Below are 80865 nucleotides of genomic sequence, written 5' to 3' on the forward strand. Positions count from 1 at the left end.
AATTCTGCCACACTTTTTGACGTCCGGTCACCCGGCCTGGTGGGCGCTCCCCCGGTTGCCCGAGGGAGCGCCCACCAGGAAGGCAGAGCGCGAGCGGGACCGGGCTCAGTGGGCCGAGTCCATGGCGGGAGCCTTGATCTTGTGCACCCGCAGCGAATTGGTCTTGCCGGGAACGCCCATCGGCGAGCCCGAGACGATCACGATGTACTCGCCCACGGTGACCGAACCCTCGTCCAGCAGGATCTTCTCCACCGCGCGCACCATCTCCTCGGGATCGGTGAACTCGGGGGTGATCCGGGCGGTCATGCCCCAGGTCAGGGTCATGGTCTGCCGGGTCGACTCGTCGGGCGTGAAGCACAGCATCGGGATCGGGGAACGCAGCCGGGACAGGCGCTTGCCGGTGTCGCCGGACTTGGTGAAGGCCACCAGGTACTTGGCGTCGATCCGGCCGGCCACCTCGGCGGCGGCCTTGGCGATCACGCCACCGGTGGTGTGCGGATCCCAGTCGATCTCGTTGATCTTGCTCATGCCGTGCTCTTCGGTGTTGGTCACGATGTTGGCCATCGTGCGCACCGTGTCGATCGGGTAGGCACCCACCGAGGTCTCACCGGACAGCATCACCGCGTCGGCCCCATCCAGGATGGCGTTGGCGACGTCGGACGCCTCCGCGCGGGTGGGCCGCGGGGCCGAGATCATCGACTCCAGCATCTGGGTGGCGACGATCACCGGCTTGGCCCACTTGCGGGCGGCCCGCACGATCTTCTTCTGGACCAGCGGCACCTCCTCCAGCGGGAGCTCCACGCCCAGGTCACCACGGGCCACCATGAAGGCGTCGAAGGCGTCGATGATGGCGTCCAGGTTCTCGATCGCCTGCGGCTTCTCCAGCTTGGCGATCACCGGCAGCCGGCGACCCTCCTCGTCCATGATCTCGTGCACGCGCTTGATGTCGTCGGCGCTGCGCACGAAGGACAGGGCGATCATGTCGACGTCATGCTTCAGCGCCCAGCGCAGGTCGGCCTCGTCCTTCTCGCTCAGGGCGGGGACGCTGACCGCGACGCCGGGCAGGTTGATGCCCTTGTTGTTGCTCACCGGCCCGGCGACGGTGACCTTGCAGACCACGTCGGTACCCGTCACCTCGACGGCCTCCAGACCGATCCGACCGTCGTCGATCAGGATGGTGTCGCCGGGGTTAACATCGCCCGGCAGGCCCTTGAAGGTGGTGGAGCAACGGGTCGCGTCGCCCTGGATGTCATCGGTGGTGATGGTGAAGGTCTGGCCGTAGGTCAGCATCACCTTGTCCTCGGCGAACCGGCCGAGACGGATCTTGGGACCCTGCAGGTCGGCGAGCACACCGATGGTGCGGCCGGTCTTCTGGGCGGCCTCCCGGGTCATCTGGAGCCGCTTTTCATGCTCCGGGTGATCCCCGTGGCTCATGTTGAGGCGGGCAACGTCCATGCCCGCGTTGACGAGTTCTTCCATACGCTCCGGGCTGGACACTGCCGGCCCGAGCGTGCAAACAATTTTAGCTCTACGCACGTTGTCAACCCTACCTGAGCGGTGCTGAGCATTCCGTGAGAGGTAGTGGCCCGACGGGCTTGTTAAGCCGCCCGTCATGCTGTGTGCCCCGGCCGGACACCTGTCACCAGGAGCGCACCAGGTCCAGCGCGTGCTGCAGGTCCTCGGGATAGTCCGAGGTGTAGGTGACCCACTCCCCCGTTCCGGGATGGGTGAAGGACAGCTCGACGGCATGCAGCCACTGCCGCGCCAGACCGAGCTTGGCTGCCAGCACCGGGTCCGCCCCGTAGGTGGGGTCGCCCACGCAGGGATGCTTGATGGCGGCCATGTGCACCCGGATCTGGTGGGTGCGGCCGGTCTCCAGGTGGACCTGCAGCAGCGTGGCGGCGCGGTGCGCCTCTAGGGTCTCGTAGTGGGTGATGGAGCGGCGCCCGCCGTCCACCACCGCCATCTTCCACTCGGAGCCGGGATGCCGGGCGATGGGGGCGTCGATGGTGCCCTCGAAGGGGTCGGGGTGACCCTGCACCAGGGCGTGGTAGGTCTTGCTCACCGTGCGATCCCGGAAGGCCTGCTTCAGTACCGTGTAGGCGCGCTCGCTCTTGGCCACCACCATCAGGCCGGACGTGCCGACGTCCAGCCGCTGAACGATCCCCTGCCGCTCCGGTGCGCCGCTGGTGGAGATCCGGAAACCGGCGCCGGCCAGGTGCTCCACCACACTGGGACCCTCCCAGCCGAGCGACGGGTGGGCCGCCACCCCGACGGGCTTGTCCACCACCACGATGTCCCGGTCGTCGTGCACGATCCGGACCCCGGCAACCTCCCGCGGCGTGACCTGCACCCCACTGGGCATCGCCTCCAGGTCAACCTCCAGCATGGCGCCGGCACGGACCTTCAGCGACGGCTTGTCCACCGTCGCCCCGTCCAGCCGGACCGCGCCGGCCTCCACTAGGTCCGCGATCCGGGACCGGGACAGCCCGGTCATCCGGGCCGCGGCGGCGTCGATCCGGTCACCGTCCAGACCGTCGGGCACCAGCAACACGCTCATCGCTGCGTTTCCTCCTTGCGGGTGCGTGGCTCGTCACCGCGGAAGGCGCCCACCACCAGGATCGCCGCGGTGCAGGTGATGAAGATGTCCGCGACATTGAAGATCGCGAAGTGGGGCAACTGGAAGAAGTCAATCACGTGCCCGCGCAGCGGCGACGGGGGGCGCACCAGCCGGTCCACCAGGTTCCCGGCGATGCCGGCAGTGGCCAGCCCGGCCAGCAGCCCCGCCCCTGGGGTCCGCACCCGGGGCGCGACGACAAACAGCATCGCCGCGGTGGCCAGGATGGCCAGCAGGCTGATTGCCACCGTCGAGCCCTCACCCAGGGAGAAGGCCGCACCTGGATTGCGGATCAGCTGCAGGCGCAGCAGACCACCCAGCAGACGGATCGGGGCCTGGGGGCCCAGATGGGCCACGGCCAGGTACTTGGTCAGCTGGTCCAGCGCCAACCCGGTCACGGCGGTGACGGCCATCAGCCACCGGCCCCGGGCCGTGCTGGTTATCGCCGTTCCTCGCGCTGCTTGCAGGCGACGCACATGGTGGCCCGCGGGAAGGCCTGCAGACGGGCCTTGCCGATCGGCTGGTTGCAGCTCTCGCACAGCCCGTACTGGCCCTTGTCGAACAGGCTCAGCGCCAGCTCGGACTGTTCCAGCATCTCCCGGGCATTCTGGGCCAGGCTCATCTCCTGGTCCCGCTCGAAGTTGGAGGAGCCGACATCGGCCGGGTCCCGCCCGGCCCCGTCGCTGCCCTCGCGCATCAGCCCGGCCAGCTCCGCCTCGGCCACCTCGATCGCCTTGCGCATCCGCTCGATCTCGTTGACGAGCTCCTCGCGGACCTCCGCAACCTCCTCGGCGGTCCAGGGATCTTCGCCGTCACGGACGGGCAGGACCATCTGGTCCGCCGCGTTCTTGCTGGTCGCCATCTGCACTGCTCCTAGGGTGTGGGGACGCGATTGCGCCACCCCGAATTGGTGGCAACCGTCGTTGCCGTCTGACCTGCGAAGATACACCAGCTGTCAACCCCCTGTCCGCCGGCTTCCCCCGCAAGCAGCCCGGAAGCCCGGCACCTGCTGCGGTGCCGGGCTTCCGGGGCGTGCTCCGTGGCGGTCAGTGGGTGTCGTTCAGCAGGGCATCCAGCCGCGGGGTGGACGAGGGCGCGGCCGCCGCGTCCGCCGGGCTCTCGTCGGCCTGCTGGGACAGCTGGTCCGCAGGACCGGCCTCGGGCCGGGGCTCGGTGAGCAGCTCCGGCAGGCTGGAGGGCTCCAGCTTCTCCGACTGCACCAGCTCGGTCTGGCGGGCGAAGTGGGCCACCAGGTTCTTGCGGTAGTCCCCCTCGAACCCGCGCAGGTGGTCCACCTTGGCCAGCAGCTGGTCACGCTCCGCCTCCAGCCGGCTGAACAGCTCCTTGCGGCGGTTCTCCGCATCGGTGTTCACCCGGTCCGAGTTGGCCTGCGCCTCGGTGGTGAGGCGCTGGGCCTCGGCCTGGGCCTTGGCGGTCAGCTCGTCGGCATTGACCCGGGCCTCGGACTGGATGTGGTCGGCGCGGGTCTGGGCGTCGGTGGTCAGCTCGTGCGCGGCACGCTCGGCCTCGTCGCGCAGCCGCTGGGCCTCGGCCTGGGCATCGCCCACGACGGACTCGGCCTGCTCGGTGGCCAGCTGCACCAACCGAGTCACGGCGGGGCTGGCCTGGGCGGCGGTGGAGACCACGATCTTGTCCACCTTGCGGTCACCAGAGTCCATCACGGTCAGCGCGGAGGACTGCCGGGCCTGCTCCAGCTCGGCGCGGGTGCCGTCCAGCTGCTCGCGCAGGCTGGCATTCTCCTCCCGCAGGCGCTGCAGCTCGGCGTCGTCGACGGCGGGAGCGGCCACCGGGGCGGCGTCCCGGGGAGCGGTCTCGACGGCCGCGCGGGCCTGCTCCAGCTCCTCCTTGAGTCGCGCATTCTCGGCGGCCAGGTCGGACTGGTCGGCCACCTGCTCGGGCCGGTCCTCACCGTCGAAGGCCTCGATCTGGGCCTTCATCCGCTCGTTCTGCTCAAGCAGCGTGGCGAAGGTGACATCCACCTTGTCGACGAAGTCGTCAACCTCGGTGGCGCGATAGCCCTCGCCCACGCGCTTGGCGATCGGGAAGCGGACGTTCTTGACGTCCTCAAGGGTCAGCGTCATGTGGTTCTCCCAGCTCAGTGGCTTCTCAGGCCCCGCTCGGGGCATCGGACAGCCCCACGAAAGGGGCCTGCCGACAGGCTACTCCAGCGCCCAACAGGCGCACCAGACAACCGCCCAAAGGTGCCGGGAGGCGCCACTCAGCTCTGGTTGAAGAAGCCACCCGCGGCAATCCGCTCCTTGTCCTCCGCGGTGACGGTGACATTCTGCGGCGACAGCAGGAAGACCTTGCTGGTGACCCGCTCGATGGTGCCGCGCAGGCCGAAGATCAGGCCGGCAGCGAAGTCCACCAGGCGCTTGGCGTCGGCATCCTCCATGTCCGAGAGGTTCATGATCACCGGCACATTGTCCCGGTAGTGCTCGCCAATGGTGCGGGCCTCGTTGTAGGTGCGCGGGTGCACGGTGATGATCCGGGTCAGGTCCGCGGTGTGCTGCGTCGGGGCGGACTGCTTGGCCGCGGTGGCGCCCGTGGGTGTCTGGGTCACGCTGACCGCCTGGGGACTGGGCTGGGCGGGCTGCAGGGTCTGGGTCTGGGTCTGCACCACCGGGGCGACGGGGCGACGGTCCGGCAGCGAGGTGATCTGGGAGGGTTCGTGCTTGTCGTCGCGGAAGACCTCCTCGGTCAGCTCGCCGTCCTCCTCGTAGTCATAGCGCGAATCCTCAATGAGGCCGAGCCACTTGCCCACCTTCTTCATGCTGCTTTCCGACATGTGCCCTCCTGGAATGACGTCATCGACGAGGTTACCTGCTGTGCTTGGCGGCGGCGGAACAGCGGCTCACGACACGCGCCAAATGATCCCGGCCTGCCGCCCGGCACCGGCCCCGTCCCGGCGGTGCGAGTGCAGGCCCGGGGTGGTGAGCGTACAGGGATCGACGCGTTCGGTGCGCACCCCCAACGCCGTCAACTGGTTGACGCAGCCCACCCCGAGGTCCAGCGACGCCGTGCCCCAGGAAGTGCGGGCCGCCACCCCCGGATGGCGGGCGTCGGTCTGGTCGGCCATCTCCTGCGGCACCTCGTAGCACTCGCCGCAGACATGCGGGCCGATCCAGGCGCGGATCTCCCGGGCACCGAGCCGGTACATCGCCTCGACGGTCGCGGGCAGCACCCCCAGGTCGAAGCCGGCCCGGCCGGCGTGCGCCCCGCCGACCACCCCGGCACTCGCGTCGGCCAGCAGCACCGGCACGCAGTCCGCCACCCGGACCATCAGGCCGATGCCCGACTGGTCGGTGACCGCCGCGTCGGCCCGGGGCAGGGCGGGCAGCCCGGCCGCCTCACCCAGCCAGTGCCGCGGGCCCCAGCCGGCCAGGAAGTCCCGGTCGACGGTGAGCACGTCGGCGCCGTGCACCTGGTCCAGCGCCACCAGCACGTCCAGCCCCAGCCGGGCGGCGACGGTGGCACCATTGCGCTCCACCGCCGCCGGATCGTCGGCATCCAGCCGGCCCAGGTTGAGTGGACCCAGCGAACCGCTGCTGTGCCCTCCGGCGCGGTCGGTGAAGGCAACCCCCACCGGTTGGGTGGCGTCGGGACGGACCAGATGGCTGAACATGGGCTCATCCTAGGCTGGCAGGAAAGAGCAACCGGCCCCTCCCGCGGGGGAAGGGGCCGGTTGCCGAGGCTGTGCCGGTGCGAGCGATACCCGCTTCAGGCACCGCTCACTTCAGGAAGTCGGGAATGTCCAGATCGTTGTCCTCTTCGGCCGGCCGCGGGGTGCGGGCCGACTCGAAACCACCCTGCGACTGCTGGTTCTGCGAGGGCTGGGCCTGATGGGCGTAGGGATTGCTCGGCTGCTGCTGGAAGGCCGGGCTCGACGGGCTGGCCGACGCCGGGGAGCTGGCCGAACCCATCACCTGCGGCCCGCGGGCCACCTGGGTGGCGGTGGGCACGTTCTGCACGGTGGGCGGGGTCAGCGGCGTGTTGCGGGTGCCGTTGACATTCAGGCCGGGCGAGCGCTGGATGCCGGGCTGGCGGCGGGGCGGGGCGCCACCGTCGAAGCCGGCCGCAATCACCGTCACCCGGACCTCGTCGCCCAGGCCGTCGTCGATGATGGTGCCGAAGATGATGTTGGCCTCGTCGTGCGCCGCCGCCTCGATCAGGTTGGCCGCGGCCGAGACCTCGAACAGGCCCAGGTCCGAACCACCGGCGATGGACAGCAGCACGCCGTGCGCGCCGTCGATGGAGGTCTCCAGCAGCGGCGAGTTGATCGCCAGCTCCGCGGCGGCCCGCGCCCGATCCTCGCCACGGGCCGATCCGATGCCCATCAGGGCGGAACCGGCATTGCTCATCACGGACTTCACGTCCGCGAAGTCGAGGTTGATCACACCGGGGGTGGTGATCAGGTCGGTGATACCGGAGACACCCTGCATCAGCACCTGGTCGGCCTGCTTGAAGGCGTCCAGGATGGCCACCTGGTGGTCGGTCATCTGGAGCAGCTTGTCATTGGGGATCACGATCAGCGTGTCCACCTCTTCCCGCAGGCGGGCAATGCCCTCCTCGGCCTGGGTGGAGCGACGCTTGCCCTCGAAGGAGAAGGGGCGGGTGACCACGCCGATGGTCAGCGCGCCGATGGAGCGGGCGATCTTGGCGACGACGGGGGCACCACCGGTGCCGGTGCCACCACCCTCACCGGCGGTGACGAAGACCATGTCCGCGCCGCGCAGGGTCTCCTCGATCTCCTCGGAGTGGTCCTCGGCGGCCTGACGGCCCTTGTCCGGGTCGGCGCCGGCGCCCAGACCGCGGGTCAGCTCCCGGCCGACGTCCAGCTTCACGTCCGCGTCGCTCATCAGCAGCGCCTGGGCGTCGGTGTTGATCGCGATGAACTCGACACCCTTGAGGCCAGCCTCGATCATGCGGTTCACGGCATTCACGCCGCCGCCACCCACGCCGACGACCTTGATCACTGCCAGATAGTTCTGCGAAGCACTCGCCACGGGGATCCCGCCTCAATTCTGTTCACGTACACGGAGCGCCGACCCACGAGACAACAGGTCGGTTGACTCACACAGGCTATGAGGTGGGCAAAAGTCCTGTCCAACAGCCCAGCCCCCGTCGGGCAAGAGTCTCAACCAACCCTTGAGAGAGTCTCCACCAACCCTCAACCATGGCTCGAGCCGGCCTCACCGGGTGGTCGGGCTGCCCGGGGAACTCACGTCGAAGACGGTGGCCTTCTGCCCCAGCAGGGCCACCAGGACGGGTGCCTTCTGGTCCGACGCCACGGCGCTGCCCCACACCACGCTGCGGCCCTTGGTCAGGCTCAGCACGATCCGGTCGGGGCTGGTGGCATCCACGGCCGTGACCTGGCCACGCACCTCGGTGGGCAGGGCCTGCACCACGGTCGCGACGTCGGCCAGCAGCCGATTGTCGACGGTGGCGGTGCTGGCCACGATGGCGCCCTTGGCCGGCTTCGCGGCGGTGGCAAAGATCACACCCGAGGCGTCCACGGACTGGTACACCGAGCCGCTGTGCCGCAGGTAGACGGCGGTGCGCTCGGTCACCTCGATCCGCACGGTGCCGGGCAGGGAGGTGGAGACCCGGACCTGCCCCACCTCGGTCAGCTGGCTGGCCACCCGCTGGGCGATCGGGTCGGTTTCCAGCCTGGCCAGCGGGGTGCCCAGCGGCACCTGCGCGGCCTGCACCACCCGGTCCTGGCTCACCAGCCGGGTGCCGGTCACCTCCACCTGGCGGGCGGACAGCACGGGGCTGAAGCGGACCAGCCAGACCATGGCCAGGGCCAGCAGCACCAGCGCGGCGACGCCGCTCAGCAGCAGGGTGTTGCGGCGCTGCTCGGCCCGACGGCGACGGGCGATGGCCTCGGAGACGTCGGTGGGGGTGGCGGGACGGGGACGGGAGCTGGCCGGCGCCATCAGGCCCCTTCGTCGGCCGCGGGGCGGGCGTGCAGCAGGTCCACCAGCAGCGGCCCCACCAGCGTGACGTCGCCGGCGCCCAGGGTCATCACCAGGTCACCGGGGCGGACCAGCTCGGCCAGCGCACTGGGCAGGTGCGCCTTGTTCGGCACGTAGAGCGCGTCGGCACCCGCGGCCAGCGCGGCGTTCAGCACCAGACTGCCGTCCACCCCCGCCATCGGGTCCTCCCGGGCGGCGTAGATGTCGGTCAGCACCACCAAGTCCGCCAGCGCCAGGGCCTGGCCGAACTCGTCGGCGAAGTCCCGGGTGCGGCTGAACAGGTGCGGCTGGAAGCAGGCCACCAACCGCCCGTCGCCCACGGCCTTGCGGGCGGCCGTCAGGGCCGCGCGGATCTCGGTGGGATGGTGCGCGTAGTCGTCGAAGACCCGCACCCCGTCCACCTCCCCCACCAGCTGGAAGCGACGCAGCGTGCCGGTGAAGGTGCCCGCGGCCCGGGCCAGGGCGTCCGGATCATGTCCCAGCAGCCGACCGACGGCGAAGGCCGCCGCCGCATTGCCCAGGTTGTAGCGGCCCGGGACCTGCAGCTCCAGCCGCCCGGACCAGCCGTCATGGGTGATGGTGGCCGAGGCACTGGTGCCCTCGAAGTCCAGCTCGGACAACTGCACCTCACAGCCGGGACGCTCGCCATAGGCCAGCACGGTCAGGCCGTCGGCCCGCAGCTGCTCGCCCAGCGTGGCGGCCACCGGGTCATCCCCGTCCAGCACGACGGCCCGCACATGCTCGCCGGTGGCGAAGCGGGTGAAGCCCGCGTGGTAATTCTCCGCGGTGCCCCAGTTGTCCAGGTGGTCGGCCTCCACATTGGTGATCACGGCGATGGTGGTGGGGTACTGCAGGAAGGTGCCGTCGGACTCGTCGGCCTCCACCACGAAGGCCGCTCCCCCACCCAGGTGCGCGGACTTGCCGGTGCTGGCCAGCGGGGAACCAATCACATAGGACGGGTCGGCCCCCACCTCGGTCAGCATCACCGACGTCATCCCGGTGGTGGTGGTCTTGCCGTGGGTGCCGGCGATGGCGACGGCCTCCCGGCCCAGCATCAGGGCGGCCAGGGCGGCGCTGCGATGCCAGATCCGAAGCCCCCGCTCGCGGGCGGCCATCAGCTCCGGGTTGTCCTCCCGGATGGCCGAGGAGACCACCACCGTCCGGGCGTCGCCCAGCTGCGCGGCATCATGTCCGACGTGGGTGCGGATCCCTTGGTGCGCCAGCTGGCGCAGACTGGGGGAATCGGCCTGGTCGGAGCCGGAGACCTCGACGCCCAGGTCATGGTAGAGCTGCGCGATGCCGCTCATCCCGGCGCCGCCGATGGCGATGAAGTGCACCGGCCCCACCTCGCTGGCCGGCTGGACCGCGATGGGTTCACGCAACATGGTCTTCTCCTTCACGCTTGCGCGCATCCCGCGCGCAGTCCAGCACGATCCGGGCGACCGCGTCGGCGGCGTCCGCGTCGAACATGGTGGGCCCCACGGCCCCCATGGTGGTCAGGGCCTCGGGGTTGGTGATCCGGGCCAGCACCTCGCGGGCCAACCGGGGGCCGTCCAGCTCCCCGTCGGGCACCAGCGCCCCGCCGCCGGCGGCCACCAGATCGGCCGCATTGCGGGCCTGCTCCCCATTGCCGTGCGGCAGCGGGACGAAGATGGCGGGCAGGGCCATGATGGCGGCCTCGAAGACGGTGCCGGCACCGGAACGGCTGACCATCAGGTTGCAGGCGGCGTAGGCATTCTCCATCCCGTCCACATAGCCGACGGGATGGTAGGCGGCCCCGGTCCCTTGGTCCCGGACCACCGTGAGCTCGTCGGTGAAGTTCTTGGGCCCCCAGATGTGCAGGATCTGCACCCCGGCGGCCAGCAGCTCATCCCGAGCGGCCAGGGTGGCGTTGTTGATGCTGCGGGCGCCCTGGGATCCGCCGGTGACCAGCAGCGTCGCTCGCTCGGGGTCCAGCCCGAACTGCGCGCGGGCGGCCGCCCGACGCGATTCCCGGCCGGCCGTGGCCAGCTCGGTCAGTTCCCGCCGCACCGGCAGGCCCACCTGCTCGGCCCGCGGCAGCGGGCTGTTGGGGAAGCTGGTCAGCACCCGACGGGCGAACCGCGCGGCCACCTTGTTGGCCAGGCCGGGCACCGCATTGCCCTCATGGATCACCACCGGGATGCCACGGCGCTTCGCGGCCAGGTAGGCGGGCATGGAGACATAGCCGCCGAAGCCCACCACGGCCTGCGCCCGGTGGGCGTCCAGGATCTCACCGGCGCGCCGCACCGAGCCGAGGAGCCGGCCGGGCACCCGGGCCAGGTCCACCGTGGGCTTGCGCGGCAGCGGCACCGGCGGCACCAGCTCCAGCCGCAGCCCGGCGGCGGGCACCAGCCGGGTCTCCAACCCCTTGGCCGTGCCGATGCACAACAGATCGGCACCATCGTCCATCCGGGACAGCGCCTCGGCGGTCGCGATCATCGGCGCGATGTGACCGGTGGTGCCACCGCCCGCCAGGACGATCCGTGCGCTCGTGCTCTGCGTCATGCTGCTCCCTGTGGTCGGTCCTGCGCCTGCCGTCGGCCCGCTCACCGGCCGCCGTCCACCACGGTAGTGACCTTGGGCCGGGGCTCGCCAGCCGTGCGCGCCCGGGCCTTGCGGGCGGCGGGTTCCTGCCGGGCACAGGCCAGCAGGATGGCGACGGCGAACAGGTTGGCCATCAGCGCGGAGCCGCCATAGGAGATGAAGGGCAGCGGCACGCCCACCACCGGCAGCAGCTTCATGGCCACGCCCATGTTGACCAGGGCCTGGAACATGATCCAGCAGGTGGTGCCGGCGGCCAGCACCCGGATGAAGATCGAGTCGGCGCGCATCGCGATCCGCAGCCCGGCAAAGCCGAGCACCGCGAACAGGGCCAGCACCGTCAGCGTGCCCAGCAGGCCCAATTCCTCGCCGATCACGGCGAAGACGAAGTCATTCTGGGCGCCGTCGTTCAGCCCGCCCCACTTCTGCCGGGAGCCGCCCAGCCCGCGCCCCCACCAACCGCCGGAGGCCAGGGCGTAGATGGCCGACATCGGCTGCTGGGAGGCCGACAGGTCCGGCTGGCCGGTGATGAAGTTGTAGATCCGTCGCATCCGGTTGGGGCTGGTGACCACCATCGCGGCCACCGCCACCAGGCCCACTCCGAGCAGGGCCCCCAACATGCGCAGCGGGACGCCGATCACGTACAGGATGGAGAAGATGATGGCGCCGATCACCAGGCCGGTGCCCAGGTCTCCCTGCATCAGCACCAAGGCCTCCACCAGGCCGAAACCCAGGATCAGCGGCGCCAGCTCCCGCGGCCGGTCCAGCACCTTCTGCTTGGTGCTGACCAGAGCGGCCGACCACATCACCAGGCCGAGCTTGGCGAATTCCGAGGGCTGGATGGTGACCGGACCGATCCGCAGCCAGGCCAGGTTGCCCTTGCCGGAGTCGTCACCCAGACCGGGCACGAAGATGGCCAGCAGGAGCACCAGGGAGCCGAGGAAGGCCACCCAGCCCAATACCTTCAACCGGGCCGCCTGCTGCCGGGAGAGCCACCAGGCGATCGGCAGGCCCATCACCAGGAAGAGCAGTTGCCGCTTGGCGAAGTAGTAGGGATTGCCCCGGTACATGGCCGACGAGTAGACCGAGGAGCTGGACAGCACCATCAGCACACCCAGCCCCAGCAGCAGCACCGAGGAGACCAGCACCAGATACCAGGATGCCTTGGGACGCGCCAGCATGTCCTCCAGCAGGCTCCATCCGGTGGGCGCGGGGCGCACCGCGGTGGCGCCGCGTCCGGAACGCTTGGAGGAAGTCTGCCGGCCCGTCATGGCGTGCTCCCGGCTCACCGGCCCAGACCGCGCGCGGCCTCGGCGAAGTCATTGCCCCGGGCGTCGTAGCCACTCCACATGTCCTGACTGGCGCAGCCGGGGGCCATCAGCACCACGTCGCCGGGCTTCGCCATGGTGCTGGCCACCCGGACGGCCTCGGCCATCACGGAGGTGTCGGTGGCGTCCAGCACCACGACGGGAACCTGCGGGGCGTGCCGGGCCAGCGCGTCGGCCACCACCTGGCGGTCGACGCCCAGCAGCACGGCGCCGCGCAGCTTGCCGGCATGGGTGGCCACCAGATCGTCGAAGGTGGTGCCCTTGGCCTGACCACCGGCGATCCAGACGATGGAGTCGAAGGCGCGCATCGAGGAATTGGCGGCGTGCGGGTTGGTGGCCTTGGAATCGTCCACATAGCGCACGCCGTCGTGTTCGTGCACGGTCTGGATCCGGTGGCCGCCCAGCTGCAGGTTGCGCAGCCCGTCGCCCACCGCCCGGGCTCCGACGCCGAAGGAACGGGCCAGGGCCGCGGCGGCCAGGGCATTCTCCACATTGTGCGGGGCACTGGGGTGGACGTCGCTGACCTTCGCCAGCTCCAGGGCGGAATCCTTGCGCTGCTCGACGAAGGCGCGGTCCACCAGCAGGTCGTCCACCACGCCCAGCATGCTCATCCCGGGAACTCCCAGGGTGAAGCCGATCGCCCGGGCGCCCTCCACCACGTCGGCGGCCTCCACCATCTGTTCGGTGGCTGGGTCGGCGACGTTGTAGACGCAGGAGTGCCGCACCTGGTGGTAGATCCGTGCCTTGTCCGCGGCATAGCGGTCCATCGGGGACAGCTCGTCGCCGAAGGCCTCGCCCTCATACCACTGCAGGTGGTCGGCGTGCAGGTTCAGCACGGCGGCGGAGTGCATCTGCACCGGGCAGTGCGGATTGCGCAGCATCCAGTGCAGCTGGAAGCTGGACAGCTCCAGCGCCAGCACGTCGTAGTCCACCTCGTCCAGGACCGCCTCCATCACGGGGCGGCCGATGTTGCCTACGGCGGAGCTCTTCAGCCCGCCCGCCAGCAGGATGGATTCCAGCATCTGGGTGGTGGTGGTCTTGCCATTGGTACCGGTGATGGCCAGCCAGGGCACCATCCGCTCCGGGTGCTGCAGCCGCCAGGCCAGCTCCACCTCGCCCCAGATCGGGACGCCCCGGGCCTCGGCCTGGGCCAGCAGCGGGGCCGACGGGCGCCAACCGGGCGAGGTGACCACCAGGTCCACGTCGTCGGGCAGCGTGGTGGTGGTCCCCTTGCCGAGTTCGACGTGGGCGTCCAAGGTCTCCAGCAGGGTGGCCTTCTCCGCATTGGCGGCGGACTCGTTCTCATCCAGCACGCTCACCTGTGCGCCCACCTCCAGCAGACCGTCGGCGGCGGCGAAGCCGGAGGTGCCCAGCCCGGCCACCACCACCTTGGCCTGCGGCCAGTCGGAGAGCCGATCGGCGTCGTTGATCCAGTCCAGGCCGCTCACTGGCCCACCACCCATTCCGCGTAGAAGACGCCCAGACCGGTGGCCACCGCCAGGCCACAGATGATCCAGAACCGGATCACCACGGTCACCTCGGCCCAACCAAGCAGCTCGAAGTGGTGGTGGATCGGGGTCATCTTGAAGATTCGTTTGCCGCCCGTGGCCTTGAAGTAACTGACCTGCAACATCACGGAGACGGTCTCCATCACGAACAGGGCGCCCAGGATCACCAGCAGGAACTCGGTCCGGGTCATGATCGCCAGGCCGGCCAGCGCGGCGCCCAGGGAGAGGCTGCCGGTGTCGCCCAGGAAGATCTTGGCAGGGCTGGCATTCCACCACAGGAAGCCGAAGCAGGCGCCGGCCAGGGCCATCGCCACCACTGCCAGGTCATGCGGGTCACGCACGTCATAGCAGCGCGGGCCGATGGTGGACTGGTTTCCGCACCACTGGTTGAACTGCCAGATGTTGAGCAACGCATAGGCGCTGAAGACCATCGTCGCGGCACCCGAGGCCAGGCCGTCCAGGCCATCGGTCAGGTTCACGGCATTGGAGGCGCCGGCGATCAGCAGGATCATCCAGATGATCGCGAGGGCGGACGGCAGCGCCAGCCAGCCGATGTCCCGCAGGAAGCTGATGGCAGTGGAGGCGGGGCGAACCCCGCGGTCATTGGGGAACTGCAGCGCCAGGAAACCGAAGGAGCCGGCCAACAGGCCCTGCCCGATCAGCTTGGCCCGGCCCTGCAGACCGAGCGAACGCTGCTTGGAGATCTTGGCCCAGTCATCCAGGAAGCCCAGCACGCCGTGCCCGACGAACAGGTACAGCACCAACAGCGCCGACGCGCTGATCGGGGTCCAGGTCAACAGGTGGGCCAGGCAATAGGCCAGCACCACGGAGATGATGATCACCAGGCCACCCATGGTGGGGGTGCCGCGTTTCGTATGGTGGGCGGTGGGTCCGTCGTCGCGGATGAACTGGCCGTAGCCCTTGCGGACCAGGAAGCCGATCAGGATCCGGGTGCCCAGCAGGGTCCCGACCATGGCCAGTGCCCCGGCCAGCAAGATGTTCTTCACCGCTGATCTCCGCTCATCCCGCGCTCGTCGGCCCCGGCGGCCAGCAGTGCGTCGGCCACCTTGTCCAGGGCAAGGCCGCGCGACGCCTTCACCAGCACCACGTCGGCCGGCTCCAAGGGTAGCGAGCCGGCCACCTGATCGCGCTGCGACGCTCGGGCACTGCCGCCCGCGGACCGGGCCCCGGCCACGATCTGCTCCGCGAAGTCACCGACCGCAATCACCTCGTCCACCCCCTGCCGGACAGCCTGGGCGCCGATCTGGTGGTGCAGCCGGTCTGCGTCCTCACCCAGCTCCAACATGTCGCCCAGCACGGCGTAGACCCTGGCCGACGGGTCCTGCTCCCGTCGGACGGCGCCGATCCGGCCGATGGTGTTGATCGCCTCGAACATCGAGGCCGGGTTGGCATTGTAGGAGTCATTCAGGATGGCGGCGCCGTCGCGGCGCACGTCCATCTGCATCCGCCAGGGGCTGCGCACGGTGGCGGCCTGGAGCGCGGCGGCCACCTGGTCCGGCTCGCAGCCGGCGGCGATCGCGGCGGTGGCAGCGGCCAGCGCATTGGAGACCTGGTGACTGCCCAGCAGTTGGAGCTGTACGGGCTGCTCTTCGATGGCGCCGTCGCGCTCCACCACCAGGGTGAAGCCGTACTGCTCCAGGCTGTTCGGGGTGATGTCCCGGGCGCTGACGTGCAACTGGCCAGCGGGCCGGCCACCCTGCTGGGTGCCCCAGTCGGTGCGGGTCCACCAGGCCAGCCGGGCCCGGGTGCGCGTGGCCATGGCGGCCACCAGGTCGTCGTCGGCATTGAGCACGGCCCAGCCGGTCTGGGGCAGGCACTCGACGATCTCGCCCTTGGCCTGGGCAATCGCCTCCCGGCTGCCGAACTCGCCCAGGTGCGCGGTGCCGATGTTCAACACCAGGGAGATGGTGGGCGCGGTGATGGTGCACAGCCAGGCCACGTGGCCCAGACCGCGGGCCCCCATCTCGCTGACCAGGAAGCGGGTCTGGGCGTCCACACCGCAGGCGGTCAGCGGCACGCCGATCTCATTGTTGAAGGAGCCGACCGGGCTGACGGTGGGGCCGGCGGACTCCAGCAGCTGGGCCAGCAGGTCCTTGGTGGAGGTCTTGCCGGAGCTGCCGGTGATGGCCAGGGTGACCAGGCCACGGTCTCGCTCCTGCTCCACCACGCCCCGGGCCAGCCGGGACAGGCCCTGCACCGAGTCCTCGACGACGATGTGGGCCAGCTCGGCCTCGGTCTGCCGGGTGCAGATCACGGCGGCGGCGCCCTGGGCGGCGGCCTGCGCCGTGAAGTCATGGCCGTCGACCCGCTCACCAGGGATGGCGACGAAGATGCTGCCGGGGGTGGCCTTGCGGGCATCGATCACCACGTCGGGGCCCACCTCCCGGTTCTCCCCATGCAGTTCGCCCTCGGCCCAGGCGGCCAGCCGGGCGGCGTCAGTTGTCCTCATGCAGCTTCTCCCACTGTTCCCGGACCACCTCGACGTCGTCGAAGTCGTGCACCGTCTGACCGACGATCTGGCCCTTCTCATGTCCCTTGCCCAGTACCAGCACGACGTCGGCCGGCCCCGCCAGCCGCAGCGCCTCCCCGATCGCCGCGCGTCGTCCGGGCACCTCGAGCACCTCGGCCTGGCCGACGTCGCGGGCGCCGGCGGTCACCGCGGCCCGGATCACGGCCGGGTCCTCGGTGCGCGGATTGTCGTCGGTGACCACCACCAGCCCCGTGCCGGTGGCCGCGGCGCCCCCCATCGGGCCCCGCTTGGCGGCATCCCGGTCACCGCCCGCGCCCAGCACCACGATGATCCGGCCCTCGGGGCCGGGACGGGCGGAGCGGACGGCGGACTCGATCGCCTGCGGGGTGTGCGCGAAGTCGACGTAGACGGTGGGTCCCTCGGCGACGCGGACCAGCTGCATCCGGCCGGGCACCTGGGCGTGCTTGATCCCCGCCAGCGCCGCCTCGGCGTCCAGCCCGGCCTCGACGGCCATCGCCAGCGCCATCACGGCATTGCGGGCGTTGTACTCGCCCGGCAGGTCGATGGTGAACTCCCTCTCCCCCGCCGGCCCCCGGTAGCGCACCCGGCTGCCGGGGCCCTCGGGGGTGACCCGGAGCAGCTGGTGGTCCGAATCCGCGAAACCGGTGGTGACCAGGCGTGGGAGTCCGGCGGCGGTGATCCGCTCGGCCAGGATCCGGCCGTGCTCGTCGTCGATGTTGACCACGGCCACCCGGCAGTGCTCGGCGTCGAAGAGCCGGGCCTTGGCCTCGAAGTAGTCCGCCATGGTCGGGTGGAAGTCCAGGTGATCGCGGCCCAGGTTGGTGAAGCCGGCCACGTCGAAGCCGATGTGGTCCACCCGTTGCAGTGCCAGGGCGTGCGAGCTGACCTCCATGGCCACGCAGTCCGCGCCGCGCTCCAGCATCACCGCCAGCAGCGCCTGCAGGTCCGGCGACTCCGGGGTGGTCACGGTGGTGCGGTTGCTGGGCAGCTCGACGCCGTCCAGCCGGAAACCATTGGTGCCAATGGTGCCCACCCGTCGCCCGGCCGCCACCAGCGCCGCCTCCAGCAGGAAGGTGGTGGTGGTCTTGCCATTGGTGCCGGTCAGGCCGAACATCATCAGCTGATGGGTGGGCAGGCCGAACAGGGTGGCGGCGGCATCGGCCATCGCGTCCCGGGCGTCGGCGGCCACCACGACGGGCACGCCGGCCTCCTCGGCCAACTCGCGGCCCGCCTGGTCGGTCAGGATCGCCACCGCCCCGCGCTGCACGGCGCCGGGGGCGAACTGGGCACCGTGGGCCCGGGTGCCACTGAGCGCCACGTAGAGGTCCCCGGGAGCCACGGTGCGCGAGTCCAGGGTGATCCCGGTGACGGACACCGAGCGGTCCGGCAGCTGCACGCTGCCGGGCTGGGAGTCCGCGAACAAGTCACGCAGTTCGCGCTGGGGGCGCCGGGCGGGGCGCAGCAGGTCTTGGCTCACGGTTCGTACTCAATCGGCTTGTCGGGTGCGGGAGTGGTGGTCGGCAGGACACCGTAGCGCGGCAGGGCCAGGGTCATGATCTGCTTGGCAATCGGCATCGCGACGCCGGAACCCTGGTGGCCGTTCAGCGGCTCGTCGAGCAGCACGTAGACCAGGATCTGCGGGTCGTCGGCCGGAGCCGCCATCACATAGGAGGCGGTGTAGCCGCTGTAGCCATTCTTGCCATTGGAACGCTCCGCGGTGCCGGACTTGGCGATCACCCGGTAGCCGTCGATGGCGCGCTTCTTGGGATCCAGCTGGGTGACGGCCTCCATCATGTCCCGGACCTGGGCGGAGGCCTCCTTGGAGATCACCCGACGCGGGGTACGGGCCGGCAGCGCCACCGGCTTGCCGTCGCTGGTGGCGGCGGACTTGACCAGCGTCGGCGGGTTGTAGACGCCGCCGTTGACCACCCCGGCCACCGCGGCGGCCTCCTGCACCGGGGTCACCGAGAGCCCCTGGCCGAAGGAGATCTGGTCCCGGGTGTAGTCGGCCATGTCCGGCTTGGGCACGACGCCGGCCGATTCCCCGGGCAGCTCGATCCCGGTCTTGGCCCCCAGCCCGAAGCTCTTCAGGTAGTTCACCAAGCTGGCCTTGTCCAGCTGCCGGGTCAGCATCACGGTGCCGATGTTGGAGGACTTGGCAACCACGCCGCGGGCCGTCATCGGCACGGTGCCGTGGGAATAGGAGTCGTTGATGTAGCCACCGCCGGAGGGCAGCCGCGGCGGCACCTGCACCCGGGTGTCCGCGGTGACCAGGCCCTTGTCCGCCAGGGCGGCCATGGTGAGCACCTTCTGCACCGAGCCCGGGTCATAGATGCTCTCCACCGAACGGTTCATCAGCCCGCCCTTGGCGGCGATGGCGCTCACCTTGCCCGGGTCATAGGAGGGCAGGTTGGCATTGGCCAGCACCTCGCCGGTCTTGACATTCATCACGATCGCGGTGGCGGTGCTGGCGGCAGCCTCGGTGGCGCCCTTGGCCAGGGCGGATTCGGCGGCCTGCTGCATGGTGGCGTCGACGGTCAGGGTGTAGTTGGTACCGTCGACGGCCGGGGTGAGCACGTCGGTGCCCAGCGGAATCCGGCCATAGGCCGAGCTCTCGTAGACCTCCCGGCCGGGGGTGCCGGTGAGCTGCTGGTCCAGCGCCTTCTCCACCCCGGTCAACGCGGTGCTGCGGCCCTGGGCATTCTCGTCGCCCCGGACCAAGCCAATCAGGTTGCCGCCCACGGAGCCCGAGGGGTAGATCCGCTTGGGATTGTCCTCCTTGTACAAGCCGTACCAGTAGTCGGCGCCGCCCTTGACGCCGGGCACCGGGCCGCCGGCCCGCAGGTCCTTGCTGATCTTGTTCCAGACCGACGCCTCCACCTGCGGCACCACCACCACCCAGCTGGCCAGGTTGCCCTTGGCGTCCTTGGCGGTCAGCTTCGCCAGGTAGTCGGCCTCCTTGCCGCCCAGGTGCTTGGCCAGGATCGTGGCCATCGCCGGGGCATTGGCCTCGCCGATCCGGCGCTGCCGGTCGGTCATCTCCACCCGCTTGTCGACGCCATTGCGCGCGATCATGGTCGGGTCGGCGATGATCCGCACCGCGGGCACGGTGGCGGCCATCACGGTGCCGTAGCGGTCGCTGATGGTCCCCCGCTGGGGCGCCAGGTCCACCGCATGGGTCATCTGCTTGGCCGCGGCATTGGCATAGGCCTTGGAGTCGAAGGCCTGCAACTGCAGCGCCCGCCCCATGAACAGGGTGAGCACCATCAGGATGATGATCAGCAGCCAACGCAGCCGTCGGGCGGGTTCACCAAGCTGGAGCCGGTACGTGCTGTCGCGCCGGGCGGTGGCCGCCTGCGGGCGACGACGTCGCTGCTCCATCAGTTCCCTCCGGTGCTGCTCTTCTTCTTGGTCGCTGCCTGCTTGGCGGCGGCCTGCTGCTTGGCCAGTTCGGCCGCCCGCTTGACCTTCGCCTGCTCGGCAGCCTGCTTGGCGGCGGCCTTGCGGGCCGCCTCCTCCTGCTTCTTCTTCTCCTGGTATGCGACGCGTGCCTGCTGCATCCTCTTGGTCACGTCGTCGGCACTGGCCGCCTTCTGCTCCGGCATCTCGCTGCCGGACACGCGGGTCGGCTCACCCACAATCCTGCTCGTCCTGCCGTCGGCATCCAACTGGATGAAGACAGGGTACGGGTTGGGCCGCATCCCCATCTCCCAGGCGCGGTTGGCCAGGTCGGAGCTGGAGCGCAGCTGCTCCGCCTTAGCGGTCAGCGACGCCTGTTCGTAGCCCAGGTCCTCGGCGGTGCGCTGCGCCGCGGCCACGGTCTGCGCCCGCTGCTGGATGGTGGTGTTCAGCAACAGGATGCCCACCATCCCCAGGCCCAGCACCGTGGTGAGGAAGATGATGAATCCCACCCGGGAGAGCTTCAGCGGACTGGCAGCGACGGCGCGCAGGGCCGGCCGTTCACCGGTGGCGGCGGACGGGCGGGTGCGGGGCTGTTCCAGCGGTGCCAGCAAGGCGCTCATCGTGCTCTCCTGATGCGTTCGGCCACCCGGAGTCGGGCGGAGGCGGCGCGGGGATTGGTGGTGGTCTCGTCGTCGTCGGGCTTCTCGGCGCCCCGGGTGAGCAGGCGCAGCTCGGGCTGCATGCTCTCCGGAACCACCGGGAGATTCTTGGGGGCGGTGTCACTGGCACCGGCGCGGAAGAGGTTCTTCACCATCCGGTCCTCCAGCGAGTGGTAGGCCAGCACGGCCAGCCGGCCACCCACCGCCAGGGCGTCCAGGGCGGCGGGCAGCACGCCCTCCAGGGCCTCCAGCTCCGCATTGACCTCGATCCGCAGGGCCTGGAAGGTGCGCTTGGCGGGGTGTCCCCCGGTCTTGCGGGCGGCCATCGGGATGGCGTCGCTGATCACCTGCACCAGCCGGGCGGAACGCTCGAAGGGTTCGCGCTCCCGCTCGTCGACGATCCGCCGCACGATCCGGTCGGCAAAGCGCTCCTCGCCGTAGACCCGCAGGATGCGCACCAGCTCACGGGGTTCGTAGGTGTTCAGGATCTCGGCGGCGGTCAGCGGCTGCTTGCCGTCCATCCGCATGTCCAGCGGGGCGTCGACGGAATAGGCGAAGCCCCGCTCGCGGCGGTCAATCTGCAGGCTGGACAGCCCCAGGTCCAACAGCATCGAGTTGATCCGGGCGATCCCCAGCTCGGCCAGCACGTCGGGCAGCTCGTCGTAGACGGCCTCGACGGGGGTGAACCGCTCCCCGAAGGGCGCCAACCGCTGGCTCGCGATGGCCAGGGCGGACGGATCCCGGTCGATCCCGATCACCCGGGCGGTGGGGCAGGCCTGCAGCACGGACTCGGCGTGGCCACCCATGCCCAGGGTGCCGTCGACGTGGATGCTGCCCGGTTCGGCCAGGGCGGGGGCCAGCAGTTCCAGGATCCGGTCACGCATCACCGGGATGTGGATGCGGGCAGGGTCGCCAGCCGCGGCGGCGGACTCGTCCACCAGCTCGGTCTCGCCCATCAGCCCCACCAATCCGTTCGTTTGTGCCTCGGGGTTTCAACCCGGAGCCCGGTCACCTGGCACCGGGGAAGGTGCGCCAGGGAACTTGGCCCCGGATCGAAGCCTCGCGGCACAATCCGTTGTTCCTGCCATCCACCCCGGCTCACAGGCCGGGGAAGACCTCTTCATTCATCTCGGCGAAGACCGATTCCTGCTGCGCGGAGTACTCCTCCCACGCGGCGACGTCCCAGACCTCGACCCGGTTGATGGCACCCACCACGACGATCTGGCTCTCCAGCCCCGCGTACTGACGCAACTGCGGCGGGATGGTCACTCGTCCCTGCTTGTCCGGCGTCTCGTCCGAGGCCCCGGCCGCCAGCATGCGCTGGAAGTCGCGAACCTGCTTCAGGGTCGTCGGAGCGGTGCTCACCTGCTTGGTCATCTCGACGAAGGTGGCGGTCGGGTAGATCGCCAGGCACCTGTCCTGGCTCCTGGTGATCACCAGGCCCTCGGCCAATTCGTCGCGAAACTTCGCCGGCAGGAAGAACCGACCCTTCTCGTCGAGCTTGGGAGTGTGCGTACCCAGGAACACCGGGCCACCTCCGCTCGCTCCACAATCGTGCCGATCTCCTCCACTGCGCTCCACAATACTCCACACCGCTCCACCAGCACCATCCTTTCCTCCCCCAGCGCCCCACTTGGGCAGTTCTTCAGGCGGGATCGGCACTCAGCGGGGTGTCAGGTGGAAGATTGGGATGGCCGGGCCCGCACGGTAGTGTTCAACGGGCAGTTGGTCAGCAGACCGGAGGGTCTTTCCCGCCAGCGGCCACGGCACAAGACCAGGCGCCGGAAGCGGTGCTCGACGAGGAATGGAGAACCCGGTGGAGCAGAATGGGGCCCAGAGCCACACCCTGTCCGACGTGGTCACCGTGATGGGCGAGGTGCGCACCGCCATCGAGAGCGTGATCGAGGGCAAGACCGAACAGATCGACATCGCCCTGGCGGTCCTGCTGGCCGAGGGCCACCTGCTGGTGGAGGATGTTCCCGGCGTCGGCAAGACCATGCTGGCCAAGGCCCTGGGCCGCTCGATCGACTGCAGCGTCCGGCGCCTGCAGTTCACCCCGGACCTGCTGCCCAGCGACATCACCGGCGTGAGCATCTACAACCAGGACTCTCGCCAGTTCGAGTTCAAGCCGGGCGGCATCTTCGCCAACATCGTCGTCGGCGACGAGATCAACCGCGCCTCCCCCAAAACCCAGTCCGCCCTGCTGGAGGCCATGGCCGAGCGTCAGGTCTCCAGTGACGGCATCACCCACGAGCTAAAGCCGCCCTTCATGGTGGTGGCCACCCAGAACCCGATCGAGATGGAGGGCACCTACCCCCTGCCCGAGGCCCAGCGTGACCGCTTCATGGCCCGGATCGAGATGGGCTACCCCACCCGCGCCTCCGAGCTGGACATGCTGGACTCGCACGGCGCCTCCGACCCGCTGGGGGCCCTGCAGCCCGTCACCACGGGCGAGGTGGTGGTCTCCCTGATCCGCGCGGTCAAGGAGGTCTACGTCGCCCCGGCCGTGAAGGACTACATCGTCGGCGTGGTCTCGGCCACCCGGGAGAGCAAGGAGCTGCGGCTGGGCGCCTCCCCGCGCGCCAGCCTGCACCTGCTGCGCGCCGTCCGCGCCCAGGCCGCCATGGCCGGGCGTGACTACGCCATCCCGGATGACGTGCAGGCCTTGGCCGGCGTCGTGCTGGGCCACCGCTGCCTGCCGTCGGTGCAGGCGCAGCTGGCCGGCCGCACCGTCGGCGAGATCATCGATGCCGCGGTGGACACCGTGGCCATCCCCGACCGAAGGTGAATTCTTGATCGCCAAGTCCTGGCGAGTGCTCACGGCCCGGGGCAAGACCTTCCTTGCCCTGGGGCTGCTGGGCCTGATCGCCTGCATGGTCCTGGGCCAGCGAGACCTGGCGCGGGTCTTCGTGCTGCTGGTGCTGCTACCGCTGGCCGCGATCGGCGTGGTGGGCCGCTCCCGGTTGCACCTGGTCAGCGAGCGCACCATCGATCCGCCCCGGGTCACCCTGGGCGAGCGGATGGACGCCACGCTGAGCCTGCGCAAGGCCGGTTCGCTGCCGGTGGGCCTGCTGCGCTTCGAGGACACCGTACCGCGGGAGCTGGGGCGTCGCCCCCGGTTCACCATCCACACCTTCGCCGGTGACTGGAAGCGGCGGATCAGCTACCCCCTGATGGGCCTGGCCCGCGGCCGTTACCGCGTCGGCCCCCTGCTGGTGCGCGCCGTCGACCCCTTCGGCCTGGCCCAGATCGACCGGCAGTTCCGCGCTTCCAATGAGGTGCTGGTCACCCCCGAGGTGGTGCCGCTGAGCCAGCTGGGTTCGGCCGCCGGCAACAACGCGTCGGGTGAGTCGACCCCGCAGAAGATCGGTCTGGTGGGCCAGGACGACGTGCTGGTGCGCGAGTACCGCGACGGTGACGACGTGCGCCGGATCCACTGGCGCTCCACCGCCAAGAAGGGCGAGATCATGGTCCGCCGCGAGGAGCAGGCCTGGGACCCCAGTGTCACGGTGCTGCTGGACTCGCGGGCCAGCTCGCACGCCGGCACCGGCCGGACCGCCAGCTTCGAGTGGGCCGTCTCGGCCGCCACCAGCGTGGCGCACCACCTGATCAGCAACGGTTTCCGCCTGATCATGGTGGACTCCGAGGGGCTGGTTCCCACCGCCTCGGCCGAGGACCCCTATGCCGCCCGGGAGGCGGTGCTGCTGGCCATGACCGACGAGCAGCTCAGTGACCTGGAGACCCTGGAAGGAGCGCTGGAGGGCAACCTGCAGCGCCAGGGCGAAATGCTGGTGGCCATTCTGGGCCGCCTCACCCCGGCCGACGTCACCGCGCTGGCCACCGCCCGCCGTGGCCGCACCGTCGGCCTGGCGATCGTGCTGGACGTCGATTCCTTCACCATCCGTGGCCTGCGGGCCGAACCCGAGCTGATCGCACAGCACGAGGAGTGCTGCCGTCAGCTGGCCGACGCGCAGTGGCGCGTGGTGCAGGTCAAGCGCGGCAGCTCTGTCGCGGAGGCCTGGGCCGAACTCGAACGACGAGGAGGAGGCGCCTGATGCGCTCATCCGACCGCCTGACCATCGCCGTCGCGCTTGCCATGGTGCTGGGCTCGGTCAGCCTGATGCCGCTGACTCTGGACCGGCACGTCGTGGCCTACGCCGCGGTGCTCGTCGTGACGCTGCAGGCCATCTCCCTGGTGCTGCGCCGGGTGAACCTGCCCGGCGCCGTGGTGCACCTGGTGCAATTCCTGGTGCTGCTGGCCGCCGGCGTCGCCTGGGGCTACTACGCCCAACCCGAGGCCACCCGCAGCATCACCCGCCTGCCCAGCCTGCTCAACCATGGGGTGATGCAGATCCGCACCGAGGTGGCCCCGATGTCGGAGAGCCCCCATTCCCGCTGGATCTTCCTGCTGATGGTCGGCATCGTGACCATCATTGCGGACATCCTGGTGGTCACCCTGCAGGCCACCGCCTGGATGCTCGCTCCCCTGCTCAGCCTCTACCTGATCCCCGCCCTGGCGCTGAAGCACGACGTTGACTGGTGGGTCTTCGCCCTGCTGGGCTTCGGCTACCTGGCGGTGCTGATCGCCGACGGGCTGAACGACAACTCGGCCTGGACGCGCAACCTGGCCAGCGACTCCGCGCGCAATCCGCACTCCTCGACAGGTGCCCTGCGGCTGGCGGCCCTGGTGGGCGTGCCCGCCTTGGCGCTGGCGGTGCTGCTGGGTGCGGTCACCCCGAAGCTGGGCGAGGTGGACATCCAGTCGGCCCGCCCCCGGGGCAGCGGCCCGCTGGAGATGACCGATCCCACCATCGACCTGTCCAAGAACCTGAACCTGCCGGCCGACCGCACGGTGCTCACCTACAAGGCCGATCAGCCGCTCTACCTGCGCACCGCCTCCCTGACGGTGATGGACGCCGAGGGCTGGCACATGGCGCCGGTGCAGCTGAGGGACGGGGCCCTGCCCACGGCCCCCGGGCTGACCGAGGCCGGCAAGTCGGTCTCCGTCGACGTCTCGGTCAAGGACCTGGGCGGCGAGTACCTGCCCGCCCCCTACGCCCCGCAGGGTTTCAATGCCGACGGCCGCTGGCGCTATGACCCGCAGACGCTGACCATCCTGTCCACCCAGGACAAGGACCGCACCGAGGCCATCCGCAATCTGGACTACCAGGTGTCCGCGGTGCTCAATGACCCGGGGGCGGAGAACTTCACCCTGGCCAAGGTGGGCACCCCGTCGGACGCCAAGGTCACCTCCGCGGTGCCGGACAATGTGCCCAAGGCGATCATGGACATCACCACCCAGGTCACCCGGGATGCCTCCACCCCGGTGCTGAAGGCCGCCGCGATCCAGGCCTACCTGGCGGATCCGGAGAACTTCAACTACTCCACCACCGCGCCCACCGGCGACGGTTTCGACGTGCTGACCAACTTCCTCACCAAGGACAAGGCCGGCTACTGCGTGCACTTCGCCTCCGCGATGGCGCTGATGGCCCGGCTGGAGGGCATCCCGTCGCGGGTCTCCGTGGGCTTCCTGCCCGGCGAGAAGGTGGGCGACCACTACGAGGTCAAGGCCAGCAACATGCACGCCTGGCCCGAGCTGTACTTCGCCAACTACGGCTGGGTGCGCTTCGAGCCGACCAGCCGGGTGGCCTCGGCGCCCGAATGGTCCCTGGTGAACAAGGACGTCAAGCCGCTGCCGTCGGCCACCGCCTCCAGCGGCGCCAGCTCCAAGAACCCGAGCAAGTCCCCCAGCGCCACGCCGAGCCCGAGCGCCAGCCCGAGCGCCGGCCCCACCACTCCCGGGCCCACCACCCGGATCCCGTGGTCCCGGCTGCTGGGCTGGAGCCTGGCCCTGCTTGGTGTGCTGGGACTGCTCAGCCTGCCCGGCATCATCCGGCTGGTCAGCCGGCGTCGACGGCTGGACGCCCGGGCCGAGCCGCACCAGCGGGTGGCCAATGCCTGGGCCGAGATCCGCGACACCCGCTATGACCTGGGCCTGGCCTGGCCCAATGGCACCCCGCGTGAGGTGGCGGCCGTGCTGGCCGACCAACTGGACGACGACGGGCTGCAGGCGATGGACCGGGTCTCCATGGACGTCGAACGCTCCCGCTACGCCCGTACCCTGGGCGATCTTGACCAGGCGCTGACCGACGACACCCGGCTGGTCCGCAGCCAGCTGCTGGCGGGCTCCACCAAGACCGACCGGTTCTTTGCCACCTGGGCCCCACGCTCGCTGTGGCTGCGGCTCACCGGCCGCGCGGACCGGGGCGACGTGGTGGCGCGCCGCCTGCGCCAGCAGGCTGACCAGGAGGATCAGTACATCTCCTGAGCCCCGGCGACGGTGGCCGAACGGCTCCCGCTGGGCGGTGGGAAGCCTCGGAGCTCAGTCCTGGCTGCGGCGCTCGTGGGTGCGGTCCGGGCCGTCGGTGTGCGACGGGAATCCGGGAAGCCGAGGGTCCAGATCCGAGCGCGGTTGACTGGCGCCATCGGCGCGGGCCTGCTCGGCCAGCAGCACCGCGGAGATCAACATGATCACGAAGCCCAGGACGCTGACCACGGGATGCACCTGCATCCCACCAACCAGGCCACCCAGCCCGACGAAGAAACCGGCCACCAGCACGCCGGTGCGGCGCGGCGGCATGATCCGGGGCCCGGGGGCCTCTCCGCGCAGGGTGCGGGCCAGCGACGGGTCGTCGGCCGCCAACGAGGCCTCCAGTTGGTCAAGCAAGCGCTGTTCCTGCTCCGAAAGAGCCATCGCCGCCTCCTGGGGTCCACAAACCTTGGTGTGACCCGGCCGGTCCTCCAGCTGGGTGAGTCAAGTCTAGGTCCGCTTCCGTCCCGGCGAAAGGGCGTGTGCTGGCCTCATCAGCGACGGGTCAGCGTCGCCCGCTGCACCGCCGCCGGACCGAACCGGCTCACCACCTCGTCGGCCACCCGCTCCACCTCCCGCATCCCCTTGTCCGGGGCGTCCAGCGGGAGCTGTTGGAAGGCCTGGTCCGCCTCCACCAGACCCTCCACCCGCACCCCGACCCGTCGGATCCGGGCCCGCTGCAGGTTCCACCGGGTGAAGGTGCGCCAGGCACCGTCGAAGACCTCGTCGGTGACATCGGTCAGGCCACTCAGCGTGGTGGAACGGCTCATGGTGCTGAAGTCCGCAAAGCGCAGCTCGACGGTGACCACCCGCCCCAGCATCCGGGCCCGGCGCATCCGGGAGGCCACCCGGGCGCTCAACCGCAGCAGCTCGGTGCGCACCACCCGGGGATCATCGGTGTCCCGGGGGAAGGTCTCCTGTGCCCCGATCGAGCGTTCGGTCTGCTCCGGCACCACCCGGCGCGTATCCCGTCCCCAGGCCAGGTCATGCAGCATCCCGCCCTGGTTGGCGCCGAAGGCCCGCTGCAGCGTCGCCCGCGGGGTGTGCGCCAGGTCCGCGACACGCATCAGCCCCAGCTTGTGCAGCCGGCCGGCCGTCGCCGGCCCCACCCCCCACATCGCCTCCACCGGCAGCGGATGCAGGAAGTCCAGCACCTCCTGCGGGCGCACCAGCACCAGCCCGTCGGGCTTGGCCTGCTTGCTGGCCAGCTTGGCGACGAACTTGCTGGGGCCGATCCCCACCGAACACGGAATCTGCTGCTCGTCGGCCACCTGGGCGCGCAGCCGCTCCCCGATCATCACCGGATCCCCCAGCCGCCGCAACGAGCCGGTGATGTCCAGGAAGGCCTCGTCGATGCTGGCCGCCTCCACCTGCGCCGTGATGGTCTCGAAGATCGCGAAGACCCCGTGCGAGACCAACTGGTAGGTGTCGAAGTCCGGCGGCACGGCCACCGCCTGCGGACACAACCGCCGGGCCCGGACCGAACTCATCCCACCCTCGATCCCGTAGCGGCGGGCCTCGTAGTTGGCGCTCAACACCACCCCGCGCTGCGCCCCGCCGACGAACATCGGCCGGTGCCGCAGCTCGGGACTGCGGGCCATCTCCACCGAGGCATAGAAGGCGTCCATGTCCACGTGCAGTATCACCCGAGGGGGGAAGACCCCCCTCGAACCCCCCGCGCCGCTCATCGTCCGGAGCTTCCGGGCGAGGAGTGCCACAGCTTGCGCGGCGGCTGGGATGCCGGGGCGCCGGCCGGTTTCACGTCGGCATAGGGCGACTGCTTGAAGCCACTGGCGTGCACCAGCACCCGACGCTGACCCATCCCACCGGCGCGGGTCTCGTGCTCCGGGGACCCCCCGACAGGCTCGGGGGCCGTGGAAGTGGCGACGGGTGGGGCGGTGCGCCAGTCGGTGTAGGCCTCGACATCCGAGACCCGCTCCCCCACCAGGCCGGCCCCCTCGGGAACGCGCTCGATGATCTCCAGCACCGCGGCCAGCGCCTGTCGGCGGGAGGCACCGGCATCCAGCTTCTCCCGCCAGACCTGGTGCAGCTCGGTCAGGTCCCAGGCGCCGGTGGCGCGCAGCGAGACCCCGCGCGGGCCGGTGCGGCGCAGTTCACCCCGCACCACCAGCAGCCAGGAGTTGAAGACCGTGCTGGCATAGGGGCCCTGCGCATCCTCGAAGAAGGTGCAGTCCACCGGGCCGGTGGCATCGTCCAGGGTGAGGAAGACCACCCGTCGGCCCGAGCGCACCGGCGGGGTCTGGGTGGCCACCTTCACCCCGGCCACCAGCAGGTCCGCCTGCTGCCGCCGCGTCAACAGCTCCGTCGACGCGGTGATGGCCAGCTCGGCCAGCAGGCCCCGGTAGCCCGCCACCACATGCCGGCTGGCGTCCAGGCCCAGGATCTCCAGCTCGGCGGCCAACCGCTCGTCGTGGTCCATCTCCGGCAGTCCGGTGGCCACGACGTCGCGGGGCGGGAACCAGATCCGGGGCGGGACACCGCACGGGGCCTCGACAGGCTCGGCCACCGTGGCCGGGTCTGGCTCTGGGGCCGGTTCGGTGAAGTCCAGGGCCAGCTGCACCCCGGCCATCCGCTCGGCGGCCCGGCCGGGCACCATCTCCGCCCTGGCCTGGCGGCGGGCCAGGTCCCGCGGGTCATCCCCGACGGCGGCCGTGGGCAGGCTGGCACGACGCAGCCCCCGGGCCCGGCTGGCGGCCCGGACATCGGCCCGCTGCTGCCGGACCAGGTCGGCCAGTGCCAGCAGCAGGTCCCGTCGGGTGAGCCGGCCGTGCCGCAGCACCGCCGAGGGCCGGCCCACCCCGTAGAGCTCGTCGAAGGCCCCGGCCAGCACCAGGTTCTCCGCCAGCGGAGCCGACGGCTGCACCCGGGCCCAGAAATCGCTCAGGCTGGAATAGGGCTGGCCGGCCACGATCCGGGCGACGTCGACCTCGCTGATCCCCTTCACGTCGGCCAGGCTGAGCCGGATTGCCCAGGCCGAACCGTCGGGCAGGCCGGCGGCGGGCCCCTCGACAGGCTCGGGGATCGGGGTGGTGGGCTCGGGGATCGTGGGGACGGGCTCCACCCGGTAACTCCCAGTGCTGTGGTTCACGTCGACGCCCAGGATGGTGATCTTGCACCGTCGGGCTTCCTCCAGGATCAACCGCTTGGGGTACATCCCCGGGTCATGGGTGAGCACCCCGGCCAGGAAGTGCGCCGGGTGGTACCACTTCAGCCAGGCCGACTGGTAGGTGGGCAGCGCGAAGGCCGCGGCGTGCGCCTTGCAGAAACCGAAGCTGGCAAAGGCTTCCAGCACCTGCCAGACCCGCTCCACCAGCTCGACGGAGTAGCCGCGTTGCCGGGCCAGCGGGACAAACCAGTCCTTCACGTCCAACTGGCCGGCCGGGCTGCCCAGGGCCCGTCGGGCCTCGTCCCCCTGGGCCAGACTGCACCCGGTCATGACCGAGATGATCTTGATGATCTGCTCATGGAAGACCACCACCCCGCCGGTCTCGGCCAGCACCGGTGCAAGATCAGGATGCAGGTACTTCGGCGGCGTCCAGCCCTGCCGGGCATTGAGGAAGGGGACCACCATGTCCGACTTCACCGGCCCGGGCCGGAACAGCGAGATGTCGATGATCACGTCGTTGAAGGTGCTGGGGCCGAACTTGCCCACCAGCTCCCGCTGCCCGGGGGACTCGATCTGGAAGCAGCCCAGGGTCTGGGCGTGCCCGATCATCCGGTAGACCGACGGGTCGTCGAAGGGCGCCAGGGAATCGACGTCGGGCACGCTGCCGGTGGTGCGCTCCAACTCGCCCAGGGCGTGCGCCATGGCGGACTGCATCCGGATCCCCAGCACGTCCAGCTTGAGCAGGCCCAGGTCCTCCACGTCGTCCTTGTCGAACTGGCTCATCGGGAAACCGCCGTGGCTGGCCTCCAGCGGGGTGCGCTGGGCCAGGGTGGTGTCGCTCAGGATCACCCCGCAGGGGTGCAGCGCGACGTGCCGGGGCAGCCCGTCCAGGGATTCCACCAGCCGGAAGAGCACCTCCAGCCGGGGTTCGGCCAGCCCGGCGGCGCGCAGTTCGGGCAGGTCCCGCAGCGCCTTGCGGGCATCCCGGGCGCGGATGTGCGGGAAGGCCTTGGCAATCGCGTCGGCCTCGGCGGGCGGCAGGCTGAGCGCCGCGGCCACATCCCGCACCGCGTGCCGCACCCGGTAGGTCTCCACCATGGCGACGCAGGCCACCCGCTGCCCGCCGAAGTGGGCCAGCACCCGCTCGTAGATCTCGGTGCGCCGGGCCGATTCCACGTCCAGGTCGATGTCGGGCAGGGCCTGGCGCAGCGGGGAGAGGAAGCGTTCCATCACCAGCCCGTAGGCCAGCGGGTCGACGCCGGAGATCCCCAACAGGTAGTTGACCAGGCTGCCCGCGCCGGAACCGCGGGCGGCGCACCGGATCCCCAGCTCCCGGACCATGCCCACCACCTGGGCGACGGTGAGGAAGTAGGCGGCATAGCCCAGCTGGCCGATCACGGCGAGCTCCTCGTGCAGCCGGGCGCGCACCGCGTCGGTCAGCCGGCCATAGCGCTCGGCGACGCCGGCCTCACACCGGGCCCGCAGCTCCGCCATCGCCTCGTCGCCGCTGGTGCCCAGGGTCTCGAACTCGGGCAGGTGCAGCTCCCCCAGCCCGATGTCGGCCCGCGGGTCCAGCCGGCAGCGCAGCGCCGTCAGTCGGGTGTCGGCCAGCAGCTGCTCCGCACCGCGCTCGCCCCGGCCGGCCAACCGGGCCACTTCCTCGGCCAGCCGCAACATCTGCTTGCCGGGTTTGAGGTGGGCCTCGGCATTGCGCCGGTCCACATTGCGCGCATCCAGCGGCACCCGCCGGCGGGCTGCGTCCAGCACGTCGATGGTGGCGGCCTGGCCACGTTCGGCCATCCGCACCTGGTTGGTCAGCACCGCGGTCAACCGGTGCTCATCGGCCAGGGCCAGCATCCGGCCGGCCTGCCGGGCGCTGGTCACCCCGTCGCCGCCCACCTGGTGGTGGGTGACCGCCACCTGCAGCTGCTCCGGCCCCACCAGGTCCAGCCAGCGGCGCAGCTCGTCGCGGGCCAGGTCCGCCCGGCCGGCGGCCACGTGCAGCCCGAACTGGCTGTCCGCGCCCAGGCTGACCAGCAGGTCCCCGCCGTCGGCATGCCGGGCGAAGAGCTCCGGGCTGGCTACCGGCCGGCCGCGCTCCCCGGCCAGGTGGGTGTCGGTGACCAGCCGGCACAGGCTGGCCCAGCCCGTCCGGGAGGTGGCGGTGGCCACCACCCGGGGCAGCCGGGGGTCGCGCAGCTGGCCGCCCCGGGCCGCGGTGCGTCGGTGACTGGACGCAGGCCGTCGGCCGTCGGTGAAGGGCACCGCCAGGTCCACCCCCACGATGGGGGCAAGCCCGGTGCGCAGGCAGGCCTTGGCAAAGCGGACCGCGCCGTAGAGCCCGTCGCGGTCGGTCAGGGCCAAGCTGTCCATGTCCTGCGCGGCAGCGGCCGCCACCAGCTCCCCGGGGTGGCTGGCGCCGTACCGCAGGGAGTAGCCGGAGGCCACCCGGAGGTGGACGAAGGGATCCATGCCGGCTCCTCAGTCCACGACGGTGCGCAGCCGCCAACTGCCGTCGGCCAGGGCATGCGCCAGCTCGTAGACGCCGCGGCTGCCGGCCCGGCCATTGGCCGCCTCCACCCGCCAGACCTCGCGCTCCCGCAGCAGGTCATCGCTGCCGGCTTCGGCGTGTTCCCACCAACTGCCGGACTCGATCCAGCGCTGCTGGACTTCCAGCACCCGCCACAGCCGGTTGCGCCACAGGAACTGGCCCGGACCCTCGTCGCCCCCGACGGGTCCCAGCCGCACCTCGATGGGGTCATCACATCTGCGCATGGCGCCTCCCACGACGGTTGATTCGAACATGATTTCGAGCAGAAACCACTATAGGCGCCGCCACTGACAAGAAATCAACCCCGCACGGAAGTAGCTGACATGTAAAGCACCCCGGGGTATGACAGCATTGGCATCACCATGACCGAGCCCCCGCCGATTGGCCGACGAGACCCCTCCTCCTCGTCGAACCCCTTCGCCGACCGTTTGAGTGCAGCGATCGCGCAGCGGGGCCTTTCCCTGCACCGGATCCAGAGCAAGCTGGCCGCCCAGGACCTCAAGGTCTCCACCGCGACGCTCAGCTACTGGGCCACCGGCCGTTCCCGCCCGGCCCGCGCCCGCTCACAGAATGTGATCAGCGCGCTGGAGGTGATCCTTGGTCTGCCCCCCGGGGACCTGCTGGGCGCCATGAGCGGGGACTCCGGCTGGAAGAGCATCAGCGAACTGCTGCCCCAGGCCGAATACCTGCCCGCGGACCTGGAGGAGATCACCCGAACCCAGGCCAAGAACTGGCGACGGGTGATGGTGCACGACGTCTCCTACATCGGCGCCGACCACATCGAGACCCACACCATCACCACCCAGGTCTCCCGGGCCGAGGCGGACCAGGTGGACGGCTGGACCTCGGTGGTCCAGGCCGAGCCCGGCCAGAAGGCCACCATCCAGCCGCTGTCGGGGATGACGATGCAGAACTTCCGCACCCCGGAGGACCGGCTGACCCTGGCCGAGGTCAAGCTCCCCCGCCCGCTGCGGCGTGGCGAGTCCGTCCTCACCAGTCAGCGCAGCGACTACGGCCCCGGCGGCCAGCCCACCACCCGAGTGGGCCGGGCCGTGCCGGCGGTCACCGACCTGCTGGTGCTGGAGGTGCACTTCGCCGGGGCCCCGCCGCGGCGGATCGAACGCAGCTTCACCGACCCGGCCACCGGCGAGGTGACCCTGATCGCCCGCTCCCTGTTCATCGCGGAGGACCAGGCCCACTGCGTGATCACCAATGCCGCCGTCGGCACCCACCTGCTGGTGCTGGAGTGGTGAGCCTGCCTCCGCGCACGAACTAGGCTGGCCCGCATGCACCTGGACCCCGCCACCATCCTGATCCGGGGCGCCACCCTGACCGGGATGGCCGCCGCCGCCCGGCTGGCGAAGGCCGGGCACCACGTCGTGCTGGACGCCGACGGCCTGCCCGACGGTGGGCACTGGGCCAGCCTTCCCCACCTGGGGGTGGAGGCCGACGAGCTGCCACAACATGTGCGCCTGCCCGCCACCTGGCGGGACCTGTTCAAGAAGTCCGGCCGCGCCTTCGACGCGGAACTGACCCGGCACGGCCTGCGGCTGGTGCCCGCCCCGGAGCAGGTGCACCGCTTCGCCGACGGCCGGCAGTTCGTGCTGCCCAGCGAGCGCGGCGCCCAGCACCAGGCGGTCCGGGAGGCCTTCGGTGAGGGGACCGCCCAGCGCTGGACCGCCCTGCTGGACGAGTTGGACGAGCTGTGGCAGCAGCTGCGCCGGGTGGGGCTGGAAGAGCCCGCTGACGAGGAGAGCTTCACCCGGGCCACCCGGGATGCCCTGGCCGCGAAGACCACCCTGGACGAACTGGCCGAGCGCCCCGGAAACCCCCACCTGGCCCGGATCATCCGCAGTCAGGGCCTGTTGGCCGGCGCCCTGCCGGGCCGCAATCCCGCCCTGTTGGCGGTGCGGCTGGCCATCCACCGTCGGTTCAGCCACTGGCAGTTGGTGGATGAAGCCGGCCACAGCCAGCGCGCCTCCCGGCTGGTGGACCTGCTGGCCGAACGGCTGGAGCTGCGCGGGGTGGAACGGATCGGCGCCCCCGCACCCCTGCTGGGTTCCGGCCTCCCGGACCTCTCGGACATCACCCCCGCCCCGGCCACCGACGCCGACGTGCTGTTGGACACCATCCCCCACCAGCCGGTGGGGCTCTTCGGCCGCACCATCGGCCGCCCGGCGATGGCCCCCACTGTGCGGCACGAACTCACCGAGGCCCTCGACGATGAACTGGCTCCGCTGGCCACCTGCCCCGAGGACCCCCGGATCACCCGCGGGATCGTGGAGGTGGTGGACCACGGCGCCGGCAATCCCGTCGTCAGTTGGCACCGCCCGCTGCCCGACGGCCGGGTGCTGGTCACCATCCACGACCACAACCACCCCCGGCCGGACCTGTCCTGGGGGCTGGCACCCACCAGCTTCAAGCACTGGCAGCAGCGCCCCAAGCTGAAGATCGACCAGCGGCGCTGGCAGGCCTCGTCGGCCAGCCATGCGGGGCCGGACCCGTGGGGCGAACTGTTGAGCGCAGCGCTGGCTGCCTACGAGATCCACGAGGAGCTCACCGGGGAGGACATTCGTCCCACCAACCGGACCCCTCCGCCGCCCCGACGGCAGGCTCGACCCGCGCGTCGGTAGCGTAAAGTGGTCAGGCAAGTCTTCAGTGAGGAATAGCCCCTTGACCGATCCGCAGCGCCCCGAGACCACCACCGACCAGCAGGCCCTGCTGGAGGGTGAACTGGCCGTCGAGCAGCGCCATGTCGACCGCGTGCACGCCCAGCTCGAGGTCGCCACGGCCTCCGCCAAGCAGGTGGAGGCCGAAGGCCGCAACAAGTTCGTCACCGACCGCGGCAACTGGATGCGGGAGGAGGACGGCACCGCCCTGTTCGAGCGTGACGCCTTCGCCTTCCAGGCCGCGAAACGGCTGGCGGTGCTCGACGCGGAGCACGAGGGCCTGGTCTTCGGCCGCCTGGACCTGCGCGACGAGGAGCATCGCTACATCGGCCGGATCGGCGTGCGGGATGACGACTACGAACCGCTGGTGATCGACTGGCGGGCGCCCGCCGCGGAGCCCTTCTACCGGGCCACCGCCAACAATCCGATGGGCGTGATCCGCCGCCGCGTGCTGCGCTGCCGCGATGACCGGGTGATCGGGATCGAGGACGACCTGCTGGACGACTCGGTGCCCACCGAGCTGCCGGTGATCGGCGAGGGCGCCCTGATGGCGGCCCTCAGCCGGGCCCGCGGTCACCAGATGAAGGACATCGTCGCCACCATCCAGGCGCAGCAGGACGAGGCGATCCGCGCCCCCTACCAGGGCGTGACCGTGATCGCCGGCGGTCCGGGCACCGGCAAGACCGTCGTCGCGCTGCACCGGGCCGCCTACCTGCTCTACTCCAACCGCAAGCGGCTGGAGAAGGGCGGGGTGCTGGTGGTGGGCCCGTCCAGCGTCTTCATGAACTACATCGAGCGGGTACTGCCGAGCCTGGGCGAGGATTCGGTGACGCTGAAGTCGATCGGTTCGGTGGCCAGCGACGTGCTGCGCACCGCGGTGGACCGGGTGGACCAGGCGCAGGCCGCCACCCTGAAGGGCTCGCTGCGGATGCTGCCGCTGCTCAAGCGGCTGGTGGTCTCTCCCGCCGTCGAGACCGACGAGCACCTGCAGTTGCGAGTGACCGTCAAGGGCGAGGTGCTCACCCTGAAGCCGGACAAGCTGCGCCGGATGCGCGCCGACCTGCTGGCCAGCCACAAGAACAACCGTTCCCGGCAGGTGGCCGAGCAGGCCGCGGTCAACGCGCTGTGGAGCCGCTTCCCGGCCGACGACCATGACTTGGACCGCGACCAGTTCGAGGATGCGGTCACCAGCCAGGCTGCTTTCCAGATGGCGATGAATGCCTGGTGGCCGATGCTGTCCGCGCCCCGGGTGCTGGCCCGGTGCGCCGACGCCGACCTGCTGCGCCGCGTGGCCGGGGACCTGCTGGACGAGCTGGAGTGCCGGGCGCTGGCCGCCAGCTATGCCCAGACCGATGAGCGGGCCGGCTGGTCCGTCGCCGATGTCGCCCTGCTGGACGAGCTGGTCAGCATCATCGGCCCCGCGCCGCGCACCGACGAAGCCGACGAGCCGCTCTTCCTGGAGGGTCTGGACCAGGTGGCCGAGATCGTCACCACCGCCGACCTGCTGCGCGACGAGCGCGAGGACAGCCTGGACGACGAGCCGCACAACACCTACGCCCACGTGCTGGTGGACGAGGCGCAGGACATCACGCCGATGCAGTGGCGGATGCTGCGCCGCCGCGGACCGCAGGCCTCCTGGACCCTGGTCGGTGACCCGGCGCAGTCGTCGTGGCCGGTGCCGGCCGAGACCGAGCAGGTGATGCGGGAGCTGATCGGCTCCGCGCCGCAGCGCACCTTCCGGCTCACCAAGAACTACCGCTCCCCCGCCGAGGTCTTCCAGCTGGCGGCCCAGGTGATCACCCCGGTCTTCCCCGACGCCGACCTGCCGGAGGCGGTGCGTTCCACCGGCAACCAGCCGCTGCTGGCCGTCACCGAACGGCCGGGCCTGATGGCCGCGATCGGCGAACAGGTGGCGACGCTGGCCGAACAGGTGGACGGCACCATCGGGATCATCGTCCCGCCCTCACTGATGGGCCAGGTGCGCCGCCAGGCCTCCGCCCAGCCGGAGCTGGTGGCCAACCTGGAACGGTGCGTCGTGGTGACCCCGCTGGAGAGCAAGGGTCTGGAGTACGACGGGGTGCTGGTGGTCAGCCCGGATGACATCGTGGCCGAGACCCCCGGCCGGGAGCGGGTGCTCTACGTCGCCCTGACCCGCCCGACGCAGCGGCTGACCATCCTGGACGTCGACGGACGTCCGGGCGCCTGGCGGGCCGTGCTGGGCTGAGCGGGCTGGGCGGTGACCGCCGCCCGGCTCACCAGCGGCGTTCCAGCAGCATCGCGAAGATCTCCCGGGTGGCCACCGAGCGATTCTGGGTGAAGAACTGCAGCCCGGGGGCGCCGCCGCGCAACAGGGTGACGGCGATCTCGCTGGCAATCCGGGAGCCGATCTCCCGGACCCGGGCCGGGTCCCCGTCGGCCTCGGCCAGGCGCAGCTTCACCTGTTCCGGCACCGGCGCACCGGACAGCTCCTCGAAGAACTTCACCTGCTTCAGGCTGGTGATGGGCTGCAGCCCGGGGATGATCGGGATTGGGCAGCCCATCCGTCGCACCCGCTGCACCAGGTCGAAATAGGCGTCGGGATTGAAGAACAGCTGGGTGATGGCGAACTCGGCGCCGGCCTCGTACTTGTCCACCAGGATCCGGGCATCCAGGTCCGCGTCGCGGTTCTCCGGGTGTACATCGGGGAAGGCGGCGACACCGACGCAGAAGTCCCCGCGCTGCTTGACCAGCCGGACCAGTTCGGTGGCATTGGCCAGCCCCTCGGGGTGCTGTTCCCACGGCACGGTGGGGCCGCCGGGCATGTCCCCGCGGATCGCCAGCACGTGCCGCACCCCCACCTCGGCATAGGCGTCGATCACTCCCTCCAGCTGGCTGCGGCTCTGCGAGGAGCAGGTCAGGTGGCCGATCACCGGGATGCTGGAGGTGGCCGCGATCTGCCGGGTGGTCTCCACGGTGCGCTCCCGGTTGGTGCCCGCCGCGCCATAGGTCACCGAGACGAAGTCCGGGTGCAGCGGTTCCAGCCGCTGCACGGCCGCCAACGTCCGGTCATATTCGGACTCCTCGCGGGGCGGCAGGTACTCGAAACCGAACAGCGGACGCTGGGCTGTGGCGAGGAGTTCGGCGATGGTGGGGCGGTGCACAGACATGCTTTTCACCCTAGACGTGCCGGGAATGCGCACCGTCCAGCCGTCGGTTCGTGGACACGCTTCGGCCCCCAGTAGGCTCGATGCGTGGCCACTGCTGAGCACCCCTTCTCCCCCGCCGATCCCGCGGGCGCGGACTTCCGCACCGCCGTCGGCACCGCCATCACCACCTTCCTGGACCAGCGCCGCACCGAGGTGTCCGGGATCGGTGCCGAGCTGGACCTGCCGCTGGAGCTGGCCAAGGTCTTCACCGGCGGCGGCAAGCGGGTGCGGCCGGCCTTCTGCTACTGGGGCCGGGTGGCCGCCGGCGGCACCCCGGATGATCCCGACGCCCTGGTGCGGGCCGCCGCCAGCCTGGACCTGCTGCATGTCAGCGCCCTGATGCACGACGACGTGATGGACGCCTCGGATGTGCGACGCGGGGTGCCGGCCGCCCACCGCCAGTTCGAACAACTGCACCGCCAGCGTGGCGGGCGGGGTTCCGCGGAGGCCTTTGGCCGGGCGGGGGCGATCCTGCTGGGAGACCTGCTGCTGGTCTGGAGCGAGGAGCTGCTGGCCAATTCCGGGCTGGACGCGGGGCGGCTGGCGGCCAGCCGCCCGCTGATCGAGGCGATGCGCACCGAGGTGACCTGCGGCCAGTTCCTGGACGTGATCGCCCAGTCCGCGCCGGCCACCGCCGACCTGGAGCAGGCCCTGGCCACCGCCAACCGGGTGGTGGAGTACAAGACCAACCGCTATACCGTGCAGCGTCCGCTGCAGTTCGGCGCCGCGCTGGGCGGGGCGGATGCCACCCTGCTGGAACAGCTGGTCCGGTTCGCCTCGCCGATCGGCCGGGCCTTCCAGTTCCGCGACGACCTGCTGGGGATCTTCGGCGACGAGCAACTGACCGGCAAGCCAGCCGGGGACGACCTGCGGGAAGGCAAGCGCACCGTGCTGGTGGCGCACGCCCTGGCCAAGGCGCCCGCGGACCAGGCCGCCGAGCTGGACGCGATGCTGGGCGACGCCGACCTCACCCGGGATCAGGTGGAGCGCGGGCGGCAGATCATCACCGCCAGCGGCGCCAAGGAGGCCGTCGAATCCACCATCGACGCCGCCTTCGAGCAGGCCATGGCCGCGCTGGAGCAGGCGTCGGTCACCGACGAGGGTCGGGTGGCGCTGGCGGCGCTGGCCGAGGCCTGCGTCCGTCGGGACCACTGACCAGGCGGCTACTGCAGCGCCGCCGGATTCCCCTCCCGGGTGATCGGGCCGTGCACCACCTGCAGCTGGTCATTGGCGGCCACGGCCCGGTCCAGCACCGCACGCAGCGCCGCCCAGGCGCCGGGGTCCTCGACGGCCAGGTACTGCCAGCCCACCAGCACCAGGCTGAGCGGCTCGGTCAGCCCGCGCAGGGCGTCGGTCAGGCTGTCCAGGCTGACCTCCTGACCGGCCGGCAGCCCGAGCGCATCCCCCAGCCGGGCCAGGTTCTGCCGCAGGTCTTCATGGTCAAGGTCCACCACCACGCGTCGGCCCGGGGTCTCCTCGGGGGTGAAGGGGTGGGTCATCGGGCGTCGCCCCGGTTCTCGGGCTCGATGAATCGTGCGGTGCCGGGGTTGAAGGCGCCGATGGCGTAGCCCGCCATCTCCGGGCGGGCGTCCCAGGCCTGCTGCAGGGTCTGCTTGAGAGCGGCTGCGGCGGCCTGCGGATCCGACGCGGCGGTGATGGCCGAGGAGACCGCCACCCGCAGCGCGCCGGCCTCGATCACCTGCTGGATGGTGCTGGGGTTGATCCCGCCGACGGCGAACCACGGGGTGGCCTCGCGGTCCGTCACCGGCTCCGCCGTGGCGGCCTCGCGGACCAGCTCCAGCCCGGGGAAGTCGACGCCGTCGCGGGAGCCGCCGAAGACCGGGCCCACCAGCAGGTAGTCGGCCTGGGCCCGGGCCAGCTGGGCCGCCGAGTGCACCGAGCGCCCCACCAGGGCATGCTCGGGCAGGGCCTTGCGGGCCTCGAGGATGGACTCGTCGGCGGCCCCCAGGTGTGCCACGTCGGCGCCGAAGCGCTGGGCGACGGCCAGGTCATTGCCCACCACCACGGTGGCATTGAGCTGCAGCGCGGCGCTCTGGGCAATCTCCAAGGCGGCCAGCAATTCCTCGGGGCTGGCGTCGGGGTCGCGCACCTGCAGCAGGTCCACCCCGCCGCGCAGCGCTTCCACCACGAAATCGCGAAAATCCCCCTGCCGGGAGCGCACGTCGGTGATCAGGTGCAGCTTGGCCACCTTCAGGCGGCTGGTCAGTCCCATGAGAGCAGTCACCCCGCCAGAATAGGGCGCGCGGGAGGGGCCTGGCTCCGTTTTGGCCGCCGCGACGCCTACACTTCACCCAGAGGGTCTTTGGCCCCGGGGGCTGACACGGCCTTCCTTCCCCGACCGTGTTTGGAGCTGTTGTGACCGCGACGAGCGTTGGCGACCCGCTGGTGGGCCGCGTGCTGGACGGTCGCTACGAGATCCTGGCGAAGCTGGCTCGTGGCGGCATGGCCACCGTCTACCGCGCGCAGGACCGACGGTTGGCGCGCACCGTCGCCATCAAGGTGATGCACGACGGTTTGGGCGACGACGCCGAATTTGCCCGCAAGTTCGACCGGGAGGCCCGCTCCGCCGCCACCCTGAGCAATCCCCACGTGGTCAGCGTCTTCGACCAGGGAATCGACCGCGGCCGGCCCTACATCGTGATGGAGTTCGTCACCGGCTGCACCCTGCGGCACGTGATCACCCGGGAGGCGCCGCTGCCCCCGTTGCGCGCCCTGGATGCGCTGGAGGACATCGCCAGCGCCCTGTCCAGCGCGCACGAGGCCGGCCTGGTGCACCGGGATGTGAAGCCGGAAAATGTGCTGATCAGTGACCGCGGCCAGATCAAGGTGGCCGATTTCGGCCTGGCCCGCGCCGTCACCAACCAGACCGCAACCGCCACCCAGGGCCTGCTGATCGGCACCGTCAGCTACCTGCCGCCGGAACTGGTCACCACCGGCCGGGCGGATTCCCGCAGCGACGTCTACTCCGCCGGCGTCGTGCTGTTCGAGATGCTCACCGGCAAGAAGCCGCACACCGGCGAGACCCCGATCCAGGTGGCCTACAGCCACGTGCACAATGACATCCCGGCGCCGTCCACGCTGCTGGCCGGCAACGATCCGCGCTCCATGGACTCCCGCCGGGTGATCCCGCCCTATCTGGACGCCTTGGTGGTGGCCTGCACTCGTCGCACCCCGGCCGAGCGGCCCTCCGACGGCCGGGAGCTGCTCCGGCTGGTCCGCGAGGCCCGGCGGGCACTCAGCCACGGCATCCTGGACGACCCGGCGTTGACCCGCCGGATGAGCGAGTCGATCACCCGTGGCGAGGCCGCAGCCCAGGCCCCCGTCGTCCAGCCGGATGCCGAGGCGACCACGGTGCTGGCCCGCCCCGCCACGCCGGCGTCGCCGCTCTACCCGGCCTCCCCTGCGCATCCTGCCTCGCCGGCCACCCGGGTTGACCTGCCACCGGTGCAGTACGCGCCGGCGCAGCACTACGGGCCGCCGAGCCCGGCCGCCCCCCTGACCTCCAACCCATACAGCCCGATCTCGCCCCATTCCCAGCGTTGGGCGCCGATGCCGTCGGGCGCCTCCGCGGTTGATCACGACGCGGAACGGCGCCGCCGGGTACGTCGCCGCCGTGGTGGCCTGGCACTGGTGTTGGTGGTGCTGTTGCTGACCGCCGCCCTGGCCTTCGGCTCCTGGTGGTTCACCCGCACCCAGTACCAGGCGGTGCCGGACCTGACCAACCAGCAGCAGGCGCAGGCCATCGCGCTGGCCCGGACCAATGGGCTGGGCCTGCAGGTGGAGCAGGCCTACTCGGAGACCGTACCCAGGGGACGGGTGATCCGCACCGAGCCTTCCGCCGGGGACCAGGTGGCGAAGGACTCGACGGTGACCGCCTGGATCTCCCGCGGCCCGGAGCGACACCTCATGCCGTCGGTGGTGGGGATGAATCTGGAGCAGGCCCGCAAGGCCATCGAGGGGGCCGGTCTGAGCGTCGGCACCGTCGGGGAGGACTACTCCTCCGACGTGCCGCAGGGGATCATCGCGACGGTCTCCCAGTCCCCGGGCACCGAGCTGAAGCGGGGCGCCAAGATCAGTCTGGTGGTCAGCAAGGGCCAGCGCCCGGTCACCATCCGGGACTACACCGGCAAGACCGTGGAGACCGCGCGCCGCTCGCTGGAAACGGCGGGCTTCGCCGTCAGGGTGACCGAGCAGCTCTCCGACGACGTGAACCAGGGCAAGGTGATCTCCCAGAATCCGAACTCCGGTGAGGGCAAACTGGGCCAGACCATCACCCTGACCGTCTCCAAGGGTTCGGAGAAGGTCACCGTCCCCGGGTTGAACGGCCGGACCGAGAGTGAGGCGGCCACCGCCCTCAACCAGGCCGGGCTGCAGGTCAAGGTGGTGCACGTCACCCCGCACGCGGTCCGGGAGGACAAGGTGCAGGCCAGCTACCCCACCGCGGGTGACAAGGTGAAGAAGGGCGAGACGGTCACCATCTGGATCGTCTGATCCCGGGAGTCGGCCTCAGACGGTCCAGGGCTGCCGGTCGCGGTGGTCGGTGATGGTGGTGTTGCCCATCTCCCCCAGCCGGTTGAAGGACAGGTTCCAGCCGCGCTCGTTGAGCAGGCCGTCGTGGATCAGAAAGCCCTGGGTGGCGTCGACGTCGCGGACGAAGTCGACGGTCTCCTTCATCGCCGCCCACGGGCCGTAGGCGGGGATGGCCAGCACGTCGATTCCGGCCGGCACGGTGGCCAGCGAGTCGCCGGGGTGGAAGAAGGTGGGCTCACCCTCGGCCTCCAGCACCAGACCGACATTGCCGATCATCGGGATGTCGCGGTGGATCACGGCGTGGGTGCCGCCGACCGCCGAGACCGTCAGCGCGCCCAGCTGCACGGAGCTGTCGGCGTTGATCCCCTCGCCGCGGCCGGCCAGGTCGACGGTCTCCAGCACGCCGGGTTCGGTCAACACCTTCGCCGTGGGATTTGCGCTGACCAGCACGGGAAGGTGCTCCGGGTCCGCGTGGTCGGGGTGCAGGTGGGTGACCAGGATCGCGTCGAGGTCCGTCAGCCCGTGCCAGGCGTCGGAGAAGTTGCCCGGGTCAATCAGCACCCGGACCGCGGCGGTCTCCACCAGTACTGCGGAATGTCCACAATGGGTGATCTGCATGTCCCCAGTCTTGCTGCCCGGTGCGGCCCTGTCGAGGGGTCAGCCGTGCGCCAACTGGCTGACCCGCGCCCGGGAGACCCCCAGGATCGCGGCCGTGTCGGTCACGGAGAAAGCCGGCCTCGCGCAGGTCCCGGACAACGCTGCGAGCCTCCAGAGCGGCCGTGCTGGTCAGGGCGGCGGCATCCGAAGTGGCCCGACACACCTCACTCACACGTGTACTGAACTCACCGATCTGGGGAAGGATGGTGACCTTCCAGTCGGCGTGATCCTCTGCTTCGTCGACGGTGTCCAGATAGTCACGAACCTGCTGTTCGGCGCGGTCCAGAGTCCCCACCTGACTGATGACATCCCCGTCGAGCTGGAGTTCCCAGCCTCCGTCCCAACGGTGTGCTGTCGCGACGATCTCTGTCATACCCCTCCCTCCGTCGCTTCGATGGCGCGCAGCGCCTTGCGGACCAACCCGGGTGACACCTCTCAACTACGGGTGATGACCACTTGAACCGATCCCTTCACCCACTTCTCATGGTCGCCCTTCCCGGGCGAGGCTCTGAACCCCGCCTCGGCCAGCAGGCGCGCCAGATCCCGATACTTCATCGGCCTCACCATGAGGGTATGCACCCCGCCGGTGCAGCACAACGGCCAGCCCGGCTGAACACCTGCCCTCGGCAGTGATCTCCCACTTCGTCCATTGCCTCCCCTCCCTCCAAACCACCGTAGATCGGGCAGCGCAGGAAGACTCGTCGTGGGTGTTGTCCCGATGTTGTCCGTTTGTTGTCCGGCTTCACTGCCAGCGGCCTTGACCAGCCAGCATCGCAGACTTATCGTTTGTCATTAATACCGACTATCGATAAGGATGGGCCATGTCAGCACGGGTCTTCACCACACCGCCGCGACGCCGGGATCCCCTGGGGCCGATCGACCTGATCACCTGGCTGGCCCTGGCACTGCTGTTCGCCCTGGTGGCATTCATGGTCAGCTCGGCCTTCCTCGGCTGGCACCCGTCGGTTGGAAACTGGGGCAACAGCCACCCGTGCCTCGAGGTGCCGCAGGCCGGGCTGTGGATCGGTGGTTCCGGTGGGGGCACCGACGGGGTGCAGAACCTGCGCCCCGGAGTGACCCAGGGCTATCCGAACCGTTTCCGGCTCTGCCAGGAGGCGATGTCCACCACGGACCGCACCCTGTCCAGCGTGCCGGTGCTGCTGGACCTGCTGTGGACGATCGGCTTCCTGCTGCTCACCCGTCGGATGATCAAGCGGGCCCGACGCGGTGGCCTGTTCACCAGCCAACTGGCCAGCGCCCTGCAAGGGCTGGGCTGGTATGTCCTGGCCGGTTGGGTTGGGCTGCAGGCAATCGGCGCCACCTGCACGGTGCTGGTCACCTCCCACCTGGTGACCGAGTTCAGCCCGGCTGCCGCCTGGCCGGCCCACTGGCACTGGAGCTGGGCCACCATGATCGGCGGCTTCGGCCTGCTGACCATCGCCCGGGTGATCCGCGAGTCCATTCCCCTGCGGGAAGAGGTGGACGCCACCGTATGACCCCCACCGATGCCTCCGACGCCGACCACGGCGTGGAGATCCACCTCGACGAAATCCTGGCTGAGCGGGGCATGACGCTGACCGAGCTGGCCAACCGCGCCGGGATCACCCTGGTGAACCTCTCGGTGCTCAAGAATGGCCGGGCTCGGGCGATTCGATTCACCAGCCTGACCGCCATCTGCCGCGCCCTGGACTGCCAGCCCGGGGATCTGCTCTCGGTGACGATGGATCCGCCGGCTGCAGACTGAGCTGCCCTGCGGGTGTGCCGACACCCTGCTCGTTGGACGGTTGCCCTGCGATGGTTATTTCCGTCGTAGGGCGACGGGTGGCGCAGCACCGCGACGCATTCTCGAGCAAGCCAACAGTTCGTCGCGCACGGTGAACCAGGCTGTCACCCGGGCATGAGAGGGTGGCCCCATGCGCTCCTCCTCGAAGGCGACCCTGGTGGCCCTGGGCTGCACCGTGGCCGTGACCTGGGCGATGTATGACCAGGGTTTCGGCATCCTGCCGACGGTGGTGGTCGGGATGATCGTGATGGCGCTGGTCAGCCGGCTGTGGCGTGCGGTCGAGGGCCCAGGCGACGGGCACAACTGAGCAGGCCGGTCACCGGAGAGCGCCGGTCAGGAGCCGAGCAGCTCTCCCAGGATCCGGCCGGCCTCGCGACAGTCGTCGAGGCTCACGTCCAGGTGCGTGACGGCGCGGACCAGATGGGCGCCCACCGCACTCAGGGCGACGCCCCGCGCCGCGGCGGCGGCCACCACGTCGCCCGCGGGGCGCTCCCCCGTGCGGACGATGACGATGTTGGTCGGCACCTTCTCGGGCTCCACGGAACCGGGGGCGGCCAGCGCCACGGCCTCGGCGAAGGCCCGGGCCGCCGCATGATCGTCGGCCAGCCGCTCCACGTGATGGTCCAGGGCGTACAGCCCGGCCGCGGCCAGCATTCCGGCCTGGCGCCAACCGCCGCCCAGCCGCTTGCGCTGGATGCGCGCCCGGGCGATGTTCTGGGCGGAGCTCACCAGCACCGACCCCACCGGCGCACCCAGCCCCTTGCTCAGGCAGACGCTGACGGTCTGGAAGAGCTCGCCATAGTCCCGCAGCGCGGCGCCAGTGGCGACGTGGGCATTCCACAGCCGCGCGCCGTCCAGGTGCATCGGCAGCCCGGCGTCGTCGGCCACCCGTCGGATCTGGCGCAGGGTGTCCAGCGAGTGCACCGTGCCACCGCCGAAGTTGTGGGTGTTCTCGATCTCGATGGCGCCGGTGCGAACCAAGAAGGGGCCATTGTCCGGAGCGATCGCGGCGGACACCGTCGCGGCGTCGACGATCCCGTCGGGCGTGGCCCAGGTGCGCGACGTGATGCCGTGCAGCTGGGCGTGCGCGCCCAGCTCGGCCCGCACGATGTGCGCCTGCTGGTCACACAGCACTTCCGCCCCGGCCGGCACCAGCAGCCAGACGCCCAGCAGGTTGGCCATCGACCCGGTGGGGGTGAACAGCCCCGCCTCGTGCCCCAAGAGCTCGGCGACACGCGCCTCCAACTCGGCGACGGTGGGGTCCTCGGCATAGACGTCGTCACCCACCGGCGCGTCCAGCATCGTCCGGCGCATCGCGTCGGTGGGTCGGGTCAGGGTGTCGGAACGCAGGTCGATCATGTGGGTGCTTCCTTACCCCTCGACAGGCTCGGGGATCGTGATGGGACAGGCTCGGGGATCGTGACGACTAGAAGTCCAGGTTGCGGAACTCGTCGATCAGGTTGGGGCGCTTGATCCGCCCGTCGCTCAACCGCTCGGCCACCATGAAGGCCAGCTCCAGCGACTGGTTGCGGTTCAACCGGGGGTCGCAAGTGGTCTCGTAGCGGTTGGCCAGATCCGCCTCGGCCAGCTCGAAGGCGCCGCCGAGGCATTCGGTGACATCGTCGCCGGTCAGTTCGATGTGCACGCCACCCGGCCAGGTTCCCAGCTCGTCGTGCACGTCGAAGAAGCCGTTGAGCTCCTCCACCACGTCGGAGTAGGAACGGGTCTTGTAGCCATTGGCGGACTCGAAGGTGTTGCCGTGCATCGGGTCGCACACCCAGACCACCTTGCGGCCGGAGTCCTGGATGCCCTTGACCAGCGGCGGCAGCTTCTCCCGGACATTGGCGGCGCCCATCCGGGTGATGAAGGTGATCCGGCCCGGGATGTGGTCCGGGTCCAGCGCCTCGGCCAGGGCCAGGGCATCCTCGGGGGTGCTGGTGGGGCCCAGCTTGATCCCGATCGGGTTCTGCACGTGCCGCAGCAGCTCCACGTGGGCACCGTCCAGCTGGCGGGTGCGCTCCCCGATCCACACCATGTGACCCGACGTGTCGTAGGGCAGCTGGGAGCGGGAGTCAATCCGGGTCATAGCGTGCTCGTAGTCCAGCAGCAGCGCCTCGTGGCTGGCGTAGAAGTCCACCTCGGAGAGCGTCTGGTCGCTGACGCCGGTGGTGACCATGAAGGCCAGGGCGCGCTCGATCTCGTCGGCCAGCTGCTCGTAGCGGGTCTCCACATTGGAATTGCGCACGAAGTCGGCATTCCAGGAGTGGATGGTGCGCAGGTCGGCGAAGCCGCCCTTCACGAAGGCGCGCACCAGGTTGAGGGTGGCCGACGACGCGTTGTAGACCCGCAGCAGTCGCTGGGGGTCGTGCCGACGGGCTTCGGGGGTGAACTCGAAACCGTTGACCGCATCGCCACGGTAGGCGGGCAGGGTGACTTCCCCACGGGTCTCGGTGTCCTTGCTGCGCGGCTTGGCGTACTGCCCGGCAATCCGGCCCACCTTCACGATCGGCAGCTGGCCGGCGTAGGTCATCACCACGGCCATGCTGAGCAGCACGCGCAGCTTGCCCTTCACGTTGTCGCCGGTGACGGTGTCGAAGGTCTCGGCGCAGTCCCCACCCTGCAGCAGGAAGGCGCGCCCCTCGGCCACCTCTGCCAGCTTCTCGCGCAGCTCGTCGCACTCGCCGGCAAAGACCAGCGGCGGCAGCTTGCGAAGCGTGGTCAGGGCGCTGTCCAGCTCCGCTGGGTCGGTATAGGTCGGCTGCTGCACCTTGGGCAGGGCGTGCAGGGCTTCCAGCGAGGGAACAGAGGGAGACATGCGCCCTACGATAGTGCGCTGCGGCAAGCGGCTCGGCCCCGTCCATGCGACGGATCGCGTGGCTCAGGCGTCGAGGTCCTCCCCGAAACCCTGCTCGATGGCATACAGCGTCAGCTCGACGCGATTGTGCAGCTGCAGCTTGCGCAACACATTCTGCACGTGGTTCTGCACGGTGCGGTGGCTGACGAACAGTTCCTCCGCGATCTCCCGGTAGGCCATCCCCTTGGCCACCCGGCGCAGCACGTCGATCTCTCGGGCGGTGAGCTGCGGGGTGGCCTCGTTGCGCTGCTGGGCGACGGTGGCCATCCGACGGAACTCGCCCAGCACCAGGCCGGCCAGGCCGGGGGTGAAGACGGCGTCGCCGTCGGCGGTGCGCAACACCCCTTCCACCAGTTCGGCGCGGGAGGCCGACTTCACCAGGTAGCCCTTGGCGCCGGCCTTCACCGCACGCAGCACGTCGTCGCGCTCGCCGGAGGCCGAGACCACCAGCACCTGGGTGTCCGGGAACTCCCGCAGCAGGATCTCGGTGCAGGTGGCGCCGTCGGGTTCGGGGATCCGCAGGTCCATCACGATCACCTCGGGCCGGGTGGCGCGGGCGCGGCGCAGGCACTGGTCCCCGGTGTTGGCCACGGCGACGATCTCGAAACCCTCCCCCACCAGGTCCTCGGAGAGCGCGTCGATCCACATCGGGTGGTCATCCACCAGCATCACGCGGCGTCGGGCTGTCGTCGTCACTGTGCCTCCATCGGAATTCGGAACTCCCATTCCACCCCACGCCCGGGCTGCGACCGGGCGACGGCCACCCCCCCGATGTCCCCGATGCGTCCCATGATGGAGTCATGGATGCCCATCCGGCCAGTCGTGGAGGCCACCTCCACCTGTTCCCGGGACATCCCGACGCCGTTGTCCCGCAGCGAGACGATCAGCTGGTCACCCTCCATCTCCAACAGCACCCACGCCTTGGCCCCCGGGCCGGCATGCTTGGCCACATTGGTCAACACTTCGCTGACCGCGGCATCCAGCTCCACCGCCCGGTCGGCGTCGATCGGCGCCTCACCGGCCATCACCGAGACGGTCACCGTGTCGCTGGCGTGCGCCTCCAGCAGGGCCGCTACGTCGGTCTGGCTGGGCTGCAGACCGGTGGGCAGGTCCACATCCCGGTCCTGCAGGAGGCGGCGCAGCAGGGTCTCCTGCTGGCGGGCCACCTGGGCCAGCTGCTGCCCCTTGGGGCCCAGCTCCGGGCCCTCGCGCTCCACCATGGCCAGCACCTGCAGGGCGCCGTCGTGCACGATCCGGTTCAGCCGGTCCCGCTCCGCCAGCGCCGCCAGCCGGGCATGGTGGGCGTCGCGATCCTTCATGGACTCCCGCACCGTGTCCACGATGCAGCCCAACCCCCAGGCCGACACCCCCATCACGGCCAATGAGGCCCAGACCCGGGAGTCCGGGCGGGGTTCCTGGACGAACTTCGCCAGGCTGAGGGCCACCGCGCTGGCCAGACCCCACCATCGGCCGCGACGCACCGCCAGCACCAGCGGCGCGGCGGCCATCCAGTAGACCGGCACGGCCTGGTAGCTGGCCATCAGGGCCTCGCGGCCCAGTACCCAGCGGGAGGAGGCCACCAGCACCGCGCTGACCAGGAAGTCGGCCAGCATCACCCGCCAGCTGCGGGTGGCCTGACGGGCCTGCCACCGGCCGATCATCGGCGTCCAGGCCACCATCACCAGGCTGGCCAGCAGCAGGGCCACCGGATGCGCCACCTCGTCCAGGCGCAGCGCGTTGACCACCAGGGCGTGCGCCAACAGCACCCAGCGCAGCCGGTTGGTCACGGCATAGACGGGGTGCAGGACGTCATTGTCCGGCTGGGCGAGTGCCCTGATCACTCGATCCGCTCCATCCTGCCGGTGACCTCCGAGGGGTCGACGTCGAAGGGGACGGTGGGGATGGGGCGGGCGAGGTCCCGCCGCGCGGCGTCCTGGACGGTGGGCTGGCGGGTGGCGCGCACCCGACGCCGCTGGGCCTCGCGCTCGGCGGCCTGCCGGGCATGTTCCTGCGCCGCCCGCGCCGCCTCGGCCTGGATCTGGGCCAGCTCGGCTGCCTCCGCCTGCCGGTCCGCGATCCGCTGCTGCGCCGCCGCCTGTTCCCGGGCCCGCGCGGCCTTGGTCTGGGCCCGGGCGGCGGCGCTGTTCACCCGTCGCTCCTGGGCCAGCTCTTCCCGACGTCGGGCCACCGGGACATCCATGTAGGTCTGGCCGGTGAGTTCCATCAGGGCATACATCACCAGGTCGGTGGCGGCACGCAGCGCCTGCTCGTCGTCACCGACCTGGGCGAACCGGGACAGCTCCACCGGTTGCCCCACCACCAGCTCCGGGGCCACCAGCCGGCCCAGCAGGGAGCGTTCGGTGAGCACCGCGACGGGGATCACCGGGGCGCTCACCTGCGCATCCAGCGCCAGACAGGCGACGGCGACATCACCGCGGTAGAGCCGGCCATCCGGTGAGCGTCCGCCCTCAGGGAAGAGCCCCAGCAGCTCCCCCCGGTCCAGCACCGCCCGGGCCGCCCGCACCTGCTCGGTGCGGCTGGCGGCCGGCCGACGCAGCACGGAACTGGCCCCGTCGGTGACGAAGTGCACCGTGCGGCCACCGAAGCGCAGGCCCAGCCGATCCACGGGCAGCACGTGGTTGAAGACCAGAATGGCCGGGCCCTGGGCGGGGACCAGATCCTGGCCGGACAGCTGGGGACGCACCGCCTCGGTGGCCGACTCCAGCAGGGAACGGGCCTGACGCAAGGCGGAACCCACGGTGGCGGGTTCCGGGCGGACCGGCGCTTCCTGCTGAGTGTTCATGCCCCACAGATTAGGGGAAAGCACCGACAGTCCCGGGCAGCGTGGCCGCACGCATAGGCTGGCACCCGTGACCAGCCGAGATCCCGAGGATACCGACGCCCGCTTCCAGGAGATCATGGCCGCCGAGTTCGGCCGGCCGAAGAAACTGCCGATCGAGCCGTTCAACCTGACCGAGGCGATGGCGCAGGCCGAGCCGGACGAGCCCGACGAGCCCTTCGTGCCGCCCCAGCCCCGGCTCGGGAGGCCGACGGGTGTCTGGCTGGCCTGCAGCATCCTGCTCGGCTTCGCCGTGGTGGTGGGCCTGGGCGGGCTGTTCGGTCTCCCGGTGCGCGGCCTGGGCCCGTGGGCGGTGGCGGCCTTCGTCGCCGGGCTGGTGCTGCTGTTCGTCAACCTGCCTCGGCATCCCCGGGACCCGGACGACGACGGCGCGCGGGTGTGAGCAGCCGAGCCTGACCGGCACAGACGACGCTCAGGCCGGCGGGGCCTGGGTCAGTTCCCGCAGCCTCGCCCCCAGCCGGGTGGGCCGACGCCGGCGGCGCGGCCAGAAGCCGCGGGCCACGCCCGGCGGCTCGTCGATGGAGTGCCGGGCCAGGTCGGCGGCGCCCACCAGACCGGCGTCATTGCGGAATTCGGCGATCACCAGCCGCGCCGGCGGCCGGAAGCCGCGGCCGGTCAGCGTGCGGTCGAAGGCCTGCTGGGCCGGTCCCAGCAGCAAGTCTCCCGCGGCGCTCACCCCACCGCCAATCACGAACAGGTCCGGGTCCAGTGCGGCAGCCAGGTCCGCGATCCCCCGGCCCAGCCAGGTGCCGACGTCGGCGATCAACTCGGTGGCCATCGGGTCGCCGTCCATCGCCGCCGCGGTGACATCGGGCCCCACCAGGGCGTCGATGTCCCCGTCGACCCGTTCCAGCAGCGCCTGGGCGCGCGGCGAGCCCTCCCGCAGCAGCGCCTTGGCGTCCCGGACCAGGGAATTTCCCGACGCGTACTGCTCCCAGCAGCCGCGATTGCCGCACGGGCACCAGTGGCCCTCCGGCACCACGCCCATGTGGCCGAACTCGCCGGCCATGCCATAGCGCCCGCGGAAGAGCCGGCCGTTGATCACCACGGCCCCGCCGATCCCGGTGCCCAGGGTGAGGCAGATCATCACATTGGCATTGCGGCCGGCACCGAAGCGGAATTCGGCCCAGGCGGCGGCATTGGCGTCATTGTCCACCAGCACCGGCAGGTCGATCCGTTGGTTCAGCCGCGCCTTGAGCGGCTCATTGCGCCAGGCCAGGTGGGGTGAGAAGCGGACCACGGCCTGGTCGGTGTCCACCCAGCCGGCGGCCCCGATCCCCACGGCCTCCACGAAATGGCTGGCGGACAGGTTCTCGACCACCTCGACAATGGCATCCTCGACGGCTTCGGGGCTGCGGGACGGGGTGGGCCGGAGCAGCCGTCGCAGTACCTGCCCCTGCTCATCGACCACCCCGGCGGCGACCTTGGTGCCGCCGATGTCGATTCCGATGCTCAGCACCCGGTCAGCCTACTCTGCGGGCTCCCTGGATGGGCATGGAACCCACCGGGGAGACCTTGACCCCGGTGCGCGGATTGGCGGCGTGCACGATCATGCCGTTGCCGATGTACATCCCGACGTGGGTGATCCCCGGGTAGTAGAAGACCAGGTCACCGGGCTGCAGGTCCGCGGTGGGCACGCTCTGCCCGACGCCGATCTGCTGCTGGGAGGTGCGCGGCAGCGAGACCCCGGCCCGGTTCCAGGCGGTGAGCATCAGCCCGGAGCAGTCATAGGCGCCGGGCCCGGTTGCGCCCATCACATAGGACTTGCCCACCTGGGCCAGGGCGAAGTCCACCGCGCTGCTGGCGCGGCCGGAGCCGCCCGTCGCGGCCGCGGGGGTGGTGGTGGCCGACTCAGCCGAGGGCGAGGGCGAGGGCTCCGCCGACGGGGAGGCCGACGCGGATGCCTCGGCGGCCGCCCGGGCCGCCGCCTCCTGCTGCTCCCGCTGGCGCTCCTGGGCGGCCTTGACCGCGGCCGCCTCCTTGGCCTTGCGCTCCTCTTCCTTCTTGCGCTCGATCTCGGCCAGCCGGGCCTTCTCCTCGGCCGTCAACCGGTCCAGGACGGCCTTCGCCTCCGCCTCCTTGCGGTGGTAGGCCTTGGCGACGGTTGCCTGCTCCGCCTTGTCCGCGGCGATCTTCTTGCGGGTGGCGGCGGCCGTCTGCCGGGTGGCGGCCAGATCGGCCTGGGCCAGCTGCAGGCGCTGCACCTGCTCATTGGCCCGCTCGGTGACGGTCTGGATGGTGGACAGCTGGTTCAGGAAGTCGGCATCGTCGTCGCTGGTCAGCAGGCGGGTGGTGACGTCCACCCCGCTGGTCTGGTAGCGCAGCATGGCGAACTGGCCCAGGTTCTTGCTGAGGTCGGTGACCTTGGTCTTCTGGCCGGCCAGGTCCTTGTCCGCCAGGGCCAGCGCCCTGGTGGCGTCGTCCAGGCTGGCCTGCAACTGGATGTAGCGGGCATCCATCGCGGAGGCCTCGGCCTCGATCCGGGCCAGGTCCTGCTGGGCCTTGCGCACGGCCTCGGGGTCGGCCTGGGCTGCGGGCAGGCCGGTGACCAGGCCGCTGGCAAGCAGACCGGACACCGCCACAATGCTCAGCATTCGCCTCATCGGTGCTTGCTCTCCAGTCTTCAGGGTGGGGCCGTGGATCGGCTACCCGCATTCTAGTCGAGATCGGACCTATCACGAACGGCCGACCAGACGCCGTCCCGGCCCGCCCCCGCCGAAAAATGTCAGAGGCGGCCCCTAGCGTCTGGGACATGACAACAGCCGCCTATCGCGCCAGCCAACCCAGCCTGGAGGACCTGGGCACCCCGCTGCGGGAAGTGACCTTCGTCGTGGTGGACCTCGAGACCACTGGGGGTTCCGAGGACAGCCAGATCACCGAGATCGGGGCGGTCAAGGTTCGCGGTGGGGAGATCCTGGGCGAGTTCCAGACCCTGGTCAACCCCGGCAGCCACATCCCCGCCGTGGTGGCGGTGCTGACCGGTATCACCGACCGGATGGTGGCTGGCCAGCCGCGGATCGGTCAGGTACTTCCCAGCTTCCTGGAGTTCAGCCGGGGCTGCGTGCTGGTGGCCCACAATGCCGGCTTCGACATCGGCTTCCTCAAGCGGGCCTGCGCCGCCCAGGAGACCCCGTGGCCGGGCCACGTCGTGGTGGACACCGTCGCCCTGGCCCGGCAGGTGCTGCTGCGCGACGAGGTGCCCAATTGCAAGCTGGGCACGCTGGCCACCCACTTCCGGGCCACCACCGTGCCCAACCACCGCGCCCTGTCCGACGCCCGGGCCACGGTGGACGTGCTGTACGGCCTGTTGGAGCGGGTGGGCAACCTGGGCGTCGACACCTTGGAGGACCTGACCGAGTTCACACACCGGGTGTCCCCGCAACGCCGCGCCAAGCGGGTCTGGGCCAAGGACCTGCCCAACTCCCCCGGCGTGTACTGCTTCTACGCGGACCATCCCGACGGCGAGGGCACCCGGCGGGAGATCCTCTACGTCGGCAAGAGCAAGAACATCCGCACCCGGGTGCGCACCTACTTCACCGCGTCCGAGAGGCGCGGCCGGATGGAGGAGATGGTGCGGGTCGCCACCGGGGTGGAGGCCCATGTCTGCGCGACCCCGCTCGAGGCCGAGGTGCGGGAGCTGCGGCTGATCCGCTCCCACGCCCCGCGCTACAACCGTCGTTCCCGCAACCAGGACCGGCTGGTCTGGGTCAAACTCACCCGGGAGGCCTTCCCCCGGCTCTCGGTGGTGCACCGCGTGCTGGACGACGGCTGCCAGTACTGGGGGCCCTTCGGAAACCGGCAGGCGGCGGATGAGGCGGTGCTGGCGCTCTACGACGCCTATCCGCTGCGGCAGTGCACCCGTAGGCTCTCCCAGCGCACCGCCAGCCAGGCCTGCGCCCTGGCCGAGATGTCGCGCTGTCTGGCGCCGTGCGAGCTGACCGCCGGGGCCGAGGCCTATCCGGAACTGGTGGAGCGGGTACGCCTGGCCATGGCCAGCGATGTCCGCCCCGTGGTGAGCCAGGTGGGCAGCCGCCTGGCCCGGCTGGCCGAACAGCAGCGCTATGAGGAGGCCGACCTGGTCTCGGGGCGGCTGCGCGGCTACCTACGGGCCACCGTGCGCGGCCAGCGCTTCGCCTCGGTGGCCCGCTGCCCGCAAATCGTCGCCGCGCTGCGGGACCCGGGCGGTGGCTGGCAGATCCACGTCTTCCGGCACGGCCGGCTGGCCGCAGCGGCCCTCAGCGCCCCGGGCGAGGTCCCGCAAAGAGTGGCGCGGGAGACGATTGCCCTGGCAGAGACGGTGTTGCCGCCTGCCTCCGGCATGCCGGCCGCCACCATCGAGGAGTGCGAGCTGGTGGCCGGCTGGCTGGAGACCCCCGGGGTGCGTCTCATGGAGGTCGACGGGGAGTGGAGCTGGCCGGTCCACCTCTCGGTGGGGGCCCTCAGGCTCCCCGGCGGGTCACAGGCCGAGCGAGAAGGTGGCCTCGAGGTCGCGGGTTGAGTAGGTGCGGAAGGCGATGTGGGTCTCGGTCTCCAGCACGCCGGGGACCTTGTTGAGGTGGTCGGCCACCACCTCGGCCACGGCCTCGGTGTCGCGCACCCGGACCATCACGATCAGGTCGATGGCGCCGGTGACGGAGTAGACCTCGCTGACCCCCTCCAGGGCGGCGATCTCCTGGGCAACCTCGGGAATGCGGGCCACGTCGGCCTTGACGAAGGAAATGGCGGTGATCATGCCCTGATCCTAGGGACTCCCCGCAGGGAACGCACTGCGGGCCGCCGACCAATTGCTCGACGGCCCGCGGTGGCGGCTGGTGCGCGTCAGGCGATCTCGACGGACTCGATCACGACGGGCTCGACGGGGCGATCCATCCGGCCGGTGGGCACGGTGGCGATCTCGTCGACGACCTTCTGGCTGGCCGCGTCCGTGACCTCACCGAAGATGGTGTGCCGACGGTTCAGGTGCGGGGTAGGCGCGACGGTGATGAAGAACTGCGAGCCATTGGTGCCGGGGCCGGCATTGGCCATGGCCAGCAGGTAGGGCTTGTTGAACTGCAGCTCGGGGTGGAACTCGTCGCCGAACTGGTAGCCGGGGCCACCGGTGCCGGTCCCCAGGGGGCAGCCGCCCTGGATCATGAAGCCGTCGATGACGCGGTGGAAGCCCAGGCCGTCGTAGAACTTGCCGGTGGTCTTCTCCCCGGTCTTCGGGTCCAGGTACTCCTTGGTTCCGTCGGCCAGGCCGACGAAGTTCTCCACGGTCTTGGGCGCCTGGTCGGCGAACAGCTCGATCACGATGTCGCCGTGATTGGTGTGCAGGGTTGCAGTGGATGCCACTGGGTGTCCTCTCGTTGCCGGGCCCGGGTGGGCCGTCTGCTCGAGACTATCCGGTTGGGCGGGCGCGTCGGCACCCCGAGCTGTTCGCTGTTGGTGGAGCCACCGACGATTTCGTGTTCTGCGGCTCCCCGGCCGGGTAGCGTGGTGGCGGTGCTCGATCACGAGCCCTGTCAACGAACATCGGAGGAAACGTGACCCGAAAGCCCAAGCACGAGGCCGCCGCAGAGGATCGTACGGCCGTCGACCGCGCCGTTCAGCTCGTGGAGCAGGTTCTGGGAGTCACCAACCCGGTCCTTGGCCAGGCCGTCAAGGCCGCCGACCATGCCCGCCGCAATGCCGGCGAGCATGTGGCGCCCCTGGCCGAGCAGGCCAAGCACACCGCCGCCACGAAGGTTGCCCCGCTGGCCGCCACGGCCGTCGCCGTGGGAGCCGCCAAGAAGGAGCAGCTGCAGCCACACCTCGACACGGTTGCCGAGAAGGTGCAGCCCGCTGCCGAGCAGGCCCGCGCCAAGGTCCAGGAGGATCTGGTGCCGCAGCTGATGGAGCTGCTGCACCAGGCCGAGAATCACCCCGCCGTCAGCGAGGCCAGCAAGCGCAGCGCCGCCGCCAAGGCCGCCCTCAAGGGCGAGCTGGAGCTGCCGGAGAAGAAGAAGCGCAGCGTCGGCGGAACCGTCGCCAAGGTCGCCGCCGCCGGCACCCTGCTGGCCGCCGTCACCGTGGCCGTGCGCCAGTTCCTGGCCAGCAAGGACGACGCGTGGACCGCTCACCAGCCCAGCACCGCCTATGTGGCCGAGGAGCCGTCGGCGGACGAGGCCATGGACCGGGCCGAGACCGAGCCCGGCCAGCCGGCCCAGCGCGATGTGGAGTCCGAGCCGAACCCGCACGAGCAGATGAGCGCCGAGGGTGGCCCGGTGAACGGTGCCGAGACCGTCGCTGAGGACATCAACGTGCTCAACGAGTACGGTGAGGGCGCGTACGTGGGCGAGGAGCCGCCGTCGGGCTTCGACATCAAGGGCAATGAGCGCTCGATGAAGTTCCACACCAGCGACTCCGCCGGTTACGAGCGCACCATCGCCGACGTGTGGTTCAACTCGGTGGAGGCCGCCGAGAAGGCCTGTTTCACCCGCGCGCAGCGCTGACCCCGACGGCTGGGCTGACCCAGCCCGGCACCGAACCACGCTGAACCACGCCGTGGCGCCCGCTCCCCGATGGGGACGGGCGCCACGGCTGTTTGTTGGGGCCGAGCATTCCTCGCGCCGCGGGGCCACCACGCACGAAGGTGCCCCCGGCGAACCGTCAGGCGGAACGTCGCGCCGGAGCGCGCACAAAGCGCCCTGCTCTGCTCGACGTGTTCGGTCGAGGCCAGAGGGCAAGAATTCACCACCGGCCGGTTCACCAACTGGCGTGAGCATTCCGCGGAACCGGCCGGCGCCACGCCCCGGCCGGAGCCAAATCTTGGTCATCTGCCCCGGTGTTGTCCGGGTGTTGTCCATTTGTTGTCCGTGTTCTCCAACCCATGGCGCTGGGCCGCGAGACCCGAAAGGGTGGTGCTGTTCCACCACCCCACGAGGAGAACGACGATGTCCGCCACGAGCCCCGCCCACCAGGACTGGATCCCCGCCGCACCCTTCCGCGCCCATTTCCAGCTGCTGCTGGAACAGACCGGGCTGCCCTGGCGGGTGGTGGCGCTGGCCACCGGGGTGCCCGCCCGGCTGGCCCAGCGGCTGGCCCTGGCCCCACCCGGGCGGGACCGGATCCGTCGAGCCGACGCCCTGCGCCTGATCACCGTCGGACCCGACGACCTGCTGCGGCTCGGGGACCAATCGGTCGCCTGCCGGGCGGCGGGTCGACGGCTGGCCGCCCTCGCCAAGGACGCCGGACTGGACACGATGGAGATCGCGCGGGTCAGTGGCCTCACCCCCAACCTCGCGCACCAATTGCTGACCGACCGCCTGCACCGGTGCTCGCGGCTGACCCTGCTGCGGGTCCAGGCCTGTTGTGACCAGTTGGAGGCGGTGCCCGGGGCCGCCCCCAGCCGGATCCCCGCGGCATGAGCCCCGCCGGGCCGCTGCTGTGCAGCGCCGCCGGCGCCGCCCTGGCGGGGCTCGCGATGGGTCTGGTGGTCCCCCGCCTGCCCGAGCCGCCGCCGACGCCACCCGACGGCTGGGCCAAGCCCCGCTATGCCACCCTGGGCACCGCCCGACACGTCGCCCTGGTGAGCGCGGCGGGTGGGGTGGCCGGCGCGGTCGTCGGGCTGCAGCCCAGTGTCCAGTGGCCCCTGCTGCTGGCCCTGGCCGGCCCCGGCGCGGCCCTGGTGGGCGTCGACGCGCTGACCACCTACCTGCCGCTGGGGCTCACCCGCTGGTGCTGGGTGCTGGCCGGCGTGGGGCTCGCGGTGGCCGGGCCCGGGGTGGTGCCGCGGGCAGCCCTGGCCGGGCTGGCCACCGCGGCCCTGTTCTGGCTGGTCTGGCGGCTCGGGGCGGGGCTGGGCTTTGGCGACGTCCGGCTCGCTCCCCTGGTGGCCCTGTCCGGCGCCGTCGACTCCTGGACGGCCTGCTACCTGGCCCTGCTGTTCGGAAGCCTCCTGGGGGTTTCCTGGGGCCTGGTGACGACGCTGTGGCGACGCCACCATCCGCACCCGCTGGGAAACGTCTTCCCCTATGGCCCCAGCCTCTGGTTGGGGCTGTGGCCCGCACTGCTGCTGGCCTGACCCCCCACCAGTTCGACAACGGCAAGGGCGGGGAGCCCGGTTTCCCGGGGCTCCCCGCCCTTGCCGTTGACTACTGCTGGGGCTCTGACCTCGCTCAGTGCGTGGGCAGTGCCGGCACGTCGTCGTCGTGATCGTCGTGATGATGCTGGGCATCCTCGATCTCGGCTACGGTCGGCTTGGCGATGTCGTCGCCCACCAGGAAGCGGCTGGCCCGGGCCCGCTTCTTGCTGACGCCGTCCTCGCCCTCCTCCAGCATCGAGTACTCCTTGTGCTGGGTCAGGGTGAAGGCCTCGTCCTCGCTGATCGGCGCGTGCGCCTCGGAGTAGGTGCCCTCCGGGCTGCGCTCGATGATGCCGCTCTCCGAGCCGTGCAGCACACGCTCGGCGTCGCGACGCTGCAGCGAGAGGCAGATCCGCTTGGTGACGAAGAAGGCGATCACCGGGGCGATGAAGACGGCCGCCCGCAGGAAGTAGGTGATGGCATTCAGGCTCACGCTGAAGTGGGTGGCGATGATGTCATTGCCACCGCCCAGCCAGAACATGGCATACCAGGTCATGGCGGCCACGCCCAGCGCGGTGCGGGTCGGGGCATTGCGCGGCCGGTCCAGCAGGTGGTGCTCGTCCTTGTCACCGGTGATCCACTGCTCGATGAAGGGCCACAGCGCCATCGCGGTGAACAGGATGCCCATCAGGCCGACGCCGGGCAGGAAGATGTTCCAGCTCCACGTGGTGCCGCCGATGTGGCTCTCCCAGTTCGGGATGATGCGGATGGCACCCTCGACCCAGCCCATGTACCAGTCGGGCTGGGAACCGGCGGTGACCTGGGCCGGGTTATAGGGGCCGAACTTCCAGACCGGGTTGATCTGCATGAAGGCGCCCATCAGCACCGAGACGCCGAAGACGACGAAGAAGAAGCCGCCGGCCTTGGCCATGTACACCGGGAAGAGCGGGTAGCCGACCACGTTCTGCTCGGTCCGGCCGGGGCCGGGGTACTGGGTGTGCTTGTGGTAGACGATCATGCTCATGTGGGCGGCAACCAGGCCCAGCAGGATGGCCGGGAGCAGCAGGATGTGCGCCATGTAGAGCCGCGGGATGATCGCGGTGCCGGGGAACTCGCCACCGAAGACGAAGAACTCGGCCCAGGTGCCGATCAGCGGGATGGAGCGGATCAGGCCGTCGGCGAAGCGCAGGCCGGTGCCGGACAGCAGGTCGTCGGGCAGCGAGTAGCCCGCGAAGCCCTCGATCAGACTGAGCGCCATCAGGCCGACACCGATCAGCCAGTTCAGCTCACGCGGCTTGCGGTAGGCGCCGGTGAAGAAGATGCGCAGGGCGTGCGCCACACCGCCGGCGATGAACAGGATCGCCGCCCAGTGGTGCACCTGGCGGACCAGCAGACCACCGCGGATGTCGAAGCTCAGGGTCAGGGTGGACGCCATCGCCTCGGACATCGGCACGCCACGCAGCAGGGCGTAGGAGCCGTGGTACTCCACCTCGGTCATCGACGGCCGGAACCAGATGGTCAGGAAGATACCGGTGATCAGGCAGACGATGAAGGAGTACAGCACGATCTCGCCCAGCAGGAAGCTCCAGTGGTCCGGGAAGATCTTGCGCAGGTTGTGCTTGCCCAGACGGGCGAAGCCAAGGCGGTCGTCGAACCAGGTGTAGGCGCCGCCGCGCTTGGCGGTGATGTGCTTCGGGGTGGGCGTCCTGGGCTCGAGGGAGTCGGAGTTCCCGGCGACGTCAGCGGGGCGGGCCATCAGTTGTCACCCTTCTTGTAATCCTTGCGCGAGTCGCGCTCGAAGTAGCTGGGACCCACCGGGACGGTGAAGTCGCTGCGGGCCACCAGATTGCCCTCGGCATCGGTGGTGATCGGCAGCTGCGGCAGCGCACGCGCGGCCGGGCCGAAGACCACGACGCCGGAGTCACCCAGGTCGAAGGTCGACTGGTGGCAGGGGCACAGCAGGTGGTGCGACTTCTGCTCCCACAGCGAGATCGGGCAACCCACGTGGGTGCAGATCTTGGAGTAGGCCAGGATGCCGTTGACCTGCCAGTCCTTGCGGCTCTCGGGCACCTTGATCGAATCAGGGTTCATCCGCACGATGATGATGGCCGCCTTGGCCTTGGCCCGGTTGAAGGCCACCGGATCCTCGTGCATCAGGTGCTCCAGCACCTCGGGCTCGGCGTTGACCAACTGGCCGATCTCCATCTCCGCGGCCTTGATGGGCTTGAAGGTGATGTCGTTGACCAGCTTGACACCCTCGGCCCAGACCGTCTTCTCGATGGTCGCGGCGCGGGTGCCCTTGCCGGGGTGCGGGCCCATGTCGGCCAGCGTCACCACGGCGGGAATGGCCACCAGACCGGCGGCACCGGCGAGCATGCCGCCGATCACCTTGCGACGGCCGATGTCGGAGTCCTTGACGCCGGCCGCCCAGGCCTCGGCCATCTCGGCCTGGTCCTCGGGGCTGGAGGCAATCGGGTGACGCAGATCGATGACCTCTTCGTCATTCATCAGCTGCTTGGCCCAGTGGATGCAGGAGAAGCCGATCAGCAGCACGGCCAGACCGCCGGTCAGGCCGAGCAGGACCGTCTGGGCATTGCTGTGCAGCGGGCCGAAGCGCAGGATGTCACTCTTCGGGACGGCGAAGTAGATCACCACGAACAGGATCGAGCAGAGCATGGACAGGGCCAGCATCATCACGATCTGGCGCACCACGCGGGCGGCCTTGCCGGGCTCGACGTCGGTGTAGCGCTCGACGTGCTCTTCCAGACCGGGATCCGCGATGGGGTGGTACTCCACCTGGTCCATCATCGGGCCGGTCGTTTCAAGATCTGTTGACTTCATCGGGCGCGAGCCCCCTTCTTTGCGAGCCACATGGCGACGAGCACGAGGCCACCGATACCGAGGATCCAGCCCCAGAAGCCCTCGGCCACCGGGCCGATGCCGCCCAACGCCAGACCGCCGTGCTGCGGCTGCTGCTCGGTGGCGGACAGGTAGCCGATGATCTCCTTGACATCCTGGTCAGGCAGGGCACCCTCGCTGAACAGCGGCATCTGCTGCGGGCCGGTGCGCAGGGCCTCGTAGATGTGCTTGGAGGACACACCCTGCAGCGACGGGGCGTAGGCGCCGCTCGGCAGGGCACCGCCACGACCCTCGATGTTGTGGCAGGCGGAGCAGTTGGTGCGGAAGAGCTCGCCACCGCGGGCGATCTCCTCGTCGCTCAGGCCGGCCGGGGAGTACTTGCTCTCCTCCGGGACGGCCGGGCCGGCACCCAGCGAGGCGACATAGGCGCCGATGGCGTCGATCTCACCCTGGGTGTACTCCGGGGCGCTGTTGCGCGGGGCCTGGGCGGCCGGCTTCGCCATGGGCATGCGACGAGTGCCCATCTGGAAGTCGACGGCGGCCGCACCGACACCGATCAGCGACGGGGCCTGGCTGGAGCCCTCACCGTTGAGGCCGTGGCAGGAGGAGCAGGTGACGTCGTACAACCCCTTGCCCTGCACCACCTGCGGGTTGGTGTTGCCGTCGGCGGCCGACTGCGGAGCGGGGGTGACCACCGAGTACACGGCGCCCATCAGGAACAGGGCGAGCAGCAGGGTCAGCGGCTTTGCCGCCGGGTGCCTGCGCCGCGAGGACAGGAATCGCACTTCGATCGCCTCTCTGTGTACGGGTGGGTTAGTTGGGAAGCAGGTAGATGACCGCGAACAGGATGATCCAGATCACGTCAACGAAGTGCCAGTAGTAGCTGATCACCATCGCACTGACGGCCTGCTCGTGGGTGAAGGTGCGCGCCATGTAGGTGCGGCCCAGGACGAACAGGAAGGCCATCAGGCCACCGAAGACGTGCAGGCCGTGGAAGCCCGTCGCCAGGAAGAAGGCGGACCAGTAGACATTGGTGCCGATGTTGAAGCCCTCACCGAACAGCGTGAAGTACTCCCAGATCTGGCCGGCGACGAACACGGCGCCCATGATGAAGGTCAGGATGTACCACTCGCGCATGCCCCACTTGAAGATGCTCAGCGGGCCGCCGGAGCGCTTCACCTTGCCGTGTTCGGCCGCCATCACCCCCAGCTGGCAGGCCACCGAGGACAGCACCAGGATGGACGTGTTGACGGCCGCGAAGGTGGTGCCCAGGTGGTGCGAGTTGGCCGCGAACAGGTTCTCCTGACCAGCCGGCGTGTTGCCGGTGGTGAACTCCCGGATCATGAAGTAGGCGGCGAACAGGGCCGCGAAGAACATGAGCTCGGAGGCCAGCCACACCCAGGTTCCGAGCGGAACCATGTCGGGACGTCCCTTGGGCGCGTGCAGGCGCGAGGGGGCAATGGGGTGCACTGCCCCCACGGGCTTGGCGGAAACGGCGCTGGTCGCATGCGGTGAAGTAGCCACGGGAGCATTATTGCCGCAAAAACATCTTTTGGCACGTCGAATGCCAGCCGTGGACGGATTCATCCCAAAGCGCCGCCCACAAGGGGGTGCCGCCTCCACTGATGGGGCGCGGTAGCATGCAGCCAAAGACCCGCTGCCATGGGCAGCCCAGACCGGCTCGACGAGGGAACAAGGATCACCGATGAGCGACGAGAACCGCGGCGCGCGCACGCTGAAGGTACTGCTGTACTCCGACGACCGCAGCACGCGGGACAATGTCCGGCTGGCTCTGGGGCGACGGCTGGCCAGTGACCTGCCGGAGATCGAGATCTTCGACACCGCGACCGCGCCTGCCGCCCAGAAGGCCGTTGCCGGCGGCGGTTTCGACTTGCTGATTCTGGATGCCGAGGCTGTTCCGTTGGGCGGAATGGGGCTCAGCCGCCAGTTCAAGGACGAGCTGACCGACTGCCCGCCGATCGTTCTGCTGGTGGCCCGGGTGGCCGACGCGTGGCTGGCCACCTGGTCCAATGCCGACGCCATCGAGCCGCTGCCGGTGGACCCGATCCGACTGCCCCGCACCGTCGCCGAGGTGGCGCGCAAGCGGTTGGCGACCACCGTCTGATGGCCTCGCCCACCTGGCCGGACCTGCTCACCGGCCTCGTCGAGGGACGGGACCTGACCGCCCAGCAGACCGCCTGGGCGATGGACGAGATCCTCACCGGCAATGCCGCCCCGGTGCACATCGCCGGCTTCGCCGTCGCATTGCGCGCCAAGGGCGAGACGGTGGAGGAATTGCGGGGTCTGGCCGACGCGATGACCGCCCACGCCACGCCCATCGACCTGCAGACCGAGGCGGTGGACATCGTCGGGTCCGGCGGAGACCGGGCCAACACCGTCAATGTCTCCACCATGGCGGCGGTCACCGCGGCCGCCGCCGGCGCGCGGGTGGTCAAGCACGGCAACCGCGCGGCCTCGTCCATGTGCGGCACCGCCGACTGCCTGGAGGCGCTCGGGGTGAAGTTGGAGGTCAAGCCCAACCGCCAGGCCGAGGTGCTGGAGCGGGCCGGGATCGTCTTCCTGTTCGCGCCGCTCTACCACCCGTCGCTGCGCTATGCGGCCGGTCCGCGCAAGGAATTGGGGATCCGCACCCCGTTCAACCTGCTCGGCCCGCTCACCAACCCGGCCCGGCCCAGCGCCCAGGCGATCGGCGTGGCCGATCCGCGGGCCGCCGAACTGATGGCCGGTGTGCTGGCCGCCCGGGGTTCCCGCGGACTGGTCTTCCACGGCGGCGACGGCCTGGACGAACTCACCACGACCACCACCAGCGATGTCTGGCTGATCCGCGACGGGCGGGTGGAGCGCACGGTGCTGGACCCGGCCGAACTCGGCCTGGCCCCGGCCCAGCCCCAGGACCTGGTGGGCGGCCCCCCCGAGCACAATGCCCAGGTGGCGCGGGACGTCTTTGCCGGCCAGACCGGCCCGGTGCGTGACATCGTGCTGGCCAATGCGGCGGCGGCACTGCTGGCCTATCGGGGAGTGGAGCTGGACCAGCCGCTGGCTGGCCAGATGCTGGACTGCCTGGCGGACGCCGCGCGCGTCCTCGACGACGGCTCCGCCACCGCGCTGCTGGCCGACTTCGTGGCGGCCACCAACGCCTGAGGTTCCCCCTGTTGGCAAGATGGTGCCGTGAGATTCCTGACGGACAAGCCCAGCTATGACCTGACCTACAACGACGTCTTCATGGCGCCCAACCGCTCCGCGGTGACCAGCCGACGAGACGTCGACCTGACCTCCACCGACGGGGTCGGCACTCCCCTGCCCCTGGTGGTGGCCAACATGACCGCGATCAGCGGCCGTCGGATGGCCGAGACCATCGCCCGGCGGGGCGGCATCGCGATCCTGCCGCAGGACATCCCGACCGACTTCGTCCGCAAGGCGATCGACCGGGTCAAGGGCGCGCACACCGTCTTCGACAGCCCGGTCCGGGTGGCTCCCACCACCACCGTCGGCGAGGCGATGGCCCTGGTGGGCAAGCGCGCCCACGGGGTGGTGATCGTCGTGGACGACGGGGCGCCGGTGGGCATCGTCTCCCCCACCGAGGCGGCCGGCGTGGACCGCTTCGCCCAGGTGCACGAGGTGATGACCACGGACCTGACCCTGGTGGACCCCGAGGACAGCCCCGAGGAGATCTTCGACACCCTGTCCGCCCATCACCAGAAGGTCGCGCTGGCCACCCAGGACGGGCAGCTGCTGGGGCTGATCACCAGCCGGGGCGCCCTGCGAGCGGCCCTCTACCGACCGGCTCTGGACCCCGACGGCCAGCTGATGGTGGGCGCGGCGGTCGGGATCAACGGGGACGTGGCAGGGCGGGCGCAGCGCCTGCTGGAGGCCCGGGCCGACGTGCTGGTGCTGGACACCGCCCACGGTCATCAGGAGAAGATGCTGGAGGCGCTGGGCGTGGTGGCCCGGGTCCGCGACGCCCATGCCGCGGCCACCGGCCGCCGGATCCCGATGGTGGCCGGCAATGTGGTCACCCCCGCGGCCGTGCTGGACCTGGCCGAGGCCGGGGCCGACGTGTTGAAGGTCGGGGTGGGGCCGGGCGCCATGTGCACCACCCGGATGCAGACCGGCGTCGGGCGTCCTCAGTTCTCCGCGGTGCTGGACTGCGCGGAGGCCGCCCGCTCGGTGGGTCGTTCGGTCTGGGCCGACGGCGGGGTGCGCCACCCCCGCGACGTCGCCCTGGCCCTGGCGGCCGGTGCCGGCAGCGTGATGATCGGCTCCTGGTTCGCGGGCACCCATGAGTCCACCGGCGACCTGCTGACCGACGCCACCGGGCGGCAGTACAAGGAGTCCTTCGGGATGGCCAGCGCCCGCGCGGTGAAGTCCCGCACCCGTCAGCAGTCGGCCTTCGACCGGGCCCGGGCAGCGCTCTTCGAGGAGGGCATCTCCAGCTCCAAGATGTATCTGGACCCGGCCCGGCCCGGCGTCGAGGACCTGGTGGACTGGATCACCTCCGGCGTGCGCTCCGCCTGCACCTATGCCGGGGCCCGCACCCTGCGGGAGTTTGCGGAGAAGGCCGTGGTGGGGGTGCAGAGCCCATCGGGCTACGACGAGGGCCGCCCGCTCGCCCAGAGCTGGCAGTAGGGCCAAGGAGTCCTGCCTCTCGGCGCCCGACGCATGCCAAAGGCCCCCAGGAAGATCCTGGGGGCCTTTGCCGGGTGCTTGCGTCGAGCCTCAGTGGGCGTAGTCGCCGCGGTAGAACTCGAAGACCCAGCCCGAGACGGCCCAGATGCCCATGCCGAAGGCCATGATGGAGAGCCACCAGCCGAAGATCGGGCCCAGCAGCATCAGAGAGGCCACCAGGGCAACCCAGAAGGGCCAGATGCTGTGCGGCGGGAAGAAGCCCAGCGCACCGGCACCGTCGGCGATGGTGGCATCGGCAATGTCGGACAGCGGAGTGTCGTTCTTCGCCCCGACCACGGCCAGGTAGCCGGAGATCATCAGGGACATGGCGGCCGAGAGGGCCAGCACGAAGAAGCCCACCCACTCCATCTTCGCGAAGACGAAGAAGTAGACCAGGGCGCAGGTCAGGTAGAAGACGCCCAGGAAGCCGAAGATATTGCGTTCAACCTTCATCGGAGTTCACCTGCATTCTGCTTGGCCTCGGCGGACTCGGCCTGCACCATCTTGGCCTGCAGGCCGGTGTCGGCGTGGTCGGCCAATTCGGGGTGGTTAGCGTCGAAGGCCGGGTACGGGGAGCGGACACGCGGCAGCGTGCTGAAGTTGTGCCGCGGCGGCGGGCAGCTGGTGGCCCACTCCATCGAGCGGCTCCAGCCCCAGGGATCGTCGACCTCGACCTTGGGGGTCTTGAAGGACTGGTAGACGTTGATCAGGAAGGGGATGAAGGAGACGCCCAGCAGGAAGGAGCCGAAGGTGGAGATCTGGTTCAGGAAGGTGAACCCGGTGCCCGGCAGGTAGTCGGCGATCCGTCGCTGCATGCCCTCGACACCCAGCCAGTGCTGCACCAGGAAGGTGGTGTGGAAGCCGATGAACAGCAGCCAGAAGTGCGCCTTGCCCAGGCCCTCGCCCAGCATGTGGCCGGTGATCTTGGGCCACCAGAAGTAGTAGCCGGCGAACATCGCGAAGACCACGGTGCCGAAGAGCACGTAGTGGAAGTGCGCCACCACGAAGTAGGTGTCGGAGACGTTGAAGTCCATCGGCGGGCTGGCCAGGATGATGCCGGTCAGGCCGCCGAACAGGAAGGTGGTCAGGAAGCCGATCGCCCAGGTCATCGGCATCTCGAAGCTGAGCGAGCCGCCCCACATGGTGCCGATCCAGTTGAAGAACTTCACACCTGTCGGGACGGCGATGGTGAAGGTCATGAAGCTGAAGAAGGGCAGCGAGACCGCGCCGGTCACGAACATGTGGTGGGCCCACACCGACACCGACAGGGCGCCGATGGAGATGGTGGCGAAGACCAGGCCGACGTAACCGAAGACGGGCTTGCGGCTGAAGACCGGCAGCACCTCGGTGATGATGCCGAAGAAGGGCAGCGCGATGACGTAGACCTCGGGGTGGCCGAAGAACCAGAACAGGTGCTGCCACAGGATGGGGCCACCGGAGGCGGCGTCCAGGATGTGCGAGCCGAGGATTCGGTCACTGGCCAGCACCAGCAGGCCGGCGGCCAGCACCGGGAAGACCACGATCACCATGATGGAGGTGACCAGGATGTTCCAGGTGAAGATCGGCATCCGGAACATGGTCATGCCGGGGACGCGCATGCTGATGATGGTGGTGATGAAGTTCACCGAGCCGAGGATGGAGCTCAGGCCCAGCAGGTACAGACCCATGATCCACAGGTCACCGCCGACGCCGGGAGAGTTCAGCGCATTGGACAGCGGCGCGTAGGCGAACCAGCCGAAGGAGGCGGCGCCGTCCGGGGTGAGGAAGCCCGAGCAGGCCATCAGCGAGCCGAACAGGTAGATCCAGTAGGCAAACATGTTCAGCCGCGGGAAGGCGACGTCGGGGGCACCGATCTGCAGCGGCACCAGGTAGTTGGCGAAACCGGCAAACAGGGGCGTCGCGAACATCAGCAGCATGATGGTGCCGTGCATCGTGAACATCTGGTTGAAGGTCTCGTGGGTCATGTACTGCATGCCCGGGCTGGCCAGCTCGGCCCGGATGGCCAGGGCCATCAGGCCGCCGATGCCGAAGAAGATGAAGCTGGTGATGAAGTACAGACGGCCGATCTTCTTGTGGTCGGTGGTGGTGAAGTAGTCCATGAACAGCTTGCCCATGGAGTGCTCACGGCGCCGCACCTGCACTGCAGGCGCGCCCGTGGTGCGCTGAAGGGTGGTCACTTCTCTTCCTCCTTGGCGGGAGCGGACGGGAGGGCGGAGGCGGCCGACGGACCCGTCAGCTCACCCGTCTGGCCCTTGTCGACCAGACCCTTGACGTATGCGTTGTACTCCTCCTCGGTCACCACGTGCACGGTGAACAGCATCGCGGCGTGGTAGGTACCGCACAGCTCCGCGCACTTGCCGTCGAACTTACCGAGCTTGGTGGGCGTGATGTCGAAGGAGTTGGGGTGGCCGGGGATCGCGTCCAGCTTGAAGTACCAGGCCGGAACCCAGAAGGAATGGATCACGTCGGCGGAGGTCAGGTTGAAGCGGATCGGCTTGTTCACCGGCACGTAGACGTCCGGGATCTTCTCGATGGTGCCGCTCTCATGGGCGATGGCGCCGATCTGCTGGTTGTCCTTCTCCATGTAGTTGAAGGTCCAGGACCACTTCTGGCCCACCACGTTGATGGTGTGGGCCGGCTCGGTCTTGGCCAGCACCCGGTTCTCGGCCTTCACCGTGTAGAAGAAGAGCACGATGATGATCAGGAAGGGGACGATGGTGTAGAGAACCTCGAGCGGCACGTGGTAGCGAGTCTGGTGGGGCACCATGTTCTTCTCGCTGCGACGGAACTTCACCATCGAGTAGAAGATCAGGCCCCAGACCAGCACACCGATCACGGCGCAGGCGATCCAGGCACCGATCCACAGGTCACCCATGTACGGAGCGCGGTCGGAGGCGGGCTCGACCATGCCGACCCGGGCCCACTGGCCGCGGCCGGGTTCCGTGCTGCAACCGGCCAAGCCCAGGAGCACTGCGCTTCCCAGAGCGAGGGTCGCAGCCTTCGTTGACCTGCGGCGCCACCCGTTGAGTTCATGACCCACGTCAATGCCCTTCCAACCGTGTCCGGCTCCCCACACGGGGAGTGGGGCGCGAAGCCCCGACTGATGAATCGGCCAGCACCGGGTCGACGTCGAGAAATGCACAGACGACGGCCCATGGCCGGTTCGCCCAAAGACTAACCCAAAACCAGCCGTCCCGTCGCATCTGTTCTATGCGACGGGACGGCTGGTTTGGTTGGTGGGTTGGACTCAGTGGAAGGAGTCTCCACAAGCGCAGGAGCCCTGGGCATTGGGGTTGTCGATGGTGAAGCCCTGCTTCTCGATGGTGTCGACGAAGTCGATGGTGGCGCCGGACAGGTAGGGGGCGCTCATCTTGTCGGTCACCACATTCACGCCGTCATAGGTCTTGACCACGTCACCGTCCAGCTGGCGCTCGTCGAAGAAGAGCTGGTAGCGCAGGCCCGAGCAGCCGCCCGGCTGCACGGCCACCCGCAGGGCCAGGTCATCGCGGCCTTCGGCCTCCAGCAGGGACTTGACCTTGCCGGCGGCGACGTCGGTGAGCACAATGCCGTCGGTGGTGGGCTGGATGGAGATATCGGTCATCAGGTCCTCCTGGAAGGGAAAGTTCAGCTGTTCAACGCCGGTGGGCGTGGCCCTTATTCCCGACGGGATGCCCCCACGATACCCGAGGAGGTCTCCGGGACAATTCCCGTCGGCCGGCGCACTCGTCAGGACCATGGCTCACCAGGACCAGGTGCGTGCCACCGGGCGGGCGGCCGCGGTGATCCCCTGCTGGTCGAGCCCACCGCCGTCGCGGGCCAGGGAATAGCCCTCCTCGATCCCCATGGTGCGCAGCTCCCGCGCGGAGATCCAGTTGCGGCGGGCCAGGGCAACCACCGGGCGGCTCGCCTGCTCGGCCAGGTCCGTGACCAGCGGCAGCAGGTCCCCGCCCTTGGTGCCGAATTCCAGTTCGTCATAACCGGTGACCACCAGGTCACACCGTCGCGCGGTGTGGGCCAGGCCGGCCAGCCGGGCACACTCGGCGGGGCCGGTCACCACATCACCACCCAGAGCCAGGACCGCGGCCCCCAGACCGCCCACGGCGCCGGCACCCGGCGCCGTGCCCAGCGAGGGATCCCCCAGCTCGGCACACCAGTCCACCAGTTCCTGGTCCGCGGCCAGCAGCTCGCCGGGATGGGCCCCGCTGGCATGCATGCCGGCGGCGGTGATCCCCCGCAGGCCCGTCAGGTGCAGCCCGGCCTGGGCCGCGGTGGTGACCAGGTGGATCGGGACGCCGGACAGCTCAGCCCGAACCGCCTCGATGGCGCGCCAGAAGCCCGCTCCCCCATCCGCCCAGTCGAAGTCCGGCACCTCCAACCAGATCTCGGGCACCGGCTGGGCCCGGGCCGCCGCGTGCGCAACCGCGGCGGCCAGCTGGACGCCAACGGCCTGCGACCCGGCCGGGTCACCCTCCCCGGCCGTGACCAGCAGGGCCAGGCCCGCGTCGCGGCCCTCGGTCAGGTCCGTCCAGGCCTGGGCAAAACCCTTGCCGGTTTCGCCAATCGGCACGACGGCACACTGCGCACCCAGCTCCGCCCAGGCCCGGGCCATGGCGGCCCCGGTCTGGGCGGAGGTGAGGTTGGCGAAGGCGCCGGTGCAACACAGGACGCGCATCAGCCGGGGATGAGCCCCTCGGTGCTGCCGTTCTCGTCCAGGAAGGCCCGCACCTCGTCCAGGGTGGCGGAGGCGTCGGGCACGATCAGGTCGGACTCCACCAGCTCCTCGTCGCCGAGGTGCTCGCCGGAGCGGATCTGGTCCAGCAGCAGACCCAGCGCGGCCTGCAGGCCGGTCTGGTCGTCGGCCTCCAGGGCCGCCTGCACATGGTCGTCGACGTCATTGAGGTTGGCCAGCTGCTGCTCGTCCAACCGCCACTGGCCCTCGCCCAGGATCCGGATGATCATGCCTGCTCCCCCTCCTGCGGCTGGGGCTGCTGGGCCGGCTGCTGCGGCGCGGCCTGCGGGGCCTGGGCCGCCTGGCCACCCTCGATGGCCGGGGCCGGCTTGTTCGCGGGCGCGATCTCCCCGCTCACCTTGGCCTTGAGGGCCGCCAGCTCGTCCTCGACCTGGCTGGTGGAGGCCAGCTGGTCCAGCTCCCGGGTGATGTCATCCTTGTAACCGCCCACCGGATCCTCCAGGGCGCCGGAGGCCAGCAGCTCGTCGATGGCGCCGGCGCGGGCCTGCATCTGCTGGGTCTTGTCCTCGGCCCGCTGGACGGCCAGGCCGACGTCACCCATCTCCTCGGAGATGCCGCTGAAGGCCTCATTGATCCGGGTCTGCGCCTCGGCGGCGGAGTAAGTGGCCTTGATGGTCTCCTTGCGGGTGCGGAAGGCATCCACCTTGGCCTGCAGCCGGGTGGAGGCGCGCACCAGCTTCTCCTCCTCGGCCTGCAGCTGGGCGTGCTGGGCCTGCAGGTCACCCAGCTGCTGCTGCAGCCCGGACTTGCGGGTCAGCGCCTCGCGGGCCAGGTCCTCACGGCCCTGCTCCAACGCCTTCTGGGCCTGCAGGGTGAGCTTGTCCACCTCGCCATTGAGCTGGCTGGCCTGCAGTTCCACCCGCTTGCGGCTGGTGGCGACGTCGGCGACGCCGCGGCGCACTTTCTGCAGCAGGTCCAGCTGACGCTGGTAGGAGTAGTCGAGGGTCTCGCGCGGATCCTCCGCGCGGTCAAGGGCCTTGTCCGCCTTGGCCCGGAAGATGGTGGAGATCCTCTGGAAAATGCCAGCCATGTGCTGTTCGGTCCTTCCGCTCGGAGTGCGCCGACTCCTCGGCACAGCGTCGGGCACCAGCTTAGGGGCATGCACAAGCAGATCCCGGGCGCAGGGGCTGGTCTTCAGCCGCACACCCGGGACCTTTCAGGGTCATTCGCTGGCGCAGGGGTCAGGCTTCGTCGCGCCAGTTGGGGTTCTCCACCCACCAGCCGGCCTCGTGCAGCCGCCGGGAGACCCGGTCCAGCTCCTCGACGCTGGGCAGTTCGTCGGTCAGCTTCAGGTAGCCGGTGCCGACGTCGATGTGGTCGGCCGGAACCAGGCCCTCGGCGGTGAGCTCCTGACCCAACGCGCTGATCTCCTCGGGGGTCAGCCGCCGCTTGAGCACCGCAACCAAGGGGATGTAGTCACCGTCGGGGATACCCTGCGGGTAGCCCGCCTTGAGCCAGCCGAGAACCCGGTCCAGGTAGCCGAACATCACTCCTCCGTCGGCTCCGGCATGGAGGTGTGCGGCCAGCCAGCCGCCTCCAGCCGTTCCAGCACCCGGAGCACGTCCTCCCGGGAGGGTTCCTCATGCACCGTCTCCCGGATGGCCTCCCGCACCCGCTCCTCCGGGATGGCGCTGCTGATCCCACCCTCGCCCCGGTGCAGTTCCAGCACCAGGTATTCCACCTCTTCCTCGGTGAGGTTGCGGTGCAGCACCCCGAACAGGGCGATGTAGTTGGACTGGTCGATCCCCTGCGGATAACCGGCGCGCAGCCAGCCCAGGATCTTGTCCAGCGGGTTCTTCGGCATGTACGGCCCTACTTCTTGATGAACGTGGGGATGACGTGGGCGAAGGAGACCTTGTAGCCCAGTCCGGAGGAGACGACGATCGAGATGCCCATGGCGATGCTGAGCAGCACCAGGGCGAAGCACAGGTAGCCGACCAGCTTGCCGACCGGATGCCCGGCCGCATGGCTGGTCTCGGCATCACCACCGACCCCATAGGCCATCGCGCGGATCCCGACGGAGAACAGGGCGGGCAGCCCGGCACCGACCAGCAGGCCGATCAGCAGCACCTGGAGGATGGCGGAGACGAAGATCTGGAACATGTGCGCTGCCTCTCAGTGGGCGACGGGAGTGACACCGGGAGCGGGGCTTGCCTCGGCCCCATCCTCCCAGTCATCGTTGACATTGTGCGCACTGACCGGCTTGCGGCGCGAGTGCAGGAAGAAGTAGCCGGACAGGCCGACCAGGATGGCGAAGACCGCCAGCACACCGAGGTAGCCGGGCAGCAGGTCCCCGATGAAGTAGCAGGCGGCGCCCACGAGCCCGGCCGCGGGCAGGGTGATCAGCCAGGCGCTGACCATCCGCAGGGCCACGCCCCAGCGCACCTCGGCGCCCTTGCGGCCGATCCCGGTGCCCAGGATGGAGCCGGTGGCGACGTGGGTGGTGGACAGCGCGAAGCCCAGGTGGCTGGAGGTGAGGATCACCGCGGCCGACGAGGCCTCGGCGGCCATCCCCTGCGGGGAGCTGATCTCCACCAGGCCCTTGCCCAGGGTGCGGATGATCCGCCAGCCGCCCAGGTAGGTGCCCAGGGCGATCGCGAAGGCGCAGGCCACCTTGACCCAGGCCGGGATGGAGCTGGTGCTGGTCCAGTGGCCCGACGCGATCAGGGCCAGGGTGATCACACCCATGGTCTTCTGCGCGTCATTGGTGCCGTGCGCCAGGCTGACCAGCGAGGCGGTGCCGATCTGGCCCCAGCGGAAACCGCGCTCCTTGTAGCGCTCTGCGACGCCCTCGGTGATCCGGTAGACCAGCCAGGTGCCGCAGGTGGCCACCAGTGCCGCGATCACGGGCGAGGCCAGGGCGGGCATCACCACCTTGCCCAGCACGCCGTCGAGCTTGCTGCCGTCGCCCGCCCAGTTGACACCCTTGAGGCCCAGCGCCACCAGCGTCGAGCCGACCAGGCCGCCGAACAGCGCATGCGAGGAGCTGGAGGGCAGGCCCAGCAGCCAGGTCAGCAGGTTCCAGGTGATGCCGCCGACGAGTCCACAGAAGACGATCATCAGCAGCAGGTGACCGTTGTCTGCCAGGTATTCGGTCTTGGGGGCTCCGGTCTTGTCCTGGATCTTGATCACGGCATTGGTGACCGTCAGGGCCACCTCCACCGAGAGGAAGGCACCAATCAGGTTGAGTACCGCGGAGAGGGTGACGGCGGTCTTGGGCTTGAGGGCGCCGGTGGCGATGGAGGTGGCCATCGCATTGCCGGTGTCATGGAATCCATTGGTGAAGTCGAAGGCAATGGCCGTGACGACGACCAGGCCGAGCAGCAGGAGTTCTACGGTCACTCCCGCCATCTTTCCCGCCTATACCACCCAACACAAGCCGCAAGATGAACAGCAGATGAACCGAGCCGCTCCCAGCGGGAAAGACTTGTCCACGGTGGTGATTTATCCCACATGCGGCGGGGCCGTAGGATTGGGCGAACGCAACCCGAGACCGGGCCACCCGAGACGACGAGGACGAGACGTGGGACTGCTCCGACGCTACGAACAGGGCGACAACCGCCATTCGACCCCGGACAAGGCTGTCCAGACGCCGGAGCCGACCGTCGACCCGCGCCAGCCGCAGAAGAAGGGCACCCGCACCCCCACCCGGGCCGAGGCCGAGGCCGCCCGGATGGCCCGGCTGCACCCGACGCTGACGCCCAAGGAGGCCAAGAAGGCCCAGCGGAAGGCGGACCGGGAGCAGCGGCTGCGCAGCCTGGATGCGGCGGAGAACATCCCCGAGCGCAAGCTGGCCCGGGACCACGTCGACTCCCAGCTGACCATCACCGAGTTCACCATCCCGCTGATGCTGGTGATCATGGCCGTCAGCCTGGCCTTCGGCCGCAACTACCAGGTGCAGCAGGCCACCAGCCTGGCGATGATGACCATCTTCGTGCTGTGGATCGTGAACATCACGCTGCGCTGGCGTTCCTTCAAGCGGATCGCCCTGGAACGCGGGCTGCGCCCCAAGCAGCGTGGCCTGATGATGTACCTGATCAACCGGATGATGACCATCCGCAGCCTGCGGCGCCCCCAGCCTCGAATCGGCCGCGGCGAGAGCTACTGAGACCGCACAATCCTGAGGAGAAGGCGATGAGCTACCTGTGGACCGCAGAGCTGGCCCCCGGCGCCGAGGCCAGCGAGGATGACCTGGCCGGAGCCGGCGTCGGCAAGCGCTTCGAGGACCAGGCGACGGCCGAGGCCTGGCTGGGCGAGTACTACGAGGACCTGGCCGACCTGGGCGTGACCAGCGTCAGCCTGTTCGAGGAGGACCGCCTGGTCTACGGCCCGATGTCCCTGGACGAGCAGTGAGCCGACGCCAACTGGCCCATGCCCTGCTGATCCTGGCCGGGCTGGGACTGATGGCCTTCGGGATCTGGCGGGTCGCCAGCCCGGACGTGACCTGCCGGGGCGTGCCGATGGGTCCCGGCGACGTCTGCCACAAGAACGACTTCAGCAAGCTGGGCAGCGAGCAGGTGCAGAGCTATGAAGAGCGCCGACATGCCGCCCGGCTGTCCCAGCCCGTGGTGATCGTGCTGGGCGCCGGGGTGGCCGCCTTCGGGACGGCCCTGCTGGCCGCGGACCGGCGGCGAAGCCAGCCCGCGGCCTGAGGCTCAGCCCTCGCGCACCTCGGGAGTCACGAAGGGCGGCTTGACCAGCCGGAACTTCTCGGTCCGGTTGCGGATCTGCACGCCCACCTCGTCGCCCAGCTGGAACCGGACATCCACCAGCGCCAGCCCGATCCCCTGCTTCAGGGTGGGCGAGAAGGTGCCGCTGGTGACCACGCCGACGGCCTGGCCCTCGGCGTCGACGACCTCCATGCCGTGCCGCGGGATCCCCCGCCCCACCGCCTCCAAGCCGCGCATCCGCCGGGCCGGCCCGGCGGCCTTGAGCTCGCGCAGCACCTCCGAGCCCAGGAAGGGTTCGGTCTTCTTCCAGCCGACGGCCCAGGACAGACCGGCCTCGACGGGATTGATCTCGGGCGTGATGTCGTTGCCGTGCAGGGAATAGCCCATCTCCGTGCGCAGCGTGTCCCGCGCGCCCAGGCCACAGGGCCGGATCTGGTGGGGCTGGCCGGCGGCCATCACCTCGTCCCAGATCTCGAGGGCGTGATCGGTGGGCACCACCAGCTCATAGCCCTTCTCCCCGGTGTACCCGGTGCGACACACGGTCATGCTCCACCCGTCGCGCCGGACCACCTCGAAGGCCATGTAGTCCATGGTGGTGGGCAGGCCCAGGGTGGTCAGCACCTGCTCCGAGAACGGGCCCTGGATGGCCAGCACCGCGTGATCGGTGTGCTGGTTGACCACCTCCAGGGGTTCCAGCGGGTTGGCGGTGCGGTCGGCCTCGGCCATCTCGCTCAGGATCTGCACCACCTGGGTGGTGTTGGCGGCATTGGGGATCAGGAAGACCTCGTCCTCGCTCTTGACGTAGGCGATCAGGTCATCGGTGACGCCACCCTGCTCATTGCACAGCATGGTGTACTGCGCCTGCCCGGGGCCGATCTTGTGCAGGTCATTGGCCAGGCACAGGTTCAGGAAGTCGACGGCACCGTGGCCGCGGACCACGGCCTTGCCCAGGTGGGACACGTCGAAGATCCCGACCCCGTCGCGCACGGCGTGGTGCTCGGCCAGCACACCTCCACCGGCATATTCCAGCGGCATCTCCCAGCCGCCGAACTCGCCGAACTTGGCCCCCGCCTCGACGTGTCGTTCGTGCAGGGGCGAATGCAACATCTCGGGCATGGAATCTCCTGTTCCTCGTGGACAGCGGCACTGCTTCGCCCAAGCTACCGGACCGCCGGACCGGGAACTGTCACTGGGCTAGCCTGAACCAGTAGTTGTCGACGTCGTCAGAAAGGTCCACGCCAGTGTCTGTTACCCGCGTGCCCAGCCCCCTCACCCGGGGCGCCGCCCTGCCCACCGTCGAGGCAGCCGCCACCGCGCCCACCGAGGCCGACTTTCTGGTGGTGGGTGTCGGCGGCACGGAGGACGCACCCCAGCTGGTGGGCGTGCGGGCGGCCGTGGACCAGCAGGTGACGGGTTCCCTGCTGGAGCTGGCCCGTGACCTGGGCGCGAAGCCCGAGGCCGGGGCCGTGGCGATCCTGCCCCGCTACGGGGCACAGGTGCTGGCCGTCGGGCTGGGCAGCGACCCGCTGGAGCCGGAGCAACTGCGTCGCAGCGTCGGCGCGGCGCTGCGCCAGGCCGTCTCCCGGGCGGGCGAGCGTGCGCTGCACGTGGCGCTGAGCCTGGAGACCGCCGAGGCCGAGCTGGTGCGGGCCGCCGTCGAGGGTGCCCTGCTGGGCGCCTACCAGTTCGGCAAGGTGGGCGCCGAGACCACGCCGCGGCTGGGCCGGTTGACGGTGGTCACCTCCCTGTCCGGCACGGCCGCCAAGCAGGCGCTGGCCGAGGCCCAGGCGGTGGCCCAGGCGGTGCTGGTGGCCCGGGACTGGATCAACACCCCGGCCAATGTGCTCTACCCGGAGAGCTTCGCCGCCGACGTGCGGGAGCTGGCCAAGGGCACCAAGCTGGAGGTTGAGGTGCTGGACGAGAAGCAGCTGGCCAAGGAGGGCTACGGCGGCATCCTGGCCGTCGGCGGCGGTTCCGAGCGCAAGCCCCGGCTGGTGCGGGTGGAGCACAAGCCGCGCGGCGCCAAGAACCACCTGGTGCTGGTGGGCAAGGGCGTCACCTTCGACTCCGGCGGCCTGAACCTGAAGACCGCCGAGGGGATGTACACCATGAAGTGCGACATGTCCGGTGCGGCGGCGGTGCTGGCCGCCACCCAGGCGATCGCCGAGCTGGGGCTGGGCGTGCGGGTGACCTGCTACGCCTCCCTGGCGGAGAACATGCCCTCGGGCGCGGCCTACCGCCCCAGCGACGTGATCACCATGTACGGCGGCACCACGGTGGAGAATGCCAATTCCGACGCGGAGGGGCGGCTGGTGATGGCCGACGCCCTGGCCCGCTCCCAGGCGGACCAGCCGGACCTGGTGGTGGACGTGGCCACCCTGACCGGCGCCTGCATGGTGGCGCTGGGCAACCGGATCGCGGGCCTGATGACCTCCGACGACGCCACCGCGGACCTGGTGCTGGACGCGGCGGAGACCGCCGGGGAGGAGTTCTGGCAGCTGCCGATCCCGGAGCACATTCGCAAGGGCCTGGAGTCCGACGTGGCGGACGTGAAGTCCAGCGGCAAGCGGCTGGGGGGAGCCCTGGCCGCGGCCGCCTTCCTGCAGCGCTTCGTCGCCGAGGACGTGGCCTGGGCCCACCTGGACATCGCCGGGCCCGCCTTCAACGACGAGTCCCCCTATGACTACGTCCCGAAGGGTGGCACCGGCCATGCGGTGCGCACCCTGGTGGAACTGGCCCGCAGCTTGCAGAGCTGAGAGCGAACCGGCTGTGCTGCGGGGCGGTTGAGGGCTAGGCTGGCGAGGACAATCCATGGACTTGCAAAGGAGCCCCATCCTCATGGCGACCGAAGTCACTCTTCCCGCCCTTGGTGAAAGCGTCACCGAAGGCACCGTCTCCCGTTGGCTGAAGGCGGTCGGAGACCGTGTTGAGGTCGACGAGGCCCTCGTCGAGGTCTCGACCGACAAGGTCGACACCGAGATCCCGTCCCCCGCAGCCGGCGTCGTGCTGGAGATCCGCGTGGCCGAGGACGACGTCGCCGAGGTGGGCGCCGTCCTGGCCGTGATCGGTGAGGAGTCGGAGGCCGGCGCTGCCGCCGCGCCCGCCCCCGCCGCCCCGTCCACCGAGAAGCCCGTCGAGAACGAGCAGCCGGCCGACGACACCGTCGAGGCCCAGGCCGAGGCCAACCAGACCGAGGCCGCCCCGGCCGACCCGTCGGCCGCGGAGCTGCCAGCGGGCGGCGCCGAGGGCACCGAGGTCACCCTGCCCGCGCTGGGCGAGTCCGTCACCGAGGGCACCATCAGCCGCTGGCTGAAGCAGGTGGGTGAGACCGTCGAGGCCGACGAGGCCCTGGTGGAGGTCTCCACCGACAAGGTGGACACCGAGATCCCCTCCCCCGTGGCCGGCACCGTGCTGGAGATCCGGGTCAAGGAGGACGAGGTGGCCGAGGTTGGCGCCGTGCTGGCCATCGTCGGCGACGCCTCCGCTGCTCCCGCTGCCCCGGCCCCCGAGGCGGCACCCGCCCCCGAGGCCGCACCCGAGCCCGAGCCCGAGGCGGCTCCCGAGCCGGAGCCGGCCCCGAAGCCGGAGCCCAAGGCCGAGGCGCCCGCCGCTCCCCCGGCTCCCGCCGCCCCGGCTGCCCCGGCCGCTCCGGGCACCACGCCCGAGCCCTCCGGCGAGGCCGGCCCCTATGTCACGCCGCTGGTGCGCAAGCTGGCCGCCGACAACGGGCTGGACCTGAACGAGATCACCGGCACCGGCGTGGGTGGCCGGATCCGCAAGCAGGACGTGCTGGCCGCCGCCGAGGCCAAGTCGACCCCGGCCGCTCCCGAGGCCCCGGCAGCGGCTCCCGCCGCCGCCCCGTCGGCCCCGAAGTCCGCCCCCAAGGGCGCGGACTCCAGCAAGCGTGGCACCACGGAGAAGATGAGCCGGCTGCGCCAGACCATCGCCAAGCGGATGACCGAGTCCCTGCAGAACTCGGCCCAGCTGACCGCGACGGTCGAGGTGGACCTGACCAAGATCTCCCAGCTGCGCGCGGCGCACAAGGAGGACTTCAAGAAGCGCGAGGGCGCCTCGCTGAGCTACCTGCCCTTCATCACCAAGGCCGCCATCGAGGCGCTCAAGCAGTTCCCCTTCGTCAACGCGACGATCGAGGAGAACGAGGTCACCTACCACGACGCCGAGCACATCGGCATCGCGGTGGACACCGAGAAGGGCCTGTTGGTCCCGGTGATCAAGGATGCCGGCGACCTGAACATTGCCGGGTTGGCCAAGAAGATCGCCGACCTGGCCGCCCGCACCCGGGAGAACAAGGTCACCCCCGACGAGCTGGGCGGTGGCACCTTCACCATCACCAACTACGGCTCGGCCGGCACCCTGTTCGACACCCCGATCATCAACCTGCCCCAGGTGGCGATCCTCGGCACCGGCGCGCTGGTCAAGCGCCCGATGGTGATGGACGTCAATGGCGCGGACGTGATTGCGGTGCGGGACATGATGTACCTCTCGCTGACCTATGACCACCGTCTGATCGACGGGGCCAAGGCCGCGCTCTTCCTGGCCGCCGTGAAGGCGCGTCTGGAGGAGGGCGACTTCGCCGGCGAGTTGGGCCACTGATCCCGGCCACCCGCTGACCTGCCCCCGGGCCCGCATCCACGTCGGATGCGG

Annotated in this window: 78 protein-coding genes; 25 read left to right on the plus strand and 53 right to left on the minus strand. The window is 70.2% G+C overall.

The annotated features are described in order from the left end of the window. Nucleotides 1-105 precede the first annotated feature (105 nt). The 20 genes from pyk to mraZ form a co-directional block, all read right to left on the minus strand. Nucleotides 106-1536, minus strand: a complete 1431-nt coding sequence (gene pyk / locus AAEX60_RS05190; protein ID WP_342101674.1) for a pyruvate kinase — start codon at nt 1534-1536, stop codon at nt 106-108. A gap of 103 nt (nt 1537-1639) precedes the next feature. After that, nucleotides 1640-2560 carry an RluA family pseudouridine synthase gene (locus tag AAEX60_RS05195; RefSeq protein WP_342101676.1) on the minus strand — a complete coding sequence of 307 codons (921 nt, stop codon included), beginning with the start codon at nt 2558-2560 and terminating at the stop codon, nt 1640-1642. Beyond that, nucleotides 2557-3030: a signal peptidase II gene (locus tag AAEX60_RS05200; RefSeq protein ID WP_342101677.1), complete on the minus strand. Its 474-nt coding sequence runs from the start codon at nt 3028-3030 to the stop codon at nt 2557-2559. The genes AAEX60_RS05195 and AAEX60_RS05200 overlap by 4 nt, the downstream gene beginning before the upstream one ends. 26 nt (nt 3031-3056) lie before the next feature. Next, nucleotides 3057-3479 (minus strand): TraR/DksA family transcriptional regulator, encoded by a 423-nt coding sequence (locus AAEX60_RS05205; RefSeq protein WP_342101679.1) that lies wholly within the window; start codon nt 3477-3479, stop codon nt 3057-3059. Nucleotides 3480-3663: 184 nt separating this feature from the next. Then, nucleotides 3664-4719 carry a DivIVA domain-containing protein gene (locus AAEX60_RS05210; RefSeq protein ID WP_342101680.1) on the minus strand — a complete coding sequence of 352 codons (1056 nt, stop codon included), beginning with the start codon at nt 4717-4719 and terminating at the stop codon, nt 3664-3666. 137 nt (nt 4720-4856) lie between these two features. Then, nucleotides 4857-5411, minus strand: a complete 555-nt coding sequence (locus AAEX60_RS05215; RefSeq protein ID WP_446721271.1) for a cell division protein SepF — start codon at nt 5409-5411, stop codon at nt 4857-4859. An 81-nt stretch (nt 5412-5492) separates the two neighbouring features. After that, nucleotides 5493-6263: a polyphenol oxidase family protein gene (locus tag AAEX60_RS05220; protein ID WP_342101682.1), complete on the minus strand. Its 771-nt coding sequence runs from the start codon at nt 6261-6263 to the stop codon at nt 5493-5495. A 106-nt stretch (nt 6264-6369) separates the two neighbouring features. Next, a complete protein-coding gene (gene ftsZ, locus AAEX60_RS05225) occupies nt 6370-7644 on the minus strand; it encodes a cell division protein FtsZ (protein WP_342101683.1) in 1275 nt (424 codons plus the stop codon). 186 nt (nt 7645-7830) lie between these two features. Continuing rightward, a complete protein-coding gene (locus AAEX60_RS05230) occupies nt 7831-8577 on the minus strand; it encodes a cell division protein FtsQ/DivIB (protein ID WP_342101684.1) in 747 nt (248 codons plus the stop codon). Further along, complete coding sequence (gene murC, locus AAEX60_RS05235) at nt 8577-10001, minus strand: UDP-N-acetylmuramate--L-alanine ligase (protein ID WP_342101686.1); 1425 nt, start codon at nt 9999-10001, stop codon at nt 8577-8579. The genes AAEX60_RS05230 and murC overlap by 1 nt, the downstream gene beginning before the upstream one ends. Further along, a complete protein-coding gene (gene murG, locus AAEX60_RS05240; protein ID WP_342101688.1) occupies nt 9991-11142 on the minus strand; it encodes an undecaprenyldiphospho-muramoylpentapeptide beta-N-acetylglucosaminyltransferase in 1152 nt (383 codons plus the stop codon). Before murG ends, murC begins: the two co-directional genes overlap by 11 nt. A gap of 41 nt (nt 11143-11183) precedes the next feature. Further along, complete coding sequence (ftsW, locus tag AAEX60_RS05245; protein WP_446721272.1) at nt 11184-12359, minus strand: putative lipid II flippase FtsW; 1176 nt, start codon at nt 12357-12359, stop codon at nt 11184-11186. Nucleotides 12360-12463: 104 nt separating this feature from the next. After that, entirely contained in the window at nt 12464-13969 is a 1506-nt protein-coding gene (gene murD, locus AAEX60_RS05250; protein ID WP_342101690.1) for a UDP-N-acetylmuramoyl-L-alanine--D-glutamate ligase, read from the minus strand. Then, nucleotides 13951-15021 carry a phospho-N-acetylmuramoyl-pentapeptide-transferase gene (mraY, locus tag AAEX60_RS05255; RefSeq protein WP_342101691.1) on the minus strand — a complete coding sequence of 357 codons (1071 nt, stop codon included), beginning with the start codon at nt 15019-15021 and terminating at the stop codon, nt 13951-13953. The genes murD and mraY overlap by 19 nt, the downstream gene beginning before the upstream one ends. Beyond that, nucleotides 15018-16484 carry a UDP-N-acetylmuramoyl-tripeptide--D-alanyl-D-alanine ligase gene (locus AAEX60_RS05260; protein WP_342101692.1) on the minus strand — a complete coding sequence of 489 codons (1467 nt, stop codon included), beginning with the start codon at nt 16482-16484 and terminating at the stop codon, nt 15018-15020. The genes mraY and AAEX60_RS05260 overlap by 4 nt, the downstream gene beginning before the upstream one ends. Beyond that, entirely contained in the window at nt 16471-18003 is a 1533-nt protein-coding gene (locus AAEX60_RS05265) for a UDP-N-acetylmuramoyl-L-alanyl-D-glutamate--2,6-diaminopimelate ligase (protein WP_446721266.1), read from the minus strand. Before AAEX60_RS05265 ends, AAEX60_RS05260 begins: the two co-directional genes overlap by 14 nt. Next, a complete protein-coding gene (locus tag AAEX60_RS05270) occupies nt 18000-19907 on the minus strand; it encodes a peptidoglycan D,D-transpeptidase FtsI family protein (protein ID WP_342101693.1) in 1908 nt (635 codons plus the stop codon). Before AAEX60_RS05270 ends, AAEX60_RS05265 begins: the two co-directional genes overlap by 4 nt. Continuing rightward, the gene (locus AAEX60_RS05275) at nt 19907-20548 is read right to left on the minus strand and encodes a hypothetical protein (RefSeq protein ID WP_342101694.1); all 642 of its coding nucleotides are present in this window, start codon (nt 20546-20548) and stop codon (nt 19907-19909) included. The genes AAEX60_RS05270 and AAEX60_RS05275 overlap by 1 nt, the downstream gene beginning before the upstream one ends. Then, on the minus strand, nt 20545-21543 hold the full coding sequence (rsmH, locus tag AAEX60_RS05280; protein WP_342101695.1) for a 16S rRNA (cytosine(1402)-N(4))-methyltransferase RsmH: 999 nt from the start codon (nt 21541-21543) through the stop codon (nt 20545-20547). The genes AAEX60_RS05275 and rsmH overlap by 4 nt, the downstream gene beginning before the upstream one ends. Before the next feature lie 142 nt (nt 21544-21685). Then, nucleotides 21686-22114, minus strand: a complete 429-nt coding sequence (gene mraZ, locus AAEX60_RS05285; protein WP_342101696.1) for a division/cell wall cluster transcriptional repressor MraZ — start codon at nt 22112-22114, stop codon at nt 21686-21688. Between the two features lie 340 nt (nt 22115-22454). On the opposite strand from mraZ, the gene AAEX60_RS05290 reads away from it, so the two are divergent. The 3 genes from AAEX60_RS05290 to AAEX60_RS05300 are packed head-to-tail and all read left to right on the plus strand — an operon-like array spanning nt 22455 to nt 26915. Beyond that, on the plus strand, nt 22455-23375 hold the full coding sequence (locus tag AAEX60_RS05290; protein ID WP_446721273.1) for an AAA family ATPase: 921 nt from the start codon (nt 22455-22457) through the stop codon (nt 23373-23375). A 4-nt stretch (nt 23376-23379) separates the two neighbouring features. Continuing rightward, nucleotides 23380-24642: a DUF58 domain-containing protein gene (locus tag AAEX60_RS05295; protein WP_342101699.1), complete on the plus strand. Its 1263-nt coding sequence runs from the start codon at nt 23380-23382 to the stop codon at nt 24640-24642. Continuing rightward, complete coding sequence (locus AAEX60_RS05300) at nt 24642-26915, plus strand: transglutaminase family protein (RefSeq protein ID WP_342101700.1); 2274 nt, start codon at nt 24642-24644, stop codon at nt 26913-26915. The genes AAEX60_RS05295 and AAEX60_RS05300 overlap by 1 nt, the downstream gene beginning before the upstream one ends. 54 nt (nt 26916-26969) lie before the next feature. On the opposite strand, the gene AAEX60_RS05305 is transcribed toward AAEX60_RS05300, so the two are convergent. From AAEX60_RS05305 to AAEX60_RS05320, 4 genes are all read right to left on the minus strand, one after another. Next, nucleotides 26970-27341 carry a DUF3040 domain-containing protein gene (locus tag AAEX60_RS05305; protein WP_342101701.1) on the minus strand — a complete coding sequence of 124 codons (372 nt, stop codon included), beginning with the start codon at nt 27339-27341 and terminating at the stop codon, nt 26970-26972. 110 nt (nt 27342-27451) lie between these two features. After that, a complete protein-coding gene (gene dinB, locus AAEX60_RS05310; RefSeq protein WP_342101702.1) occupies nt 27452-28645 on the minus strand; it encodes a DNA polymerase IV in 1194 nt (397 codons plus the stop codon). After that, nucleotides 28642-32556 carry a DNA polymerase III subunit alpha gene (locus AAEX60_RS05315; protein WP_342101703.1) on the minus strand — a complete coding sequence of 1305 codons (3915 nt, stop codon included), beginning with the start codon at nt 32554-32556 and terminating at the stop codon, nt 28642-28644. The genes dinB and AAEX60_RS05315 overlap by 4 nt, the downstream gene beginning before the upstream one ends. A gap of 9 nt (nt 32557-32565) precedes the next feature. Next, nucleotides 32566-32859 carry a DUF6504 family protein gene (locus tag AAEX60_RS05320; RefSeq protein ID WP_342101704.1) on the minus strand — a complete coding sequence of 98 codons (294 nt, stop codon included), beginning with the start codon at nt 32857-32859 and terminating at the stop codon, nt 32566-32568. Between the two features lie 138 nt (nt 32860-32997). On the opposite strand from AAEX60_RS05320, the gene AAEX60_RS05325 reads away from it, so the two are divergent. The 3 genes from AAEX60_RS05325 (at nt 32998) to AAEX60_RS05335 (ending at nt 37528) form a co-directional block, all read left to right on the plus strand. After that, nucleotides 32998-33888, plus strand: a complete 891-nt coding sequence (locus tag AAEX60_RS05325; protein ID WP_342101705.1) for a helix-turn-helix domain-containing protein — start codon at nt 32998-33000, stop codon at nt 33886-33888. Between the two features lie 33 nt (nt 33889-33921). Then, the gene (locus AAEX60_RS05330) at nt 33922-35268 is read left to right on the plus strand and encodes a hypothetical protein (RefSeq protein ID WP_342101707.1); all 1347 of its coding nucleotides are present in this window, start codon (nt 33922-33924) and stop codon (nt 35266-35268) included. A gap of 88 nt (nt 35269-35356) precedes the next feature. After that, complete coding sequence (locus AAEX60_RS05335) at nt 35357-37528, plus strand: HelD family protein (RefSeq protein WP_342101768.1); 2172 nt, start codon at nt 35357-35359, stop codon at nt 37526-37528. 28 nt (nt 37529-37556) lie between these two features. Here AAEX60_RS05335 and AAEX60_RS05340 read toward each other — a convergent pair whose 3' ends face one another. Beyond that, the gene (locus tag AAEX60_RS05340) at nt 37557-38450 is read right to left on the minus strand and encodes a methylenetetrahydrofolate reductase (protein WP_342101709.1); all 894 of its coding nucleotides are present in this window, start codon (nt 38448-38450) and stop codon (nt 37557-37559) included. An 84-nt stretch (nt 38451-38534) separates the two neighbouring features. Between AAEX60_RS05340 and AAEX60_RS05345 the strand changes: the two genes are divergently transcribed. After that, entirely contained in the window at nt 38535-39644 is a 1110-nt protein-coding gene (locus AAEX60_RS05345) for a polyprenyl synthetase family protein (RefSeq protein ID WP_342101710.1), read from the plus strand. An 8-nt stretch (nt 39645-39652) separates the two neighbouring features. Here AAEX60_RS05345 and AAEX60_RS05350 read toward each other — a convergent pair whose 3' ends face one another. Both AAEX60_RS05350 and AAEX60_RS05355 read right to left on the minus strand, forming a co-directional pair. Beyond that, on the minus strand, nt 39653-39988 hold the full coding sequence (locus tag AAEX60_RS05350; RefSeq protein ID WP_342101711.1) for a barstar family protein: 336 nt from the start codon (nt 39986-39988) through the stop codon (nt 39653-39655). Continuing rightward, entirely contained in the window at nt 39985-40734 is a 750-nt protein-coding gene (locus tag AAEX60_RS05355) for a thiamine phosphate synthase (RefSeq protein ID WP_342101712.1), read from the minus strand. Before AAEX60_RS05355 ends, AAEX60_RS05350 begins: the two co-directional genes overlap by 4 nt. A 131-nt stretch (nt 40735-40865) precedes the next feature. Between AAEX60_RS05355 and pknB the strand changes: the two genes are divergently transcribed. Beyond that, nucleotides 40866-43001: a Stk1 family PASTA domain-containing Ser/Thr kinase gene (gene pknB / locus AAEX60_RS05360; protein WP_342101713.1), complete on the plus strand. Its 2136-nt coding sequence runs from the start codon at nt 40866-40868 to the stop codon at nt 42999-43001. Between the two features lie 15 nt (nt 43002-43016). On the opposite strand, the gene AAEX60_RS05365 is transcribed toward pknB, so the two are convergent. Continuing rightward, entirely contained in the window at nt 43017-43658 is a 642-nt protein-coding gene (locus AAEX60_RS05365) for an MBL fold metallo-hydrolase (RefSeq protein WP_342101714.1), read from the minus strand. Between the two features lie 94 nt (nt 43659-43752). Here AAEX60_RS05365 and AAEX60_RS05370 point away from each other — a divergent pair, with 94 nt between their 5' ends. The 4 genes from AAEX60_RS05370 to AAEX60_RS05385 all read left to right on the plus strand — a co-directional run bounded on the left by AAEX60_RS05370 (nt 43753) and on the right by AAEX60_RS05385 (nt 45787). Continuing rightward, nucleotides 43753-44157, plus strand: coding sequence for a hypothetical protein (locus tag AAEX60_RS05370; RefSeq protein ID WP_342101716.1), 405 nt, complete (start codon nt 43753-43755; stop codon nt 44155-44157). 361 nt (nt 44158-44518) lie between these two features. Next, nucleotides 44519-45193: a hypothetical protein gene (locus tag AAEX60_RS05375; protein ID WP_342101718.1), complete on the plus strand. Its 675-nt coding sequence runs from the start codon at nt 44519-44521 to the stop codon at nt 45191-45193. Further along, nucleotides 45190-45441: a helix-turn-helix domain-containing protein gene (locus tag AAEX60_RS05380; RefSeq protein WP_342101719.1), complete on the plus strand. Its 252-nt coding sequence runs from the start codon at nt 45190-45192 to the stop codon at nt 45439-45441. Before AAEX60_RS05375 ends, AAEX60_RS05380 begins: the two co-directional genes overlap by 4 nt. 169 nt (nt 45442-45610) lie before the next feature. Then, the gene (locus tag AAEX60_RS05385) at nt 45611-45787 is read left to right on the plus strand and encodes a hypothetical protein (protein ID WP_342101721.1); all 177 of its coding nucleotides are present in this window, start codon (nt 45611-45613) and stop codon (nt 45785-45787) included. A 26-nt stretch (nt 45788-45813) separates the two neighbouring features. Here AAEX60_RS05385 and AAEX60_RS05390 read toward each other — a convergent pair whose 3' ends face one another. The 5 genes from AAEX60_RS05390 to AAEX60_RS05410 all read right to left on the minus strand — a co-directional run bounded on the left by AAEX60_RS05390 (nt 45814) and on the right by AAEX60_RS05410 (nt 51137). Beyond that, on the minus strand, nt 45814-46839 hold the full coding sequence (locus AAEX60_RS05390; RefSeq protein WP_342101722.1) for a threonine aldolase family protein: 1026 nt from the start codon (nt 46837-46839) through the stop codon (nt 45814-45816). Between the two features lie 67 nt (nt 46840-46906). Continuing rightward, nucleotides 46907-48295, minus strand: coding sequence for a class II 3-deoxy-7-phosphoheptulonate synthase (locus AAEX60_RS05395; RefSeq protein ID WP_342101724.1), 1389 nt, complete (start codon nt 48293-48295; stop codon nt 46907-46909). Nucleotides 48296-48358: 63 nt separating this feature from the next. Further along, a complete protein-coding gene (locus AAEX60_RS05400) occupies nt 48359-49030 on the minus strand; it encodes a response regulator (RefSeq protein ID WP_446721267.1) in 672 nt (223 codons plus the stop codon). Continuing rightward, nucleotides 49027-50175: a MacS family sensor histidine kinase gene (gene macS, locus AAEX60_RS05405; RefSeq protein WP_342101725.1), complete on the minus strand. Its 1149-nt coding sequence runs from the start codon at nt 50173-50175 to the stop codon at nt 49027-49029. Before macS ends, AAEX60_RS05400 begins: the two co-directional genes overlap by 4 nt. Next, nucleotides 50172-51137, minus strand: coding sequence for a lysophospholipid acyltransferase family protein (locus tag AAEX60_RS05410; RefSeq protein WP_342101726.1), 966 nt, complete (start codon nt 51135-51137; stop codon nt 50172-50174). Before AAEX60_RS05410 ends, macS begins: the two co-directional genes overlap by 4 nt. A gap of 67 nt (nt 51138-51204) precedes the next feature. On the opposite strand from AAEX60_RS05410, the gene AAEX60_RS05415 reads away from it, so the two are divergent. Beyond that, nucleotides 51205-51576 carry a hypothetical protein gene (locus AAEX60_RS05415; protein WP_342101728.1) on the plus strand — a complete coding sequence of 124 codons (372 nt, stop codon included), beginning with the start codon at nt 51205-51207 and terminating at the stop codon, nt 51574-51576. 30 nt (nt 51577-51606) lie between these two features. Here AAEX60_RS05415 and AAEX60_RS05420 read toward each other — a convergent pair whose 3' ends face one another. Together AAEX60_RS05420 and AAEX60_RS05425 are read right to left on the minus strand one after the other, a co-directional pair. Beyond that, nucleotides 51607-52653 carry an ROK family glucokinase gene (locus AAEX60_RS05420; RefSeq protein WP_342101730.1) on the minus strand — a complete coding sequence of 349 codons (1047 nt, stop codon included), beginning with the start codon at nt 52651-52653 and terminating at the stop codon, nt 51607-51609. A gap of 4 nt (nt 52654-52657) precedes the next feature. Then, nucleotides 52658-53788, minus strand: a complete 1131-nt coding sequence (locus AAEX60_RS05425) for a C40 family peptidase (protein ID WP_342101732.1) — start codon at nt 53786-53788, stop codon at nt 52658-52660. 158 nt (nt 53789-53946) lie between these two features. Between AAEX60_RS05425 and AAEX60_RS05430 the strand changes: the two genes are divergently transcribed. Continuing rightward, nucleotides 53947-55692 (plus strand): DEDD exonuclease domain-containing protein, encoded by a 1746-nt coding sequence (locus tag AAEX60_RS05430; protein WP_342101733.1) that lies wholly within the window; start codon nt 53947-53949, stop codon nt 55690-55692. Here AAEX60_RS05430 and AAEX60_RS05435 read toward each other — a convergent pair. Both AAEX60_RS05435 and AAEX60_RS05440 read right to left on the minus strand, forming a co-directional pair. Further along, entirely contained in the window at nt 55651-55926 is a 276-nt protein-coding gene (locus AAEX60_RS05435) for an Lrp/AsnC family transcriptional regulator (RefSeq protein WP_342101734.1), read from the minus strand. The genes AAEX60_RS05430 and AAEX60_RS05435 overlap by 42 nt on opposite strands. 86 nt (nt 55927-56012) lie before the next feature. Further along, entirely contained in the window at nt 56013-56525 is a 513-nt protein-coding gene (locus tag AAEX60_RS05440) for a peptidylprolyl isomerase (protein ID WP_342101735.1), read from the minus strand. A gap of 191 nt (nt 56526-56716) precedes the next feature. Between AAEX60_RS05440 and AAEX60_RS05445 the strand changes: the two genes are divergently transcribed. The 3 genes from AAEX60_RS05445 to AAEX60_RS05455 all read left to right on the plus strand — a co-directional run bounded on the left by AAEX60_RS05445 (nt 56717) and on the right by AAEX60_RS05455 (nt 59235). Further along, entirely contained in the window at nt 56717-57664 is a 948-nt protein-coding gene (locus tag AAEX60_RS05445) for a sunset domain-containing protein (protein ID WP_342101736.1), read from the plus strand. A gap of 441 nt (nt 57665-58105) precedes the next feature. Next, the gene (locus AAEX60_RS05450) at nt 58106-58579 is read left to right on the plus strand and encodes a hypothetical protein (RefSeq protein ID WP_342101737.1); all 474 of its coding nucleotides are present in this window, start codon (nt 58106-58108) and stop codon (nt 58577-58579) included. Further along, nucleotides 58576-59235: a hypothetical protein gene (locus tag AAEX60_RS05455; RefSeq protein WP_342101739.1), complete on the plus strand. Its 660-nt coding sequence runs from the start codon at nt 58576-58578 to the stop codon at nt 59233-59235. The genes AAEX60_RS05450 and AAEX60_RS05455 overlap by 4 nt, the downstream gene beginning before the upstream one ends. Nucleotides 59236-59329: 94 nt before the next feature. Here the strand turns inward: AAEX60_RS05455 and qcrB are convergent, their stop codons facing one another. Genes qcrB through ctaE form a run of 4 tightly spaced genes read right to left on the minus strand, consistent with a single transcriptional unit; the run spans nt 59330 to nt 63618 of the window. Then, the gene (gene qcrB / locus AAEX60_RS05460) at nt 59330-60991 is read right to left on the minus strand and encodes a cytochrome bc1 complex cytochrome b subunit (protein ID WP_342101740.1); all 1662 of its coding nucleotides are present in this window, start codon (nt 60989-60991) and stop codon (nt 59330-59332) included. Continuing rightward, nucleotides 60991-62106: a cytochrome bc1 complex Rieske iron-sulfur subunit gene (qcrA, locus tag AAEX60_RS05465; protein ID WP_446721268.1), complete on the minus strand. Its 1116-nt coding sequence runs from the start codon at nt 62104-62106 to the stop codon at nt 60991-60993. The genes qcrB and qcrA overlap by 1 nt, the downstream gene beginning before the upstream one ends. Further along, nucleotides 62073-62879, minus strand: a complete 807-nt coding sequence (gene qcrC, locus AAEX60_RS05470; RefSeq protein WP_342101742.1) for a cytochrome bc1 complex diheme cytochrome c subunit — start codon at nt 62877-62879, stop codon at nt 62073-62075. The genes qcrA and qcrC overlap by 34 nt, the downstream gene beginning before the upstream one ends. A 28-nt stretch (nt 62880-62907) precedes the next feature. Next, a complete protein-coding gene (gene ctaE / locus AAEX60_RS05475) occupies nt 62908-63618 on the minus strand; it encodes an aa3-type cytochrome oxidase subunit III (protein ID WP_446721269.1) in 711 nt (236 codons plus the stop codon). A 181-nt stretch (nt 63619-63799) separates the two neighbouring features. On the opposite strand from ctaE, the gene AAEX60_RS05480 reads away from it, so the two are divergent. The 3 genes from AAEX60_RS05480 to AAEX60_RS05490 are packed head-to-tail and all read left to right on the plus strand — an operon-like array spanning nt 63800 to nt 66741. Further along, a complete protein-coding gene (locus tag AAEX60_RS05480; protein ID WP_342101743.1) occupies nt 63800-64219 on the plus strand; it encodes a response regulator in 420 nt (139 codons plus the stop codon). Next, on the plus strand, nt 64219-65256 hold the full coding sequence (trpD, locus tag AAEX60_RS05485; RefSeq protein WP_342101744.1) for an anthranilate phosphoribosyltransferase: 1038 nt from the start codon (nt 64219-64221) through the stop codon (nt 65254-65256). The genes AAEX60_RS05480 and trpD overlap by 1 nt, the downstream gene beginning before the upstream one ends. 27 nt (nt 65257-65283) lie before the next feature. Continuing rightward, on the plus strand, nt 65284-66741 hold the full coding sequence (locus tag AAEX60_RS05490) for a GuaB1 family IMP dehydrogenase-related protein (protein ID WP_342101745.1): 1458 nt from the start codon (nt 65284-65286) through the stop codon (nt 66739-66741). 90 nt (nt 66742-66831) lie between these two features. Here AAEX60_RS05490 and AAEX60_RS05495 read toward each other — a convergent pair whose 3' ends face one another. The 11 genes from AAEX60_RS05495 to AAEX60_RS05545 form a co-directional block, all read right to left on the minus strand. Then, nucleotides 66832-67233: a cytochrome c oxidase subunit 4 gene (locus AAEX60_RS05495; protein ID WP_342101747.1), complete on the minus strand. Its 402-nt coding sequence runs from the start codon at nt 67231-67233 to the stop codon at nt 66832-66834. Next, nucleotides 67230-68894 carry an aa3-type cytochrome oxidase subunit I gene (gene ctaD, locus AAEX60_RS05500; RefSeq protein WP_342101773.1) on the minus strand — a complete coding sequence of 555 codons (1665 nt, stop codon included), beginning with the start codon at nt 68892-68894 and terminating at the stop codon, nt 67230-67232. Before ctaD ends, AAEX60_RS05495 begins: the two co-directional genes overlap by 4 nt. 59 nt (nt 68895-68953) lie before the next feature. Next, nucleotides 68954-69751, minus strand: coding sequence for an aa3-type cytochrome oxidase subunit II (gene ctaC, locus AAEX60_RS05505; RefSeq protein WP_446721270.1), 798 nt, complete (start codon nt 69749-69751; stop codon nt 68954-68956). A 276-nt stretch (nt 69752-70027) separates the two neighbouring features. Next, nucleotides 70028-70381 (minus strand): HesB/IscA family protein, encoded by a 354-nt coding sequence (locus AAEX60_RS05510; RefSeq protein WP_342101748.1) that lies wholly within the window; start codon nt 70379-70381, stop codon nt 70028-70030. A 138-nt stretch (nt 70382-70519) separates the two neighbouring features. Beyond that, nucleotides 70520-71452, minus strand: coding sequence for a glycerate kinase (locus tag AAEX60_RS05515; protein ID WP_342101749.1), 933 nt, complete (start codon nt 71450-71452; stop codon nt 70520-70522). Beyond that, complete coding sequence (gene pspAA / locus AAEX60_RS05520; protein ID WP_342101750.1) at nt 71452-71739, minus strand: PspA-associated protein PspAA; 288 nt, start codon at nt 71737-71739, stop codon at nt 71452-71454. Before pspAA ends, AAEX60_RS05515 begins: the two co-directional genes overlap by 1 nt. Beyond that, nucleotides 71736-72560: a PspA/IM30 family protein gene (locus AAEX60_RS05525; protein ID WP_342101751.1), complete on the minus strand. Its 825-nt coding sequence runs from the start codon at nt 72558-72560 to the stop codon at nt 71736-71738. The genes pspAA and AAEX60_RS05525 overlap by 4 nt, the downstream gene beginning before the upstream one ends. 151 nt (nt 72561-72711) lie before the next feature. Next, nucleotides 72712-73017 carry a DUF3349 domain-containing protein gene (locus tag AAEX60_RS05530; RefSeq protein WP_342101753.1) on the minus strand — a complete coding sequence of 102 codons (306 nt, stop codon included), beginning with the start codon at nt 73015-73017 and terminating at the stop codon, nt 72712-72714. Next, complete coding sequence (locus AAEX60_RS05535) at nt 73017-73334, minus strand: DUF3349 domain-containing protein (RefSeq protein WP_342101754.1); 318 nt, start codon at nt 73332-73334, stop codon at nt 73017-73019. Before AAEX60_RS05535 ends, AAEX60_RS05530 begins: the two co-directional genes overlap by 1 nt. An 8-nt stretch (nt 73335-73342) precedes the next feature. Continuing rightward, nucleotides 73343-73633, minus strand: coding sequence for a hypothetical protein (locus AAEX60_RS05540; RefSeq protein WP_342101755.1), 291 nt, complete (start codon nt 73631-73633; stop codon nt 73343-73345). A gap of 12 nt (nt 73634-73645) precedes the next feature. Next, nucleotides 73646-74872 (minus strand): inorganic phosphate transporter, encoded by a 1227-nt coding sequence (locus tag AAEX60_RS05545; RefSeq protein ID WP_342101756.1) that lies wholly within the window; start codon nt 74870-74872, stop codon nt 73646-73648. 181 nt (nt 74873-75053) lie between these two features. Between AAEX60_RS05545 and AAEX60_RS05550 the strand changes: the two genes are divergently transcribed. Genes AAEX60_RS05550 through AAEX60_RS05560 form a run of 3 tightly spaced genes read left to right on the plus strand, consistent with a single transcriptional unit; the run spans nt 75054 to nt 76182 of the window. After that, a complete protein-coding gene (locus tag AAEX60_RS05550) occupies nt 75054-75638 on the plus strand; it encodes a DUF3043 domain-containing protein (protein WP_342101757.1) in 585 nt (194 codons plus the stop codon). 26 nt (nt 75639-75664) lie between these two features. Next, nucleotides 75665-75883, plus strand: a complete 219-nt coding sequence (locus tag AAEX60_RS05555; RefSeq protein ID WP_342101758.1) for a hypothetical protein — start codon at nt 75665-75667, stop codon at nt 75881-75883. After that, nucleotides 75880-76182, plus strand: a complete 303-nt coding sequence (locus AAEX60_RS05560) for a hypothetical protein (protein ID WP_342101759.1) — start codon at nt 75880-75882, stop codon at nt 76180-76182. Before AAEX60_RS05555 ends, AAEX60_RS05560 begins: the two co-directional genes overlap by 4 nt. 3 nt (nt 76183-76185) lie before the next feature. On the opposite strand, the gene gcvT is transcribed toward AAEX60_RS05560, so the two are convergent. Continuing rightward, nucleotides 76186-77316, minus strand: a complete 1131-nt coding sequence (gcvT, locus tag AAEX60_RS05565) for a glycine cleavage system aminomethyltransferase GcvT (protein ID WP_342101760.1) — start codon at nt 77314-77316, stop codon at nt 76186-76188. 125 nt (nt 77317-77441) lie between these two features. On the opposite strand from gcvT, the gene AAEX60_RS05570 reads away from it, so the two are divergent. After that, nucleotides 77442-78956: a leucyl aminopeptidase gene (locus tag AAEX60_RS05570; RefSeq protein ID WP_342101763.1), complete on the plus strand. Its 1515-nt coding sequence runs from the start codon at nt 77442-77444 to the stop codon at nt 78954-78956. Between the two features lie 82 nt (nt 78957-79038). Then, nucleotides 79039-80814: a 2-oxoglutarate dehydrogenase, E2 component, dihydrolipoamide succinyltransferase gene (gene sucB, locus AAEX60_RS05575; protein ID WP_342101765.1), complete on the plus strand. Its 1776-nt coding sequence runs from the start codon at nt 79039-79041 to the stop codon at nt 80812-80814. The last annotated feature ends 51 nt before the right edge of the window (nt 80815-80865 follow it).

Source organism: Luteococcus sp. H101 (assembly GCF_038433155.1).
Taxonomy (GTDB): domain Bacteria; phylum Actinomycetota; class Actinomycetes; order Propionibacteriales; family Propionibacteriaceae; genus Luteococcus.

Bases quoted from the DNA above. Each gene is read 5' to 3' on its own strand.
- AAEX60_RS05195 (WP_342101676.1), bottom strand. From the start codon at position 2,560: ATGAGCGTGTTGCTGGTGCCCGACGGTCTGGACGGTGACCGGATCGAC.
- AAEX60_RS05200 (WP_342101677.1), bottom strand. From the start codon at position 3,030: ATGGCCGTCACCGCCGTGACCGGGTTGGCGCTGGACCAGCTGACCAAG.
- AAEX60_RS05205 (WP_342101679.1), bottom strand. From the start codon at position 3,479: ATGGCGACCAGCAAGAACGCGGCGGACCAGATGGTCCTGCCCGTCCGT.
- AAEX60_RS05210 (WP_342101680.1), bottom strand. From the start codon at position 4,719: ATGACGCTGACCCTTGAGGACGTCAAGAACGTCCGCTTCCCGATCGCC.
- AAEX60_RS05215 (WP_446721271.1), bottom strand. From the start codon at position 5,411: ATGAAGAAGGTGGGCAAGTGGCTCGGCCTCATTGAGGATTCGCGCTAT.
- AAEX60_RS05220 (WP_342101682.1), bottom strand. From the start codon at position 6,263: ATGTTCAGCCATCTGGTCCGTCCCGACGCCACCCAACCGGTGGGGGTT.
- AAEX60_RS05230 (WP_342101684.1), bottom strand. From the start codon at position 8,577: ATGGCGCCGGCCAGCTCCCGTCCCCGTCCCGCCACCCCCACCGACGTC.
- murC (WP_342101686.1), bottom strand. From the start codon at position 10,001: ATGTTGCGTGAACCCATCGCGGTCCAGCCGGCCAGCGAGGTGGGGCCG.
- murG (WP_342101688.1), bottom strand. From the start codon at position 11,142: ATGACGCAGAGCACGAGCGCACGGATCGTCCTGGCGGGCGGTGGCACC.
- ftsW (WP_446721272.1), bottom strand. From the start codon at position 12,359: ATGCTGGCGCGTCCCAAGGCATCCTGGTATCTGGTGCTGGTCTCCTCG.
- murD (WP_342101690.1), bottom strand. From the start codon at position 13,969: ATGGGTGGTGGGCCAGTGAGCGGCCTGGACTGGATCAACGACGCCGAT.
- AAEX60_RS05260 (WP_342101692.1), bottom strand. From the start codon at position 16,484: ATGAGGACAACTGACGCCGCCCGGCTGGCCGCCTGGGCCGAGGGCGAA.
- AAEX60_RS05270 (WP_342101693.1), bottom strand. From the start codon at position 19,907: ATGGAGCAGCGACGTCGTCGCCCGCAGGCGGCCACCGCCCGGCGCGAC.
- AAEX60_RS05275 (WP_342101694.1), bottom strand. From the start codon at position 20,548: ATGAGCGCCTTGCTGGCACCGCTGGAACAGCCCCGCACCCGCCCGTCC.
- rsmH (WP_342101695.1), bottom strand. From the start codon at position 21,543: ATGGGCGAGACCGAGCTGGTGGACGAGTCCGCCGCCGCGGCTGGCGAC.
- AAEX60_RS05290 (WP_446721273.1), top strand. From the start codon at position 22,455: ATGGGCGAGGTGCGCACCGCCATCGAGAGCGTGATCGAGGGCAAGACC.
- AAEX60_RS05300 (WP_342101700.1), top strand. From the start codon at position 24,642: ATGCGCTCATCCGACCGCCTGACCATCGCCGTCGCGCTTGCCATGGTG.
- AAEX60_RS05305 (WP_342101701.1), bottom strand. From the start codon at position 27,341: ATGGCTCTTTCGGAGCAGGAACAGCGCTTGCTTGACCAACTGGAGGCC.
- dinB (WP_342101702.1), bottom strand. From the start codon at position 28,645: ATGAGCGGCGCGGGGGGTTCGAGGGGGGTCTTCCCCCCTCGGGTGATA.
- AAEX60_RS05315 (WP_342101703.1), bottom strand. From the start codon at position 32,556: ATGGATCCCTTCGTCCACCTCCGGGTGGCCTCCGGCTACTCCCTGCGG.
- AAEX60_RS05320 (WP_342101704.1), bottom strand. From the start codon at position 32,859: ATGCGCAGATGTGATGACCCCATCGAGGTGCGGCTGGGACCCGTCGGG.
- AAEX60_RS05325 (WP_342101705.1), top strand. From the start codon at position 32,998: ATGACCGAGCCCCCGCCGATTGGCCGACGAGACCCCTCCTCCTCGTCG.
- AAEX60_RS05330 (WP_342101707.1), top strand. From the start codon at position 33,922: ATGCACCTGGACCCCGCCACCATCCTGATCCGGGGCGCCACCCTGACC.
- AAEX60_RS05340 (WP_342101709.1), bottom strand. From the start codon at position 38,450: ATGTCTGTGCACCGCCCCACCATCGCCGAACTCCTCGCCACAGCCCAG.
- AAEX60_RS05350 (WP_342101711.1), bottom strand. From the start codon at position 39,988: ATGACCCACCCCTTCACCCCCGAGGAGACCCCGGGCCGACGCGTGGTG.
- AAEX60_RS05365 (WP_342101714.1), bottom strand. From the start codon at position 43,658: ATGCAGATCACCCATTGTGGACATTCCGCAGTACTGGTGGAGACCGCC.
- AAEX60_RS05375 (WP_342101718.1), top strand. From the start codon at position 44,519: ATGTCAGCACGGGTCTTCACCACACCGCCGCGACGCCGGGATCCCCTG.
- AAEX60_RS05380 (WP_342101719.1), top strand. From the start codon at position 45,190: ATGACCCCCACCGATGCCTCCGACGCCGACCACGGCGTGGAGATCCAC.
- AAEX60_RS05385 (WP_342101721.1), top strand. From the start codon at position 45,611: ATGCGCTCCTCCTCGAAGGCGACCCTGGTGGCCCTGGGCTGCACCGTG.
- AAEX60_RS05390 (WP_342101722.1), bottom strand. From the start codon at position 46,839: ATGATCGACCTGCGTTCCGACACCCTGACCCGACCCACCGACGCGATG.
- AAEX60_RS05395 (WP_342101724.1), bottom strand. From the start codon at position 48,295: ATGTCTCCCTCTGTTCCCTCGCTGGAAGCCCTGCACGCCCTGCCCAAG.
- AAEX60_RS05410 (WP_342101726.1), bottom strand. From the start codon at position 51,137: ATGAACACTCAGCAGGAAGCGCCGGTCCGCCCGGAACCCGCCACCGTG.
- AAEX60_RS05425 (WP_342101732.1), bottom strand. From the start codon at position 53,788: ATGCTGAGCATTGTGGCGGTGTCCGGTCTGCTTGCCAGCGGCCTGGTC.
- AAEX60_RS05430 (WP_342101733.1), top strand. From the start codon at position 53,947: ATGACAACAGCCGCCTATCGCGCCAGCCAACCCAGCCTGGAGGACCTG.
- AAEX60_RS05435 (WP_342101734.1), bottom strand. From the start codon at position 55,926: ATGATCACCGCCATTTCCTTCGTCAAGGCCGACGTGGCCCGCATTCCC.
- AAEX60_RS05450 (WP_342101737.1), top strand. From the start codon at position 58,106: ATGTCCGCCACGAGCCCCGCCCACCAGGACTGGATCCCCGCCGCACCC.
- AAEX60_RS05455 (WP_342101739.1), top strand. From the start codon at position 58,576: ATGAGCCCCGCCGGGCCGCTGCTGTGCAGCGCCGCCGGCGCCGCCCTG.
- qcrB (WP_342101740.1), bottom strand. From the start codon at position 60,991: ATGGCCCGCCCCGCTGACGTCGCCGGGAACTCCGACTCCCTCGAGCCC.
- AAEX60_RS05480 (WP_342101743.1), top strand. From the start codon at position 63,800: ATGAGCGACGAGAACCGCGGCGCGCGCACGCTGAAGGTACTGCTGTAC.
- trpD (WP_342101744.1), top strand. From the start codon at position 64,219: ATGGCCTCGCCCACCTGGCCGGACCTGCTCACCGGCCTCGTCGAGGGA.
- AAEX60_RS05495 (WP_342101747.1), bottom strand. From the start codon at position 67,233: ATGAAGGTTGAACGCAATATCTTCGGCTTCCTGGGCGTCTTCTACCTG.
- ctaD (WP_342101773.1), bottom strand. From the start codon at position 68,894: ATGGGCAAGCTGTTCATGGACTACTTCACCACCACCGACCACAAGAAG.
- AAEX60_RS05510 (WP_342101748.1), bottom strand. From the start codon at position 70,381: ATGACCGATATCTCCATCCAGCCCACCACCGACGGCATTGTGCTCACC.
- AAEX60_RS05515 (WP_342101749.1), bottom strand. From the start codon at position 71,452: ATGCGCGTCCTGTGTTGCACCGGCGCCTTCGCCAACCTCACCTCCGCC.
- pspAA (WP_342101750.1), bottom strand. From the start codon at position 71,739: ATGATCATCCGGATCCTGGGCGAGGGCCAGTGGCGGTTGGACGAGCAG.
- AAEX60_RS05525 (WP_342101751.1), bottom strand. From the start codon at position 72,560: ATGGCTGGCATTTTCCAGAGGATCTCCACCATCTTCCGGGCCAAGGCG.
- AAEX60_RS05530 (WP_342101753.1), bottom strand. From the start codon at position 73,017: ATGTTCGGCTACCTGGACCGGGTTCTCGGCTGGCTCAAGGCGGGCTAC.
- AAEX60_RS05535 (WP_342101754.1), bottom strand. From the start codon at position 73,334: ATGCCGAAGAACCCGCTGGACAAGATCCTGGGCTGGCTGCGCGCCGGT.
- AAEX60_RS05540 (WP_342101755.1), bottom strand. From the start codon at position 73,633: ATGTTCCAGATCTTCGTCTCCGCCATCCTCCAGGTGCTGCTGATCGGC.
- AAEX60_RS05555 (WP_342101758.1), top strand. From the start codon at position 75,665: ATGAGCTACCTGTGGACCGCAGAGCTGGCCCCCGGCGCCGAGGCCAGC.
- gcvT (WP_342101760.1), bottom strand. From the start codon at position 77,316: ATGCCCGAGATGTTGCATTCGCCCCTGCACGAACGACACGTCGAGGCG.
- sucB (WP_342101765.1), top strand. From the start codon at position 79,039: ATGGCGACCGAAGTCACTCTTCCCGCCCTTGGTGAAAGCGTCACCGAA.